This window comes from Pseudomonadales bacterium (genome assembly GCA_024234435.1).
Classification (GTDB): domain Bacteria; phylum Pseudomonadota; class Gammaproteobacteria; order Pseudomonadales; family Porticoccaceae; genus JACKOF01.
Map to the genome: position 1 here is coordinate 115,344 of JACKOF010000002.1, position 115,343 is coordinate 230,686.

The 115,343-nt window shown below is 50.2% G+C and carries 112 protein-coding genes and 1 other annotated feature (2 of these 113 cut by a window edge); of the genes, 39 read left to right on the forward strand and 73 right to left on the reverse strand.

Translation table 11 applies throughout. The features are described 5' to 3' along the window. The 3 genes from H7A02_10395 to H7A02_10405 all read right to left on the reverse strand — a co-directional run. Positions 1 to 637 carry the 5' portion of a hypothetical protein gene (locus H7A02_10395; protein ID MCP5172665.1) on the reverse strand. It extends 62 nt beyond the left edge of the window, so only the first 637 of its 699 coding nucleotides appear in the window; its start codon is at positions 635 to 637; its stop codon lies off the left edge, out of view. A gap of 96 nt (positions 638 to 733) precedes the next feature. Continuing rightward, positions 734 to 3,505, reverse strand: coding sequence for a hypothetical protein (locus tag H7A02_10400; protein ID MCP5172666.1), 2,772 nt, complete (start codon positions 3,503 to 3,505; stop codon positions 734 to 736). 25 nt (positions 3,506 to 3,530) lie between these two features. Continuing rightward, positions 3,531 to 5,009 carry a lipopolysaccharide biosynthesis protein gene (locus H7A02_10405; protein MCP5172667.1) on the reverse strand — a complete coding sequence of 493 codons (1,479 nt, stop codon included), beginning with the start codon at positions 5,007 to 5,009 and terminating at the stop codon, positions 3,531 to 3,533. A gap of 222 nt (positions 5,010 to 5,231) precedes the next feature. On the opposite strand from H7A02_10405, the gene H7A02_10410 reads away from it, so the two are divergent. Continuing rightward, entirely contained in the window at positions 5,232 to 6,983 is a 1,752-nt protein-coding gene (locus H7A02_10410) for an asparagine synthase (protein ID MCP5172668.1), read from the forward strand. A gap of 193 nt (positions 6,984 to 7,176) precedes the next feature. Here the strand turns inward: H7A02_10410 and H7A02_10415 are convergent, their stop codons facing one another. The 5 genes from H7A02_10415 to H7A02_10435 are packed head-to-tail and all read right to left on the reverse strand — an operon-like array spanning position 7,177 to position 13,211. Next, complete coding sequence (locus H7A02_10415; protein MCP5172669.1) at positions 7,177 to 8,301, reverse strand: hypothetical protein; 1,125 nt, start codon at positions 8,299 to 8,301, stop codon at positions 7,177 to 7,179. A gap of 9 nt (positions 8,302 to 8,310) precedes the next feature. Then, positions 8,311 to 9,870 carry an MBOAT family protein gene (locus H7A02_10420; protein ID MCP5172670.1) on the reverse strand — a complete coding sequence of 520 codons (1,560 nt, stop codon included), beginning with the start codon at positions 9,868 to 9,870 and terminating at the stop codon, positions 8,311 to 8,313. Positions 9,871 to 9,924: 54 nt separating this feature from the next. Beyond that, positions 9,925 to 11,103 (reverse strand): hypothetical protein, encoded by a 1,179-nt coding sequence (locus H7A02_10425; protein MCP5172671.1) that lies wholly within the window; start codon positions 11,101 to 11,103, stop codon positions 9,925 to 9,927. A 15-nt stretch (positions 11,104 to 11,118) separates the two neighbouring features. Then, entirely contained in the window at positions 11,119 to 12,174 is a 1,056-nt protein-coding gene (locus H7A02_10430) for a hypothetical protein (protein MCP5172672.1), read from the reverse strand. Positions 12,175 to 12,179: 5 nt separating this feature from the next. Continuing rightward, positions 12,180 to 13,211, reverse strand: a complete 1,032-nt coding sequence (locus tag H7A02_10435) for a polysaccharide deacetylase family protein (GenBank protein MCP5172673.1) — start codon at positions 13,209 to 13,211, stop codon at positions 12,180 to 12,182. A gap of 166 nt (positions 13,212 to 13,377) precedes the next feature. Between H7A02_10435 and H7A02_10440 the strand changes: the two genes are divergently transcribed. Then, positions 13,378 to 14,607 (forward strand): hypothetical protein, encoded by a 1,230-nt coding sequence (locus tag H7A02_10440; protein ID MCP5172674.1) that lies wholly within the window; start codon positions 13,378 to 13,380, stop codon positions 14,605 to 14,607. 196 nt (positions 14,608 to 14,803) lie between these two features. Beyond that, positions 14,804 to 15,457, forward strand: coding sequence for a hypothetical protein (locus tag H7A02_10445; protein MCP5172675.1), 654 nt, complete (start codon positions 14,804 to 14,806; stop codon positions 15,455 to 15,457). Positions 15,458 to 15,466: 9 nt separating this feature from the next. On the opposite strand, the gene H7A02_10450 is transcribed toward H7A02_10445, so the two are convergent. The 17 genes from H7A02_10450 to H7A02_10530 form a co-directional block, all read right to left on the reverse strand. Next, entirely contained in the window at positions 15,467 to 16,438 is a 972-nt protein-coding gene (locus H7A02_10450; GenBank protein MCP5172676.1) for a polysaccharide deacetylase family protein, read from the reverse strand. A gap of 101 nt (positions 16,439 to 16,539) precedes the next feature. After that, positions 16,540 to 17,535: an acyltransferase gene (locus tag H7A02_10455; protein ID MCP5172677.1), complete on the reverse strand. Its 996-nt coding sequence runs from the start codon at positions 17,533 to 17,535 to the stop codon at positions 16,540 to 16,542. Between the two features lie 78 nt (positions 17,536 to 17,613). Next, on the reverse strand, positions 17,614 to 18,903 hold the full coding sequence (locus H7A02_10460; GenBank protein MCP5172678.1) for a putative O-glycosylation ligase, exosortase A system-associated: 1,290 nt from the start codon (positions 18,901 to 18,903) through the stop codon (positions 17,614 to 17,616). A gap of 7 nt (positions 18,904 to 18,910) precedes the next feature. Further along, entirely contained in the window at positions 18,911 to 20,260 is a 1,350-nt protein-coding gene (locus H7A02_10465) for a phenylacetate--CoA ligase family protein (GenBank protein ID MCP5172679.1), read from the reverse strand. Then, positions 20,257 to 21,339 (reverse strand): glycosyltransferase family 4 protein, encoded by a 1,083-nt coding sequence (locus H7A02_10470; GenBank protein MCP5172680.1) that lies wholly within the window; start codon positions 21,337 to 21,339, stop codon positions 20,257 to 20,259. The genes H7A02_10465 and H7A02_10470 overlap by 4 nt, the downstream gene beginning before the upstream one ends. After that, entirely contained in the window at positions 21,336 to 22,541 is a 1,206-nt protein-coding gene (locus H7A02_10475) for a glycosyltransferase, exosortase A system-associated (protein ID MCP5172681.1), read from the reverse strand. The genes H7A02_10470 and H7A02_10475 overlap by 4 nt, the downstream gene beginning before the upstream one ends. A 130-nt stretch (positions 22,542 to 22,671) precedes the next feature. Then, positions 22,672 to 24,591 carry an amidotransferase 1, exosortase A system-associated gene (locus H7A02_10480; GenBank protein MCP5172682.1) on the reverse strand — a complete coding sequence of 640 codons (1,920 nt, stop codon included), beginning with the start codon at positions 24,589 to 24,591 and terminating at the stop codon, positions 22,672 to 22,674. 144 nt (positions 24,592 to 24,735) lie between these two features. Continuing rightward, positions 24,736 to 25,929 carry a TIGR03088 family PEP-CTERM/XrtA system glycosyltransferase gene (locus tag H7A02_10485; GenBank protein MCP5172683.1) on the reverse strand — a complete coding sequence of 398 codons (1,194 nt, stop codon included), beginning with the start codon at positions 25,927 to 25,929 and terminating at the stop codon, positions 24,736 to 24,738. After that, positions 25,893 to 27,479 (reverse strand): exosortase A, encoded by a 1,587-nt coding sequence (gene xrtA, locus H7A02_10490; GenBank protein ID MCP5172684.1) that lies wholly within the window; start codon positions 27,477 to 27,479, stop codon positions 25,893 to 25,895. The genes H7A02_10485 and xrtA overlap by 37 nt, the downstream gene beginning before the upstream one ends. 6 nt (positions 27,480 to 27,485) lie before the next feature. Continuing rightward, complete coding sequence (locus H7A02_10495; protein MCP5172685.1) at positions 27,486 to 28,712, reverse strand: TIGR03087 family PEP-CTERM/XrtA system glycosyltransferase; 1,227 nt, start codon at positions 28,710 to 28,712, stop codon at positions 27,486 to 27,488. A gap of 89 nt (positions 28,713 to 28,801) precedes the next feature. Continuing rightward, the gene (locus H7A02_10500) at positions 28,802 to 29,833 is read right to left on the reverse strand and encodes a FemAB family PEP-CTERM system-associated protein (GenBank protein MCP5172686.1); all 1,032 of its coding nucleotides are present in this window, start codon (positions 29,831 to 29,833) and stop codon (positions 28,802 to 28,804) included. Next, entirely contained in the window at positions 29,805 to 30,683 is an 879-nt protein-coding gene (locus tag H7A02_10505; protein MCP5172687.1) for a DUF3473 domain-containing protein, read from the reverse strand. The genes H7A02_10500 and H7A02_10505 overlap by 29 nt, the downstream gene beginning before the upstream one ends. A 58-nt stretch (positions 30,684 to 30,741) precedes the next feature. Further along, entirely contained in the window at positions 30,742 to 31,923 is a 1,182-nt protein-coding gene (gene wecB, locus H7A02_10510; GenBank protein ID MCP5172688.1) for a UDP-N-acetylglucosamine 2-epimerase (non-hydrolyzing), read from the reverse strand. Positions 31,924 to 31,935: 12 nt separating this feature from the next. After that, positions 31,936 to 33,399 carry a TIGR03016 family PEP-CTERM system-associated outer membrane protein gene (locus tag H7A02_10515; GenBank protein MCP5172689.1) on the reverse strand — a complete coding sequence of 488 codons (1,464 nt, stop codon included), beginning with the start codon at positions 33,397 to 33,399 and terminating at the stop codon, positions 31,936 to 31,938. Between the two features lie 13 nt (positions 33,400 to 33,412). Beyond that, positions 33,413 to 34,372 carry an AAA family ATPase gene (locus H7A02_10520; protein MCP5172690.1) on the reverse strand — a complete coding sequence of 320 codons (960 nt, stop codon included), beginning with the start codon at positions 34,370 to 34,372 and terminating at the stop codon, positions 33,413 to 33,415. Between the two features lie 79 nt (positions 34,373 to 34,451). Beyond that, positions 34,452 to 35,993: a chain length-determining protein gene (locus tag H7A02_10525; protein MCP5172691.1), complete on the reverse strand. Its 1,542-nt coding sequence runs from the start codon at positions 35,991 to 35,993 to the stop codon at positions 34,452 to 34,454. A gap of 40 nt (positions 35,994 to 36,033) precedes the next feature. Continuing rightward, complete coding sequence (locus H7A02_10530; protein ID MCP5172692.1) at positions 36,034 to 36,657, reverse strand: polysaccharide biosynthesis/export family protein; 624 nt, start codon at positions 36,655 to 36,657, stop codon at positions 36,034 to 36,036. Positions 36,658 to 37,097: 440 nt separating this feature from the next. On the opposite strand from H7A02_10530, the gene H7A02_10535 reads away from it, so the two are divergent. Further along, positions 37,098 to 38,507, forward strand: a complete 1,410-nt coding sequence (locus H7A02_10535) for a TIGR03013 family PEP-CTERM/XrtA system glycosyltransferase (protein ID MCP5172693.1) — start codon at positions 37,098 to 37,100, stop codon at positions 38,505 to 38,507. 244 nt (positions 38,508 to 38,751) lie between these two features. On the opposite strand, the gene prsR is transcribed toward H7A02_10535, so the two are convergent. Further along, the gene (prsR, locus tag H7A02_10540; protein ID MCP5172694.1) at positions 38,752 to 40,113 is read right to left on the reverse strand and encodes a PEP-CTERM-box response regulator transcription factor; all 1,362 of its coding nucleotides are present in this window, start codon (positions 40,111 to 40,113) and stop codon (positions 38,752 to 38,754) included. A gap of 38 nt (positions 40,114 to 40,151) precedes the next feature. Continuing rightward, the gene (prsK, locus tag H7A02_10545) at positions 40,152 to 42,230 is read right to left on the reverse strand and encodes a PEP-CTERM system histidine kinase PrsK (GenBank protein MCP5172695.1); all 2,079 of its coding nucleotides are present in this window, start codon (positions 42,228 to 42,230) and stop codon (positions 40,152 to 40,154) included. Positions 42,231 to 42,465: 235 nt separating this feature from the next. Here prsK and tviC point away from each other — a divergent pair, with 235 nt between their 5' ends. Next, positions 42,466 to 43,515 carry a Vi polysaccharide biosynthesis UDP-N-acetylglucosaminuronic acid C-4 epimerase TviC gene (gene tviC / locus H7A02_10550; GenBank protein MCP5172696.1) on the forward strand — a complete coding sequence of 350 codons (1,050 nt, stop codon included), beginning with the start codon at positions 42,466 to 42,468 and terminating at the stop codon, positions 43,513 to 43,515. Positions 43,516 to 43,560: 45 nt separating this feature from the next. Then, positions 43,561 to 44,868 (forward strand): nucleotide sugar dehydrogenase, encoded by a 1,308-nt coding sequence (locus H7A02_10555; GenBank protein MCP5172697.1) that lies wholly within the window; start codon positions 43,561 to 43,563, stop codon positions 44,866 to 44,868. Between the two features lie 86 nt (positions 44,869 to 44,954). Here H7A02_10555 and H7A02_10560 read toward each other — a convergent pair whose 3' ends face one another. From H7A02_10560 to H7A02_10580, 5 genes are all read right to left on the reverse strand, one after another. Continuing rightward, positions 44,955 to 46,103, reverse strand: a complete 1,149-nt coding sequence (locus tag H7A02_10560; GenBank protein ID MCP5172698.1) for a GNAT family N-acetyltransferase — start codon at positions 46,101 to 46,103, stop codon at positions 44,955 to 44,957. Then, positions 46,100 to 47,218 (reverse strand): nucleotidyltransferase family protein, encoded by a 1,119-nt coding sequence (locus H7A02_10565; GenBank protein MCP5172699.1) that lies wholly within the window; start codon positions 47,216 to 47,218, stop codon positions 46,100 to 46,102. Before H7A02_10565 ends, H7A02_10560 begins: the two co-directional genes overlap by 4 nt. After that, a complete protein-coding gene (locus tag H7A02_10570; GenBank protein ID MCP5172700.1) occupies positions 47,218 to 48,132 on the reverse strand; it encodes an HprK-related kinase A in 915 nt (304 codons plus the stop codon). The genes H7A02_10565 and H7A02_10570 overlap by 1 nt, the downstream gene beginning before the upstream one ends. Then, positions 48,133 to 48,402, reverse strand: a complete 270-nt coding sequence (locus H7A02_10575) for an HPr-rel-A system PqqD family peptide chaperone (GenBank protein ID MCP5172701.1) — start codon at positions 48,400 to 48,402, stop codon at positions 48,133 to 48,135. Positions 48,403 to 48,577: 175 nt separating this feature from the next. After that, positions 48,578 to 48,976 (reverse strand): hypothetical protein, encoded by a 399-nt coding sequence (locus tag H7A02_10580; protein ID MCP5172702.1) that lies wholly within the window; start codon positions 48,974 to 48,976, stop codon positions 48,578 to 48,580. A 433-nt stretch (positions 48,977 to 49,409) separates the two neighbouring features. Here H7A02_10580 and H7A02_10585 point away from each other — a divergent pair, with 433 nt between their 5' ends. Genes H7A02_10585 through H7A02_10600 form a run of 4 tightly spaced genes read left to right on the forward strand, consistent with a single transcriptional unit; the run spans position 49,410 to position 52,373 of the window. After that, positions 49,410 to 50,006 carry a hypothetical protein gene (locus H7A02_10585; GenBank protein MCP5172703.1) on the forward strand — a complete coding sequence of 199 codons (597 nt, stop codon included), beginning with the start codon at positions 49,410 to 49,412 and terminating at the stop codon, positions 50,004 to 50,006. A gap of 36 nt (positions 50,007 to 50,042) precedes the next feature. Further along, the gene (locus H7A02_10590; protein ID MCP5172704.1) at positions 50,043 to 50,357 is read left to right on the forward strand and encodes a hypothetical protein; all 315 of its coding nucleotides are present in this window, start codon (positions 50,043 to 50,045) and stop codon (positions 50,355 to 50,357) included. Further along, on the forward strand, positions 50,324 to 51,262 hold the full coding sequence (locus tag H7A02_10595; protein ID MCP5172705.1) for an HprK-related kinase A: 939 nt from the start codon (positions 50,324 to 50,326) through the stop codon (positions 51,260 to 51,262). The genes H7A02_10590 and H7A02_10595 overlap by 34 nt, the downstream gene beginning before the upstream one ends. After that, positions 51,255 to 52,373, forward strand: coding sequence for a nucleotidyltransferase family protein (locus H7A02_10600; GenBank protein ID MCP5172706.1), 1,119 nt, complete (start codon positions 51,255 to 51,257; stop codon positions 52,371 to 52,373). Before H7A02_10595 ends, H7A02_10600 begins: the two co-directional genes overlap by 8 nt. A 17-nt stretch (positions 52,374 to 52,390) precedes the next feature. Here H7A02_10600 and H7A02_10605 read toward each other — a convergent pair whose 3' ends face one another. After that, the gene (locus H7A02_10605) at positions 52,391 to 52,594 is read right to left on the reverse strand and encodes a hypothetical protein (protein MCP5172707.1); all 204 of its coding nucleotides are present in this window, start codon (positions 52,592 to 52,594) and stop codon (positions 52,391 to 52,393) included. A 184-nt stretch (positions 52,595 to 52,778) separates the two neighbouring features. Here H7A02_10605 and H7A02_10610 point away from each other — a divergent pair, with 184 nt between their 5' ends. Then, positions 52,779 to 53,996, forward strand: coding sequence for an AAA family ATPase (locus tag H7A02_10610; protein ID MCP5172708.1), 1,218 nt, complete (start codon positions 52,779 to 52,781; stop codon positions 53,994 to 53,996). A gap of 113 nt (positions 53,997 to 54,109) precedes the next feature. Beyond that, positions 54,110 to 55,387 (forward strand): aminotransferase class I/II-fold pyridoxal phosphate-dependent enzyme, encoded by a 1,278-nt coding sequence (locus tag H7A02_10615; protein ID MCP5172709.1) that lies wholly within the window; start codon positions 54,110 to 54,112, stop codon positions 55,385 to 55,387. An 81-nt stretch (positions 55,388 to 55,468) separates the two neighbouring features. Here the strand turns inward: H7A02_10615 and H7A02_10620 are convergent, their stop codons facing one another. Then, positions 55,469 to 55,819 (reverse strand): DUF1820 family protein, encoded by a 351-nt coding sequence (locus H7A02_10620; GenBank protein MCP5172710.1) that lies wholly within the window; start codon positions 55,817 to 55,819, stop codon positions 55,469 to 55,471. 182 nt (positions 55,820 to 56,001) lie between these two features. On the opposite strand from H7A02_10620, the gene miaB reads away from it, so the two are divergent. From miaB to H7A02_10720, 20 genes are all read left to right on the forward strand, one after another. After that, positions 56,002 to 57,372 (forward strand): tRNA (N6-isopentenyl adenosine(37)-C2)-methylthiotransferase MiaB, encoded by a 1,371-nt coding sequence (gene miaB / locus H7A02_10625; GenBank protein MCP5172711.1) that lies wholly within the window; start codon positions 56,002 to 56,004, stop codon positions 57,370 to 57,372. A 178-nt stretch (positions 57,373 to 57,550) separates the two neighbouring features. Beyond that, positions 57,551 to 58,588, forward strand: a complete 1,038-nt coding sequence (locus tag H7A02_10630; protein ID MCP5172712.1) for a PhoH family protein — start codon at positions 57,551 to 57,553, stop codon at positions 58,586 to 58,588. Between the two features lie 16 nt (positions 58,589 to 58,604). Continuing rightward, positions 58,605 to 59,123, forward strand: coding sequence for an rRNA maturation RNase YbeY (gene ybeY / locus H7A02_10635; GenBank protein MCP5172713.1), 519 nt, complete (start codon positions 58,605 to 58,607; stop codon positions 59,121 to 59,123). Beyond that, a complete protein-coding gene (locus H7A02_10640) occupies positions 59,120 to 59,974 on the forward strand; it encodes a CBS domain-containing protein (GenBank protein ID MCP5172714.1) in 855 nt (284 codons plus the stop codon). Before ybeY ends, H7A02_10640 begins: the two co-directional genes overlap by 4 nt. A 45-nt stretch (positions 59,975 to 60,019) precedes the next feature. Beyond that, positions 60,020 to 61,504, forward strand: a complete 1,485-nt coding sequence (gene lnt, locus H7A02_10645; protein MCP5172715.1) for an apolipoprotein N-acyltransferase — start codon at positions 60,020 to 60,022, stop codon at positions 61,502 to 61,504. Between the two features lie 214 nt (positions 61,505 to 61,718). Beyond that, positions 61,719 to 64,196 carry a leucine--tRNA ligase gene (locus H7A02_10650; GenBank protein MCP5172716.1) on the forward strand — a complete coding sequence of 826 codons (2,478 nt, stop codon included), beginning with the start codon at positions 61,719 to 61,721 and terminating at the stop codon, positions 64,194 to 64,196. A gap of 20 nt (positions 64,197 to 64,216) precedes the next feature. After that, positions 64,217 to 64,765: a hypothetical protein gene (locus H7A02_10655; GenBank protein MCP5172717.1), complete on the forward strand. Its 549-nt coding sequence runs from the start codon at positions 64,217 to 64,219 to the stop codon at positions 64,763 to 64,765. Then, positions 64,749 to 65,801, forward strand: a complete 1,053-nt coding sequence (locus tag H7A02_10660) for a DNA polymerase III subunit delta (GenBank protein MCP5172718.1) — start codon at positions 64,749 to 64,751, stop codon at positions 65,799 to 65,801. The genes H7A02_10655 and H7A02_10660 overlap by 17 nt, the downstream gene beginning before the upstream one ends. An 87-nt stretch (positions 65,802 to 65,888) precedes the next feature. Next, complete coding sequence (locus H7A02_10665) at positions 65,889 to 66,632, forward strand: helix-turn-helix transcriptional regulator (GenBank protein ID MCP5172719.1); 744 nt, start codon at positions 65,889 to 65,891, stop codon at positions 66,630 to 66,632. Positions 66,633 to 66,854: 222 nt separating this feature from the next. Beyond that, a complete protein-coding gene (locus H7A02_10670; protein MCP5172720.1) occupies positions 66,855 to 67,571 on the forward strand; it encodes a thermostable hemolysin in 717 nt (238 codons plus the stop codon). Continuing rightward, complete coding sequence (locus H7A02_10675) at positions 67,568 to 69,076, forward strand: AMP-binding protein (GenBank protein ID MCP5172721.1); 1,509 nt, start codon at positions 67,568 to 67,570, stop codon at positions 69,074 to 69,076. Before H7A02_10670 ends, H7A02_10675 begins: the two co-directional genes overlap by 4 nt. 29 nt (positions 69,077 to 69,105) lie before the next feature. Next, positions 69,106 to 69,777 (forward strand): iron-containing redox enzyme family protein, encoded by a 672-nt coding sequence (locus tag H7A02_10680; GenBank protein MCP5172722.1) that lies wholly within the window; start codon positions 69,106 to 69,108, stop codon positions 69,775 to 69,777. A gap of 11 nt (positions 69,778 to 69,788) precedes the next feature. Further along, entirely contained in the window at positions 69,789 to 70,472 is a 684-nt protein-coding gene (locus H7A02_10685; GenBank protein ID MCP5172723.1) for a c-type cytochrome, read from the forward strand. Beyond that, complete coding sequence (locus H7A02_10690; GenBank protein ID MCP5172724.1) at positions 70,469 to 71,263, forward strand: SDR family oxidoreductase; 795 nt, start codon at positions 70,469 to 70,471, stop codon at positions 71,261 to 71,263. The genes H7A02_10685 and H7A02_10690 overlap by 4 nt, the downstream gene beginning before the upstream one ends. Before the next feature lie 33 nt (positions 71,264 to 71,296). Continuing rightward, a complete protein-coding gene (locus H7A02_10695) occupies positions 71,297 to 71,944 on the forward strand; it encodes a tetratricopeptide repeat protein (GenBank protein MCP5172725.1) in 648 nt (215 codons plus the stop codon). Between the two features lie 24 nt (positions 71,945 to 71,968). Then, positions 71,969 to 72,634: a response regulator transcription factor gene (locus tag H7A02_10700; GenBank protein MCP5172726.1), complete on the forward strand. Its 666-nt coding sequence runs from the start codon at positions 71,969 to 71,971 to the stop codon at positions 72,632 to 72,634. A gap of 11 nt (positions 72,635 to 72,645) precedes the next feature. After that, a complete protein-coding gene (locus H7A02_10705) occupies positions 72,646 to 73,965 on the forward strand; it encodes a sensor histidine kinase (GenBank protein MCP5172727.1) in 1,320 nt (439 codons plus the stop codon). After that, positions 73,962 to 74,294 carry a cupredoxin domain-containing protein gene (locus H7A02_10710; protein MCP5172728.1) on the forward strand — a complete coding sequence of 111 codons (333 nt, stop codon included), beginning with the start codon at positions 73,962 to 73,964 and terminating at the stop codon, positions 74,292 to 74,294. The genes H7A02_10705 and H7A02_10710 overlap by 4 nt, the downstream gene beginning before the upstream one ends. Positions 74,295 to 74,327: 33 nt before the next feature. Beyond that, a complete protein-coding gene (locus tag H7A02_10715; protein ID MCP5172729.1) occupies positions 74,328 to 75,113 on the forward strand; it encodes a hypothetical protein in 786 nt (261 codons plus the stop codon). Positions 75,114 to 75,124: 11 nt separating this feature from the next. Continuing rightward, positions 75,125 to 75,838 carry a hypothetical protein gene (locus H7A02_10720; GenBank protein ID MCP5172730.1) on the forward strand — a complete coding sequence of 238 codons (714 nt, stop codon included), beginning with the start codon at positions 75,125 to 75,127 and terminating at the stop codon, positions 75,836 to 75,838. 43 nt (positions 75,839 to 75,881) lie between these two features. On the opposite strand, the gene H7A02_10725 is transcribed toward H7A02_10720, so the two are convergent. Together H7A02_10725 and H7A02_10730 are read right to left on the reverse strand one after the other, a co-directional pair. Continuing rightward, positions 75,882 to 76,607, reverse strand: coding sequence for a nucleotidyltransferase family protein (locus tag H7A02_10725; protein ID MCP5172731.1), 726 nt, complete (start codon positions 76,605 to 76,607; stop codon positions 75,882 to 75,884). 1 nt (position 76,608) lies between these two features. Continuing rightward, positions 76,609 to 77,655, reverse strand: a complete 1,047-nt coding sequence (locus tag H7A02_10730) for a phosphotransferase (GenBank protein ID MCP5172732.1) — start codon at positions 77,653 to 77,655, stop codon at positions 76,609 to 76,611. 211 nt (positions 77,656 to 77,866) lie between these two features. Here H7A02_10730 and H7A02_10735 point away from each other — a divergent pair, with 211 nt between their 5' ends. From H7A02_10735 to H7A02_10760, 6 genes are all read left to right on the forward strand, one after another. After that, positions 77,867 to 80,557 carry an LPS-assembly protein LptD gene (locus tag H7A02_10735; GenBank protein ID MCP5172733.1) on the forward strand — a complete coding sequence of 897 codons (2,691 nt, stop codon included), beginning with the start codon at positions 77,867 to 77,869 and terminating at the stop codon, positions 80,555 to 80,557. A 34-nt stretch (positions 80,558 to 80,591) separates the two neighbouring features. After that, positions 80,592 to 81,902: a peptidylprolyl isomerase gene (locus tag H7A02_10740; protein MCP5172734.1), complete on the forward strand. Its 1,311-nt coding sequence runs from the start codon at positions 80,592 to 80,594 to the stop codon at positions 81,900 to 81,902. A gap of 109 nt (positions 81,903 to 82,011) precedes the next feature. Beyond that, the gene (gene pdxA / locus H7A02_10745) at positions 82,012 to 83,016 is read left to right on the forward strand and encodes a 4-hydroxythreonine-4-phosphate dehydrogenase PdxA (protein ID MCP5172735.1); all 1,005 of its coding nucleotides are present in this window, start codon (positions 82,012 to 82,014) and stop codon (positions 83,014 to 83,016) included. Beyond that, a complete protein-coding gene (gene rsmA / locus H7A02_10750; protein MCP5172736.1) occupies positions 83,009 to 83,824 on the forward strand; it encodes a 16S rRNA (adenine(1518)-N(6)/adenine(1519)-N(6))-dimethyltransferase RsmA in 816 nt (271 codons plus the stop codon). Before pdxA ends, rsmA begins: the two co-directional genes overlap by 8 nt. Next, positions 83,821 to 84,195: a Co2+/Mg2+ efflux protein ApaG gene (gene apaG, locus H7A02_10755; protein ID MCP5172737.1), complete on the forward strand. Its 375-nt coding sequence runs from the start codon at positions 83,821 to 83,823 to the stop codon at positions 84,193 to 84,195. The genes rsmA and apaG overlap by 4 nt, the downstream gene beginning before the upstream one ends. 2 nt (positions 84,196 to 84,197) lie before the next feature. Next, positions 84,198 to 84,995, forward strand: coding sequence for a symmetrical bis(5'-nucleosyl)-tetraphosphatase (locus H7A02_10760; GenBank protein ID MCP5172738.1), 798 nt, complete (start codon positions 84,198 to 84,200; stop codon positions 84,993 to 84,995). 49 nt (positions 84,996 to 85,044) lie between these two features. Here H7A02_10760 and H7A02_10765 read toward each other — a convergent pair whose 3' ends face one another. The 31 genes from H7A02_10765 to tuf all read right to left on the reverse strand — a co-directional run bounded on the left by H7A02_10765 (position 85,045) and on the right by tuf (position 102,326). Beyond that, complete coding sequence (locus H7A02_10765) at positions 85,045 to 85,809, reverse strand: hypothetical protein (GenBank protein ID MCP5172739.1); 765 nt, start codon at positions 85,807 to 85,809, stop codon at positions 85,045 to 85,047. A 44-nt stretch (positions 85,810 to 85,853) separates the two neighbouring features. Beyond that, positions 85,854 to 86,894 carry a UDP-glucose 4-epimerase GalE gene (gene galE, locus H7A02_10770; protein MCP5172740.1) on the reverse strand — a complete coding sequence of 347 codons (1,041 nt, stop codon included), beginning with the start codon at positions 86,892 to 86,894 and terminating at the stop codon, positions 85,854 to 85,856. A 169-nt stretch (positions 86,895 to 87,063) separates the two neighbouring features. Beyond that, positions 87,064 to 87,465, reverse strand: coding sequence for a 50S ribosomal protein L17 (gene rplQ, locus H7A02_10775; GenBank protein ID MCP5172741.1), 402 nt, complete (start codon positions 87,463 to 87,465; stop codon positions 87,064 to 87,066). 59 nt (positions 87,466 to 87,524) lie between these two features. Further along, positions 87,525 to 88,520, reverse strand: a complete 996-nt coding sequence (gene rpoA / locus H7A02_10780) for a DNA-directed RNA polymerase subunit alpha (GenBank protein ID MCP5172742.1) — start codon at positions 88,518 to 88,520, stop codon at positions 87,525 to 87,527. 43 nt (positions 88,521 to 88,563) lie between these two features. Beyond that, the gene (gene rpsD / locus H7A02_10785) at positions 88,564 to 89,184 is read right to left on the reverse strand and encodes a 30S ribosomal protein S4 (GenBank protein MCP5172743.1); all 621 of its coding nucleotides are present in this window, start codon (positions 89,182 to 89,184) and stop codon (positions 88,564 to 88,566) included. Positions 89,185 to 89,199: 15 nt separating this feature from the next. Next, the gene (gene rpsK, locus H7A02_10790) at positions 89,200 to 89,583 is read right to left on the reverse strand and encodes a 30S ribosomal protein S11 (GenBank protein ID MCP5172744.1); all 384 of its coding nucleotides are present in this window, start codon (positions 89,581 to 89,583) and stop codon (positions 89,200 to 89,202) included. A gap of 12 nt (positions 89,584 to 89,595) precedes the next feature. Beyond that, positions 89,596 to 89,952 carry a 30S ribosomal protein S13 gene (gene rpsM, locus H7A02_10795; GenBank protein MCP5172745.1) on the reverse strand — a complete coding sequence of 119 codons (357 nt, stop codon included), beginning with the start codon at positions 89,950 to 89,952 and terminating at the stop codon, positions 89,596 to 89,598. 206 nt (positions 89,953 to 90,158) lie between these two features. Then, on the reverse strand, positions 90,159 to 90,275 hold the full coding sequence (rpmJ, locus tag H7A02_10800; GenBank protein MCP5172746.1) for a 50S ribosomal protein L36: 117 nt from the start codon (positions 90,273 to 90,275) through the stop codon (positions 90,159 to 90,161). Positions 90,276 to 90,294: 19 nt separating this feature from the next. Beyond that, positions 90,295 to 91,611, reverse strand: coding sequence for a preprotein translocase subunit SecY (secY, locus tag H7A02_10805; protein ID MCP5172747.1), 1,317 nt, complete (start codon positions 91,609 to 91,611; stop codon positions 90,295 to 90,297). Positions 91,612 to 91,613: 2 nt separating this feature from the next. Beyond that, positions 91,614 to 92,048, reverse strand: coding sequence for a 50S ribosomal protein L15 (gene rplO / locus H7A02_10810; protein MCP5172748.1), 435 nt, complete (start codon positions 92,046 to 92,048; stop codon positions 91,614 to 91,616). A 2-nt stretch (positions 92,049 to 92,050) separates the two neighbouring features. Further along, complete coding sequence (rpmD, locus tag H7A02_10815; protein ID MCP5172749.1) at positions 92,051 to 92,239, reverse strand: 50S ribosomal protein L30; 189 nt, start codon at positions 92,237 to 92,239, stop codon at positions 92,051 to 92,053. Between the two features lie 83 nt (positions 92,240 to 92,322). Further along, the gene (gene rpsE, locus H7A02_10820; protein ID MCP5172750.1) at positions 92,323 to 92,829 is read right to left on the reverse strand and encodes a 30S ribosomal protein S5; all 507 of its coding nucleotides are present in this window, start codon (positions 92,827 to 92,829) and stop codon (positions 92,323 to 92,325) included. A gap of 11 nt (positions 92,830 to 92,840) precedes the next feature. Beyond that, positions 92,841 to 93,191, reverse strand: a complete 351-nt coding sequence (gene rplR, locus H7A02_10825; GenBank protein ID MCP5172751.1) for a 50S ribosomal protein L18 — start codon at positions 93,189 to 93,191, stop codon at positions 92,841 to 92,843. A gap of 9 nt (positions 93,192 to 93,200) precedes the next feature. After that, positions 93,201 to 93,734, reverse strand: coding sequence for a 50S ribosomal protein L6 (rplF, locus tag H7A02_10830; protein ID MCP5172752.1), 534 nt, complete (start codon positions 93,732 to 93,734; stop codon positions 93,201 to 93,203). Between the two features lie 12 nt (positions 93,735 to 93,746). Then, a complete protein-coding gene (rpsH, locus tag H7A02_10835) occupies positions 93,747 to 94,139 on the reverse strand; it encodes a 30S ribosomal protein S8 (protein MCP5172753.1) in 393 nt (130 codons plus the stop codon). A 19-nt stretch (positions 94,140 to 94,158) separates the two neighbouring features. Beyond that, positions 94,159 to 94,464, reverse strand: coding sequence for a 30S ribosomal protein S14 (rpsN, locus tag H7A02_10840; protein ID MCP5172754.1), 306 nt, complete (start codon positions 94,462 to 94,464; stop codon positions 94,159 to 94,161). Between the two features lie 10 nt (positions 94,465 to 94,474). Next, the gene (rplE, locus tag H7A02_10845; GenBank protein MCP5172755.1) at positions 94,475 to 95,014 is read right to left on the reverse strand and encodes a 50S ribosomal protein L5; all 540 of its coding nucleotides are present in this window, start codon (positions 95,012 to 95,014) and stop codon (positions 94,475 to 94,477) included. 17 nt (positions 95,015 to 95,031) lie between these two features. Next, entirely contained in the window at positions 95,032 to 95,349 is a 318-nt protein-coding gene (rplX, locus tag H7A02_10850) for a 50S ribosomal protein L24 (protein MCP5172756.1), read from the reverse strand. A gap of 32 nt (positions 95,350 to 95,381) precedes the next feature. Further along, the gene (rplN, locus tag H7A02_10855; GenBank protein ID MCP5172757.1) at positions 95,382 to 95,750 is read right to left on the reverse strand and encodes a 50S ribosomal protein L14; all 369 of its coding nucleotides are present in this window, start codon (positions 95,748 to 95,750) and stop codon (positions 95,382 to 95,384) included. A gap of 35 nt (positions 95,751 to 95,785) precedes the next feature. Next, entirely contained in the window at positions 95,786 to 96,052 is a 267-nt protein-coding gene (gene rpsQ, locus H7A02_10860; protein MCP5172758.1) for a 30S ribosomal protein S17, read from the reverse strand. 2 nt (positions 96,053 to 96,054) lie between these two features. Next, entirely contained in the window at positions 96,055 to 96,246 is a 192-nt protein-coding gene (rpmC, locus tag H7A02_10865) for a 50S ribosomal protein L29 (protein MCP5172759.1), read from the reverse strand. Beyond that, positions 96,246 to 96,659 (reverse strand): 50S ribosomal protein L16, encoded by a 414-nt coding sequence (gene rplP, locus H7A02_10870; GenBank protein ID MCP5172760.1) that lies wholly within the window; start codon positions 96,657 to 96,659, stop codon positions 96,246 to 96,248. The genes rpmC and rplP overlap by 1 nt, the downstream gene beginning before the upstream one ends. A gap of 26 nt (positions 96,660 to 96,685) precedes the next feature. Beyond that, on the reverse strand, positions 96,686 to 97,348 hold the full coding sequence (gene rpsC, locus H7A02_10875) for a 30S ribosomal protein S3 (GenBank protein ID MCP5172761.1): 663 nt from the start codon (positions 97,346 to 97,348) through the stop codon (positions 96,686 to 96,688). Positions 97,349 to 97,366: 18 nt separating this feature from the next. Beyond that, positions 97,367 to 97,699, reverse strand: coding sequence for a 50S ribosomal protein L22 (rplV, locus tag H7A02_10880; protein ID MCP5172762.1), 333 nt, complete (start codon positions 97,697 to 97,699; stop codon positions 97,367 to 97,369). Between the two features lie 22 nt (positions 97,700 to 97,721). Continuing rightward, on the reverse strand, positions 97,722 to 97,997 hold the full coding sequence (rpsS, locus tag H7A02_10885) for a 30S ribosomal protein S19 (protein MCP5172763.1): 276 nt from the start codon (positions 97,995 to 97,997) through the stop codon (positions 97,722 to 97,724). 28 nt (positions 97,998 to 98,025) lie between these two features. Next, positions 98,026 to 98,850: a 50S ribosomal protein L2 gene (rplB, locus tag H7A02_10890; protein MCP5172764.1), complete on the reverse strand. Its 825-nt coding sequence runs from the start codon at positions 98,848 to 98,850 to the stop codon at positions 98,026 to 98,028. A gap of 11 nt (positions 98,851 to 98,861) precedes the next feature. Further along, on the reverse strand, positions 98,862 to 99,161 hold the full coding sequence (gene rplW / locus H7A02_10895) for a 50S ribosomal protein L23 (GenBank protein MCP5172765.1): 300 nt from the start codon (positions 99,159 to 99,161) through the stop codon (positions 98,862 to 98,864). Beyond that, entirely contained in the window at positions 99,158 to 99,772 is a 615-nt protein-coding gene (rplD, locus tag H7A02_10900) for a 50S ribosomal protein L4 (GenBank protein ID MCP5172766.1), read from the reverse strand. The genes rplW and rplD overlap by 4 nt, the downstream gene beginning before the upstream one ends. Positions 99,773 to 99,783: 11 nt before the next feature. After that, positions 99,784 to 100,416, reverse strand: coding sequence for a 50S ribosomal protein L3 (gene rplC / locus H7A02_10905; protein ID MCP5172767.1), 633 nt, complete (start codon positions 100,414 to 100,416; stop codon positions 99,784 to 99,786). An 8-nt stretch (positions 100,417 to 100,424) separates the two neighbouring features. Continuing rightward, positions 100,425 to 100,480: a sequence feature (possible 23S ribosomal RNA but 16S or 23S rRNA prediction is too short), on the reverse strand. A 34-nt stretch (positions 100,481 to 100,514) separates the two neighbouring features. Then, positions 100,515 to 100,826 (reverse strand): 30S ribosomal protein S10, encoded by a 312-nt coding sequence (rpsJ, locus tag H7A02_10910; GenBank protein MCP5172768.1) that lies wholly within the window; start codon positions 100,824 to 100,826, stop codon positions 100,515 to 100,517. Between the two features lie 276 nt (positions 100,827 to 101,102). Then, positions 101,103 to 102,326: an elongation factor Tu gene (tuf, locus tag H7A02_10915; GenBank protein ID MCP5172769.1), complete on the reverse strand. Its 1,224-nt coding sequence runs from the start codon at positions 102,324 to 102,326 to the stop codon at positions 101,103 to 101,105. Between the two features lie 338 nt (positions 102,327 to 102,664). Here tuf and H7A02_10920 point away from each other — a divergent pair, with 338 nt between their 5' ends. Then, complete coding sequence (locus H7A02_10920) at positions 102,665 to 104,752, forward strand: elongation factor G (GenBank protein ID MCP5172770.1); 2,088 nt, start codon at positions 102,665 to 102,667, stop codon at positions 104,750 to 104,752. A gap of 333 nt (positions 104,753 to 105,085) precedes the next feature. On the opposite strand, the gene H7A02_10925 is transcribed toward H7A02_10920, so the two are convergent. The 6 genes from H7A02_10925 to rpoB all read right to left on the reverse strand — a co-directional run. Next, entirely contained in the window at positions 105,086 to 105,643 is a 558-nt protein-coding gene (locus H7A02_10925; GenBank protein ID MCP5172771.1) for a hypothetical protein, read from the reverse strand. A gap of 607 nt (positions 105,644 to 106,250) precedes the next feature. After that, entirely contained in the window at positions 106,251 to 108,353 is a 2,103-nt protein-coding gene (gene fusA, locus H7A02_10930) for an elongation factor G (protein MCP5172772.1), read from the reverse strand. A 167-nt stretch (positions 108,354 to 108,520) separates the two neighbouring features. After that, a complete protein-coding gene (rpsG, locus tag H7A02_10935; GenBank protein MCP5172773.1) occupies positions 108,521 to 108,991 on the reverse strand; it encodes a 30S ribosomal protein S7 in 471 nt (156 codons plus the stop codon). A gap of 177 nt (positions 108,992 to 109,168) precedes the next feature. Beyond that, a complete protein-coding gene (gene rpsL, locus H7A02_10940; GenBank protein MCP5172774.1) occupies positions 109,169 to 109,540 on the reverse strand; it encodes a 30S ribosomal protein S12 in 372 nt (123 codons plus the stop codon). 174 nt (positions 109,541 to 109,714) lie between these two features. Continuing rightward, complete coding sequence (gene rpoC / locus H7A02_10945) at positions 109,715 to 113,947, reverse strand: DNA-directed RNA polymerase subunit beta' (protein ID MCP5172775.1); 4,233 nt, start codon at positions 113,945 to 113,947, stop codon at positions 109,715 to 109,717. A gap of 120 nt (positions 113,948 to 114,067) precedes the next feature. Continuing rightward, on the reverse strand, positions 114,068 to 115,343 hold the end of the coding sequence (gene rpoB, locus H7A02_10950) for a DNA-directed RNA polymerase subunit beta (GenBank protein MCP5172776.1). The gene runs 2,801 nt beyond the window's last position; 1,276 of the gene's 4,077 nt are visible here — the last part of the coding sequence; its start codon lies off the right edge, out of view — the gene reads right to left on this strand; the stop codon is at positions 114,068 to 114,070.

The following is a 115,343-nucleotide window of genomic DNA, read 5'->3' on the forward strand; positions in this document are numbered from 1 at the left end:
CAGTCACATCTACAATCTGTTGAGATCGGTTGTAAAGCACGGTACTGCTCCGTTTTGAAAGCACCAAAGCGTACTCGTTTTCAAAACGTTGTTTGATTAACTGATGAAGTAAAGCTTTAACAGCTTTTTTGATTTTTTGCTCATGAGATGATCTTTCCTTGAATAATTTATTAATGGCGACCTGTTTTTCTGTCAGGTCATGAATAAGCGGGTCATCCTCCAACTGCTTTTGGCAAACGCGATCAGTAGAGAAGGCAAGTTTCGTGGGAGATGGGGGTACAGTCAGGTCAGAACCACCAACAGATTTGGAATTAGATATTTTTCTCGACTCGCTCTTTTTTTCTGTACAACGAGCTCTGATTTGCCGTTTCAAGTTATTGATCTGTTTACTCAGATCACGTCTTTCTTGGTTCAGCCCTTCGTCATCCTTAAGCCCCTCTGGATAAGGGTTCTGGGACTTAGCAATATCGGTAAGCATTTTAGTTGCCTGATATTCGTCGACCACAGCCCATTGAGCAGGTTCGGATGCTGGTGTTTTGAAGTCGCAACCCGACAAGATTATTAAAACCAGGACAGCAGTTATGGCATATGCTATATGTTTAAACCTTGAATTTTTATCCAAAGTAGATTGAGCCATAGCAAATCCTTTGCTTCTGTTAAGTTAGCGAGAAGACTAAGCGGCGCCATAAAATCTGTCAATCCGGAAAACGCGGCAAGTCTGATGCTGATAATGCTAATTAAGCGTCCACCTCTCCCAAAGTGGCTGGGGCAACGAATCAATATAATCATTCATTTTTTCTACAACGCTCGCATCAGGATTCTCTTTTTTATCGCAGGAATTCGAACCCAAAGGCACAAACCTGTTGGTGTTGTCGTAACGATGCTTGCCGTTTGTCGACATTCCACGAGGAGAGTGATTGCGAAACATGAAAGGTTTGCTAACACCGTTATCCAGGCAATTTCCGCTGACATAAATACGTTGCCGCTCTTGCCACCCTTCTGGAATTTCAGGTGCCTGTCGTCTGAAACCAAAACTGGAGTCTCTAACCGAGGGGTAGGTGCCATCCGACATTAAGGCAAATAATTTACCCGCCTTGGAACGCTCATCAGAAGTTTGAATAATCTGGCTATTGACGACATAAGAATTCAAAGGTTTGGGGTTTTCCCAAAAGCTCGCATTCCAGCCCGGCGACTCCTGATAGAACTTGCCTTCAAACCACTGCGGGCCATGATAAGGTTGTTGCGGACTGGGACCAGAGTACATTCTCGGCATGTCACAGCCCGCGCCCAACGCATCCCTGAACTGCCATTGAATCGACTGGGGGTTGCTGTTGCCCCACGCCACATGATTGACAACCGTAACGCCATCCACCACTGCACGGTTACAGGACGCCATGGAAATGGGCGCTAACCCGCCTTTACCAAAATGCTTTTTATCTGGATCAAAATATTCCGGATCGTCTATTACTTCGCCGTGAACACCCTGATTACTGTGTATGCTGTTGCGCACAACCACATTCTGGCCGGTATATTTCGCCGCATGTTTGCCCGGCAACCACGGCCCCATGATGATGCTGTCTTCTACCCAGTTAAGATAGGTGCGATCCATATACACTGTGTGGCTGTTGCGAGCCCGGGCCATCACACCTTTCATATAGATTCGATTATCCGCTTTGTGGGTGGCATCCTGCTTTTCCACTCCAGCCATTAACAGGCGCCCCCGACATTTGGCGGTAATTCCCATCATTGTCAGGGTAGTAGACTCTGCATAAGCAGGCAGTTGCACACACAATCCGGAGCTGTGAAAGCGCAGATTCAATAGCGTTAATGTTGCATCATCTGCTTTCGTGCCCCAGTTAAAGTAGGTTGCGGGACCCGGCTTGCCATCCTTAATCAGAACCGGGCGACGCGTTGTGGAATCGTAAGCGCCGATCACCACGAGGCTTTCCTGATGTCCACCCACATAAGGCTGAAAGGTATTGGGCACAACCAAATCCTCAGCAATCACACCAACAACTTTTTTATAGACGGCAAGCTTTTTAAAGTCCTGTGCCGTCACTACGTCACGACAACTATGCCCTGGAAATTGCTGAAGATTGAGATTGCTACAATTTTTGACTGGCTGATTATTTGTTGAGAAGTTAGAGGTATCAACCGCCTCCATATAACAGTTGTTTTCACCATCGCCAATCGGGTCGTTGGGTAAGGCAGCATAGCCTGTCACCCTTTTAAACCCTGCCCCACCATTCCGTTCTTTAGGACACCATACATGCCCAAAACGAATCGGCCAATCAGGATGGTGGGTTACTCCTGAAGCAGTATCCTGCTTTTTCACTGAAGTTATTTGTGGAGTCGGTGTCACAAGAGACGTGTTTTTTTCAGGCAAAACTATTGCTGTTTCAGGTTTTGCTGCCGCAATATTACCGGGCATTTTCAAAAAATGGACATTGTTTTTAATATCATTAACAAAAACAAACCCATTGTATTTTTCGCTATACCGAAACCGGCCATATATGCCATGTTTATTAGCTGCTGGTGCCAGGCCTTTGGTTTCAATGACGCTTACTTGCCAGGTTTCCGGATGGATAAAATACAGCAGGTTGCCGCCTGACCAGGCAACATACCGATCAATGGCTTTGACAAAGGCAAGGCCCGGCGAGTTTGCTGCCGCAATTTTGCTGTCAGCGAGAGACGAAATGACGGTTCTTTCATAATTTTCCAGACTGTAAACCAACGCTCTTTTCTGCCCCAGTAACAGAAAATTACGTCGCCCGGCATCAATAGCGGCTGTCAGGTTTGATCGGCCCAGATCACCAAACCGGGTATTGAGGGCAGCCCAGCGATCTGTATCGGGGTTATAGGTGTAAAACGGTCCCCTGCGCGACTCGAAAACATTGCCTGTTTTTTCATCGTAGGCCATGGAATAGCCCAGCTTCCAGGTTCCCTTGCCACCTTGAAATTCCCAGCTGCCGTCTTCCGGATTGCCCACCCACCAGCGGTTGTCTGCGGAACCTGCCCCGTTACAGAGCGAACCGCCATGCACCAGAAATTCATCACTTGACGCAATATAAGCAAGCCCATTGTAGGTATGTCGAGAGGCGGGATTGCCATCTGGCGTTTTACCGGACTGGTCATCGTAACCGACAAGATCCGAAGGCCCACTCAACAGATGCCAGCCGAGCTCATCCAGGTCAAACGCCAGCCACTCATTGCCGCAATAATCGGCATGCCCACCGCCAAAAATCATCAACCGGTTACGCTTGCTGTCAAAATCACCACCACTCCAGGCACCAACAATAGCTCCGGGACCCACAATGCCATGTACCGGTTGCTTAAACGATTCCTCTGGCAACACCTCCACCAGGCGGCTGTTGGGAATTTGTAACCATTGGCCGGGCGTTGCATCGACAAGGAGATGACCGGCATTAGCATTGAACGAAGGTAAAACTGCCACGCATGCAGCAATAAAATACAAACTTAACTGTGACGAAATTCTACCCAGCATTACAACTCCCTCTGAGAATAGACCATTACCCTTTGACGAGTTTAGCTGCAATACTGAAAATGATCTGTTCGGATGAATCGGGTCGACCACTGAACAGCCATAACAGATAGAGGCTGGCCACATAACTGAACACCCCTGCTGCTGCATGAAGAAACAGACTCAGAAAAACATTTATCTGCAAATCAGTTAGCAGCAACATATCCAGATAATACATACCAGCCGCTGCCAACAACGGTCGCCATAGGGTGGAAAACAACCTGGCTGTACTACACTCAAGCGTATAGGCCACCAACCAGTACATCACTGGCAGAAAAGCGACAGAAACCAGCAGTTTGGCCCGCGCAACATCAACCGGGTCCATACTCTTACCGACCCAAACCAGAACCGGAATCAGGACGGCAGTTTCTGCCAGTATTTTGATTGCCGTCAGGTTCACCCGATTTCTGACCATCAGAACCAGGCTCAAGCTCATGGAAATCCCCGCAACGGCACCAATAAGCGCAGTCCACTGCAGTATCGGCACAGTGTTCAGCCAGTTTTGGCCAAACAGGACTCGTACAATATCGCCTGCAACAATGCTCAACCCAACGCCTACAGGCAAACAAAGTAAAGTCACTACTCCCAGTATTTTTATGCCGCTTTCAGCGAACCGTTGACTGTCATCCTGCAACAGGGAAAGGTTCGGAAACAGTGCCCGACGAATAGGCATGACTATTTCCTGTACAAACATGGTTCCCACTTCAGCAGCAAGGTAATAATAACCCAGTGACGTCGTCCCCAGGCTGCCACCAACGATAAACTGACTTGCTTTACCATTAATCACTCCACCAACACTGGAAACCAGCAACCATTGAGAAAACCCCCAGATTTGCTTCATCCCGTCAGTTGAAAATTTTGGCCTGAAGGGGTGCATGGTATAACTCAATATAAGCTCAAATATGCTTTTAAATACCATACCCAAAACAATGGCACGGTAATCTCTCAATAGCAGCGCACCGGCAACTGTAACCACAAAACTCAGCAGTTTGACGTAGAGTGAAAAGCGAAATTCTCTAGCAAAATCAAGCTCTTTGCGAAAGGCAACGATACCAATATTTTTAAACCCCTGAAAGAAGTAGGCACCAGCGAGAATCGTCAAGATGGTGTACAGCTTCGACTCACCAAAATAATCGGCAATAAATGGCATCGCGCAGAGCATGACCACAGCAACAATAGCACCCTGGATAACCTGAATGGTCCAGGCCGCGTTATAGAGTTTTCTCTCGGTATCCCGCTCCCGAATGAGTGCCAGATCAACGCCGGTTGACGACAGGGTATCAATAAGTGCCACCACCATCATCGCCATCGCCACCAGCCCGAAATCTTCCGGCGCCAATAATCGGGCAAGAATAATACTGCTGAAAAATCCGACAAAGCGCATTGCCCAGCGCATGGCAACCATCCAGATGGTTCCGGCTACAAAACGCGTGTTTGGTGCAGTTGTGTCGCTTTGTGGTGATGTCACTGGAAAGTTGTCCTTATCGCTTTATTTTGCCTTGCAAATTCTGTCTTATACCATATTCTATGCGCTGCCGCCCCGATAACGGGAAAATTTGCCAGAGGGTGATGTTGCACATCGAGAATCATGACAAATCTGACTAACACCAGACTATTAAAGTCGCACTACTTTGCGGGCTGGTCCGCTAGCGACCCTATCAGACACACGCCTGAAAACGTTATTCTGGCAATGCAGAACACTGAAAACAGCTCACTGCCAACAGAAACTATCGCCGCCAACACTTACGGGTGTATCACTACCGGGCATTTATTCAGCCCGGACAACACCGTGACTGCGGCGATTACCGGTAATCCTCGCTGGCCATCGCATTCACTGCAACAGTTAGCGTCGGATAAAAATAACGCTCACGCACTTGCTGCCGCTTACCGGCAGCATGGTCCTGAATTGTTCGAGCAACTGCAAGGTGATTTTTCATTAATTATTATTGATAGCAGTAATGATTTGTTTCTATCGGCAACGGACCGTATGGGGCAACACCCCGTTTATTACGCCACTCTCAATAACGGTGTGGTGTTCGGCTCATCAGTGTCTGCCGTTCTGGCTCATCCGGATGTCAAACGGGAAATCCAGCCCCAAGGTATCTACGATTACGTTTACTTTCATATGGTACCCAGCCCCCACTCCATTTTTGCGGGCGTAAACAAACTCCCCGCTGGCCATTTGCTCCAGTATCAAAATGGGCGGGCGGAAGTTAAAAACTATTGGCAACCCGATTTTAAAGAGAGCTGCTCTACCAGCTTCCCGGATATGGCTAAACAGCTAAAGACCGAGTTAAAAAATGCCGTCGCCCGCAATATAAGAAGCGGCGCATCTGTTGGCGCGTTTCTCAGCGGAGGACTCGACAGTTCAAGCGTCACGGGCATGCTTGCTGAAGCCTGCGAGCGAGAAGCACACGCCTATTCCATTGGTTTTTCAGCCAAGGGCTATGACGAAATGGAATACGCGCGCATTACAGCCAAACATTTTGGCGTAAAACTTCACGAATATTATGTGACACCGAAGGATGTAGTAGATGCACTACCGCTGGTCGCATCCAGTTACGACGAACCCTTTGGCAACTCATCTGCCCTGCCCGCTTATTTCTGTGCCAAAGTCGCTGCCGAAAACGGTGTACAACAATTGCTGGCAGGTGATGGTGGTGACGAAATTTTTGCAGGTAACGAGCGTTACATTAAACAGGGCATTTTCGAAAATTATGGGAAAATCCCTCTTGCTTTGAGGCGTGGGCTTATAGAGCCTGTCACCCGAAAACTGCCACAGGGGTTCCCGCTGGCCAGCAAAGCCAACAGTTATCTTGACCAGGCAAACACGCCCCTGCCCGACCGCTTGCAAAGCTACAATTTTTTGCACCGGCATCAACCGAATGAAATATTTACTGACGACTTCCTGAGACAGGTAGATGTGTCGGCTCCGATAGCCCTGCAAAGGCATACTTACCAGCTGCCGGAAAAAGCCGAAACTCTTAACCGGATGCTCTACCTGGACTGGCAATACACCCTGGCCGACAACGACCTGCGCAAAGTCAGCCATATGTGTGCCCTGGCCGGTATCGATGTCAGTTACCCCATGCTTGATGACAATCTGATCGCTTTTTCCTGCTCAATTCCCAGCGCCTGGAAAATCAAGGGTAAGGACTTGCGCCATTTCTACAAACAGGCGCTAACCGGCTGGCTACCCAACGAAACCATTCACAAGAAGAAGCAGGGTTTCGGGCTGCCTTTCGGAGTCTGGATGGAAACACATAAACCGCTGCAGGAAATGGCTTACGACAGCCTGTTGCGACTAAAACGCAGGGGTTATTTGAGGCCGGAGTTCATTGACCACGCCATTGAGCTGCACCGCAATCATCACGCAGCATACTACGGCGAGTTAGTCTGGATTTTGACCGTGCTGGAACTCTGGATGGACAAACATGTTTAAGGGTCACTAACGTTTTATTACACGGAGAAAACAGCACTGGCGTACACGGTATCGTTCGCAACATATTGGATTACTTCCTCGCTTCTTCTCACAATGCCGGAACGCTGGCTGTCATTGCGCGCAGTAGCACAGCAATCCAATAAAATTGAATCCTGCTTAAACCAGCCCTTATGCAGCCATAATACCTTTACCCTCATAAAACTTTTTCACCAAATACCATATCTGTTCCACAATTTTCTGAAAAAATGGAATCCAGCATCAAATCACCGAGCTCTTTTCTGTAGTGCGCAGGCTCCCAGAACCACTTTAATGCAACGCCTTTCTCGCCCTGCGCTGGTAGAGGTTCATGAATATAAGGCGAATCAGCAGAAAAATTCCACAGCGTAACCCGGCTGCTTTGTATACCCTCAACAATGCCAGTGATTTCCCCCAACCAGTCGGGGTAGAGATCCAACAACCTGTTTTTCTCAAGAAGATTCCAGAACCTTTCGTGCAGCGGATTAATAAAAAGTACAACTTCGATATCCCGACTGCTCAAAACGGATAAGAATGCCTTCAAGTGCTCAAAATCCTCTGACCTCTGGCCATTTTCATAATAAAGGCTCCAGCGCCTTTGATATTTCTCCTGCAACAACTGCTCTTTCTGAAGAAACAGTGCTCGCACACCTTCAATTCTGGTGCTGCTGGCAAAGTCGTAAGCCGGGTTAAAACCGGCTTCGGTTCTGTCCGTTGCCGGACTTCCCTGCGCGACCACCGTTTTTATTGAACTGACCAGAGCGTTCAAGGAAAAGAAGGCGGAATAATAGTCTTTCAGCTGACTCAGACGATACGCACTGTTGATATCGCCGTTAGCCTGATACTGGAGGTTTGCCACTGGCGATATCCCGCTATTCAACGGAGCGCTGGAACCTTCGGCAACCAGAAAATCCGGAAAGTCCAGACTCATTAAGACCCTGTTAACCGGCTTTTGATACACCAGATTCAGTGCCGCTGCGGACTGGTACCCAATGCTCGCGCCCGGTATTCCGAGATTATAGGCTTTCCGCCCCCCCGCAGAGAGACAGGCATGGTGGGGGTCAACTCCCATCTCGACACGTGAATTGCCAACAATCAGTGTCTGAAAGTCAGCCCTTAACGGCTGATAGGCTTTTGCCAATCTGACCCGGCTATTGATGTGAACTTTATAATGATTAAACCCCTCGATGCGTTTTGCACCGGAAACAGCATAAGGGTCAACAAAATAATTGAACACAAAAACCAGACAGCTCGCAAAAACCAGTGTGAGCAGAAAAGTAACTGTGTATTTTTTTGTTGTCATCGGCCTGCATCAAAATTGGAAGTAAAGAAACTCGGAAACCTGGCTAAGTGTTAACACACCAAACAGAAACATCAGCGCAGTCACGACAGCCCACTTGCCCGAAAGGGTCCACTCACAGACACCTTTGGATTTTCTGAAGCCTTTAAAAGCCGCATCGTTTTCATATAAAACAGGTTCCGCTCTGTGAAAAATCTGTGCCAGATTAGGGGCAAAAAAGGCCAACAGCGCCGCCGGAACAATCCACGCAAAATTCTCAACAAACCGTGAACCGCTGGTATAACTGACCCCTACGCCCGCCTGTTGCAACAGCTCGCCAACGTCGCCGAGCCTGGCAACGATCCCGGCCGGAATTTGCACACCATTGGCACCGGACATTGCCAGCAAAATCGAATTGGCCTGCTCCAGCGTTGGAGCGCGAAAGAATACCCACGACACAACTACTGCCAGAAAAGTCAGCAGCCAGCAACTGGCGTTATAGACAGACGACTCACGCCAGTCGAGCCGCGCTACTGTCAGCAACTTGCTCCAGGCATGGTTAATCATCAGGTACGTGCCATGCAGACAACCCCAGACAACAAAGGTCCAACCAGCACCGTGCCACAACCCGCCAAGCAGCATAGTCAAAAACAGATTGATATAGCGGCGTGATTTGCCTCGTCTATTGCCACCCAGGGAGATATAGAGATAATCACGCAAAAACCGCGACAGGGTAATATGCCAGCGCCGCCAAAAATCGACAATGCTGTTGGCTTTGTAGGGTGAGAAAAAATTAAGCGGCAGGGTTATGCCAAACATTCGCGCGCAACCAATAGCCATATCCGAATAGCCGGAGAAGTCAAAATAGAGCTGAAAGGTATACGCCAGTGTGCTGCCCCAGGCAGTAAAAAAATCCAGTTGCCCTGCTGCCGGACTGTCATATACCGGCCCCACATAAGCCGATAGACTGTCAGCCAGAACCGTTTTTTTGAACAGGCCAATACTGAAAATACTGATCCCTACGGCAATATTTTTTGTCCACGACGGCAACGCATCCCGACGCATGAACTGTGGCAGCATTTCGCTGTGATGAACAATTGGCCCGGCAATCAACTGGGGGAAAAAACAGACAAACAAAGAGTAGTGCAACAAATTATACTCTCGCGCCTTACCCTCCCATACATCCACCAGATATGAAATCTGTTGAAAGGTAAAAAATGAAATTGCCAGCGGCAAAAATATTTTTTCCAGTTGCAGACTGGTACTGAATACAGCGTTGATATTATCTACAAAAAAATTGGCATATTTGAAATAACCCAGCAATGCCAGATTAATCCCAACACCGCAAATCATTACCAGCTTTGAAGGCTGCCCCGAAAAACGCGAGATCAGTTTGCCAACGTAATAATTGAAAAAAATGGAAAAAAGAATAAGAAATAAATAGGCCGGATTCCAGTAACCATAGAAAAACAGAGAGGCCGACACCAGCACGGCAAAGCCGATCTCTGTTTTCCGCCTGCGCAGGCATAACACGTACAGCAGCAACGTGCAGGGAAGAAAAGCAAAAATAAACTCGAAAGAGTTAAAGAGCATCCATTACCTCTGGCCCAGATATTATCGCAAAGAATATTTTTTCAATAACATCAGTTATACATCCCGACGATTGTGGCCCTCGACCGTTACACGCCATTGCAAGTGATCCGGGCGCTTAAATTTTCGATAGGTTTTCCGCACCAGGCCTCCCAGAAATAATCGATCCACAGACATCAGAAATTGTTTTAACTGGTAACGCTTGTAATACTTTTTCAGGCGCCCATAGACATCATCATGATGCGTTTCTTTTGCCACAGCCATCAGATCTTCCACGGTGCTTGCCAAACCTTCATCATAAGGTTTCAGCACTTCCAGCCCCCGCAACCCCTTTATTCTGGGCAGTGAAGCAGAATGGCCGCCAAGCATCTGAATGGCAAGCGCAGTCCTGACACATTTTGGGCAGGTTCCGCAGTTTTCGTGAATGCTGCGCCAGCAAACCTGCAGGTTATCGGCAACCTGTTGATTGCGAAGTATCTCCCTCAGCTTCCTGCTTCTGCCAGCATAGGCACCATGGTGAATAACTTCAGTAGATTCTGTCGACCACATGGGATCACTCAACGGGTGGGTTCCCCAAGGGTATAACTCGCTGTATGTATGCGAAGCGGGGATATAGATTTTTTTCATTCCCAGTGAGCCACCGACAGAGCTGAGAAACAAACCATGCGCCATACGCCATGAAATACGGCGTTTTTCCATCCAGTCACGCACATTGGAAACAACAGGCAACAATTTTTTACCGATAGCCTCAACAAATCGGGTCTGTTCCGCTATGCGTTTGTCCCACGATTGCGGATCATTGCCACTGTCAAAACCCCAACACATAATCAGGTGAGTAATCTCTTTCTGGTTGACAGCAAAAGTGTGGGAACTGTCTACACCCGCCGAAAAAAAACTACCTACGGTTTCGAAAGGCCGGATATCCGCACTGACTCCGGACTTAATTTCAACAACACTCAACTCCCTGTTCCAGCAGGCGTAGATTGATTGAATTTCCCGAAGGCGTTCATGAAGCGCTCGAGAAACCGGTATCGAATCAACCACAATTGGCAAATTGCTGATCATGGCCTCGAGCAAGGCCACGGCAACAAAACCCTCTGCACAGGGAAATAACGGGTATGCTTCCGGCGTCCTGAAAAATACCTTGTCGCCATCTACCTGCGCACTGAGCTCGCAAACACCGTCCTCAACCGAGACGCTTATATCGGAAATTCTGATTTCCTTCCGCAAACTCATGCAATGGCCCTTTTATCAGGTAAGAGACAGCGCTGCCCTTGAGGGACACCGAATATAGGCAAAACCGTTATAGTCCGGTTGAATATTCAACTCCAGAACCACAGGCCCGTCTTTGGAAACAGCGATGTCGGCACCTACAAAGCGGGTTTCTGGAAAAGCCAGAAGTGAGCTTCTGGCAAGTTCAATAGCCTCTTCAAACATTGGCAACCTGATCCCGGTCATTGTTAGATTCTTTTCCGGGTTTCGATCATATGAATCACCCAGCTTATATTTGTGCAGGCCTGCCTTAAGCACGCCGGTATCAAGATCTATGGGGTAGGACAACCCACCGGCCGTCATATTATCAACCAACGACCCGGTTCCACCCACTCGCAGAAAGGCGCCCACACAGACCACGGTGTCATTTGCCTTGCGGACCACAAGCACACGCAGGGTATTAACACTGGACCGGTTGTAAGAGGCGTAGTCCGCGTGCTGCTCCAGGTAACGTTCAATCAGTATCCCCGCTTTAGCACCCGGACTCACTGACGAAACAAAGGCATCAACCGAAACTGCCTCTTGGCTACTGAGATCCCGGATCAAATCATTTTCAAGACACTCAATCGCCCTGAAACCTTCCCCTCCCCAGGCTTCTGTCAGCTTGAAGCATAACCTGCTGCCAGGGGCTTGCTGATTCAGGAGGCCCTTCAATTCGGCCCCGGTTCGCAAAGGCGCCCCTGTGGTGGTAAACCCGCTGACTTCCCGATAATGACCCAGCAATTCCGGTGTGGGTTGCCCGTAAGCCGTTAACACAGCTTTTTCAATCACCTTGTTCTGTGAGCTGCGGTGATAAAGCCTGTTATTAAGTTTAAACACCCGCTTGTTGTATTGGCGCACACTGAGATAACCCAGCACCTCGGCAAGAGAAGCATCCCTGCGATACATTTGTGCAAGCAGATAATACCCAGGCCCTAAACGTGACCGCAGGAACAGTAGAGCCATTTCAAAAAGCTGCCTGAAAAAGCCCTTGTTTCTCTCCTCTTTTGCGAGCGCACGCATTAGGGAAAGGTAATTTTTATTATTGCGACTCATAAAGATTATTTACCACCCGAACCGATACGAAACATGGATAACATTATACGCTTCACTTCACCAAATCCTGACATTTCAGCCTCAAACTCCAGCTCTGTCACCTGCTCGCCATCCAGTATTCTCGGCAACGCAAATTTGTGTGATTTGCAGGAAACAAGGCCTGTTTCCGTCGTTGTGGCCGAAACAATACCAGCGGCTTCGAGTTGCGGCCAGACTGACTCATCGTAAACACCGCTAGGGTAGCAAAAATGGGTCAGTTGTCGGCTAACCAGCGGCTGCAATGCATGTCTATTGTCAGTCAGCTCCTGCGCAATGCAGTCTGCACCATCCATTGAAATCCTGTGCCGGTGTGTGTGCAACTGAATATCAATCCCCCGTTTATGCATGTCGGCAATCTGATCCATCGTCACCAGATGAAACAGTTTCTGCTCTGATATCTCTGCGTATGAAACACCCAGCAGGTCGCCAATTTGCGCCATTTTGTTCTGTCGCTCTGTTTCAGATTCAAGCCCGGAAACATAGCGTTGTAACAGGGCTCTCGCATCTTCTCGCTGCTCCACATTTTTCAAGCTGGCCAGGGTTGCGTTTTCAAGACCCACAGCCCTTAAGTCCAGCTGCTCCCGCGTCGTGATTGCCAGCATATACTGAAGCGCAACATCAAACACCGGTACCTGCTGCTCGCAATAATAGGAAGTGATATAAACCGTTGCCGGAAAACTGTATCGCTCCAGTGCTGGCAGCATATGCTGGTAAGTGCCAGACCAACCGTCGTCAATTGTGAGAATCGTCGCACAATCCGGCAACGTTTCGCTGTCATCAAAAACTCGATCAAGAGCAACAACCGGATACCCCCACCGTTTTAGCAGGGACATTCTCTGCTGAAACCGCGCGGGGCTCATGTAAAGAAAATTACCAAAATGCCCCTCGCCCAACCAGATACCATGGTAGGCAAGCACTCTAATGTGTTTTCTGGTGAGCCACCGACACAAGACAAAAATACCGGTGTACCTGGCTAACCAATAGAACTTTTCTTTCATACTTCCATGAATACCCAAAAGCAATAAACCACTGCAAATTCGAAGCGGAGTATACCCTATTGGGATTACAGGTATGTTAGGATTCCCATGAGTTTTCGGACCGACGGAAGCACAGACAATACCAACGCTTAAGTTCGCTAACCGGTTCAGCAGAAGCAAATAAAACATGGAAAAAACGATGCCCGAACAACGGCGTGAAGCCATTCTTGTCCCACAGGCAGAATCCTTCGGTTCAATAGCAGTCATTCGCTCAATTGGGCAGCATGGTTATCGGGTCCACGCGGCATCATCGAAAAAAGACGCGCTGGGGTGCAGGTCCAACTTCTGTTCAGTGAGCCACCTTTCACCGGATTACCAAAACCCTGACTATTACCCTTGGCTACAAAAACTGATAGCAGACAACGATATCAAGGTGATTATTCCCAGTGAAGGCTTTTTGCTGGCAATCAGACAGCACTTTGAAAAGCTGTCTCACCTGATACCGATTAATAATGATGCCGAAATCGTCTACGGCTGTCTCAGTAAAAGCCATGTATTTAATGCTTTTCTGCAATCCACTGATCCTGCAATACAACAATCAATCCCCAACACCCTGATTGCAAATGACACAGATACTGTAGCCTGGTCAGAACTGGCAGGGTGGCAGTGGCCACTGTACATAAAAGGTGACGGTTTCGACGGCAAGGGTCATTCCGACAGCCTTGTCAAACGTGTTGAAAACGAAACAGCGGCAGTAGAGATTTTCAAAACAGCGCAGCAAAAATACAACCGAATTTTAATTCAGGACCACATTCCCGGGGTAAAAGCCACCGTCAATCTGCTGATTCAGAATGGTGAGTTACTGGCGGAGTCGATGGCTATCGCTTCTCACGAAAACCCTCATCAGGGCGGGCTAACCTCTCTCAGAAAAAGCTGGTGGCAACAGGAGATGTATGAAGATGCTTTGCGTCGATTGCAATTTCTGAACTGGCAAGGTCCGGCCATGGTGGAGTATAAATGGAACCACGCAACCCGGCAGTTCACTTTTATCGAACTGAACTCGAGGTACTGGGCCGCTCTGAATCTTGATATTCTGGCTGGATTACACTTCCCGGCAATTCATGTTGACTATTTTCTGCATGGCGAAAAACCGGATAAAATCCAGCGCCTGAAAAAGAACATTATTGTCAGAAATGCGCTACCTGCAGATTTTGGCTATCTGCTATCAAAACTCAAAGACAGCCGTGTTCCCCTGAGCGCTAAAATCAAAAGCCTCATTGGTTTTTGTCTGCTGCCATTTCACCCGGGCATAAAAGCGGATTTATTCTATCCCGGTGACCGCAAACTTTACTTTTTAAACTTTTGGAACTTCACTAAAGAATTGTCGGCGGCTGTACTCACTCGGCTGCGCAAATGACAGCAGCTGGTCTGCAACGCGAAGTTCCCCACAGATAAACAATTTACTGGGATTTGGTTTTTTGTTTAACTAGGCGCTGGAGACATTCTCTGACGTGGTGGCCAACCGTTGTCAAGCCTGTCTTTTCGCCTGACAACCCAACCGAGAAACCATTTTGTTAATACATCGAAAATCTCAACATACACGAATCACACGAATGTTGCTGCTGATCATCGCAATCGGCTTGTTTTCGACAGCCCACTCGGCAGTAGCCCCCTCAGCACCATGGGTTGGCGATACACTAACGGGAGCACCCTGCATTGGCAATCCGCAAGGTTTTGGCCCTTACGACTACCTGCAGAGAAACCAACTCACTTACGAATTGAACATTGTCGAACAATATCACTTCAACGAAGTTAAGCAGGAGCTCGACTACACCCTACGAGCATGGCCAAATCACCACAGAGCTCTCTATGCGGCCGTTCGAAGAAGGATTGACACCTGGGACAGCAATATACCGCCAAAGAAAACACCCGCTGAATGCTACCTGCAGCGAGCCATTAACTTTAGTCCCAAAGACGCTACTGCGCGCATGCTTTATGCAATGCTGCTTCACAGCACTGACCACAAAGAGCAGGCACTGGAGCAATACAGAAAAGCTCTGGAAGCTGAACCTGCTCATGTGCAGGCTCAATACAATATGGGTCTACTGCTCGTTGACATGAAAGAGTACGAAGAGGCCAATGACATTGCCAAAAACCTCTACTCCAGAGGCTACCCGTTGCCCGGCCTGAAAAACAAGCTGATAAAAGCAAAAGCCTGGAAAGGCGCTTCTAAAAACAGCAGCACAGAGAAAAACACTGCCGAATAACAGGTGCTTTCAGACTGGATCCCGATAGTTTAGCAGCAGCCTGACTAAAAACCGCGAGGGCGTTTTATCCCAGGGTGTAAACCGGGGAAGCTGCCAGCGGTCACTGGTTTTCGCCGCCACCCCCCACTGTGTTGAAACCGCACTCTTATACCCGGCAAGTTCTGCCAGATCCCGGTGCTCAACATGGTAATCAATCTCTGGTCGGCCATTTGGGTAAGCAAAATTATCAACCGTTTTTCCAATGATCGATTCAAGCTCGTCTTTCGAGCCCAGAATCTCCTTTCTGGCTTCAGACAGCTCCAGCGTTGCCAGGATGGGATGCGTAGTGGTGTGGGCACCAATATCAACTCCGCTGTCACTCAACCCCTTTAGCTGCTCGGTTGTTAACATCAGGTTTGTAGGCAATTCACCATTCATTTCAATTGCAGCAATGTACTGAATGGCTGCTTCTCTCTTCGCTGGCGGCCAGTGTTTCACTTCACTGATGATGGAAGCAGCGGCTTTGCGCCGGTCATCCTGACCATTAATGTTATGAATACCCAACCCTATAGCAGAGAGATCTACCTTTTTCTTGCTGGCAATTCGCATGGCCTCAACAATGGTGTCATTCCACATCCGGCCACCATCCAGATAACCGGTTGCGACATAAATCGTCGCTGGCACCCCTAGCCGTTGTAATACAGGCAGAGCCAGCGCCTGGTTATCGGCATAACCGTCATCGAAAGTAACACAGACTGCCCGCTCGGGCAGCTCACCATAGTCCATCAGCGATAAAGCTTCAGAAAGAGGAAGAGGATTGAAGTGTTGAGCCAACAGCTCCATTTGCCACTCGAACTCTGAAACGGTGGGAAGCGCCATCCGCATGAAATCAGGTTCCGGCAGAACGCGATGATAATTCAGAATAGATAAGCGCTGGGTGTTTTTTGTGCCCAGCAGGGTTGGCAAAACGCTAACAACGGCACTATGTAGCAATGAATTCATCAGCCTGACCAATGGAGGTTACAGGTTGCGATTTTGCCAGCCCCTCTCACCCGACTCAACTGTCGATTGTTTTTACACCTTTGCCAAAAACGGCAATACCGCTACGCGCCCAGCAGCATTCGACTGTATTTACCGGTAACCTTCTGACACAAAAAAATGATCAGCATACAGCCCAGTGTTACGCTGGCTGTCAAGGCAATATACGCCAGTAGATTTCCTTCGGGGAAGTCCACAGCGCCAGACCAGCGCAAGTAAGCCATCTTGATAACGAGCAGAACATAGGCGTGGATAAAGAAAATCCCGAAGCTGATATGAGCCAGATAACTGAAGTGATCATTAATAAACGGTTCAGCTCGATCAAAATAATACAGCAACAATGGACACATCAGAACTTTCAGTACGTACTGAAAGTATTGCCCGTATCCTTCTATAAAAATATTTCCACTGATAAGCGCTATAGCAGCGGCCAGCAGCAACCAGTGATACCGTTTCACAATAGCAAGAAGTTGATCATGGTACGTCGAAGCAAACATTCCAAATAAATAAACGGAAAACAGGTACGCAGCCTTGTTGAGAGGGCCGTAATGGCCATCCCTGCCAATAAAGAAAGAAATCACCATGAACACTGGCAACAGCCAATAAATTCGCCGGTCCCTGTCCGCTCTGATCAGAAGTGGCGCTACCACATAAAACAATGCAATGGTAGGAACAAACCAGAATGGTGCTAGGTGTTTGCCTGTAATCAAAAAGAAAAAGATCTGTTGGTACAGTGGATTATCATAAAAACCGTTCCAGACGTTATCCTGCACGCCCAATGTCGTGTAGTAATAAATACTGGGAATGGACAGTAGCAAATACGGCAAAATGACGTTTTTGGCCTTCTTTTTCCAGTAGCTCCATTTCTCGAATCGTTTGCTGAGGAACTGAAACATAAAACCGGCAATAAAAAAGAACAACACTGAAGACTGATTGAACAGCGTATCAAAGAAACTGAATACCCAAGGGTTTTCATGCCATTGAAAGGCGTGAAGGGAGTGGGCCCCGACAATACCGATAATCGCATACGCCCGAAAATTATGGATATGAGATAAAAACATTAATTGCTTCTCCGTCAGAACTTTTTTCTGCAACAATCAGGCTTGAGACCTCTTTAAACAAGAAAAAGCCGGAAGTCATTATCTGTAGCTGAGAGACCTGCGCGGCGGCTGATTATCACTCTCCGGTTCCTGCTGCAGGCTTGATGGCGCTATATAAACCCTCAACAATACGGCGATAGCAAGGATATGCCATGGCAAATCAAAGTAGGCCAGACTCAGAAAAGCACCGCCACTCATGTAAGCGATCAGGCTGACCTGCAGCATTCTCGCCAGTGTATTTTGCCCTTCATACTCGATTTTATTTTTGGTGAACCTGATGACCTGGCTTAAATATCGCCAGCCTAACGCCAGAACGGTCAGGAACATCAACAGGCCGGGCCATCCATGGTCACCCAGCATGGCAAAGAAAATACTGTGGGCCGCATGTACATCAGTAGGGTCAGGTGCATACCAGGCAAAAGTTTGTTCCGACCAGGATTCCAGCCCGCCCCCCGTAAAACGGTCATTCGCGACATTGACACTGTAAAGCCAGGCATTGATCCGGCCCATGGCTGAGTTGTCTTCTTCGTAATTCTCTATGGTACTCATTCGCTCATGCCAGCTCTCAGGCATGAAGTTCCAGCCAGCAATGGCCAATATGACAATCAAAGCGCCGGAAACAATCTTGGCCTTGCTTTTCAACCAGAAGAAACCACCGACTGCAATGATAGCGATTAATGCACCCCTGGACTGCGACCCCACAACCGAGGCGGCGCTGGCCACCATGGCAAAAATCAAACCGTATCTGATCCACTTGTTGCGGGTAACGGTATAGAGGTAATACATCAGAGGAATAATCATCAAGGTAGCAACAGCCAGGGCATTATTTTCACTGATATAACTGGTTGACGGCCCATAAACACGGTGCGCCCCCCCTGTTAATACTGTGAAAACGCCGCCTTTAACACTGAAAAAGCCTATCGATAGCACAATTACCCATATCAGCAAGTCCAGCTTTTTCTGACTGCCAAAAAGCACCAGTGTCAGCAATGTAATAATCTGAATCTTATAGACCTTGATAAGCTGCTCGTAGGCCACATCCGGTAACAGGGCAAAAACCGTGGTGACAATCATCCACGCTAACAGCAGCAACCAGGTAACGGTTAAGCCATTCACAGGAAATGGCTTTCTCTCCTTGCTGAAAAACAGGCTGACAAGCAGTGTGGCAGCAACAATCTGGGCAAAGGGCATGCTGTAGGCAAATCCCCAGGTCAGCCGGTGCGGATTCATATAGCTGAGCCATGACCACACCAGAACCCCGATATAGGCATTGCGCAGAATAAACGGCAGACTGCCGAATACCATTAATGTAACGATTATATCGCGCATCGTTTAGTTACCCAGCAACCTTGCTAATCACGTAACGGAACTTACCGGATTTCTCCGGCATAATTTCATCGGGGTATTCAAACTGTACTAGCACCCTCTCACCCAGACGATCCCTGAAGACTTTTTCAATGGCCTGTTCACTGGCTTCACTGTATTCAGAACCCCTCATAATTTCCACCCGCACAAGGTCCAGGCTTTCCTGAGTCACTTTGAAAGAGGCAATACCCGGCAGGTCGCGAAGAATATAAATCAGCGCCAGACCGTGGATCACAGTGCCATCCTGAGCCACGACAAAATCCGTTGAACGCCCCTGAATCTCCTTGAGCACAGGCAGCCCACGACCACAGGAACAGCGCTCATCGCTTAGTACACCCACGTCTCCGGTGCGGTAACGGACAAAAGGAAAATCCCGGGTTGCCAGGTGGGTGACGACAATTTCTCCCGACTCGCCAACCGGCACGGGATTGCCGTTGCTATCCATGATCTCAACAACGATATCCTCTGACGTGATATGCATGCTGCCCGCCGGACACTGATGCGCGATAAACCCGGCATCACGGCCACCGTAACCATTGGCTACAGGGCAGCCGAAGACCTGTTCAATTTTCTCGCGTTGATGATCATAGAGCTTTTCCGACGTCACAAAAGCCACCTTGATACCCAGCGCATTCAATTTTATATCGCGCTTCACGGCGTGCTCTGCAATATGCGCCAATGCCGATGGATAACCAAAAAGCATCTTCGGCCTCACCTGCCTGATTGTTGATACAAAACCATCCAGTTTTGCCGATGACATTTCAAAAGCTGGCAGCAGCCGGGTTCTGAACAGTTTGTCACGAAGCTGACGGACCCGATCCTGAGCACCCAGTTCAATTGGAGAGCCCCACACAACGATCTCCGGATCGCCCAGGTCCACGCCCCACCAGCGCGTGGCACGCCATTTCGCAGCCACATCATGGCTTACCCGTTTTGAGCCAATATAAAAAATCAGCGGCTCACCACTAGAACCACCGGTGTTAAAACGTGACAGACCAACCGCATCATCAGCTTTTAACTGCTCGCTATACTGACGGATTTCAGGTTTGCCGGTTAACGGCAATTTTTGAATATCGGCAATCTGATTAACGGCTTCAGGATCGAATCCGGTTTTTTCAAACAGGGTTCGATAATAAGCAACATGGCGTCCAATATCCGTCAGGAACGCTTTCAAGTTAGCCAACTGCAATGCCTGAAGCTGCTCAGGTGATTGCCACTGACTGGCCTCCATTTGCTGATGCACGGCTACAGTTGTGTGCTTCTTCAGTTTCTCATGGATGGGGAACAGGCAACCTGCAACCAGTTTTGTGTAAAAACTCATGCGCTCACCCTCTGGCTCTCATACATATTCAGCCACTGTTGTTTTACTCTGGGCCAGGCGTAAGGTTGCACGGCAGACAGTCCGTTAGTGACCAGTTTCTGCCGCAGCCCGGGGTCTTCAAATAACCGAACCATTTGCCGGGCCATGCCTGCCGAATCACCTGCCGGCACCATCAGTGCCGTTGCCTCGTGCTCAACAATGAACGGAATACCACCCACATCGGTAGTAATGACGGGCACGCCACACGCCAGAGATTCCAACACAGAATTGGGCATATTATCCACCGTGGTGGGGTTTAGCATTGCATCAGCGGAATGGTAAAACTCAACAATTTCTCGGGCATCCAGCCTCCCGACAAAAAAGACCTTACCCTCCAGCCCCTGCTTCTTGACCAGCTGCTCCAGCTGCCGTTGTTGTGGTCCTGACCCGGCTATGTGCAGCTCAATATCAGGAATATCTTTGCGGGCCATAGCAAAGGCTTCAATCGCCGTTTCGATACCATAAATCGCTTCAAGGTTGCGGGTGATAATCAGTTTAAGGGCCGGTTTTTCAGCCAGCCGATCCACGGGTTTAAAGCGTTCCAGATTGATAATATTGGGGATAACCTGCACCTCCACACCAAAACCTGAAAACACTTGCTGCAAATAAGCGGAAGGCACCACAATTTTTGCGGCTCTTTTCAATGTCGGCTTCACCCGGGAAAACGACAGTGAAAAATACGCTTGTGCTTCACCACCCCGGTAATTCACGATCACCGGTGTTTTTCTAAACCAGCCTGCCCAAATGACCGGCGCTGAGAACAATTGCCATGACCAACCAGAGTTGGCCATTAAATGAATAACATCTACCTTCCCGGCAAGCCTCCACACGTCCCATAGATAAGGCAACAACCGGAAAAGCGCCCGAATTCCTTTGAGTTTTGCGACCACAGAAGGGCTGTAAGGTTTATTATTTTGCACAAGGGTGACATCAATACCCTCGGCAGACATCAAATCACTCAACTGACGCGTCTGCGTGGCCATGCCTCCCGCCGGTGGAGGCAGTGGGCCGACAATTCCCAGGGTGCCGGAAAAACTCATTTGCACAGACCACCGTAAACCTGCTGATAGCGACTCACACTGTTACGCCAGTTACGTTCATTTTCCACATAACTGCGACCCGCTTTTCGCATTTCAGGCCAGCCGTCCCGGCATTGCAGCATATCAGCAACAGACTTCGCTAGAGAGCGCGCACAATCAGCCTTGAAGAGTCTGCCATTGCTGCCGTCACGTATCAGCTCATGATGCCCACCCACATCAGAGGCCAGCACCAGCTTGCCTTGTGCCATGGCTTCCAGGGGTTTAAGCGGCGTGACCAGATCGGTCAACCTCATGGATAATCGCGGGTAGATAAAAATATCCACCAGATTGTAATAATCCTGCACTTCTGTGTGAGGCACCCGCCCGGTCATGACCACATAATCCTGAAGACCAAGTTGGTCTATTTTCTGCTTAATCAGTGATTCCTGCGGCCCGCCACCCACCAGTAGCAGACGAATGTTCCGGTTGGCAGTGACCATTTCCGGCAAGGCATCCAGTAACAGCGGAATCCCTTCGTAGGCGTAAAACGAGCCAATAAAACCGAGCACCGTTTTATTGACCAGACCCAGCTGTTCGAGCAACGTTGGATCAGCTTCTGCGCCAACACTGAAGTGCTCAATATCAACAGCATTCGGAATCACCGTTACTTTGCTCTCAAGCAACCCGCGCTGAACAATATCCTTACGCAGCCCTTCACAAATGGTGGTAACCGCGTCTGCCTGTTTAAACACCCGCGTCTCAAGAGCGCGCGTCAATTTGTAGCGAAGACCAAATTCCTTGCTGGTGCCATGATCAACTGCCGCGTCTTCCCAGAAGGCGCGGCACTCGTAAACTACCGGCACACCAAACTTGCGTCCGGCTTTTAAGGCCGCCAGCCCATTCAGCGCGGGAGAATGGGCGTGGAGAATGTCCGGCTGTTCTTTCCTGATAACCTCTTCAATACGGTTAGCCAGCGTTTGTACAACATGCCACTGATTCAGAATCGGCATTGTTGATAAGGGTGATGAACTGCCGGGAGTGCGATAAAAATGCAAACCATCCACATCCTCCTCCAGCGCAGTGATATCGGCCTTGTGTTTAAGCCCTGTCACATGAACCGTTTGCCAGCCGAGTTCGCGCTGGTGGCGCAGAATATTACGCGTCCGGAAGGTATAACCGCTTTGCAGGGGAATGGAGTGATCGAGTATATGAAGAATTTTCATTCTGTGGTCATCTGCTGTTGTTCTTTTTGCTTGTTGTTATTGGATTGCCGTGCCTTCGGCTCGCAATGACGCTGCAGGTAATACCTTGCTGTCATTACGAGCCAAGGGCGAAGTAATCCAGCAAGCAACATTACGGGCTAATCTCAAAATGATCGCCTCTGGTGGTCGCCTCAAACATTAGCAGCGACCAAAGCACTGCACTGTGATCACGTACACCCGACTGATGCTGGCTGACCAGTTTCTCCAGGTACTGCTGGTTAAACAGCCCTGTTTTAGCCAATCCGCCTTCTACAATTCGTGTACGCAAACGCTCTTTGAGCGGCCCCCTGAACCAATTGGCCAGCGGCACACCGAAACCCATCTTGGGGCGATATAACACATCGTTTGGCAGGAGGGGTTCCAGCGCTTTTTTGAATATGTACTTGCCCTCCTGCCCTTTCAGCTTGAAGCTGGCAGGTAAGCCTGACACCCACTCGACAAACTTGTGATCGAGCAATGGCACTCTCACCTCAAGGGAGTGAGCCATACTTGCACGATCCACCTTGGTGAGAATATCCCCTACCAGATAGGTTTTCATATCAATGTATTGGATCAGCGACATCGGGTCTTTGGTCGGCGACTTTTCCGCATAGCGATTGAAGGTGTTCACCGCATTGTAGCCTTGCAATTTCTGCTTCAAACCCGGACTGAACAGCTGCTCCCGCTGCTCATCTTTTGCCAGGGAAACCGAGTGCATATAAGCTTCTACCGAATTTCTGGCCAACGACTGAAATGTACTCTTCGCTCGCAGAAACTTCGGCGCCCAATCCATTTTCGGGTACACCTTGCCCAGGAAACCGAACACAATGCGACGCAACCAGAGCGGCAACCTTGATCGCAGCTTCTCTTCGTTCATGTGCCAGCGGTAACGCCGGTACCCGGCAAAATTTTCATCACCACCATCACCGGACAAGGCTACCGTCACCCGCTTTTTGGCCAACTGGCAAACACGATAGGTGGGAATGGCTGAACTGTCTGCATAGGGTTCATCATAAAGATCTGCCAGCTGGTCAATCAAATCAAAATCATCGCTGCCGACAGTTTCTTCAAAGTGATTGGTTTTGTAGCGTTCGGCCACCTGTGTAGCAAATTCTGTTTCATTAAACTGCTTGACGTCAAAGCCAATCGCACAGGTGTTGACCGGATCATCCTGAAGCTGCGCCATCATCGCCACTACCGCGCTGGAATCTACACCTCCGGAGAGGAATGCACCCAGCGGCACTTCGGCCACCATGCGGATATCAACCGCTTCTTTCAGTTTTTTCAGTAATTCGTCCTGCAGTGCCTGCTCAGAGGTGAGCTCCGAGAGTGCAAAGGGAATATCCCAGTATTCTCTGGTTGCAGCCACGACATTGCCCGGTACGGGTTCACCACGAGTCAGTAACAGGGTATGACCTGGCGGCAACTTATAAACACGGTTATAGATCGTTGCCGGTTCGGGTATATAACCAAGGGCAAAATAATCTTCCACTGCCTGGGGGTTTAATTCTCTTGGCAGATCCGGGTGTGCTTTCAACACTTTCAGCTCGGAGCCGAAGATCAGTTGATTGTCGGGCAAAAGTGAATAGAACAGTGGCTTGACACCCAGCCGGTCACGGGCCAGAAAAATTGACTGTTTTTGCTGATCATAAATAGCGAAGGCAAACATGCCTCGGAAGTGGTGCACGCACTCTTCACCCCACTCCTGCCACGCATAGACAATCACCTCGGTGTCACAGTGTGTTTTAAAGTGGTATCCCTTCTGCTTCAATTCCTCAGAAAGCGCCTTGAAGTTATAGATTTCACCGTTGTAAACCACGCAGATATTTCTATCTTCGCTAAACATCGGTTGCTGGCCGGAAGACAGGTCGATAATAGACAGGCGACGGTGTGCAAGTGCCACGCCCAGTTCAAGGTGTAATCCTCCCTCATCGGGACCGCGGTGAAACTGGGTCTGGTTCATTGCCGAAATCAGCTCGGCATCCATATCCCGCTTTCCAGAAAGATCAAAAATTCCTGCTATACCGCACACAGTCTTACATTCCTTCTATAACGTTGTTTAAATCATCATTCATAGGCACCATTGAGCTGGCCCCGCAAACCAGACGAGAGCCCTGGTTGCGCAATGACAAAACTGTGTCACCGCGAACCTGAAAGATGCAGCAATCCAATAAAATCATTTCTTGCGCTCTGTCTGTAGCACTTCGTCATAAACTGCGAGGTACTGTGCAACCGTTTTCTGCCAGTTAAATGTTTCGCTGACTTTTTTAAGCCCCTGCTGCCCAAGTCCTTGCCGCAACTCCGGTTGCTCAATCAGTTTCAAAAGCGCTTTGGCCAGCTGCTGACTGTCATCCACATCAACCAGCAAGCCATTGACGTCTTCCTCAACCAACTCCGGATTACCACCCACTCTGGTAGCAATCACGGGCAAACCGGTCGCCATTGCCTCCAGAACCGTATTGGATACGCCTTCAGCCAGTGAAGGCAATACAAAGATATCCATTTGCTGAAGTAGTTGCGGGATATCGGTCCTGTCTCCGGGTAACCAGATAATATCGGACAGGCGAAGGTCAGACACCAGCGTCTTAATCCCGGCAAGCAGCGGCCCATCCCCCACAAGCATAACCCTTAGCCTGTCGACAAGCTCCGGTTTTGCCTTGAGAACCTGATCAACGGCTAAAATCAACGACCGTTGATTTTTGACCTCGGCAATTCGGCCAACAGCTCCGATAACAATAGCGTCCCGGGGAAGAAAATTGGCGGGTAACAACGCGGCATTTTTATGCGCAGCAGGCAGAAATCGCTCGATATCCACACCATTGTAAATCTGTTTCACCTTCTCAGAAGGCACGCCCACAACGGTTTTCAACCACTGGCCCAAATCATGGCTGACGGCTATATAGCAGTGAATAAACGGCCTGAATACCTTGCGCAAAAAGTTGTATTTGCGATTACTACCGTCCAGATCGTGGATATCCCGCCCGTGTTCGCCGTGAATCCGCCTGACACCCGGCAGAAAGAATGTCAGCGCCTGCATTTCCAGTGATGTCAGATTGCGGGTATGAACGATTACCGGCTTTAACCGCTTCAGGGTTTTCAGCAGGCGCCAGTACAGTCGAATATCGTGCCCCGGTTTTTTATGCAGCTGAATAATCTCAACGCCAGGAGCGGTAATGCGGCTGGCGAAATCATCTGCATCCGTAAGACAGATGATGGCGTGCCGATAGCGCTTTCGAGGTGCCCGGTTAATGATGTTAACCAAACCATTTTCAAGGCCACCTGTACCTAGCGCATAAATAATGTGTGCAACCAGAGGCGTCTGACTGTCGCCTTTCACCGGGAATTTCCTGCCGTTTTGTCGAGTGCGTATTCCAGAGCTGAAAGTGACTCGGCCAGAAAACTTGCCAGGGATTGTCCCGCAGCTTCAATTTCCTGATCGAGATCACGGCTTCCATTGATAGGTGTCGCAATAGTAATGATCGCAGCATCGCGGCGACCATCAAACAATCTGGCTTTGGCTTCACTGAACTTGGCGGAGTATTTGTCTTTTGCATAATAATCACCAACCCGGTACCAGTGCCAAACCAGCAACTCTTGAGTCGGCCCCTTCAGGACCAGCTCTGTTATCTGAATAAGCTGGCTGCTAATGGCTACTTCTTTTGTCGTTTGCCCAGCTATTCGCCAGTGGCGAAATTCGCGAGGATCGAGTCTGTTCTGAACATTCGCAACTTCCTTACCTTGCCGCTGAACAATATATTGCGCAAGGTACAGCCCAACATACCGTTCATCATCCGCAGACAGATACGTCTGCACCAGCAGCCGATCTTCGCCCTGGGTTTTGGGTTTCCAGTCCCAGTGAGACCTGCTGTCGGTTTGCCAGCTCTGGAAGCTGGCCGGAACAAGCAACGGCTCTTCACTGACAACTGTCGGCTGCTGGTTCAGCGCAAAAGACATCAATGGCCAAATGGCCACCACCCCCAGCACACTGATCACCGCTGATGCGATTCGTCCGAAAGAGGCTACTACCAGGGGGCTCGACTCATCGCCCACATCGTCTTTCTCACTGTTTGCTGTCTCGGGATCGCGCCACTTCAAACCAATAGAGAACAGAATAAACATGACCAGCCCAAAGAAAAGCCAGCCATAAATCAGATGATCAACACCTACTGCGATTGTCATGTCACTGAAATGACCGAGCATAACAATCATGAAAGCACGCAGGCCATTTGCAACAATGGGAACCAACACGGAAATGACAATAAAGGTTAACCGCTTTCCAATACTGTTATAGCTCAAATAGGCGAATAAACTGCCCAGCGTCACGGATGCGATAATATAACGAACACCACTGCAGGCCTCGACAACCGACCAGTTCCCGCTGGGTAGGGAAATGAACATTCCGTCCCGATAAACCGGTATCCCAACCAGCTTGACCAGAGCAACCAACACTGTCGCCGTATATTCCCTCATGGGAGGAATAAGACTCTCACCCATAGGTACAGCAAAAAACAGAAAGCCCAGAGGAAACAGTACACGCGCGGTAATCCGGTTGCCCATCACCGTCCAGAAAGACAGCACCAGAATAGCGACAAAGGCCAATTGTTGAGCTACCAACACATCCACCAGATCGGCCAGCAGCCATGTCACACCGGCACACAGCAATAAAATCAGCACATAAAAATTAGGGGCAGGCGTCATTCTGGCCAGCACTGATCGTCGCTGCCAAAACAACCATATGGAAATGGGCAAAATCAGAAAGCCATGAGTGTAGGTTTCAGACATCACCCAGGTATGAAACATGGAGCTGGCCGTACTGTAAAAAATCGCAGGCATTACCACAACCAGAGCAAGAGAGAGGAATAAAAACAATCTCTCTCTGTCACACTGGCTCGACAATGCTGTTGATCGATGATCAGTCATGGTTTTTCATCCCTGTGTGCGCACGGAGCTCTCCAAAAGTTCGCCTACCAGCGGCAGGTTTTCTGCCCAATTAAAGTCATTCATGACTTTTAAACGCGCCTGAGGACCGATCTCCACGTATTCGCCGTTAATAATTTTTTCAGCAAATTGAATCAATTCGCTTTCTGTGTCAGCCAAAACCACATGCTTCCCATGCTCTGCGAGGATCCCTTCCAGACCCGGGCCTGTCACCAGCGTTGTTTTTGCCATTGCCATGGCTTCAAGAACCTTGTTCTGGATACCTCGTGCAATTCGCATGGGAGCCACCGCTGCGAGAGCATACTTCAGGTAGGGGCGAACATCTTCAACCCGACCTGTTACTACCACCCCCGGCTTTTTGCCTAACTGTAATACTGCATCGGTCGGCTTGCTGCCCACAATATAAAATCTGATCTCAGGGTGCTTCTCCAACAATCTGGGGAAGATATCACTGGCAAACCACTCAACCGCATCCACATTGGGCCAGTAATCCATCGCCCCGGTAAACACCAGTACACGTGCTCCGTCCGGGTAGGGGTTTAGCAGCTCGGTGTCCGGACTGAAATACGCGGTATCCACACCATTATTATAAAAGTCGACCTTGCCTTTCACCTCTGGCGCCAGTTGCCTGAACAAGTCAGCTTCTGCCGAAGAAACAAACAGGCTGGCATCAAAGACTTTTGCAATAGACTTCTCGACGGCAAGCAGTGTTCTGGATTCGCGACGATAAACCCAACTCAGGGGCCAGTGTTTTTTCGCTTCATACTGGCGCCATTTATCGGAATCTATATCGACAAAGTCGATGATTTTTCTGGTCGGACTGGCACCATCAGCCATAACGTACTGTGCCATGGGAGACGAATAAGCCACTACCCGCTCTATCTTATGTTGTTTGCGTTGCTGACTTACCCAGCCAGACAGGCCGCTGTTTTCATAGTAGGGCAAGGACAGAGGGCGACCACTGAAGAACCCTTTCAGACTCCTTATTTTCGCCCGGAAAGGATCCAGCTTGACCAGGCAACTATCCTCACACAACCCCTCGACAACAGATGTGTATTGCCAGTCATTGTCATCATCGACAAACGCAGCCAGAAATACCCGGTAATGCTCGCAAAGGTATTTCAGCAAATGGTAGGAGCGTATTTTGTCACCCTTGTCAGGAGGATACGGGATACGATGACAAAGAAATAACAGTGGCTCTTTTTCAGTGCCCATACATATTCCTGATCAGATAGCCACGTTGCTGCGTTTGTCGCAATGACCGGAATAGGGACAGATAATCAGGCAATACCATCGACATCATTTCACCCAAGACTCTTTGCCAGAAAGGGGCCAACCCGATTTGAAATACATACAGGCAGCTTTTTCCAGCTTTTGATAAAGAACTGATACTTCGGGTTCATCGGATTGACTTCCGGTATTTCCGTGGATTTCACCAGATAGTACTGGTAGTAAAGTGGTGCCGGCTCAAAACCCCAGTTCTTTTTAAACTTGAAAGCCCCGGTGTCATTTTTACTGCGTCCAAAATCAAAAATGCGCAGCCCTTCATCCACTGAACGCCGCATCAACTCCCAATACATAAAGTCATTCACGCCTTTAATATTGCGGGCAATAGCAAGACTGCCTCCATAATAAGGCAACACTTCATCCTTGAAATAAAAGCTCATGACCCCGGCAATATCCTGACCTTCATGCTGAATCATGAGCACCTTGCAATCATCACCAAATTCTTCCCGCAATATTCGAAAATATTTCCGGGAAAAAACCGGTGTTCCGAGATTGCGCAGGCTTTCTGAGTAAACCCGATAAATTCTGTCTGAGCCCTCATCAGGCTCACTGATTAATCCGGCGTTTATGCCCTTTCTCACCATGGCCCGCTGTTTTGCCGGAATGGCCTTCATGTTCACATCATGATCAGAATCCATCTCCTTGCGAAAAGTAGAATACAGATCTTTGGTGGGCCAGCCGGGTTCTGATGATTTTGTATTTCTTAACTCGAGAGCATCAACATTCAACTGTTCAGCCAGTCGGCATGCGGCTTCTCGCAAAGAGGACGCTGCCTCTTCATTGTCGGCAACGATGCCCCCATACACACAAAACGGTGTGGAAGTCAGATTACTTCCAAACAACCGGCTTTTGACATGCGCCAGAGGCAAAACACCTTCGATTCGCCCCGCCTTCTCTGAAAAAAGAAAATAGGTGGTATGCCCAAACGCCCGTTTAAGCACCTTTGCCCACCCTGATAGATGAAAGAAAGTTGACGAATCTGCGCGGTTTACATAATCGTCCCACCGCGAACAATCGGTTTCATACAGTTGATGAACTACATGCGTCATCCGCGCTCCACTCCTGATACTGCGAAAGCTCTCTATCGTTACCAAGAAAAATTTCATCCACCCGACCCCAGCTAAAATCATCCATCAAGCGCGATAGTCTAGGCTGCATTTTTTTCAGGTTGAGATAGTGGCGAAATTTCGACCGTCTACTGGCATGAGTGAGTCTGGGCTGATCGGGATCCACCTCCCAGGGATGGAAATAAAAAATTCCCGACTGCTGATCCTTGTTGTTCACCTGCCTCATTGCCCACCGGGAAAAACTGTAGGGGAACAACCGAAACCAGCCACCGCCACCACAATTAATATTTCGCCCGGCAAGGTTGATGGTGGTAATAGGTATTTCAAGAAGCCGGTTTTGCGCTGCCCGGAATGCAAACCTTGGCCCACCGGGAAGCCCGTAGAGGTCGTGCTTGATGGGCACTGTACTGGAGCTGTATTGATAACCCGCATCGGCCAGTACATCCAGAGCCCACAGATTGCTCGCACATATGGAATAACTGGCAGCACGGTAACCTTTCACCTGCTCTCCGGAAAGATCCTCCAGAAAACCACGGGTCCGTGTTACGTCTTCTCTGAATGAAACCTTATCCTGTTGGGTGACGCGCGTGTGCTCCCAACCATGGCTGGCCAGCTCATGACCGCCACTCACAATCTTCCTGACCAGATGAGGGTAGCGCTCTGCCACCCAGCCCAGCGTAAAAAATGTCGCTTTCACATTTTTCTCATCGAACAGCTGTAAGGTGCGCTCTACGTTCGCTTCCACGCGACAAGGCAATTTGCCCCAGTCTTCTTTACTGACACAATTCTCGAATGCAGAGACCTGAAAATAGTCTTCCACATCCACTGACATGGCATTTTTAGGCGATATAAATTTTTCCATCACAGCCCCGCTGCTACGACAATAGCCATCACGTTTTCGCCTTTTCCTGCTGCTCACTTTTGAGGCCTCTGGCTTGATGGCTGTTTAACCAGGATTTTAAAACTTCAACGATTCTTTCTGCCGCTTTGCCATCCCAAAACTCTGGTGCACGACCAACCTTGCCTCCGGTTTCCATAACCTCCCGATAAGCAACCATGATCTTTTCACGATCCGTTCCAACAACCGTATTCGTTCCCTCTTCAGCCGTAATCGGTCGCTCTGTACTTTCACGAAGCGTGATACAGGGTACGCCAAGCGCCGTCGTTTCCTCCTGAATACCGCCGGAATCGGTCAGCACCACTCTGGCATCCTTCATCAACCCCAGCATCTCGCGATAACCCTGGGGCGGCAACAAGATAAAGTTTCCTGCTGATAACATGTCATCCAGAGCAAAGTCTGTAATCCGCTGCCGAGTCCTGGGGTGTACGGGAAAAACCAGTGGTATTTCCTGGCTAATCTCAGATAGCACACTCAATAAACGCCGTAACGTTTGTTCGTCATCCACATTCGAGGGTCGATGCAGCGTTACCAGGCCATAATCAGAAAATTCCTGCTTCTCCAGAAAACCGGGGCATTGGTGGCGAACCGTTTCTTTGACTGATACCGCAGATTCCAGATTAAACAGCAGGGTATCAATCATCACATTCCCCGCGAAGTAAACCTTGTCACGAGCAATACCCTCGCGGACAAGATTGTCTTCAGCGGAGCGCTCCGTGGTAAACAGCAAATCTGAAATCTGATCAGTTAAGACCCGATTAATCTCTTCGGGCATGGAGCGATCTCCACTGCGAAGCCCTGCTTCAACGTGAATCACGGGAATACCTTTCTTCACCGCCACCAGGGCACAGGCGATTGTGGAGTTCACATCACCTACCACCAAAACAGCGTCCGGACGATTTTTATCCAGCTCCGGCTCAAAACGCTTCATTATTTCCGCCGTTTGCTCGGCATGAGAGCCGGAACCCACACCGAGATCAATATCCGGTTCGGGGATCTGCAGCTGGTCAAAAAAAGAAGTTTTCATGGCCTTATCGTAGTGTTGACCCGTGTGGAGCAACCGGCCAATCAGACCCGATTCAGGTGCACTCAATGCACGCATGATGGGGGCGATCTTCATAAAATTTGGGCGTGCGCCGACAACACAGAGAATTTGTGGCGTGTTATTCTTCATTTCCGAGGGTTCCTAAAGGGCTAGCGAAAACTGCAGGCTGATTCTGTTCTCATCGTAAGTATCGTTTAACCGATCCGAGTCTCGTTCTGAATAACTGTACCTCAACTCAACATCAGTATTTTCACCCAGCTGCCTGGAAAGACCAAAGGAAATATGGAAGGTATCAAATTTCAGCCCGGCGCCATCTTCTTGCGACTGCCAGCTGACTCTGGAATCAACTGAAAGATCCGAAGAGAGTTTTCGGTCTGCAGAAATACCATAAGACTGAAATAACACATCGGTATTGATATCCTGCCGTACCTGCTTTGAACGACGTGCAGAGAAAGTCACAGTGGTACGTTTTCCACGCACAGCAAATGAACTGTCCAGGCTTTCATTGACGAAGATACCCTGGTCTTCAAAAGTAGTACTGTCCAGTAAGGTCCGGAGAGCTTCTGCCAACTCGGGGTCAATATCGTTACCAAATGCGTCCTGGGCAAGGAACGGGGTAAAATTACCCCTCTCTGATCGGGTATCTGTCAACGAGCGAACATAATCGACCGAAAAAGTCGTGCGTCTGGTGCGATGCTCAATACTGAAGCGGGGAGTGGAACCAAAGTATCGCTCACCATATCCAGCTTCCACAATCGTTCGTTCGGTAGGCGTCCAGCGAAGACCAACATCCCAGAAGCTGTCATCAATATCAATTGTGTCGAAGGTCTCGTAGGTATTCCATTCCTCACCCACCGTACCATTGACCTGCCACTTCCGGCTCAACTGATAGCCCAGGCGCAAGCTGGCTGAGGTGCGCTCGTTGTCAGCATCCCTTGTTGGCTGGGAAGGGTCATCCTCAAATGTTGTCTCGTCGTACTCGCCGAGCAGTCGCCAGGATAATCTGGTGAAATCAGGGCCACTGCTAAGTGAAACCTCTGCCGAATCACTGGTGCTATCAGCCAGTGCTCCTCCTTTATAGCTTTGCTCATCATAGGAATATTCCATTCTGAACTCAGCGAACTGCTTGAAGCGATGCACAACGTAGGGAGTCACGGAATAATCATAAGTGGTGGTAACGTTGCCGGTAGCATTCAGCTGGTTACCCGCTGCAGCGAAGGGATTAATGACTGTCTGGCCCACCCGGGCAGCGCCCTCAACAAAAAAGAAGTCTTCAAGCAGTTCAACTTCTGCATTAACGCGGCCCTGAGGGTTGAAGTTATCCGCATCGCCATCAAGATCGTTGAACTGGAAAGAGGCGACAGCATCAAGGCTTGCCCGCCGACCTTCACCTTTTATTGTGAACGAGGGGGTAAGCACAGTAATAAACTCGCTCTCCTCACCCTCTTCATCCAGCCCGACGTTATCCGTATAAACACCACCGACGCTGACACTGGCACTGTTCTCCCAATCGCCAGATAATGCGGCTAACGGAAAGCAGGCAGCAGAGATGATGAAACACCACTGGATTGCCTGAGCCAGGGGCTTCTGTTTGAACGTTATCATACAAATGCTCCTGTCAGCTCCTGTCTTCGCCAGCCCTGACTCGGTCAGAACCATAGCCGTAACCGTAGCCATAACCTCTGCCGTAAAGGTGGGTATCCCATGGATATTGTCTGGCTTTATTCAAAACCATACCAACCACTTTGTCGTCACTTATCTGCCCTACGGCCTGAGCAACAGCATCCTTTGCCGTTTTTTCAGCCTCAACAACAAAGACAATCTGCCCCATCAAATTAGCCAGAACATTGGCCTCGCTGGTTTGTAGCAGTGGCGGCGAATCAAAGATAATAATTCGGTCTGGGTAACGGCTCGACAACTCCTCCATCAACCGCAGCATTCGATCACTGGCAAGTAACTCTGTTGCTCGGTCATTCACATGTCCGGCCGGAATCAAGCGGATATTAGGGATATTGCTCTGCAGCAACACATCCTCAATGCCAATCTCGTCATGCTGCAATACATCAATTAGCCCGGGGGCGTCATCTGACACTCCCAGCATTCTACTCGAAGAAGCCTTGGCCACATCAGCATCAACAAACAGAACCGTCTTGTTACTCTCCATCGACATACTCATCATCAAATTAACCGCTGAGAATGTCTTTCCTTCACCTTCCAGTGAGCTGGTCACCATAATAAGGTTCGGGTTCTCAATAGCTCCCGCTCCCTCACCGGCAATGTTACGCAGTAAGGGACGCTTGATTGCACGGTATTCCTCGGCAATCTGAGTCCTGGGTTTATCGGGGGTAATCACCCCCAACTCTGCCAGCCGCGATAGGGGCAGCTCAATGATTTCCTTGTTGTTCACCCGGCCTTGCGCTGCATCCGGACGAATCGCTACGGCATCATCAACAAAGGAAGCCGGTGCAGGTTCTGCCCGAAAATCGTCTGCGATAAAATCGTCCACTGCATCCGGATTTTTCGGCTTGCCTGAACTCTTTTTCCCCAGTTTTTCAACCGCTTTTTCAATTGTACTCATACGAATCCATCGCACTTATCATCAGTTTTTATTGGCTTTCCGTCATTAGCCCTTTTCAAAAGCCAATTCAATAGTTGCATTACATTAATAACCATTGCTGTCCAATGGTGACGCCAGCAAAAAGCAGCATCAGGCAGACTGTCAGCACCAGAAACTGGATATTTCGAACCGACGCCATCTTTTGCTGTGCAGCCGTCGGTATAAACGTTACGCTGCCCAGCACGGGCAACCCGGTGGCCAACCGAAGATCACCTTGCCCGGATATCACCGGTCGCAGCAATGACATCAGCAAAGCAACACCCACACCCACACCCAAAGACAGCACTAGCACACCCGCATTCAGCAACAGCTTGTTTGGCTTGTTTGGTTTCAATGGAACAAAGGGAGGGTCTATCACTTTGAAGACCAAATCGTTTGCCTGCTGCTCGACATCTTCAGAAATGCGTGCAGATTCACGACGCTGAAGAAGCTCGGTATGCTGCTGGGAAACCACCTCATAATCCCGATTCAACTGAACCAGTTCTGCTTCGATAACCGGTACGCTATCCACCACTTTTTCGAGGTTTTCAACACGACTCTGGTATTCCGAAACCCTAACCTGCAACTCAGCAACACTGGCCTCTGACTCGGCAAGCATAGCCCTCATCTGCTGATAGACCGGACTGCTGCTAAGCCCGGAAAGATCTGATGACTCTCCGGCCATTGCCTTTTTCAGCTCGACGCTACGCTCCTCCTCGAGAGCGGCAATCAGGCTGTTTATCTGAACAACCTCAGGATGCTTTTCAGTGTACCGGGTTAACAGATTATCCAGTTTCGATTTAAGCAAATTAATACGCCCATCAAGAGAGGATTGCGGGGCCGAAGCAGAGCCACTGGAAAGAAATACCGGCTGCTCACCAGACAACTGCCTTTTTAGTTCATCGCGCCGGTTTTGCATTTCACGAAGCTGAAGTTTTGCCTCACTCAGCTGATTCTGAGCCAAACTGAGTCGCTGATAGTAGCCACCGGCCTTCCCAGGCAGAATACCGGCATTTTTTTGTTTAAAACTTGCCAACCGGGATTCAGCTTCCACCAGTCTTTTTTCGTAGTCGGCTATTTGCTGATCAAGAAAGTTTTGCGCGCCAGTTGCATCACTGCGTTCGCCACCCATCGTGCTTTCAATAAAGACAGTGAGCAGTGCTTGTACAACTTTCTTGGCAAGATCCCTGTCACCATGATAGAACGAAACAGAGTACAGAGAAGAGTTTCTTCGGCTCCCTGCCAGCTCAATGGAGCTTTTCAGTTCGGTCAGAAGCTGCTCCTTTTCTTTCTCGTTTTTGGCACGCAAATCAAGATCGGTCATCCGCATCAGCTTTTCAAGATTGGGCCTGCTGATCAATGTCCGACTCATCAGTTCAACCCGCTGATCAATATTCGGTTGGATAGCCACCCCCCTCAGCAGCGGTCGCAAAATACTGTTGCTATCAACATGCACCCGTGCGGTTGCCAGATATTGCTTTGGCATCTGAGCCACCCATGCCCAACCCAATATCGCAACCAGCCAGGCTACCGCAAGAGCAATCCATCTGTTACGCCAAACACCTGCCACATGGGCAAAAAGCTGCCCTAATATCTCCTGCATTGCTTTACTCTCTCCGTGTTACAGCAGTAAAGCTGCCAAATTAAAACCAGGCTTCAGGAATAATGACTATGTCACCGGGAAACAGCGGAACATTGGCAGAAATATCACCGTTTTCAAGCAAATCAGCCAGACGAATGTTATACGTTTTCTGCTCGCCACCGAACTGCCTCACTAAAACAGCATCATTGCCGTCAGCAAACTCCGTCAAACCGCCCACTTCAACCATCAGATCGAGCAGAGTCATGTGTTTTGAGTACGGAACTTTCAAAGGGTTAGCCGCTTCACCAATCACCCGAACCTGCTGGGAAGGGACACCCTGGAAGCCACCCACAATGACACTGACGACAGCGCTCTTCACATACTCGGAATAAGCGGCCTCAATATCCCTCGCCAATTGCGATGGCGTTTTCCCGCTAGCCTGGATGTTTTCAACCAGTCGAGTGGTAATCTTTCCATCCGGGCGAACCTGCACATTATTCACCGTGAGCTCTTCATTGCCCCAGACAAAAATCTCCATGCTATCGCCGGGACCAATGACGTAGTCATAGTCAGGAGGCACATCACCCCCCGTGGAAGAAAGCTCAGAATGAGTGGAACCGCAACCGGAAATCACCAGCACTGCCAAAACCGGGCAAACTGCCAGCATTACTTTTTTAACAAACATTGAGAATTGACCAGACACCGTTCATTCCCTCCCTATGGTGTTTTGTATCGAACAGACGGCAAAAGAGTGTAGCATGACTCCAAAATGCTTGCCTAGCAAGCGATCCGGAGCACGTACTCATTTTCTATCCGCAACATTACAGCAATTATTCACCCGAACGATACCGCTCGGTAGCTGAACTACCTTTGATACAATTAACAGGCTTTTTGACTACTACTTCTCCACGGTAACGACCAGTCGGCACAGACGCAACACTCAAGACAGCGAAAACGCGAACAGCGGGTAAAGAATGATGGTTAGCGACAGAACAAAACTCGGGTACAATAGCTCTCAGCAAAGATTACCAGAGCCAAGAGTGACCCGCGCGGCACTGACTATAAGCTCGGAGCACGTCACAGAAACAAGACAACCGCTAGCCTGAAACCGGCTCAGAGAAGGATATGACAAGAACCGATTTTCGCGACTTATCTACTGGCTACAAGATCCTCACCGTAGCTGAACTGGGTGTGTATTTTTGTGCCCTCCTTTTGGCTGTTCAAGCCAATAACTGGCTTGAGCTTTCCGACCGCATAAGTCTCGACAGCAATATCCAGGCTATCTACGGTATTATATTCTCTCTGCTCACGCTGCTTACATCGCTGTCTCTCGGCCTGTATAACCCCCGCACGCGCGAAACCCTGCGCAGCGTGCTGCGGAGAATAGCCATTGCCACCACGCTCGGTTGTGTTGAATTTTCTGTACTGGTAGCCCTGTTTGTTTCACCCACTCCCTTTGGCTTTGAAGTAATAGCAACTGCCGCTATCGCAGGCTTTCTCATGGCTGGCACGCTCCGCTATATGACGGCCCGGTTCGACATGCTGGTGCTTAACAAGGTGCGCGTTCTGATACTTGGCGCAGGCGAGCGCGCGTCAATCGTAGAGAAGAGAATGCGACGGAAAGTCGACAGGCACGGTTTTGAGCTTTTTGGGCTGGTCTCCATGCCGGGCGATGCCCCCGACTGCTTTAAGAGAGAGCGAATTTTCAACATAGAGAAAGGAGCCCTGCTTTCATTTGTTCTGGAAAACCAGATCAACGAGATAGTGGTCGCCTGCGATGAACGGCGCAACAACCTACCTGTAGACGAGCTGTTCGCCTGCAAAATCCGGGGCACCAACATTGTTGACATCCTTGATTTCATCGAGCGGGAAACCGGCCAGATAGCCGTTAACCTGATCTATCCCAGCTGGGTTATTTACTCCAACGGGTTTGCATCATCGCACTATTTGAGAAACGCGCTGGACTGGATCTTTAATGCCACCATGGCCGCTATTGTGCTGTTTTTTTGCTGGCCCCTCATGCTTATCACAGCCATTGCCATCAAACTGGACGATGGCTTCGGAGCACCCATTTTCTATTTCCAGGAGCGGGTCGGGCTAGACGGAAGAACCTTTCGAATTATTAAATTCAGGAGCATGCGAACCGATGCCGAATCGGGAAGTGCTGTCTGGGCTTCCATCAATGACGACCGAACAACCCGCATTGGTGGCTTTATTCGCAAGTATCGGCTTGATGAGCTCCCACAAATATATAACGTACTGAAAGGCGATATGGGTTTTGTCGGCCCAAGGCCGGAACGCCCTGAATTTGTTCAGGACCTGATCAGGTCTATCCCCTATTACAATGAACGCCACAATGTGAAACCGGGGCTAACCGGGTGGGCACAGTTAAAGTATCCCTACGGTTCAACAGAAGAAGATGCCGCCGAAAAACTCAAATATGACCTTTATTACCTGAAACACCGCAGCTTTTTACTGGACATAAAAATTCTGGTACGCACCGTAGAAATCGTGCTGTTCGGCAAAGGACGCTGAGGCGTCGGTCATATATAAAAAAGCAGCCAAGCCAAGCAAGACCCAGGAAAAAGATTAGCATCGAAAAAAAGATAGCAGGGAAGCCGGAATCTCCGTTCCTCAGCACATCCTGTGCAAAAGGCCTATCCTGGCCTGCCTCCCTGCTATGCGCTCATCCTGAGCGCAGGCGAAGTTTAACAAATTAAAAGAAAGATAAAAGCATTTGCTGAGGACTGGCGCACACAAAAGCACATCCATTAAAACATCAGGAGCGAATGCCGTATTTTTCAAGCAAATTGTACAATGTTGGTCTAGTGACACCGAGCAACTTGGCCGTTTCAGAAACGTTATCGTTGGTGCTTGCCAGGGTTTTGACAATGGCAGATCGTTCAGCGTCCTCCCGCACCTGCCTCAAATTGAACGGCGCTGGTTCACCATCAACCTCACCCACATCCAGCTCAAGATCCTCCGCAGTGATATGGGAATTATCCGCCATAATCATGGCACGCTTGATCCGGCTTTCAAGCTCACGCACATTACCTGGCCACTCATAACGCTCGATGGCCCGAATGGCATCCGCATCAAAACCCCGAATGGATTTCGAAAATTCTTCGTTAAATTTGCTTAAAAAAGCCCTGGCAAGCAATACAGCGTCACCGTCTCGTTCCCGGAGAGGCGGGATCTGAACAGTCACCTCACTAACCCGATAATACAGATCTTCTCGAAAACGGCCCTCCTTTATATGTTCGGAGAGATCCTGATGGGTCGCACAGATAATCCTGACGTCAATTGGGATTTCTTCTCTACCACCCACACGCTCAATCACACGCTCCTGCAAAAATCGTAGCAGTTTTGCCTGCAACTCAAGAGGCAAGTCGCCAATTTCGTCAAGAAACAGCGTTCCACCATTGGCGTATTCAATCTTGCCTTCTGTTCGTTTGGTTGCACCGGTAAACGCCCCTTTTTCGTAACCAAACAGTTCGCTTTCCAGCAAGTTGTCAGGAATGGCTGCGCAATTGATGGCAACCATTCTTTTATTCGAGCGCGGATTCAATTCATGCAGGGCTCTTGCAATTACTTCTTTGCCCGTTCCGCTTTCACCAAGCAACAACGTCGTAATATCTGAAGGTGCAACCTTCTCAACTGTACGACAAAGCTTCAGCATCACATCACTGGCAGCAACAACACCGCGCAGCGGAGTGCCAATCTGCCCCCCTGACAGCTTCCTGTTTTCTGACTCCAGCTGACAAACCTGATAGACCCTGTCCACCATCAGCGCGAGAATCTCAGGCTCAACCGGCTTTTGATAAAAATCATAAGCGCCCATTCCGATCGCTTTTACCGCATTAGCCCGGTCATTATCACCCGTGACAATGATAACTTTTGTTTCCGGCGCCATGGACAAAATCTGCTCAAGCGTTGCCAATCCCTCAGTAACTCCCCCAGGGTCGGGAGGCAAACCCAAATCGAGCAACACAACCTTTGGCTGGTATCGTCTCAGCTGGGTAATCGCTGACTCCCTGTCACCACAAATAACAACTTCGTAGCCATCGAAACACCAACGCAACTGACTCTGTAAACCTTCATCGTCCTCTACAATCAATAGAGACTTTTTGGAATCCTTCAATTTTATCTCCCGCAACGCTGCCATTAACGGTAACGCAGTTAAAAACCCTGAGTCTCCGCACTCGAATAATTGTACGGCAAAATGATACGAAACAGTGAGCCAACACCGGGCTGACTCGTGACCGAAATATCCCCGCCTAACGAACGAACGTATTCGCGACTCTCAAAAGCTCCGACGCCCATTCCGGTCAAGCCCTTCGTTGAATCAAAGGGTTTGAACAATCGTTCCCTGATGAAGTCTTCATCCATCCCCACACCCGTGTCTTCTACCCGAACACAAACGCCTCCGTCTTCTCGCACTACCGAAACAGAAACCTCACCGCCTCTGGGAGTAGCTTCCTGAGCATTTTGAATGATATGACCAAACACTGTAGCCAATTGCTCTCTATCAGCGTTAACCAGGATATCTTCCGGGGGCTGCTCCAGTCGAGGTTGCGGATGTTTGACACTCAACCGCTCTGTTACCTGCAGCAATACCTCACCCAAACTGATCACTTCTGAAGCACCGCCACGCTCACCGCTGCGCATCTGCTTCATCAGGTTAGTCATTCGCGCGACTGAATGACTGATCGTAGAAATGACATCATCAACAAACTCTGGCTTATGTTTGTGCTTTTCAGCGTTGGAAACAATAAGTGATTGCTGGGCGAGAATATTCTTCAGATCGTGAACAATGTAGGCTGACAATCTGTTAAATGCCTCGAACTGTTGCGACTGAACCAGAGCGCGGTCAGACTGATATTGGGCGAGATAGCTAGCGGCCTGACGGCCTGCTACCTTCAGCAAATCCCGGTCCTCCCAGTTCAGGCCTTTTTGAAATTCGGTATGTTTTAAAACAACAAAACCAAGACATTTCCCTCGGTACATCAGCGGCACTATCAGCCAGACATTGGGCATACCTGTCAGCCACTCAGGAAGCACCAAATCACCATATTTTTGCGGCTGCTGGAAGTACTCATCTATATCAACAATCCATTGCGTTTCTTCGATAAATGCCACCAGTCCATTCAGAGAACTACTGCTCATCAACTCCGGGGCAGGGATATGCCAACGATCAAGCAGCACATACTTCCCATCTTCGGATCGTTCCCACAACATACCACCAGGGCTGTTGGTTAACACTGCAATTGCCCGGATAATCCGCTCCGGAACGCTGTCACCACTCTCGGCAAGATGCTGCGTAAATTTCTGCCACTCCTCCCGATAATCATACTTATAGGAGAAAAAGTGCTTACTGAGTAGAACACGAAGTTTCGCCCTGATTTTGTCAGAGAACAACAACCCTAAAAGCAGCACACCAGCACCCACCAGGAAAACGATCTGCAACACACCGCCCCAGGTAGCGCCGTAATAGCGAATCAGATACCCAACAGCCGCCATAGACAGCAGGTAAATACCAGCACCCATGATTGTAGCGGTATGAAAAACCACCTTTCTGGAAACATGAATATCTATTTCATATTTAGGATTGCGGGCAACGGAAACAGCAATAAGTGGCACCGCCATGCTGTTCACAAATCCACGCGCTTCCCACAATCGCAAACTGATTTTTTTAAACAACAGCGCATCGGCGTACATAAAAAAATCGTAGGCAAAAATAACACCCACACCCAGACAGAGAAATTTGGCTGCCCAACGCTGGTTTTCGTTGGAGTTACGAAACACTTGTTCAATCAGAGCCATTCCAACGATAGCAATTGCCACCCAGATCACCAGCACCAGCTCCCGAACCAGTGTCGCCTCAAATTTCGGTTGCAGGGAGGGGAAGGTGGACAAAAGGGCAACGCCCAGCAATAGCAGGGCCAGAGCAAATGCCGACTTGAACAGGCGGGAATTTCGCACTGAATGACCTGATTTACGCTCTACCGCAGCCAGCAAAAAAAGGCACCAGGTTAATGTGCGAGCCAGTTCGGACAGTTGCATCACCTGAAAGGAAATCTGTACACCATACTCACCAGCAGCAATAATGCCTGCCCACACTGCAGAAAAGAAGCTGGCAACAATAAGCGCCACCCCCAACGACTTACCCCTCCAGGAAAACAGCAGCAGCAACATCAGCACAAGGTAACCGACAAATGCAAACGCATAGCTGGTAGAACCAATATCCACTGCGCCCACCGCAATACTCCTTATAATGAAATAACGACAGGCGCATTTATCGCAAAAACAGCGGCGCCTGTCACCCGCCAAGACCACCAAAGCACCTTAACAGCCCCTTTTTCGCACTGAACGGCAGGATTTAACGACAAACCCGGCACCTATCACCCCCACTTCCACTTTATTCGGGCTATCATGACGCGCTAGAATTAGCCCTCGGGCTCACAAACAAACCAGCCAAAAAAAGGAACCTCCGTTGTCCGCCTACCTAGAGCTTAAAGAGCAGCTTAACCAGCAGCAACACACCTGGCTGATTACAGGCGTCGCCGGGTTCATCGGCTCAAACCTGCTTGAGGAACTGCTGAATCTCGGTCAGACAGTTATCGGGCTCGACAACTTTGCAACAGGCCACCAGAAAAATCTGGAAGCCGTAAAAATGGCAACAGGGGACAACTGGCAAAACTTCACCTTTTACGAAGGCGATATCCGCAATCAGGAAGATTGTCAAAAAGCCTGTCGGGGCGCGGATTTCGTGCTCCATCAGGCTGCACTGGGTAGTGTCCCTCGTTCAATTGCAGACCCCATTCTAACCAACAGCGCGAACATTACCGGCTTCCTCAATATGCTGGTTGCGGCGCGAGACGCCAAAGTAAGACGTTTTGTTTACGCGGCATCTTCTTCCACCTATGGCGACCACCACGCCCTCCCTAAGGTTGAAGACACGATAGGTAAACCGCTATCCCCTTATGCCGTCACCAAATATGTCAACGAACTTTACGCCGATGTGTTTGCCAAAACCTACGGCATTGAACCCATTGGGCTGCGCTACTTTAACGTCTTTGGCCAGCGCCAAGACCCGAATGGAGCCTATGCCGCGGTCATACCCCGCTGGTTTGGCAATCTGCTTGCAGGAAAAGGCTGCCAGATCAATGGCGACGGCGAAACGTCCAGAGACTTTTGTTTTATCAGCAACACTGTTCAAGCCAATCTTCTGGCTGCCACGACCACAAACCCCGACGCGATTAACCAGGTATTCAATGTTGCTTTTGGTGAAAGAACATCACTCAACGAACTGTTTGAATCGATACGGGATCTGGTAACTGAAAAACACCCCGAACTGGCGACAGCAAAACCGCAATATGAAGATTTCAGACCTGGTGATGTGCGTCACTCCCTTGCCGACATTTCAAAAGCAAAAATGCTTCTTGGCTACCAGCCCTCGCACAGCGCACAACAGGGCCTCTCGGAAACAGCAAACTGGTTTATGGAGCACATGGATACACACTCCTCACCGGGCGCCAGCTAAAGCAACTTTTGCATCACTTAAACCATAAAAAGGAATCCATTCACCGTGAAAAAAACAGCTGTTGTCGGCCTTGGTTATGTAGGTCTGCCTCTGGCAGTTGCCTTCGGCAAAAAAACTCCCACTATCGGCTTTGACCTGGATGAAAAGAAACTCTCGCATTACCGCGCAGGACGCGACCCCAGTGGAGAGGTAGAACCAGGCGATCTGAAAGCAGCAACCGGACTCGAATTCACCAGCGAAGGCAGCAGGCTTGCAGAAGCCGATGTCATTATCGTTGCGGTACCTACACCTATTGATCACGCCAACAGGCCAGACCTGAGAGCCATTTTGGGAGCATCGCGCACTATTGCCGCAAATATGAGCCCAGGCACAACCGTAATTTATGAATCAACCGTTTACCCTGGGTGCACAGAAGAAGACTGTATTCCTGTTCTTGAAAAGGTTTCGGGGCTACCTTGGCTGGGACGCCCCGAAAACAATGGCGAAACTGAAGGTTTCTACGTGGGCTACTCACCGGAACGTATTAATCCCGGCGACAAAGTACACAGACTCGAAACGATCACCAAAGTGGTTTCCGGCGACACCCCGGCAACGCTCGACAAGGTAGCCGCTACCTACGAACTGGTTGTCGACGCAGGCGTTTATCGGGCCGCCAGCATCAAAGTGGCAGAGGCCGCCAAGGTGATCGAAAACACCCAACGCGACCTGAACATTGCATTAATGAACGAACTGGCTCTGATTTTCCACCGCATCGGCATTGATACCGTAGACGTACTGGAAGCCGCTGGCACCAAGTGGAACTTCCTTCCCTTTCGCCCCGGACTCGTTGGCGGACACTGTATCGGTGTTGACCCCTATTACCTGACCTACAAGGCGGAAGCCGAAGGGCACCACCCCCAGGTTATTCTGGCCGGACGAAAAACCAATGATGGTGTCGGCAAATATATTGCCGAGCAAACCATTAAACAGATCGTCAAAAAAGGGCACGCAGTCAAAGGAGCCAATATCGTCATACTTGGCCTCACGTTCAAAGAAGATTGCCCTGACCTGAGAAATTCGAAAGTGATCGACATTATTACCGAGTTAAAAGAATATCAGTGCAATCTCATGGTGCACGACCCGCTTGCCGACAACGAAGAAGCGGTAGAGGAATATGGCGTTGAGTTAACACCCTGGAGTGAACTGAAAGGAGCTAGCGCCGTGATACTTGCCGTAGCCCATCAGCAGTATAAAAAGCTCTCAGCAAGTGATTTCGAAGCCATTACAGCACCTGATTCAACACTGATTGATGTTAAATCAATGCTGGACCGTACCCAGTTTAATAATGACAATATAAACATCTGGCGTCTCTAGGGCACCGCTGAATAATAGGGTGACATCCCGGTAATAGCGCGGCCAACAGTCAAAACAAGAACAGCTTATTATGGCCGCGCAATGCTTTAAGGTTCGCCATTTTTACCAGAAAAGCGTGCCAGCTTCCGCTTCACCTTTCGGCCGAGTATATGCTTTGCAGCGAAGTATCGCCCTCTCCAGGTGGATGAATTAAACGCCATAAAACCCACATAAAACCGGGAATCCTTCGTCCACTTCTTTTTATACTCATCATTCCCATAACCATAATCGAGCAGCCCGACGCCATCCTGGTCCAGCAAATGCTGAATCATAAAACCTGTCAGCACGACTCCGGGAGCCTCTTTTTTGTACTTTTCGTCATACCCCAACCGCAAACAACTGGCCACACCACCCGATACCACCCAGTATTGGGCCGCAACAGGTCTGTCATCCAGATACAAGACACCCAGCCGCATACAGCCGCGCTCAGCGGTCAACTTGATTAAATCCAGAATGCCTTTCGACACCATCGAACCCGGCTCTTTCCAGCTGACCACCGAAGACAGGATATAACCATCAAGAAGCTTCTGGAATTTCTCCGCATCCTTATCATCCGTGCACAACTCAAACTTTACCCGCCCCTCTTTTTCGAGATTTCTCTCTCTGCGCCGCACATTATAACGGTGGTTTGAACTGCGGCTCTGGAAGTAACCTTCATAATCCAGATCAGTAGTGACTTCATACTGATTGTAAGAGTTGTCATAGACCTGAACGTAATAACCTGCATTTCTGAGGGACTGATGCACCAGAGAAGCCAGCTCCGAGCCACGCTCTGCTGGCCACAGTCGAATCACATCCGCTGCGGGCAAACCAAGCTGGTCACATCCCTCCCGCAGCTCTTTCATCAATGCAGAAAGTAAAATCGGATATTCGCTGGCAGGCACGCAGGGGGAGAATAAAAAATTGATAAGAGAGTAATTCTCCATATGACCAATGCTGGTCAACGTTCGTGCGCCAAAAACAGCACCATCAGAACGCGTCATGCGTAATGGCGCAAGGAAAAGGGGCTTGCCATCAGACTCTTGCTCCACACCGATCAGGCACATTTCGCTCTCATCGGAATAGTATTTTTCCATCAAAAATTCCAGCCAGGGGCGATCATAAAAGAAACCTTTTTCAGCAGAGAGAGTCAGCAGATCACTATAGCTTTCCGGCAACTCCTGATAATTTTTATAACGCCTGTATCGGTTATTCAAACCGGGTTCCCCTCATCACCTGTTTCTCCAAATTCTCCTTGCTGGTTACCTACATCAAAAAAACCCACCCAAGCTTTTCTGGCCAGGTGAGGAATCAGCAAATATAAAGGCATCCTCAGATAGTGCGAACGCACATAAAGCAGAAACTCCGACACTCCGGCACACCTGCGCTTACAGCTGGAATGATTTGGCACAAATGCCTGTCTGAACATAAAATCCACCAGCGGGAACAACACTTTTCCCGGACGCCATTGAATTATTTTGCGGTTGATCTCATCAGGGATCGGCGTTTTAAAAAAGAATGCTGTGTATCTGACACCGTAAAAGAGCGGGGTCATCAAGCCCAACTCTTCAGCCCTTGTTATCAGCTTTTCCCAAAACGCATCACTCTCCGCCCAAAAGCGGAGCAACCTGTCAAGATCCCACAAATCACGAAGCCCATGCTGAAATTCTCCTTCATGAAACAGGTGCGCAGCACTATGAAGAACCATATCTGCGGGCGACAGGGAAAACAGTCCATCACTCACCTCTATCGCATCGGCAAACAATTTATCCGGCTGCAATTTTACCCTTGACGTTGGCGGCAGGATCGTATGATGCACATCCAGAGTGGACTCTCTCTCCTCATGACCTAACGGCGGAATTTCGTGCATCCATTTTCGATAATAACGCTCATCGTAAGCAGAATGTCTGCCAGGCAACCAACCGTAATCATTTAACACCGACTCCACACGAGCGATATTCTTTTCGGGTACCAGTAAATCGATATCGGACATTAGCCGCCCCTCGGCGGCAGGCAATCCTGAGGCTATATAAGCCGCACCTTTCAATAACAGTAATCGCTCAGAGGCGTCGCCGTACGCTTTTCGCAACCAGCGCAGCTCATAACCAACGGACTGTTTTTGCTTCAAGTGAACCAGCCAGGTTGAATACAGCTGCGCACGGGGCCGCTCAGGCACTTTGTGTAAAAGTTCACAACGCATGATTCTGTGATACAAGGATGCGACCAGACCCGTAACCCTGGCTTGAGGAATCAGCACATCCCAATCACTGAGTGTAAGCTCGACAACACTGTCCGGATTCAGCAACACATCCACCAACAAACAGTCACCCACTAATACAACTCCTTTTCCAATTGATTGATCACATCAATCGCCTGATCAAGGTGGGCATAATTGAGGCTATAACAATCAACGGCATCCAGGCACATAGACATGGTATTGAAACCATCTACACCAAGCAGGCTGTAATTAAACGAATGTAATGCGGCAAACATGAAACAATCCGCTTTGCCCCTGGGCAACAACTCCAGATCACTGTTCGCTGAATACTCGGGAAATACCATCAACCGCGCAGGAACCGGTGTTGTATCGTGGCTGCCAGCAGCCATATCCGCTTTCATATGCGATACCGTGCCTTTATGTGTCTCCTCAGCAACAGCACCAAATACCGATTCTGGATAACGAGATTTGATAATATCAATGGACTGATTCTTTAAACCTACAGGCCGACAAACGGGCACAATTTCCGAAGAGCCCTGCTTTATTAACGTGTGCTCGTCTGACAACACCCGCCAGCCCGATAGCGCCAATGCAGCACAGAGCGTGCTTTTACCAGCACCAGGCAATCCCGGAAGAATTAACGCTTTATTGTTTTTTTCAACGACGGCAGCATGCAGTTTCAGATGTTCGTTGGCAAAACGGGCAACACACCAATTCATTCCCCACTCAAGGAACGCAAAGGCATGCGCATTTTTTATACGGTTAAATGGCTGGCCATTATCAATATAAAAATCGACTCTTCGCCTTAAGTACTGCAAAAAATTTGCCGGCCTCACCCCCACATGAAAATCGGCAAAGCCGTTTATATCAGCCAACGGATAATCGCCATAGAGTGTTTGCAAACTTTCAACAATCAAGTCGAGGCTGCTTTGAATAGCGTAGGTATAAGGCCCGACTTTTATACGAAGCTCTCCCCGCTTGAGAAGCAGGCGCAGCTGCTCCAAGGATAGATCTGAAACGACTGCCACTCAGAAGACCTCTACCAAATCCAGAGACGCCAACTCAAGCAACAATTGCTCCAGAAACTGCTCCTGTTCATCAGTCGAAAGATCGGCCAGAGCAGGCTCGCACTGCTGCTGCAACTCACTCTCGGATAATGATTTCAAAGACAGCTGCTGCAGAATATGTGCGGCAAACTCATCAAGTAAATGCGTATCACCACTAGCGGGATCAAAGTAAACAGACCGTCCCTCCCCCCTGTCGTACCATAGCCCTTTTGAGCAAGCTCTCCATTTCACCTTGCGGCTATCCTCTTAAACATTTCATCTGGCATTATTCCACAGCCAACAAATCTGCACCATGCAAGAGAATATCAGGCAACCCGGGGCCGTGGACTGCAATAATAACCGCGCAGATAGCAAAAAGGTGGCCGTCAGCCACCTTTTATCACTCGCCGATTCGGAGATAAACCAACTACCACCAATTATCTTTCCGGGTAGGAATCTTTACGCAATACTGCTTATCCTCACCATATCCTTTAGTAAACTGCTTATATTTCCCTGAACGCCAGTATTCACCAAATTTGTCCACCTCTTTCTTGTGGTGGGCAACAGATGATGGATCACCATTACGCCACGACTCATAGACAGTTGCCGACAGACACAGTTTGTCGAAGCTCTCTTTTTTGGCTGACTTCTTCCAGCCCCAGTTTTGACCATACGACTGAGACCCCCATGCGGCCCGGTTGCCCAGAGTCAGCAAAACTGCGCTACCAACAGCCGCAGAGCGAATAAACCGCCGACGAGACTTACGACTTTCCGCTACCGGCGACAAGCGAGTATCATCACTTGAGCGATTATCATTATTTTCCATAACATATCCTTAAGAATCCATTATTGACCCATCTTATCGCCTTACAAAAGGCAGCAACGGTCAACCTGAACACGGCAAATATACTTAGCGCCAACTGAAAGCAAATTTCGTACCAATACAAAAATATCTTTATATTATAAAGTGTTAAACAGCAAAAAACTGTTAGCCTCATCCCAAAAACCCGGCCTCACTACATTTTGTAAAAAAACCTGACTCAAGCCAAAAAAAATCGATCGAAGATGTCAGTTTTTTTTACAGATCAAACGGGCAAGCAGGTAGAGCACCGAAAACTCGGGCAGAAGAAAAAATCTAACTCACTGATTTTTATATCTAAAAAAAATGTGGCTTACATTTTGCGTCCGATTTATATTGTTATCCTTAAAAATCGCACTTTGTAGTATTATGCGCGACATATAAACCTCAGGTTACAGACATGACAGAAGAAACAAAACGCACTCTTTCTTCAACCTCTTGCGATCAAACAGAAAACGCATCAGGCGCTGATCGCAGATCATTCCTGATCAAGGCCGGTATTGCCGCTCCCCTGGCGATACTCGCCACCAGCAGACCCGCATGGGGCGACCTGACAAATCAGGATTTTCGCTGCGGTATCTCCGGACTGGTATCGGGCAATGTTTCCATCGCTCCGGGTCAGGACTTGTGCAACGGCGGATTTAGCCCGGGATACTGGGGCAACAAAAACGGCTTCCCCCGCTGGGCCAGCCTCCATGACACGCCCTTCTGCGGCGCCGGCGGCATTTTCATACACTGCTCGTGCAGCGGCGATAAAGTCGCCAGCTATGCAGGTGTAACCATGGGAGAAATCATTACTAATAACACCTATTCGGGAAGCTTTGGTTTTCATGCAGTTGCCACCTATCTGAACTCCCTGTACGTCGTCAACTACGCGATATCTACTGCAGATGTTCTGAACACGGTTAATACGGTAATGGGAACAGGTTCGGTGACAATTAGTGGCGTATCTTTTGATTGTAAAGGTGTGAAAGATCTTTTTGATTCAACCTACTAAACGATCAAAGCCAGGCAAATCTGAACGTGAAGTAAGGTGAACGTCCACTCAGATACTCTGAGCGCACTAAACAGCCGGTATTGCTGGTCAACGCCAACCGATTTCGTTTGCACCTGTATCGATAACGAATACCTGCTGTTTAACCGCTCATCCAGCGATACGCTCTTGCTGGATGCGGTCTCGTTCAGCATTCTGACTTCGCTGGCCGGATCAACTTTTCAGCACACTCCTGAATCCTCACCGGAACCTCTTGATTTAAACGACCTAAACCTTGAAGATCTTACAGATCATATTGAGCATTTGAAGGATCTAGGGTTATTACAAACAAAAGCCATACAGTCTCCGATTTAACTCTGGAAGAAGTTCGCAAACGACTGAAGAGTCAAGATGGTTTAGCCCTCCGTACCGGCCCCTTCTCAGTTAACATTCGATCGAAAATTCCGTCAGTCGCCGACAATCTGTTCACTATGTACCAGGCGTCACACCTGCCGGATGAAAACAGCTTTATTGACTTCCACGTTGCGCTGAAAACACCGAACCTGACAAGAAAACTGATAAAACCACAGGTACAGTTCTATTTTGATGGCATCCCCCCTTTCAAGCCTCTCCCCTACGTGCAAGCATACCCCATGCTCGAATGGGGATTAAACCTGTGTATCTCCTCCAACGCGCACCAATTCCTTATCATTCATGCCGCTGTCGTTGAAAAAAACGACACAGCACTCATCCTTCCAGGACCTTCTGGTAGCGGAAAAAGCACACTTTGCGCAACACTCATCAATTCCGGCTGGCGCCTTTTATCTGATGAACTCACGCTTATTTCAAGAACATCCGGTCTTGTTCAGCCTCTGGTGAGGCCAGTAAGCCTGAAGAATCAGTCTATCAATATCATACAAGAGCGCTTCCCTGAAGCTCTGTTAACCCCTGTCACAAAAGATACCGCCAAAGGCACTATTGCCCACATGCGACCACTCGCCGGAAGCGTGCAGCGCTCAGATACTCCAGCAAAGGCCCGGCTTATTATCTTCCCTCAATATATAGCCAACAGCCCAACCGACGTTTCTGAATTATCCAGAGCCATGACGTTTATGAGGCTCATTGACAACTCCTTCAATTACAGCCTGCTTGGAGAAGAAGGATTTCGACTGATGTCCAGCGCACTCTCTCCGTGCAGGTGCTTTGAGTTCAGATACAGCAATCTGGATGACGCGCTAAACGTCATCGATAATCTGGCAGGGCAATATGGCAATGGATAATAACCGACAACTTCTGGTATCCGTTCTAAAAGCGCCGTCACTATGTGAAGCGTTATCCTCCAGGCAATGGGAGCTCCTTGTACGACAGGCCAGATCATCAAACCTGCTCGCCCACCTCTACCATACAACCCGGGGTTTTAGCAGCAATGTTCCTGTAGAAGCCCTTGCGCACATGGAGGCCGCAGAGGTGGTTTCAAGGCATCAAAGAAATGCTGTTCTGAACGAAATTCATTTGCTGAAAGCAATTATGGACGAAGTTGGAACCCGGCTCGTTTTATTAAAAGGTTCTGCATATATTGCGGCAGGGCTTGCAGTGGCTAACGGTCGACTACTCTCTGACATTGATATCCTGATCAATAAGAACCTACTGCCACAAGCCGAAAAAGCACTGGCGCTCAATGGCTGGTTCAGTATCCACCACGACCGGTACGATGATCGCTATTACAGAAAATGGATGCACGAAATTCCACCGCTGGTGCAAGTCAAACGACAAACCAATCTGGATGTGCACCACACAATCCTGCCGCCCACGGCCCGTTATAAGCCGGACCCGGATAAGCTGTTCAACCAATTGACGGCTACCAGCCAGCAAGGCGTTTTCACCCTTTCGCCACAAGACATCGTAATTCACAGCGCTACGCACCTGTTTCACGAGGGTGAGTTCAACCACGGCCTCAGAGATCTGGTAGATATTTCAGAATTGATCAAGGAGTTCAGCCAGGATAACCCCGATTTCTGCGAGAACTTACCCGCCAGAGCAAGAGAACTCGATCTGTCGAGACCTCTATTCTACGCCTTTCGATATGCCATCAGTATTCTGGACGCACCCATTTCCGAAACAGCCTATAAAATGGCTTCTGTGGAAAAACCCAATGGCCTCACTCTGGCATTTATGGACTTTATATTTGACCGCGCACTGACACCCCACCATAGCAGCTGCAACAAAACCCTGTCCGGCCTATCAAGGTGGATTCTTTATATTCGCTCCCATTATCTGCGAATGCCCACCCATTTACTGATTCCTCACCTCATCAGAAAAGCATGGAAACGCCGTATCAAAAAACCGCACGACGAAAACAGGATGGAAGCCCACAAGGTCGAGGAACTCTGAAAACAGAATTCGCAGCCTTAGTCCTTGTCAAGGCTGCGCTGAATTGCATCAATCTTTACTAAGCAGGCGAACACCATTGCGGCAATACCACCGTTAAACAATGTCAACGCCTCAAAACCCGCAACATAAAAACTGCCATTCAGCCTGAATAAGACTGCCGCCACACACAGCAAAGCACCCATTACCCCGGCAATCGTAGACATCTGTTTCAGAACGCTCATCCCATACCCCTAAAAATATTTATAAAGTGTGCCTTATTAGGCCACCGCCCATACAACTTTTCAATAATTCCGGAAAAAAGCTTTACCCCATAAAACAACCATTCCTTGCCGCTCTTAATTCACCGACTTATACTTGCCCTATTCGGCAGCAAAACGGACACTGCTCCAGACAGGCTTTTCAATTATGTATGAAGAATTCTACAATCTACGGGCTGAACCATTTCGATTAAGCCCCGACCACCGCTTCTGTTTCAACCACAGCAGCTATGCCAAAGCCAAAGCCTACATGAAATACGCTTACCAGCGGGCTGAAGGTTTTGTCATGATCACAGGACGACCCGGCACCGGCAAAACAACGCTGGTGAATGATCTGATAAACAGCCTCGATTCACGCGAAGCCAATGTCGGCATGCTGGTTTGCACACAGCTGGAAGCAGAAGACCTTCTGAGAATGGTCGCCGACGCCTTCGGCATTCCCAGCAACACCAATCAGAAATCCCAGCTGTTGCAAAGCCTGTCCAAGCTGTTCACTGACGGCTACTCCGCAGGCAAGCGGGCACTGCTGATTATTGACGAAGCTCAGGATCTGTCGATGTCGGCGCTGGAAGAACTTCGACTCCTCACTAATCTGCAGATAAACAGTATGCCTTTACTACAGATTTTTCTGCTGGGCCAGGAGGAGCTCCGCGACATGGTTCAACAACCCAGCATGGAACAGGTGCACCAGCGTCTGGTAGCAGCCTGCCATTTACGCACGCTGCAGGAAGACGAAACCAAATCATATATCAAGCATCGGCTTGGCCAGGTTGGCTGGAACGGTGATCCCGCAATCAGCGAAGCGGTATACCCGGTCATTCACAAATTCAGCCTTGGTATTCCCCGTCGTATCAATATGCTGTGCAGCAGGCTTTTTCTTCATGGCTGTGTTGAGGAGCTTCACCAGATTGGCATCCAGGACGCTAAAATTGTTCTCAATGAAATCAAACAGGAACAGCTTACATCCGAGGAAATTCCGGCAGATAGTGATTTCGACGTAGAAGACATTTACGAAAAACCGGAGCTTGCGCCAGTAGAAAACATTAACGAAGCAAAAAAAAAAGAACCTGAAAAGCCCCCCAAAGTAGATCACGCTCTGGAACAGGCCGTAAAGGCTTCTTCGGCGCCAAACAGCACTATTCAGAAAGGCGCCTATCATGTTGGAGCCAGTGAAGATGCCAGCCCCGATACCGAATACCGTGGCCCAAGATCAAGGAAAGGGCCTCGCCGGTCGGGAGAAGACCGCCGGGGTGAAGTCCGCTTTGAACCTCGCTCCAGCGAACGGCGACAAAACCCTGGTCGCAGAAAAGAAGACACTGTATCCACCCTGCTTTCGAGGCGCCTCTGGGGAAAGCTGAAGCGCTGACCGCCCCCCGCTCCTGTAGCAAAATGCCTGCCGTACAACACTTTTTAGTCAGCTAAAACTTGTGCCCGACAGGATTCCCGCTACAATCGCACGCTGTTATCAAGGAGTCTTCTGTGTACATTAATCAAGCAACTAATGAGCAGCTGCAACAGTGGGAAGCCGAACTTGCCGGGCAATATGCTGCTTACCTAAGTAACGGGCTTTCACTGGACCTGACCCGAGGAAAACCTTCACCCGCCCAGCTCAATCTGGCGCGATCTCTCGATGGTATTCTGGAAGGTAACTACATTGCCGACGATGGCACAGACACTCGCAATTACGGCGGCATAGATGGTCTGCCCGCCATGAAAAAATTAGCAGCAGAAATCCTCGACACTCTCCCGGAAGAAACCCTGATAGGTGGAAACAGCAGTCTCAGCCTGATGTACCTTTATGTTATGTTCTGCTGGGTTTTTGGCCCCAACGGAAAAGGCTCTGCCTGGCAAAATGAAGGCCGTGTTAAATTCCTGTGCCCGGTGCCCGGATATGATCGCCACTTCGCTATCTGTGAAGAGTTTGGCATTGAAATGATTAACATTCCCATGACCGATGTCGGCCCCGACATGGATAAGGTTGAAACCTTATTGCGAACCGACAAATCCATCAAGGGCATGTGGTGTGTTCCCAAGTATTCAAACCCCACTGGCTGTATCTATAGCGATGAAACCGTGGCAAGACTGGCAAAACTGGGCCATCTTGCAGCAGATAATTTCCGTATTTTTTACGACAACGCCTACGCCGTACACGACCTGAAACATAATGGCAACCAGCTTGCGTCGCTGATGAATTTGTGTCGCGAGGAAGGCACAGAATCAAGCGTTATCCACTTCGGCTCAACATCAAAGGTCACCTTCGCTGGTGCCGGTGTCGCCTTTCTTGCCAGTTCACCCGCCAATATAACCGAACTGAAAAAACGGCTGGGAATATTTACCATCGGCCCCGACAAGATCAACCAGCTGCGCCACATAAAACTATTCAACTGCAAGGCCGATCTGGTATCCCACATGCAACAACACGCAGACCTTTTAAGACCTCGTTTTGCCTGTGTAGAAAAACATTTACATGAGAGTTTTGCCGGGTCTGATCTGGGGTCCTGGATAACACCGGAAGGCGGTTACTTTGTTTCGTTCGACACACGGCCTGGCCTGGCAAAAGAAGTGATACGGCTGGCAGCAGAAGCAGGCGTCAAGCTCACACCTGCGGGCGCAACATTCCCCTACGGGAAAGACCCTGAAGACAAAAATATTCGCATCGCCCCGTCATTTCCTTCAATGGAGGACATTGACCAGGCAATGACTGTATTTACCACTTGCGTGAAACTGGCTTCAGTCCGACAGGCACTGAACGGCTAGCAACGGCACCTGGGAGAAGGGCATAAAAAAAATGGCTTGTCACACGACTCTATTCGCCAACAAGCCGTTTTCCAGAGAGACTCAATCTTTTCGAGTGGGCGCTGCGCTTGGGTAAGGAAATGCGGTAACGTTGCTACCACCTTTCACTTCGGTAATTTTACAGGCACCTTCTTTTTCCACTTCGTCAATACGGACAACAGAATGCATAGGGATGAAGCTGCGTTTAATGGAAGAAAATTCGTTTTTCAGCTTTTCTTCTGCCGGATCCACAATCATCTGCGAACGCTCACCAAAAACAAATTCCTCCACCTCCAGAAAGCCCCAGAGGTCGCTCTGAAAAATATGCCGGGCATAAATTTCATAAACCTGGCCCTGATTAAAAAAGGAAATCCGATAAACAGGTTCTTTGTTGTGAGCGGGTTGTTTAGTCATACGTTTCAGCCCAATTGCAGTGATTTCTACGTTAATCTTCTATGCCCCCTGGCAAGGGGGCGCAATATTAGCATAACCCGCAACATAATCTGTAAAAATTTCATTAAGTTAAGTTAACAGACCACCAAACAACAGCTATAATTGCCGCCCTTTCATTATCGGTCACAATTTAACCACTCACCATGTCTGAGCACAGCCTCGAAAACAAAAGCACCGGCAGACCTGTCAAGAAACTGCACATCGTGACACACGGTTGCCAGATGAATGAATATGATTCCGCTCGCATGCGTGACCTGCTAGGCGACAGCCATCAAATGGTACCAACCGAGGATGCCAGTGAGGCCGATGTCATCCTGCTGAATACTTGCTCCATTCGTGAAAAAGCCCAGGAAAAAGTCTTCCATCAACTGGGCCGCTGGAAACACCTCAAAGAAAGCAATCCCGACCTGATAATCGGTGTTGGTGGCTGCGTAGCCAGTCAGGAAGGCGCGGCCATTGCCAAACGCGCCCCTCATGTAGACCTGGTTTTCGGGCCGCAAACCTTGCATCGACTGCCGGAAATGATGGCCGAACGCAAACAGGGGGACGGAACCACTGTTGTCGACATCAGCTTCCCCGAAGTAGAGAAATTTGACCGCCTGCCGGAGCCTTCCGCCGACGGCGTTTCTGCATTTGTTTCCATTATGGAAGGCTGTTCAAAATACTGTACTTTCTGCGTTGTACCCTACACCCGCGGCGAAGAAGTGAGTCGTCCGGCAACCGACGTATTGACCGAAGTCACGCAGCTGGCCGAACAGGGTGTGCGCGAGATCAACCTGCTGGGGCAAAATGTAAACGCCTACCGGGGCGAGATGCCCAATGGCGATGTATGCGACCTGGCAGAGCTGATCACCTATGTCGCCAGAGTAGAAGGTATTGACCGGATTCGCTACACAACATCTCACCCTGTCGAATTCTCGGACAGCCTGATAGACGTCTACAAAGACGTTCCGGAACTGGTTAGCCACCTGCACCTGCCGGTGCAGAGCGGTTCAGACAGAATATTGATGGCAATGAAGCGCGGTCATACGGCTATTGAGTACAAATCAAAAATCCGCCGCCTGCGGGCAATCCGGCCGGACATCAGCCTGTCTTCCGACTTTATTGTCGGCTTCCCCGGTGAAACCGAGCAAGAATTTGCCGCCACCATGAAATTGATTGAAGAAATCGGCTTTGACCACTCTTTCAGCTTCATCTACAGCGCCAGGCCCGGCACTCCCGCTGCAGACCTTCCGGACGAAACACCGGAAGAAGTGAAAAAGCAACGTCTGCAAATATTACAGTCCAGAATCAATCAGCAGGCTATGGAAATCAGCCGCAGAATGGTTGGCAAAATAGCCCGTGTGCTGGTGACGGGTATTTCCAAAAAAGATCCCGGCCAACTGCAAAGTCGTACCGAAAACAATCGCGTTGTCAATTTCCTGTGCAGCGATCACAAACTCATTGGCCAGTTTGTTGATGTCAATATTACCGAAGCACTACCAAATTCTCTGAGAGGCTCCCTGGTACGCTAGGGCCTGAAATCATTCATTAATAACTCTCCGGCATATTGTCATCTCCCTGAAACAACCATTATTTATATAGAATGGCTTCAGGTAGTGGATTTCCCGCAAAACCGGCAATCAAGTGTTTTCAGCCAGAGTCAAAGGATATATGCTAACCACAACGCCACAGTCGTAAGGAATTAATTGTTTGGCAAATTTGAATCATCAATCCGCCGCACAAACGATCACTCTCGAACCCAACGATGCCCGCCGCCTCGCAAACCTTTGCGGTCAATTTGACGAACACCTACGACTCATCGAACAACGCCTTGATATTGAAATTCGCAATCGCGGCAACCTGTTTGCATTCTACGGAGACAACAAAACCTCCAAGGTTGCTTGCGAGCTGATTTATAACCTCTACAGGGAAACAGAGAGCAACCCGTCTCTGGCACCAGACGAGGTACACCTTTTCCTTCAGCAATCTAGCATTGAGACGCGTATGGACAAAACCACCGCAAAATCAGCTGGCATCCCCCCCCAGGAAGCCACCCCCAACAATTCGGGAAATGTTGAAAACATCACTGTTATCCGCACTAAAAAAGGCAATATCAAACCCCGCGGAGTCAGTCAGCAGCGCTATGTACGATCCATCCAGACTCACGATATTAACTTCGGCGTAGGTCCTGCCGGCACAGGTAAAACCTACCTCGCGGTAGCCTGTGCCGTTGAAGCACTGCTTCGTGACGAGGTTGAAAGAATTCTGCTAGTTCGCCCGGCGGTTGAAGCCGGAGAAAAACTGGGGTTCCTGCCCGGCGACCTGAGTCAGAAAGTAGACCCCTACCTGCGCCCACTTTACGATGCTCTTTATGAAATGCTGGGCGCAGAAACCGTGTGCAAACTGATAGATCGCGGTGTTATCGAGATTGCACCGCTGGCCTATATGCGCGGACGCACACTGAACGGTTCTTTCATTATCCTTGACGAGAGCCAGAACACGACCTGTGAACAAATGAAAATGTTTCTCACCCGAATCGGGTTCGGTTCAACGGCCGTCATCACAGGGGATACATCACAAATAGATTTACCTCGTGGCACACGCTCCGGCCTGTTACAGGTCTGTGAAGTGCTAAAAGATGTTGAAGACATCAGCTTTTCTTTCTTTACCTCGAAAGACGTCGTTCGGCACCCGCTGGTCCAGCAAATTGTCGATGCTTACGACAATTTTCAGGAAGACAGCAACTAGGCTCTATTGGCATAAAATGAAGCTTGACCTGTCTCTGGATAACGCCACCTCTTCCTGCTTGCTTCCCGATGAAGAGGATGTTCACCGATGGGCCTCAGCCGCCCTTGAAGGGCACTGCCCTGCTGCTGCGTTATCCATCCGAATTGTTGACGAGCAGGAAAGCGCCGACCTCAACCTCCATTATCGCCACAAACCCGGCCCGACTAATGTGCTGTCTTTCCCAGCAGAAATCCCAGGCGAAATTCTGCTCCAATTGGAGTTCCCGCCGTTGGGTGATCTGGCTATCTGTGCGCCAGTTATGGAAAGGGAAGCGGCACAACAGGACAAGGACATCGTGGCTCACTGGGCCCACATCGTTGTACATGGCTGCCTGCACCTCGTTGGTTATGATCATCTCAACGATACAGATGCCGACAAAATGGAACGTCAGGAAATCACCCTTCTCAAAGGGTTCGGCTTTTCGAATCCGTATGAACAGCACAACTCACCATCGAACAAACACCTATTACCGCAAGGAGCGGACGAAGCAACATGACCGAAGACGACTCGAGTAGCCAGCAGGAAAAATCCTGGCTGGGCAAGCTGGCCGACGCTTTCTCTTCAGACCCGCAGTCCCGCGAGGATCTGGCCCAAATACTACGCGCCGCCTATGAAAACAACCTGATCGATAATGACGCTCTGGAAATTATTGAGGGCGCGCTTAAGGTTTCGGACCAGCAAGTCAGGGAAATCATGATCCCGCGCTCAAAAATGGTACTGATCCGGCGTGAAGATTCCCTGGAAACCGTACTTAACACAGTCATGGAATCCAACCACTCGCGCTTTCCTGTTATTGGGGAATCTGCCGATGATGTGCGTGGCATTTTACTGGCAAAGGAGTTATTGCCTCTGGTGCTCGGTGGCCGGGAAAACTTTGATATCGACAAGGTTATACGCGCTGCGGCCATTATTCCGGAAAGCAAACGTCTGAATGTTTTACTGCGTGAGTTTCGCGAGCAGCGTTACCACATGGCCATTGTTGTTGACGAATACGGCGGCGTTGCCGGCCTGGTGACCATTGAAGATATCCTGGAGGAAATTGTCGGCGACATCGAAGACGAAACCGATGCCGAAGAAACCAGTATGATTCGGCTTCAGGACAGCGGCAGTCATCTCGTAGAGGCACTGACCCCCATAGAAGACTTTAACGAGTTTTTTGATGCAGGCCTCAGTGATGAGGAGTTCGACACAATCGGAGGCCTCATTGTGCAGGCATTTGGTCGCCTGCCCGTTGTCAACGAATCGATTGAAATAGAACAATTCAGTTTCAGAATCGTCGAAGGTGACAGCAGGCAAGTCAAGCTGCTCGAAGTCAACCCTTGCGAGCCGGGTTACTCCGGCATCTAACAACAGTCTGATCACCCCCGGACGACAACCTGCATGCGACACAGAATGGTTATCAATACAGCTCGCAGGGTAAATTCTGCCGCATTGTTACTCGGCGCATTGATGACCTTATCCCTGTCTCCCTGGAATTGGTGGTGGATAGGCATGGTATCGGCGGCGGGGTTGCTACTATTGCTGAAAAATACATCAGGCAATTTATTCTGGTGTTGCTTCTGGTATGGCATGGGGCTTTTCGGCACAGGGGCCTCCTGGGTGTTTATCAGCATTCACGAGCACGGTAATGCATCCGTCACCCTGGCTGCCACACTGACACTGTTGTTTATCATGGCACCCGCGATCTCTTTTGCCCTTCCCATGAGCCTGTTTCGCTGGTGTAACAAACATTCTGTTACGGCCATTTTTGCTTTTCCATGCCTCTGGGTGATTGCCGAATGGTTCCGTAGCTGGCTTTTGTCCGGCTTTCCCTGGCTCTACTTCGGTTACGGTTTCATCGACACCTACCTGGCAGGCTGGGCACCGGTGGGCGGTGTATTGACGATCAGCTGGATCGGTATCTTTTGCGCTGCCGCGCTGACACAGGCAACCAATGTCCAGCGCCACAGCACTGCCCTGATAGCCTACTCCACCTTAATGGCCATACTCTGGATCGCTGGCTGGTATTTCAGCAGTCTCCCCTGGACCAGCGCGCTCACCCAAAATGTCAGCATTGGTATCATTCAGCCCTCCCTGCCGCTTTCCGTGAAGTGGGACAAACACAAACTCAACGATATTCTTAACCTTTATCAGAGGCAAACCCGCCAATTACTGGAACAGGATATTATTGTCTGGCCTGAGTCTGCCATTCCCCAGCTACAGCACAACGTCAGGGATTTTCTGAACGGTATTGATACCTTGGGGCAGCAAAGCCAGACCGCTATTATCACTGGCATACCAACACAAAACTCCGAAAATGGCCGCTATTACAACTCGGTCATTGCTCTTGGCACAGCCAAGGGCACTTACCACAAACAGCACCTGGTTCCCTTTGGTGAATACATCCCGCTGGAAAACTGGCTGCGGGGCACGATCGATTTTTTTGATCTGCCAATGTCTCAGTTTAGCTCCGGTCCCGAAAATCAGCCTCTGATCAAAGTTGGAGCGCTGAATATCAGCAGCGCTATTTGTTATGAAATTGTTTTCCCCGAACTGGTTGCGCGATCGGCAGCCAACGCAGAAATACTTCTAACCCTCAGCAATGACAGCTGGTTTGGCGATTCCCTGGGCCCTAAGCAGCATCTGCAAATGGCCCGCATGCGAGCACTGGAGAATGCCAAACCACTGATCCGGGCAACCAATGACGGACTCACTGCTCTGATAGACAAACATGGGAAAATCACCGCCTCGATACCGGCCTTTCAGCGGACTGTACTAACAGGTGAGATAACACCTCAACGCGGTCAGACTCCCTTCAACCGATGGCAGTCAATTCCCATTATCCTGCTCTCCCTGGCAACACTGGTTTTCGCGACGCTGCTGAACCGCAGATACTGACACCTCCCTGCACGCAGCATTACCTAACAAACCGTTGGCTTTCGCCTTCGAGCAGTTCAATACAAGGCAGACAGAAAATCAACAGCCTGCTAGGTGTCCCAGCAGAATTCCCCTATAATCCCGCCCTTGCCCGGTACAACAAACAGCACCGCACAAACACATCTGGACGACAATAAACAGCGTCCCAAATGTCATCGATACAACAGCGAGCGTTATGGATCAGCAATATCACCCCGAAAAAATTGAAGCCGCAACACAGCAGTTCTGGCAGGACGAAAAAAGCTTTCTGGTAACGGCAGACAAGAGCAAAGAAAAATACTACTGCCTTGCCATGTTCCCCTACCCCAGCGGCAAACTGCACATGGGGCATGTGAGAAACTACACCATTGCCGACGTGATCGCTCGCTATCACCGCATGCTGGGCAAGAATGTTTTGCAGCCAATGGGTTGGGATGCTTTCGGATTGCCCGCAGAAAATGCCGCCATTAAAAATAACACGGCTCCGGCAAAATGGACCTACGAAAATATCAATTACATGAAAACCCAGCTCAAACAACTGGGTTTCGGCTATGACTGGAGCCGTGAACTGGCTACCTGTCAGCCCGATTACTACCGCTGGGAACAGTGGTTTTTTACCCGCCTCTACGAAAAAGGTTTGGTCTACAAGAAGACCGCTGCTGTCAACTGGTGCCCCAACGACCAGACTGTACTTGCCAATGAGCAGGTTATTGACGGCTGCTGCTGGCGTTGCGATACAACGGTGGAGCGCAAGGAAATCCCTCAGTGGTTTATTAAGATTACAGCGTACGCCGAAGAGCTACTGAATGACCTCGACAAACTGGAGCAGTGGCCTGAGCAAGTTCGCACCATGCAGCGCAACTGGATTGGCAAGAGCCGCGGAGTTGAAATGACCTTTGCGCTTTCAGAACCGGTCGCCGAAATGGACAGCTTTGATGTCTACACCACCCGCCCCGACACCATCATGGGTATCACCTACGTCAGTCTGGCGGCAGAGCATCCCATCGCCCTGGCTCTGGCAAAAGATAACCCCGAACTCGCGGCCTTTATCTCCAGTTGCAAGGAAACTTCCGTTAAGGAAGCGGACATGGCCACCATGGAGAAGCGTGGTATGGCAACAGGTATTAACGCAACCCACCCCCTCACAGGCGAACAGGTGCCGGTTTGGGTGGGCAACTATGTGCTCATGGATTATGGCTCCGGTGCAGTGATGGCGGTACCCGCACACGACCAGCGAGACTTTGAGTTCGCCTCCAAATACAAGCTGCCCATCAAACAGGTTATTGCCCCCACCGAAGGCTCCGATAACATCTGCGATCTCGACTCATGTGCATTTACCGACAAGGGCGTGCTCATCAACTCCGGCGTCGACTTTGAAAACCTTGACGGACTTGACTTCGAACAGGCGTTCGATGCCATTGCCGCGCAACTTGAAAGCCTCGGCCGCGGCAAAGTCACTGTCAACTACCGACTGCGGGATTGGGGAGTTTCACGACAACGCTACTGGGGCTCTCCAATCCCTATGTTCAACCTCCCCGCAGGGGGCGAAATCCCGGTACCTGCCGACAGGCTTCCTGTGCGACTGCCGGAAGACGTCGAAATGGATGGCGTACAATCCCCCATAAAAGGCGATCCGGCGTGGCGAAAAGCTGAACTCAACGGGCAAGCTGTTGAACACGAAACGGATACCTTCGACACCTTTATGGAATCCAGCTGGTACTACGCCCGCTTTACCTGTCCCGATTATGACCAGGGCATGCTCGACAGCGACGCCGCCAACTACTGGCTGCCGGTAGATCAATATGTTGGTGGCATTGAACACGCTATTCTGCATCTGCTCTACGCCCGCTTCTTCCACAAGCTGATGCGCGATGAAGGACTGCTCAACTCCGATGAGCCATTTACCAGACTGCTCTGCCAGGGCATGGTGCTAAAAGACGGCGCAAAAATGTCGAAGTCAAAAGGCAATACGGTTGATCCGCAGCAACTGATCAACAGTTACGGCGCTGATACCGTAAGATTGTTTACCATGTTTGCTGCACCACCAGAGCAATCACTGGAGTGGAATGACAGCGCAGTAGAAGGGGCCAACCGCTTTTTGCGCAAACTGTGGAAAACAGTTTATCAACACAGGCAAGCCAGTCAGCCAGTCAATCCGGACTTCACCAGTCTCAACGAATCACAAAAGAACCTGCGCCGAAAAACTCATCAGACCATTGTCAAGGTTACTGACGATTACGGTCGCCGACAAAGCTTCAACACTGCCATTGCAGCGACGATGGAACTGCTTAATGATGTCAGCCGCCTGAACGACCAATCCACCCAGGGGATTGCCGTGATACAGGAAGCTCTGGAAACCGCCGTACTCGTTCTGGCACCCGTTGCGCCGCATATATGTCATGCTCTCTGGATCGCATTGGGTCACAACACCCCGGTGATTGATGCCAGCTGGCCTCAGGTTGATGAAACCGCACTGACAAAAGAAACTCAAACCATCGTGGTTCAGGTGAACGGCAAAGTAAGAGGGCAATTGGATGTGTCCGCCGACTCGGACAAGGATACCCTGGAAAAGCTGGCTTTGGCACACGAAAACGTACAGCGCTTTACGGCAGGACAAAGCATCCGTAAAGTAATCGTGGTACCCGGCAAACTAGTCAATGTGGTTGCCAACTAGAAGACAATAAAGGAATTTTCATGAACAACTTATTTCGCAGTGGTATTGCCCTTATTCTGTCTGTTCTGCTCGTCAGCGGTTGCGGCTGGCACCTCCGCGGCCATAACGATGCGTTGCAGAATGTTCAAAGCGTCCACATTAGTGGTCGCAACCTGCAAAGCCCGTTGATCCAAACACTTAAACGGGATCTGAAATCCATCGATGTCGTTCTGTCAACAGATGCAGCCTCAGCACAATACAGCATTATCATCCTCGATGAGCGCTCCAGCCGCCGCACAGCAACCGTTAGCGCCAGCGCCCGTGTTGCCGAATACCAACTTACCGAAGAGGTCGACCTGTTGATTCTGGGTGCTGATGGCATCCAGCAAATGCCCAGAACCACTCTGACACTGGAGCGTGTGTTTGAGTTTGATGAAGACAACGTGCTGGCAAAAGATGACGAAATGGAATTGTTGAGACACGAAATGCGCGCTAACCTGTCCCGGCAAATTATTGACCGCTTACGCCTAATAAGCAGCAGACCGGCAAATGCAAAGCCTGCTGTGACTGAAGATGCGCCTGAAAGCTGAACAACTCGACAACCACCTTTCGCGAGACGCTCTGGCATCCGTTTACCTGATCAGCGGTGACGAATCACTGCTCGTGCAAGAGGCCTCGGATCAAATCAGAGCATCAGCTGTTGAGCAGGGCTTCGCTGATCGCGAACTGTTCCACACAGACAGCAACTTTGACTGGAATCAGGTTCTCACTGAAGCAAACAGCCTATCGCTGTTTTCCGCCAAGAAGATTCTTGAAATCCGACTCACCAATGGCAAGCCCGGCGATAAAGGGTCCCGACTCATACAGGAATATCTCGACAACCCCAACCCGGACACACTGTTGCTGATGATCGCCCCCAAGCTGGATGCCAGTAGTGTTCGTAGCAAGTGGGTCAAACTCATTGAGTCTACGGGTATATTTATCCAGATCTGGCCCGTCACGCCAGCACAGCTGCCACGCTGGATCGGCAACCGATTGAAACTGGCGGGTATTCGCGCCAATTCCCAAGCCATTGAAATTCTGGCCGACCGGGTAGAAGGCAATCTATTGGCCGCAGTGCAGGAAATTGAGAAACTCAAACTACTGGTGCCTGATGGTGACGTGGACGCCAAAACCATGTCCACCGTGGTTGCTGACAGCGCTCGCTACGATGTTTTCTCTCTGGTGGACAAGGCGCTCGCTGGCGACGCGCAAAGTGCCAGCAGAACCCTGCGCGGACTCCGGGACGAAGGCAGTGAAGCAACGGTTATCCTCTGGTCCCTGACCAGAGAGATTCGCACGCTGCTAACCGTGTCCGAAGCTCATAGCCAGGGTGAACATCTTGACTGGGCGCTGAAGAATGCAGGGGTGTGGGACAAGCGAAAGCCCCTGGTAAAGAGTGCCGCCCGCCGTCTCAGACCTGCTACGCTGAGGCAAATGCTGCGCCTGTGTGGCGGCATTGACCGCGCGATCAAGGGCATGCGCGTTGCAAACCCCTGGGATGATTTGAGCACTCTGGTGTTGATGCTATCCGGCTCCAATAGCCTGCACCCACAAAATCTTCGCTTTTCCCTGCAAGACAGTTAACCTCCTTACTGGCCATTCTCCATGCGGGTTGTTTATACTCCATCATAAGCAGGCCAGTTTCTGTTGACTCATTGTGAGGGCTAGATCATGGCATCAAAAAGCAAGAGCGCACCAAAGAGCACAAAAAAGAGCGCCACAAAAAAAACCTCATCTGCCAAAAAAAACACCGGCAATGAAGATAGCTCCCTACTGGACAGTCTCCTGGAAGGCAACTTTGGCTCACTGTTGGGCGGAGTAAAAAACATTCCCGGCCAGGCCATGAAAATAGCGACTGAAATGACCTGGGATCAGGCTGCCAAACTGATGAAGCACTCCCCCGAGCAAATGGAGCGGATGGGCAAGGCGGGAACATCACTCAAGGACCTTCGCGAAGTAACAGGGTTAACCATTGCCGAACTTTCTGAAGCGATAGACCTGAAAAACCCCGACTTACTAAAAGCGGTAGAAGAAGGTAAAACCGCATTACCTTTCGAAATCATTCTTCGTCTGGCCTCATTTTATGCACGTAACGACCCTATCCCTTTTATTCTTCGTTACGCCAACACCTACAATCCCCGTATTGCAAACCTGCTAAAAAAACTGGGCCTGCACCGGCTCACCATGCAGGCTGAGCGAGAAGTTCTGTTTCTGAACATTTATCGCAGTCAGGACGCCAGCAGAAAATTGTCTGATGAAGGCTTTGAAAGGGTTCGTGCATTTACGCAACAAGCCTTTGAAATGTCTCTTCACTTTGTGGCAGAGCAGGAACACATCGTTACCAGTAACGGTAGTACAGAAAAAAACAAAAGCGGTAACAGTACGGACGGCGGAACGGCAAAAAAGCCAGGGTAATAACCTCCACCATTAACCAATTCGCAACCACAGCAAGCACCGTTTGTTACGGCACACTCGCACCTTGTTGAAAAGCGCGGATACTATTCTTTTTTCTCGGCAACTTGCTCCAGCCTTGTTGCGCTCCGCGTCACAAAAATCGAACGCGCTATTCAGCCATAAGGTTTCCTTAAGTTTTACACCCTATTGTGCACCGGTAAGGATAACGATCGGAGTATCAACATGCCTGTGCCAGCAAGCTCACAACTCAACAGCAACCACACTGCTGCGCGCCAAGCAAGCACGGACCCTCGCGCATTTCAGTTACACTCCCGCCAGTCAGTAGAACGAATCCGGCTGGAATCCTATATCTCCAGCAAATATCACCAGGTTCACGAGGCGTCCATCTCTGAATTTCTGCCGCTCCTGCTTGAAATGCGAGGAATACAAACCGAAGGCTGCCTGGGATTAAGGCCCGGTTGTTTCAAGCCCATGTTTCTCGAGCAATACCTGAAATCACCTGTCGAGCAACAGGTCGCGCGACTCACTCAGCAACCGATTGACCGCCACGCCCTGGTAGAGGTAGGCAATCTGGCTGCAACAAGAAAGGGGTCATGGATACCATTGTTTGTTGTTATGTCTATGGCACTGTACGAAGCAGGCTTTGAATGGATGGTATTCACCGTTACACAAGAAGTTGAACGACTGATGCACTTTCTGAACTTTCAACCACGCTACCTTGCCCCGGCTGACCCCGTTTGCCTTGAGAACAACCAGCAGCTTTGGGGACGTTATTACGAACACAATCCCCGCGTCATGGTTGGCAATTTGCGCTGCGCCGCCATCACGGTAAAGGAAAAAACAACCCTCGCATCAATAGCTCACCATCACAGCCAGGCAATAGAGACGATCGCCGAATCCCTGCTGAACTACCGCCGTTTACCGGAAACGTTAAAGTGATGATCAGTATTTTAAACAGGCTGACGTGTATTGCAGATAATCTACCGGAAAATCAGCCCGCACTCACCGATGGTATCTCCAGCCTGTCTTATAAAACGCTGGTGGAGCGTATCGAACAGGTCTCGCGCTGGCTGCAAAAAAGCGGGATTCAATCACTTGCGCTTTATGGCGACAACAGTATCGACTGGGTAGTCACGGATCTGGCATGCCAGCAGGCAAATGTTGTCTGTATCCCGCTGCCAACTTTTTTCAGTGTCAAACAAATCCGCCGCTGCCTGGAAGCGGGTGGGATTCGAACGGTACTCAATCAGCCGGACAGTAAATTCCAGAGGGTCGATCTGCCGATTCAGGCACAGATATCACTTGCCGACATTGGCATTGCATCCGGTTTCGAGCTACTAACTCTATCCGCCAAGAAAACGGCCGAGCTTCCTGACAAGACCCGGAAAGTCACATTCACCTCCGGTTCAACCGGAGCACCCAAAGGTGTCTGCCTCAGCACAAATCAGCAATGGCGGGTTGCTGAATCCCTCGCCAACACCATAGGCATTAATCAACCAAGACATTTGTGTCTGCTGCCCCTGAGCACGCTGCTCGAAAATATTGCCGGCATATACACGCCTCTGCTGAGTGGTGGCACCATACTGCTACCAGGCGATGCAGAACGGGGTATGTCCGGCAGTTCAAGCATCAATGTCTCTGCCTTACTGCAATGTATCGACAAAACCTCGCCAACAACCATGATCCTGATCCCTCAGTTGCTCACGGCACTCACTGCCGCCTGCCAACAGGGCTGGCAGCCACCAGCGTCATTACAGTTTGTAGCCGTTGGCGGGGGCAGGGTTTCCCCTGAATCTATCCGTCTCGCCCGTCAGTACGGATTGCCGGTATTCCAGGGCTACGGTCTGTCCGAATGTGGCTCGGTGGTGGCACTCAATACAGCAGATCGCAACAGTAACGATGCTGTTGGAGCGGCACTGCCCCACTGCTCTGTCACGATAGAAAACTCGGAGATTGTTGTGTCCGGCGCCAGCCACCTGGGTTACCTGGGAGAACCGGACAGCTGGTACCCGGACAAAGTCTACACCGGCGACAAGGGGGAATTCGTCAACGGGTTACTGCATGTCAATGGTCGCCTGAAAAACCTTTTGATCACCAGCTTTGGACGCAACGTGAGTCCGGAGTGGGTTGAATCGGAACTGATGTCACAACCACTACTGAGTCATTGCATGATAGTGGGTGACGCCAGACCATACCTGACCGCCTTGATCAGTGCACCGGCCCAGATCGCAGACGCAACCATTGAGGCATGGGTGCAGCACACCAATGAAAAGCTCCCCGACTATGCCAAAGTTGCGTGCTGGATAAGAGTTAATGGCGGGCAGCTACAGCCTTACACCACAGCAAACGGCCGACTAAAACGCCAATGTGTAGAAAACAAATTTTCAGCATTACTTGATGAATGCTATGAACAAGCACCGTTGCTTTCCCAACAAAATCAGTAAGCCGTTCGAGAAACCACGCAGGATCCGCTATGAACTTTTACGACAAACTCAATATTGCCACCACTGATGAGCGCGAATACCTGCTGGCGGCACCCATCATTCAAAACTGCCTCTCCGGTGATATCAAGCTGCAAGACTACGTTGCCTTTTTGCAGCAAGCCTACCACCATGTAAAGCACACTACCCCGCTGCTGATGGCCACGGGTTCACGTCTACCTGAATCGAAGGAATGGCTGCGCAACGCAGTTGCCGAATACATCGAAGAAGAGCTCGGACATCAGGAGTGGATTTTGAATGACATCGCTGCCTGCGGCTACGACAAGGAAAAGGCGCGTCATTCCACCCCCAATTTTTCCACTGAGCTGATGGTGTCATACGCTTATGACACCATCACCCGAATCAGTCCGTTAGGATTTTTTGGCATGGTGCAGGTGCTCGAAGGAACCAGTATTGCTATTGCCGACGCGGCAGCAAGCAACATACAAATAGCGCTTGATTTACCCGGCAACGCCTTCAGCTATCTGAAATCTCACGGCGCGCTTGACCAGGAGCACATCAAATTCTTTGAGGGCCTGATGAATCAGATCTCTGACCCGAATGAGCAAAAACTGATTATTCATACCGCGGGTCGTTTTTATCGCTTGTACGGCGATATTTTTCGAGAACTGTCGGCAGAGCAAGCCCAATTGATTGCGGCGTAGGCGAGCACAAGATGAAAAACAACCGACCGATAACACCGTTAATCAGGCAGCAGCTTATCTGGCCAGCAGTGCTTTTGCTGGCGCTCATCGCAAATCTGTCACAAGCCGCTGCATCGGTTACGCAAACCAGGGCGCGCTGTCTTTCGTGCCACAGTATCGACACCGGAGTCGATAGCGGAACCGATAGTCCAACCGCAGATTTTCCTGGACCACAACTCGGCGGGTTTTCAGAAAAATACATCGCCGAACAACTGAAAAACTTTCAATCTGGCCTGAGAGGGGCCGGAAATCCATCGGCAAATGCCATGAGCAAAGCCGCCGCTGAACTGACGGAACGTGAGATCCGGGATTTGGCGAAATGGGCATCGTCACACAACAGCCAAAAACTGCTCAATTATCAGGCAGGCATCACATCACCCGGCGCACAGCTTTATGCCGAAAAATGCCGCGGGTGCCATAACAGCTTTATGGGCAGAACAATGACCGGCAGCCCGCGTCTGGACTATCTGAATGCGGATTACATTGCCAGGCAATTGCAGCTGTTCAGGCACGACTTCAGAACCTTCAGCAACCCGACAAAACATCAAACAAAAATGCTCAGTGTGGTAAAAGCACTTTCCAAAGCGCAATTGAATCAGCTCATAACCTTTGTCAGCGACATATCACCCGCCAATGGCAACGAGGCCCTTGAATGAAACTGGAACAAAAAAAAGTGCTCATCACTGGTGCGACAGGTGGTATAGGAATGGCGGTTGCTCAGGCACTGGCATCAAAAGGTTGCCAGCTGTTACTCACGGGCAGAGATCATAGCAAGCTCGACAAACTAGCGACCTCACTGAGCGGCAGTGGGCATTCAACTCTGGTAACCGACTTGAATGAAAGCGAAGGCCTGAAGTTACTGCACGCTGCAGCAGAGGCGTTTGAGATCGATATTATGATCAATAGCATGGGTATTAATCAGCTCTCATTACTGAGCGAATCGTCAGAAAACGATATTGAAAACATCATGACGACCAACCTGACAACACCCATCCTCGTATGCAAGACCATGCTTCCACTGCTCATTGAAAAGTCAGACACCGCCATCGTCAACATCGGTTCGATTCTGGGCAGCATTGGTTATGCGGGCTCGTCCGTTTACTGTGCCAGCAAATTTGGCCTGCGAGGATTTACCGAATCATTGCGCAGAGAACTCTCTGATAAATCCCTGCGTATTATTTATTTTGCCCCGCGAGCCACCGATACAGAACTCAACAGCGACGCCATGCAGCAGATGAACAAAGCGTTGGGCAACACCACTGATACGCCCGAATGGGTGGCAGGCGAACTGGTAAAGGTGCTGGAGAAGAAAAAGTCATGCCACCGCTATCTGGGTTGGCCGGAATCACTCTTTGTGCGAATCAATGCGTTACTGCCTCACTGGGTTGATCAATCATTGGCCAAACAACTGGCCACCATCAAACGCTATGCAAAGGCTTCCCGCTAAACCAAACCTTACAAACTTAAAGGAGTACATAGGATGCACCTGTATAAATCGCTAATCGCTGTGGTCATACTGATAACATCCGGATTTATTCTGGCAGCAGAGTCCGACCAGGAAGCGATTGTCTACCTGCAAAAACACTGGGCAGAAAATAACTATCAGATGAGTGGGAAATTACAAAAAGAGGCCTTTGTTGCACTGATCGAAGAAGCCGATAAACTGGTTTCTCAATTCCCGGAAAGCGCCGGGGTTTTTATCTGGCGAGGTATTATTGAATCGACCTATGCGGGGGTAAAAGGGGGACTCAGCGCATTGAAATACGCCAAGGCAGCCAAAGCTGACCTTGAAAAAGCGTTAGAGCTGGATGCCAATGCCCTCGACGGTTCGGCCTATACCAGTCTTGGCACTCTGTATTTCAACGTACCTGGCTGGCCACTGGGTTTCGGCGACGACGATAAGGCGGAAGAACTGCTGAAAAAAGCTCTGTCGATCAACCCGGACGGCCTGGACCCCAACTATTTTTATGCTGACTACTTGCGAAAAGAAGGTCAATATAAGGAGGCAGAAAACTACTTCAAAAAGGCTCTGAAGGCCGAACCAAGGCCTGGCCGTGAAGTAGCTGACCAGGGAAGAAGGGCGGAGATCAACGCTGCGCTGATCGATATCGCCCGACACCTGCGCTAACTCGAAACAAAAAGGTCATGGCAGTTGAAACTATTACTGGTAGAAGATGACACAGACCTTGCGGCGGGACTGACACAGGCTTTGACGGCAGAGAGTTTTGTTGTCTCAACCGTGCGCACCGGTGCCGACGCCAAGGCACAGATCACGTCCTTCGGGCCCGACCTGATTGTGCTCGATCTGGGTTTGCCCGATATGGATGGTATTGAGGTGTTAAAGTTTGTACGCCGCAAGGCTGACCCTTTACCGGTGCTGATTTTGACTGCACGCAATGCAGTTGACGACAAGGTGCAGATGCTGGACATTGGTGCAGACGACTATCTGGCCAAACCCTTTGATATGCCGGAGCTATTGGCAAGGCTGAGAGTGATGTCCCGCCGCCTTGGCACGGCCTCCAGCAGCGAAGTCACCATCAATGGCGTTATGCTGGATACCGCCGCGCACAAAGCATTTGTAGACGGCGTGGAGATCAATTTGCCGCGCAAGGAATACAGAGTATTAAAACTACTGATGGAAGACGCGGGAAGGGTAAAAACAAAAGGCACCATAGAAGATCACCTCTACGAGTGGGGTGAAGCGATTGGCAGCAATGCAATAGAAGTACACGTCAGTAATCTGCGTAAAAAATTGCCTGCTAATTTCATTAAAACCATTCGTGGTGTGGGATATACCATTAACAAAAAAGGTGGCTAAAGCGTTTCGGAATGCGATCAATACGTGCTTATCTTGTCGTGCTCATTCTGTCCGTCGTTTGCCTGAGCAATTTTATTGCCGCGCTGCGCGGATATCAGAATAGCCTGAACTCTGCTGACACGCTTGTTAACCGGCAGTTCCTTGAGCGATCGCACTCGCTGTCCACATTAATAAAAGACAATCGCATCATCCCGCAAAACCTGTTTGACAACGACACCCTCTTCCAGATCTGGCAGGACAAAAATCTGATTGCCCGCTCCGGTAACGCCCCGGACTATCTGTTTTCAAACATTGACAACGATTTTCATATGGTCAACTACAACAGTCAGCGTTGGCGCACGTATAGTGTCAACATCGATCAGCAGACCGCTATTGTTGTCGCACAGCGTTATGATTTTTTTGCCGCCATGGTGGAGGATGTTCTCCTCAAGGCGATCATTCCTATTATCTGGGTACTGCCTTTACTGGGCATCATTATTCTGCTGGTGATACATATCGGCCTCAACCCTCTGAGGAAGCTGGCGAATACGCTATCGAAACGCAATGCCGACGATTTTTCACCACTCGAAAATGACAATTATCCGAAAGAGCTAATACCTTTTGTGACCGCATTAAACAGTCTGTTTCAGCGATTGTCGGAAGCGTTTGAAATTGAGAAACGCTTTTCTGCTGACGCCGCCCACGAATTGCGAACACCTCTTGCCGCACTGAAAGTCGAACTCTACAACCTTTCCAAAGAAGCGGATAACCACCAAAAGCTGGGGCAGCTGGGTAATCTGGTCAACCGGATGGGGCAATCCATTGAGCAACTGCTGGCAATGCATCGCGTTTCACTGGACATCAATCATGCCGACATTACCGATTGCAACCTGATCAATATTACTTCGGATGTTATCGCCCAGCTTTACGACCATATTGAAGCAAAAAACCAGCATATTGCCCTTACGGGTCAATGCAGCACCTTCCCCGGAGATGCATTTGCCCTTGAAGTTCTGGTGCGAAACCTGGTTGATAACGCCTCAAAATATACACCAGAAGACGGCATCATCACGGTAACACTGAGTGACTCTCGCGATGATATTCGTCTGCGAGTAGAAGATTCCGGGCCAGGAATACCCGAGTCGGAGTACACCCGAGTCACCGAACGTTTTTACCGGGTGGGAGGAGACCGACACAACTCCGGTGTCAGGGGAAGTGGTTTGGGGCTTTCCATCGTTTCTTTCGTTACCCGGCTACACGGAGCACAGCTGTTTCTCTCTCATTCAGAAAAACTGGGGGGGCTGGCCATAGAAGTGCTCTTTCCAAAACACAGGGTGGCACACAACACATGACAGTCAAATCAATAACCTGCTGGCTCATTGCCTGCCTGCTGACCGCTTCACCAGCCTGGGCAGACAAACCTGAATTTACTCTGACAATAAAAAATCATCTGTTTTATCCGGCAGAAATTGAGGTGCCCGCCAATACCAAAATCAGATTGCTGATTATTAACGATGATCCAACAGCCGAAGAGTTTGAAAGCTATGAGCTGAATCGCGAGAAAGTCATTCTGGGGAATAGAAAGACCGTCATATTCGTAGGCCCCCTGGAGCCAGGTGTTTATCCTTTTTTTGGTGAGTTCAATATGTCAACGGCACAGGGAACACTGATTGCAAAATAAGCGCGCATCAATCAGGACACCCGCGGGAGAGCTATGCTGCTAAGTATCATTGTTATCGTTTTAAGAGAAACCCTGGAAGCCAGCGTGCTGATCAGTATCATGCTGTCCCTCACCCACTGCCGGAAATTACCCACTTCATGGCTTTACCCTGCCCTGCTGTCGGGCTTAACAGGCGCTGGCATCTATGCGTTGAGCCTTGGCTGGATTTCTGAACAGTTCGACTATGTTGGACAGGAGGTACTCAATGCCAGCCTGCAATACCTGATCTATGTTCTCCTGGTTATTGTCTGCGCCATGCAATATCTCGGCGGCACAAGGCATACTCGTCACTTGCCATTGTTTATGGCACTCACTGTGGCAATCGCCCTGGTAAGGGAGGGCGGAGAACTGGTGGTGTTTTATTCAGGCTTTCTGCAGGGAAACACCAGTCTGACCAGCGCGGTTACCAGCGGCTTTATCGGCCTGGCCCTGGGTTTAAGTGCTGGCGTTGTTTTTTATTATGGTGTTATTTTGCTGCCCGAGATAGAAGTCCGAAGAACCCTCACACTACTGCTATCTCTTATCGCCTGCGGAATGGTACTGCAGGCAACCCAGCTACTGATTCAGGCTGACTGGCTACCGACCAATCAACCGTTGTGGGACAGTAACGAACTGCTTGCAGAGAACTCCATTGCTGGCCAGATAGCCTACGCTATCTTCGGCTACGAATCCCGGCCATCGGTTGTCGAAATCAGCTTTTACCTCGTTGCAATGGCCACTGTTTTCGTGGCTATAAAGGCAGCAAAAAAATACACCTCCAAGCAGCCTGCTTCCCTGTGAGTCCTAGCGCCATGAAAAGACTTTCACCACAACACTATCTATTGGGTCTGCTGGTGATTGCGCCTTCAGCTCTGGCCAGCGGCTCCAGTATCGACAAGGTCTATGACCCCTATGTGCAGCTGCTGGAAAAAGAAATCGAATACCGCACAAGATACGAGCAGGATGATCGCGACCAGATTGATGGCCGTCAGCGCCATATTCTCGGTTATGGGCAATCACTGTCTGATCATCTTTTTGCAGAGATCTATATGATTGGTGTGGACGAGGCGCAGAGCGGTTTTTCAATAGAAGATTACGAAGTAGAGCTTAAATGGCAGCTCACTGAACAAGGTGAGCTTGATCATGACTGGGGCCTGCTGTTTGAGCTTGAAAAGTCGAGAGAAGACGATATCTGGGAAGCCGGTTCAACATTGATCGTGCTGCGTGAATGGGGCCAATGGGTTGCAACCGGCAATCTGTCTTTGATCTACGAGGGAGGTAGTGACACCAAAAATGAATGGGAGACCGCCTTTGCCGGACAGCTGCGTTTTCGGAACAGTGAAAAATTTGAACCCGGCCTGGAATTCTATCAGTCACAGGATACGCAGGGCTTTGGGCCCATTATAACGGGGCTGTGGCGTATCGGCGGTGGAAAGAAAACACGATGGGAAACCGGTGTCATACTCGGCCTTGACCACGATACGCCAGATGTCAGCTGGAAGTTGAATCTGGAATATGAATTCTGATACCTGACAAAACCACAGACAGCTGCGCCACAGGACGGGGCTCTCAGGAGATCCTAATTCTCGGCTTTTTTCCAGTATCTACCTCACGGCCGCTCAACAGTGTATTCAGGGCCTGTAAACGCTCATAGGTGCCAACATCCCACCATGTGCTACGGCAAATCTCACCACTCACGCAACCGGCTTTGATACCGCTCACCAGCACATCCCTGATCGCAAATTTTTCACTGGCAGAGCTGTAGAGCGCAAAAATTTCCGGACGCATAACGCTGATGCCGCTGAAGGTGTAAGTCTCGTCACCCTCTTGCGGATAGAACAATCGCCCGGCACTGTTCAGGCTGAAATCACCGCCCGTGTGATGAACAGGATTAGGCACCAGTACCAAATGTGCATCCATATCCTCCGGCCAGTCTCTATTTGTCAAGCTGCCAATGGGAAAGTCTGTCCAGACATCGCCGTTGATGACCAGAAACGGCTGGTTACCCAGCAACGGCAGAGCACGACGGATACCACCCCCAGTTTCAAGGGGTTCATCCTCTCGCGACCACTTGATACTGACGCCGAATCGTGAACCATCGCCGAGAAACGCTTCAATTTTTTCCGCCAGCCAGGAAGTATTAATAACAATATCCTTCACACCCGCAGCGGCCAGCTTTTCAACATGGTGCTGAATCAACGGCTTGCCATTAACTTCCAGCAGCGGCTTGGGTGTCGTATCGGTAAGCGGCCTCAGCCGCTCGCCCAGCCCTGCAGCTAAAATCATTGCTTTCACTTTACTGCTCTCCTGCTCTATCACCAGCCGTTTGCCACGGCTGATACCACGCATACTGACCACTCTCGAGTACCGCCAAAATAGCCGTTTCAAACCAGCTCACAAATTCTGCCATTTCCGGGTAAGGTTTTGCCTGCTCAAGTGTGTAACGGATAACCAAAGGCAAATCACGCAAATACTGCGGCTTGCCATCCCGCAACGAAAGCCGGGCAAAAATCCCCAGAACCTTGAGATGCCGCTGTAACCCCATCAGGTCAAACCAGCGGATAAAGCGACTTTCGGAAACATCGGCCAGAACACCTGATTGTCTGGCAAAATTCAAAGCCCGATGTCGGACTTCGTTTGCGGGGAGTCGAATATAACAATCCCGCAACAAGGAAACCAGATCATAGGTCAAAGGCCCGATAACTGCATCCTGAAAATCAATCATGGCTATACGATTATCAGGCATCAACATCAAATTGCGGGAGTGATAATCCCTGTGCACGACTACCTGTGGCTGTTCAACGGCATTAGTCACCAGCGTATCAAATACCCGTTTTAGCATACTCCGATCAGCAACAGTAGGCTGCAACTCCAGCAACCCACCCACAAACCACTCGGGGAAAAGGGCCATTTCTCTGTGAAGCAGCACTGCGCTGTAGTCTGCAAACACATCCCGGTCAGCGGGCATCGCCTGAAGTTCGAGCAGCGCATTTTCAGCCGACGCATAAAGAGCATCCGAGGCCTTACTGTTGCCCAACCGAGACAACAACAACGTATCGCCCAGGTCTTCCAACAACATAAAACCTTGCTGGTAATTGACCGCATAAACCTCGGGCACACGAATACCATATTCACGCATCAACAACGCTTTGCTGACAAAAGCCGGAGTATTTTCATGTTCGGGCGGCGCAGATACCGCCATGAGCGCGGGTTCAGTGCCGGTACGAAAATACTGCCGAAAACCTGCATCTCCACTCAGGGCAGAAAGCGATAACTCTGCCTTTGGCAACACAACATTCGGTAAAAAACTGGCTGCCCAGTCCCGTAACGCGATCACTGACAAGTATAAATACCCGGTTGAGATGAAATAAGATCAGCTATTCTATCCCAAACTGCGTTTTGACTCTCGCATGATTGGCCAGATTGGGTAAAATAGCCCGATTACCCTGGTTGACTCGCTCGCCGTAAATTCTTGATATGGGCTGTTACTGCAAATCGAAGAACAACAGACAGCACCAGTCAGAATTAAACAACCCGATAGACGGATAACTAGAATGCCAAATATTTTCAGCAGAATGTCCATGCACGCCACTCTGTTAAGCCTCGGATTGATAAGCCCTATAGCCGGACACACAGAAAACCCGAAACACAGTGAATGGAATTGTGTTGCCGGGCAGGATGGCGATTGGGTTTGCAATGAGCGTGAAGTCGCTGGCAAGAGCTATCCCCGCCCTGTGCACAGGGCGGTCGAAGCTACACCTCAAGATGATGGCCCACAAGTCCGGCTGACCAGCAATCTGGACTGGGTTGACGAAACAGTGATGACCGACGAAGAACGGGAAAAAATTGCCCGCGGCTGCTGTGGCGCCTATATAGAACCGGAGCGAGACTACCCTGATGCTGACTTGGACCCTGATCAGGCTGCCATGCGAGTAGCGGCTGCTGCAACTGAAGTTGAGCAGGAAAGCATCGCCCACTTGTCCGGCAATGTTCAAATCACCCAGGGCTACCGACAGGTACGCAGCAACCGCGCCACGGTAGACCAGCAGCAGCGTATCGTTGACCTTGAGGGGAGAGTACAGTTTCGCGAGCCGGGTACTCTGGTGCTGGGCGACACGGCTCATATCAACATGGAAACCAACGCAGTTGACGTCGACAACCTGCAATTTGTTATGCACGAAGCCGGTGTGCGCGGCACGGCAACGCATATGTCGCGTCAAGACAATGGTGTTTTCTATATTGACAACTCCACCTACACGACCTGCGAGCCTTCCAGTAATGCCTGGCAACTGGTTTCAGCAAACAGCAAGATCAATACCGAAACGGGCATAGCCACCGCCAAACATGTCCGCCTTGAAGTGAAAGACATCCCGATTCTTTACCTGCCCTGGATACGTTTTCCAATCGACGACCGGCGGGCCAGCGGCCTGTTATACCCCAAGCTGGAACTCAGCCAGGATAACGGCTTCGACTATGCCCAACCAATTTACCTGAACCTGGCACCCAATTACGACGCCACGATTACACCCCGCTTTGTGCAGGAGCGCGGCACAATGCTGGAATTGGAAGGCCGCCACCTTTCCCGATTTACAGAAACAGTTGTTAGCGGCGGCTTCCTTTCCAGTGACGATGGCGGTGACGACACAGATGAACCCGTTGATCCACTCACAGGTCGCAAGGATTTTGAAGGCGAAGATCGCTGGGTGGCCGCAGTCAATCACACCGGCTATTTTGGACAGGGTTGGAGCAGCAGTATCGATTACACCCGAGCCAGTGACAATGAATATTTTCGCGATCTGGGCAACGCCACACTTGAGGTGAATAGCCAGACCCACTTACTCCAGTCGGGAAATGTTGGCTATCACCTCGACAACTGGAACTTTGGCCTGCAGGCCAAGGAGTATCAAACCATTGTTGAAAACCGGGCCGAACCTTACAAAATACTGCCTCGCTTCACTGCGGACGGCTTTTACCAGCTTGGCGATTTCGAATTCAACCTGAAAAACCAGATCACCCGCTTTGACCACGGGGACGATAATGAGCCGCTCTCGATACCGGCGCCTCAGCTATTACAGCGGGACACAGAGAACACCTATATAACCGGCGATCGTATTCGCATGGACTATTCCGCCAGCTGGGATAAAAACTGGGCATGGGGCTACTTTCGCCCCACGGCAAAGCTGAAATACCTGTCTTACAGCCTGGATAACCCCTTGCTGGGCAAAACAGACGACAGCCCCTCCGTGACCGTTCCCGTGGGCATGATTGATACCGGTATCTTTATGGAGCGGGACACCAGCCTGCTGAAAGGCTTCCTGCAAACCTTTGAACCCAGACTGTTCTACGTTCACAGTGACTATCAGGATCAATCCGATCTGCCCGACTTCGATACATCCAACACGACCTTCAGCTACAACCAGCTGTTCAGGGACGACCGCTTTACCGGCGGCGACCGTATTGGTGATACTGATCAGATCAGCATTGGCCTCACAACCCGACTGTTACAGAAATCCACCGGCCTGGAGTGGCTGAGAGCCAGTTTCGGACAGATTTTTTATCTGGATGATCGCTTCGTCACTCTCAATGAAAACCTTTCAGAAGCCATCATCAAAGACCCGACACTGCTGCCCATCGCGGACCCCAACAACCTGACAGATGCTGAACGCAGAAATCTGAATGACCTCAATGAGCTGATCCGCGATGAGTCCAACTACGCCGCCGAGCTGGCATTGCGCCTGAGCGACAATCTACGAGCAAGTGCAGACCTGCTGTACGATGATGATGATGGTACCATCGACAAAGGCAGTGTTAACCTGCGCTACCACAACAGCAACGACCTGATTGTCAATCTCGGTTACCGCTTTACTCGCCAACCTGTGCGCACCTTGACAGCACTCAATATCGATACCATCAGCGCCGACATTGAACAGGCCGACTTTTCCACATTCCTGCCCATTTTTGATAACTGGAATCTGGTCGCCCGCTGGAACTATGATTTCACCAACAGCCGGGAACTGGAAACCATGGCTGGCGTCGAATACGACAGCTGCTGCTGGCGCATCAGCCTCGTCGCGCGCAAATGGATTGACCGTGACGACGACCTGATTATTCTGCCCGAAGAAGATTTGCAGGAAGATGAGGGCATCTTTTTGCAAGTTCAGTTCAAAGGGCTTGGCGGCACCGGATCACAGGTGGACAGTATTCTCACCGACGGCATATACGGCTACCAGCGTCGCGATTACTGATTGATAACACATACACTTGACTGCAGATAACCCCATGAAAAATATTCTCAAAAATGTCGGCAAAAAACTGTTCCCGAGCCTATTGTTAGCGGCCACCATTCAAGCCCCGGCCCTGGCGCCAGTTCAGCTGCTCGATCAGGTTGTGGCCATTGTAGATAACGACGTCGTTATGCTCACCGAGCTTGAAGAACGTGTCGAACATATCTATCGCCGACTGGAAGAAAGCGGTACCGAAGCACCTCCCCGAGCCCAGCTGGTTCCGCAGGTTCTGGAGCGCCTGATAACCGAGCGCCTGCAAATAAGCATGGGGCTGCGCGCGGGTGTTCGCGTCAGTGATGCCGAACTGAACCAGGCAATAGCTAACATGGCTCAATCCCAGAACATCGGTGTTGAAGAGTTCGTCGAGAGAGCTCATAACAGCGGTCTGAAACTGGCCAACCTTCGCCGCCAGATTCGCAACGATATTCTTATTCAACGCGTTCAAGACTCTCAGGTTGGACGCCGGGTACGTGTTACCGAGCAGGAGGTTACAAACTTCCTGAACTCTGAAGAGGGGCGCAACTTCACCTCTGCAGAGGTCAATTTGGGGCACATCATGCTGCCATTATCCGCAGGTTCCAGTCGCGAGCTGGTTCAAGAAGTTCAGCACAAAGCTGCCGAGATCCTTGAACAACTGAATGGCGGTGCCGATTTCAAGCAGCTCGCGGTGACAAATTCTTCCGGCCAGAATGCCCTCAGCGGCGGAGACCTGGGCTGGAAAAAGACTGCCCAGTTACCGGGTATTTTTTCAGATGCCGTGAGCAACCTTAAACCGGGAGACGTAACACCCCCCCTGCGCAGCGAAGCGGGTATACACCTGCTGAAGCTTTACGAGCGCCGTGGTGGTGGCGAACAACTGATCGAACAGAGCAAAGTTCGCCATATCCTGATCAAGACCAACGAAATTCGCACTGACGAAGATGCCAAGAAGATACTGCTGGACATCAAAGAGCAAGTACTCAAGGGCGACGATTTCGCAGCACTGGCTAAAGCACATTCAGATGACATTGCATCTGCCTTGCAGGGTGGCGATGTGGGTTGGTCATTGCCGGGGCAGTTTGTTCCCCAGTTTGAGCAGATAATGAGGCAGACAGCCGTCAATGAGATGAGTGAGCCTTTTCGCAGTCAGTTCGGCTGGCACCTGTTGCAGGTAACTGATCGCCGTTCTCAGGACTTCAGCAACGATATCAAACGCAAGCAGGCCGAAAACATTCTGCGCAACCGCAAATACGAAGAGGAGTTGCAGGTGTGGCTGGGTGAAATCCGCGATGAAGCGTATGTAGAAATCAAGCTGGGCAAAAATTAGCGATTGACGAGCTTCCATCATCAGAATTAATCGGCGGGGTTTTACGCGCGCAATATCTCGCTCCCGCCAGCTACCTGTGTAGATAATAGCGTAACTACGGAGTTGGTTCGTGACATTGAGACTCGCGATAACCCCGGGAGAGCCCGCCGGCATTGGCCCAGACCTGCTTATCTCGCTGGCACAGCAGCCCAATACTCATGAGCTGGTGGCTTTTGCGGACCCACAGCTCCTGCAATCAAGGGCCCGGCAGCTGGGCTTGCCACTTGCACTGCGTTCGATCACTGACCACCCACAACCGCTGGCCGCGGGTGAGCTTGCAGTCTCTCCCCACCGACTCAACAGAGATGCTTTCCCCGGCGAGCTTGATGTGGCGAATGCTGCTTACGTACTGGATACACTCAACAGCGCTGTCAGGAGCTGCCAGAGCGGTCTCTGCGACGCCATGATTACCGGACCCGTCCATAAAGGTATCATCAATGACGCAGGCATCCCCTTTAGCGGCCATACAGAGTTCCTCGCTGAGAAAACAGGCACGCCTCTCGTCGTCATGATGTTGGCAACAGAGGGCCTGAGAGTGGCGCTGGCCACTACACATTTACCCCTGTCAGCAGTGCCAGCTGCAATAACCGGCAGCCTTTTAAAACAGGTCATCGCCATTCTCCACCATGACCTGATCAGCAAATTCGCCCTGCCGAAACCGCACATACTGGTTTGTGGGCTCAACCCTCATGCAGGTGAGGGCGGACATCTGGGGCACGAAGAAATAGACATCATTGAGCCTGCGCTCAACGAGCTTCGACAACAGGGAATGCGTCTCACTGGCCCCCTGCCAGCAGACAGCCTGTTCACCCCCAAATACCTCGACAACTGCGATGCGGTACTGGCGATGTATCACGATCAGGGTTTACCCGTGCTGAAATACAAGGGCTTCGGCGCAGCCGTCAACATCACTCTGGGATTACCCATTATCCGCACGTCAGTAGACCACGGCACCGCACTTGACCTGGCAGGCCGGGGCCTCGCTGATACCGGCAGCCTGCGTACCGCTATCGATTACGCAGCCACAATGGCCGCAGCAAAAACCGGCTCACTCCGAGGAGAGGGCAATGGCTAACCATTCAGAAAAAGTGCATCAGGGTCACTACGCTCGCAAACGCTTTGGGCAGAATTTTCTGGTAGACCCGAACGTTATCGGCAAGATTGTCGCAGCCATCGCCCCCAAGCCGGAGCAGAACCTGATAGAAATTGGGCCAGGCCAAGGCGCCATTACTGCACCCTTACTGGAGCGCTGTGGAAACCTGCAAGTAGTGGAGCTGGACCGCGACTTGATACCTCGCTTGCAAGCCCGTTTTCAGGCGCAGTACCCCGGCTTTACCATTTTTCAGGGAGACGCACTGAAAACCGACTTCAGCCAGTTTATAAAGGCAGACCATCCTCTGCGCATTGTCGGCAACCTTCCCTACAACATTTCCACACCGCTGCTGTTTCATCTGCTTAAATACCACGCATCCATCACCGATATGCACTTTATGCTGCAGAAGGAAGTTGTCGATCGGCTGTCAGCAACACCTGGCACCAAAACCTATGGCAGACTCAGTGTCATGGTGCAGTATTACTGCGAGGTGCAACCGTTATTTGCCGTTCCTCCGGGCGCCTTCAAACCCGCACCCAAAGTTGAATCAGCCATTGTCCGACTAAAGCCCCATACACATCTTCCACACCCGGCCAAAGACGTACAGGCTCTCTCCAGGTTGGTCAGTGCCTGTTTTCAACAACGCCGCAAAACCATTCGCAACACCCTCAAGCACCTGCTGGATAGCGACAAACTGGAAAAAATCGACTTTGACTTGAGCCTGCGTCCCGAAAAACTCAGCGTCGCAGACTTTGTCAATCTCGGCAATCAAATGGAAATATTGTTATGAGTGAATGTCCGATACAGGTTCATGTAGACACCCAATATCTGCCGGACCAATCCGAGCCCACCAAGGGTAAGCACGCTTTCGCCTACCGCATCACCATCGAGAATATCGGCAGCGAAACCTCACAATTAATCAGCCGCAAATGGCTGATTACCGATGCCAATCAGTCGCGCAAGGAAGTGCAGGGTATCGGTGTGGTCGGAGAGCAGCCTATCATTCCACCTGGGCAGCACTATCAGTACACCAGCGGAGTGGTACTCGACACGGAAGTCGGCACCATGGAAGGTTACTACCAGATGGTGACAGAATCCGGTGAAGCCTTCGACGCCCCCATCCCACCCTTTTTACTGGCTGTACCGGGGTCCGTTCACTAGCAATGACCACCTATGCCGTTGGCGACATTCAGGGTTGCCTCACACCCTTAAAAGAGCTGCTCGAGCAGGTAAAGTTTGATCCTGCCAATGACAAACTACTGGCCGTTGGCGACCTGGTCAATCGCGGCCCGGAGTCTCTTGAAACGCTGCGTTTTTGCTACCAGCTTGGCAACAGCTTCAAAACCGTACTCGGCAATCACGATTTACACCTGCTGGCCATTGCTCACGGCGAACGTTCACCCAATCGCAAAGACACTCTTAACAAGATACTAAGTGCTCCCGACCGCGAAGAGCTTCTCCACTGGTTGCAGCAACAGCCCATACTGCTCGAAGATTCAGGCTACGTCATTGTTCATGCAGGCATCCCACCCATCTGGAGCCTGAAAAAAGCCAAAAAACTGGCTGCTGAAGTCGAAGCCGTATTCAAAGACAAACGCGCCAAAAACTATTTCAAACACATGTACGGCGACAATCCGGCAAACTGGTCTGACGAATTCGTTACCGAAACCCGCTGGCGCGTGATCACCAACTACTTCACCCGTATGCGCTTTTGCACCGTCGAAGGCAAACTCGACCTGACCACCAAAAGTGCCCCCGAAAACCCTCCCGAAGGATTCCTGCCCTGGTTTGAACATCACTACCGAAAAACCGGAGACGTTAAAATCATCTTCGGCCATTGGGCAGCACTGGAAGGCCGAAAATGCGGTCCCAATTTGTTTCCGTTAGACACGGGCTATGTATGGGGTGGGCCACTAAGAATGATGAATCTGGAGACCGGCGAGTTTATTCACCAGTACTAAATTGAAGAGTTTTCTCTGAGTTACTTTTTACTCGTATAACAATACACGTTCACAATGACGATTCATGCCTCATATCCTGCTCTTTGTTCATAGGTTTACCACTTACTAAGTAAGCATACGAAAAGGATAACGCGGCAACAGCAAGAATAGTGAGGAAGTTAGAAACTAACAGTATCAACAAATGAACAACCCACGAGTCTCCCAGTAAATAAGGAAGAAATACAAAAGGCATTTCAAACAAATAAGGGAAGACAACCACCAGAAACAGCAACCTGAAGCTATTCCCTTTCCCCATATCCCACGCCTCCATAAGTTTAGTATCTTGCCCTATCGCAATTGAAGGAAAAATAAGTGACAACGCCGAAAAAATAATTCCAGCGGGAATCGCAGCTAACAAAATAATCACGACAGACCACAGGTATCCAGCTTCGCCAAAAGCTCCCAGAAAGGGAGCTGCCAACACCCCAGCCATTGCACTGAAAACGGTGAAGATTAAGTAAACTAACACCACATAAACTAAAAATCGTGTTTCTCTGCGCGACCATTGATGAGGTCTCACGGTTTCGCGGTCATCCAAAAGAAAAAACCGATGGCAAGAAACCGCCAGGATACAAAATAGAGCCCATTCAAAGGCAAAAATCATATAGCTAGCCGTTACCGAAACGCTCCATAGGTAGGGTAAAAAATCCAAAAGAGTTAACGCGACGATAACCCAACCTACACCTCTAACCAGTGAAGAAAAGTTCCTAACAACGTGGGTGATAGCACTAACAGCAATTTCTTTTATCGGTAATTTTCTAATACTTTCTTCCATGCCGACCTTCCTTTTTGTTCAACTAATAAATTACGGTCTATTAGCTAATCTCCCTCATACCCCTGCGGGTTATTCTCCTGCCACCGCCATGAATCCGCCATCATCTGTGATAATTCACGCTGCGCCGTCCAACCCAACTCCTGCTGGGCTTTTGTAGGATCGGCAAAACAAGCTGCGATATCCCCGGAGCGCCGTTCAACAATTTTATACGACACTGACTTACCAGAAGCTTTTTCAAACGCTGCCACCATTTCCAATACTGAATAGCCGTTACCCGTACCGAGATTCCACACATGACAACCTTTCGCATCTTCGCTCGAAAGCAGCTTTTCCAGCGCCTTGATATGGCCGTCCACCAAGTCCATTACATGGATATAATCACGCACCCCAGTGCCATCTGCAGTGGGGTAGTCATCCCCGAACACAGCTAATTGATCTAATTTACCAATGGCAACTTGCGAGATATAAGGCAACAGGTTGTTGGGTATGCCGTTGGGATCTTCACCAATGCGCCCACTTTCATGGGCACCTACCGGATTAAAATAACGCAGCAGACCAATATTCCAGGAAGGTTGCCCGTTGATTTTGTCCGCAGCAACAAAATCTTTCAGCATATTCTCTACCATCAGCTTGGATTGACCATAAGGGTTTGTCGCACTGAGCGGAAAATCCTCAGCAATGGGCACAGTATAAGGATCGCCATAAACGGTTGCTGAAGAGCTGAAGATCAGAGTGCCCACATGATGTCGCGCCATCGCTTCACATAGAGTCAGTGTGCCTGCAACATTGTTTCGGTAATACTCGGCTGGCTTCTCACAGGACTCACCCACCGCTTTTAAGCCGGCAAAGTGCATCACCGCATCAATGTGGTGACCTCTAAACAGTTTATCCAGTGTGTTGATGTCATTAATGTCTCCAACAACAAGATTGCAGGCTTTTCCTGTGAGCTCTTCCACACGAATAAGGGACTCCCGGCTGCTATTACTCAGGTTGTCCACTACAACGACATCGTAACCTGCTTCGATTAACGAAAGGCAGGCATGACTGCCAATATAACCGGCACCACCAGTAACCAATACTCTCAATTCCGCTCTCCTTATCAGCTGTACCATATTCTACAAGAATAGCGCTTTAAAATAACAACCTGTTTCCTTGTAAAACCAAACCTTCATGCATTGACAGGCATGACGAAAAACCAACCACAAAAAAGCCGGGCTAATAAGCCCGGCTCTCAGAGAGTTGCTAAACAATACCTTATTCAGCCGCCTCTACATCTACAGCTTCGTCCAGATCTACTTCGGGGCGATCAACCAGCTCAACATACGCCATTGGCGCAGCGTCACCGGAACGGAAGCCGCATTTCAGGATGCGGATATACCCGCCTGGGCGATCTTCGTAACGCGGACCCAGTTCGCCAAACAGTTTGCCGACAGTCGCTTTATTGCGAGTGCGATCAAAGGCCAGACGGCGGTTGGCAACGCTGTCCTGCTTCGCCAGGGTAATTAATGGCTCGGCTATACGGCGCAGTTCTTTGGCTTTTGGCAGTGTGGTTTTAATTAATTCGTGCTCTACCAGAGAAGAGGTCATGTTACGGAACATGGCTTTACGGTGTGAGCTGTTACGATTTAATTTGCGGCCAGCTTTACGGTGACGCATATTTCAATTCCTTCAAACGGTTGCTTCGCAGCAATCTACTCAATTGTTCAATTCCGGCTTCAGGCGGTCTCTTCGGTGCGCAGGCTGGCGGGAGGCCAGTTTTCCAGACGCAGACCCAAAGACAGGCCACGAGATGCCAGAACATCTTTGATTTCTGTCAGCGACTTCTTACCCAGGTTAGGGGTCTTCAGCAGCTCAACTTCGGTGCGCTGAATCAGATCACCGATATAGTAAATGCTCTCGGCTTTCAGACAGTTGGCGGAGCGAACCGTCAGCTCGAGATCATCAACCGGGCGCAGCAGAATCGGATCAATTTCATCTTCCTGAGACTCAGGCTCTGAAGAGCTTTCGCCTTCAAGATCGACAAATACAGCCAGTTGCTGTTGCAAAATAGTGGCAGAGCGACGAATCGCTTCTTCCGGATCAATCGTGCCATCGGTTTCCAGATCCAGAATCAGCTTGTCCAGATCGGTACGCTGTTCAACACGGGCACTTTCTACGTGGTAGGAAACGCGGTGAACCGGGCTGAAAGTAGCATCGAGACGCAACAGACCAATACTGCGCGTCTCATCTTCGTCACTGAGGCGCGCATCGGCTGGCTGATAACCGCGACCACGCATAACACGCAACTGCATATTCAGCTCACCTTTGTCACTCAGGTTGGCAATAACGTGCTCGGGATTCTTGATTTCAGCACTGTTATCTACCTGAATATCAGCAGCAGTCACAACACCGCTACCCTTCTTGCTCAGAGTCAGCGTTACTTCATCTTTTTCGTGAAGAACGATCGCAACGTCCTTCAGGTTCAGCAGGATTTCGATAACGTCTTCCTGAACACCCTCTATGCTGCTGTACTCGTGCTGTACTCCATCTATTTCAACTTCAACAATGGCGCAACCGCTCATGGATGAAAGCAGGATACGACGCAGTGCGTTGCCCAGAGTGTGGCCAAAACCACGCTCCAGAGGTTCCAGTACCACACGAGAGTGGTTGGGGCTGAACTCGGTAACGTCAATTGTACGCGGAGTCAGAAGTTCTCTTGCTGTCGTTTGCATATCAGTACCTGTCTTGGCAAATTCCAAAGGTAATCAATAACTCTTACTTGGAGTAAAGTTCCACAATGAGGTTTTCGTTAATTTCGGCAGGTAGATCGGAACGGTCTGGTGCGCGAACAAATGTACCTTCGAGCTTGTTGCTGTCAACGTTAATCCACTCAACATCACCACGCTGAACTGCGATCTGTACAGCAGACTGAATACGCAGCTGATTTTTGGATCTTTCACGAATGCTGATCACATCGCCTTCGGCAACCTGAAAAGAAGGAATATTCACTTTCTTGCCATTCACCAGAATCGCATTGTGTGAAACCAACTGACGCGCTTCAGCACGGGTTGAACCAAAGCCCATACGGTAAACCACGTTATCCAGACGACTTTCCAGTAATTGCAGCAGGTTTTCACCCGTTGCGCCTTTCAGACGTGCAGCCTGCTTGTAATAGTTGCGGAACTGCTTTTCGAGCACACCGTAAATGCGGCGAACTTTTTGCTTTTCGCGCAACTGAACACCGTAGTCAGACAGGCGACCACGGCGCTGTCCATGCTGGCCTGGCGCACTCTCGGCACGACATTTGGATTCCAGCGGGCGAACACCACTTTTCAAAAAGAGGTCGGTACCTTCACGACGGGACAGTTTACAAGTTGGTCCGAGATATCTAGCCATTACGTTACAATCCTCTTATACGCGACGCTTTTTAGGCGGACGACAGCCATTATGCGGAATAGGCGTCACGTCTGTAATATTGGTGATTTTATAGCCGCAGTTGTTCAGTGCGCGTACGGCAGATTCACGACCAGGCCCCGGTCCCTTCACTTCAACGTCCAGATTTTGCAAACCGTATTCTTTGGCAGCTTCACCAGCGCGTTCTGCAGCTACCTGAGCAGCAAACGGCGTACTTTTGCGCGAACCGCGGAAGCCGGAACCTCCGGAAGTCGCCCACGACAGAGTGTTACCCTGACGGTCAGTGAGCGTCACGATAGTATTATTGAAAGACGCATGGATGTGCGCCACACCGTCAACAACGGTTTTCTTAACCTTTTTACGGGGTCCAGGCTTGGCCATAACTCTTAATTCCTATCGTTTGATTGGCTTGCGGGGTCCCTTGCGGGTACGCGCATTTGTCTTGGTGCGCTGACCACGCAGCGGCAAACCACGGCGGTGACGCAGGCCGCGGTAGCAACCCAGATCCATCAACCGCTTAATATTCATATTCACTTCACGGCGAAGATCACCTTCTACAGTGTATTCACCGACAGCACCGCGGACGGCGTCCATCTGATCATCCGAGAGATCGCCAACTTTTGTATCTTCAGCGATACCTACTTTTGCACAAATCTGCCTGGCAGTTGTGCGACCAACTCCATAAACATAGGTGAGAGAAACCACCGCATGTTTGTTATCTGGAATGTTGACACCGGCAATACGGGCCATTTGCTTTACTCCACTCTGTGTTCAGATGCGTTGTTCTTACCCCGCCCCTCTGGTTAACCGAAGGGTGGCACCCAAAAAAGGCGCGACAGGATAGCGTCGAACGCAATAAAAATCAATATTCAGGGTTTAACTGACACCATTTAAACCTTTGTCGTCCTGCCAGAACATCTGCTTCGACATCGGTCATGGTGCCTGCAACACCCTGCTTAACCTTGACGCTGCTTGTGACGGGGCTCTGCATTGCAAATCACACGGATGACTCCCTTGCGCTTTACAATTTTACAGTTCCGGCAGACCTTCTTAACGGAAGCACGTACTTTCATAACGAAACCTCAATTCCTGTTAGCGGCCACGGCCGCCATAACCTTTTAAATTTGCCTTTTTCATCATCGATTCATACTGATGAGACATTAAATGCGATTGAACCTGGGCCATAAAATCCATGGTGACCACCACTGCAATCAACAGTGACGTGCCTCCCAGATAAAAGGGCACATTGAAATAGATATTCAAAAACTGCGGCAACAAACAAACCGCCGTCATATAAAGACCACCGACCAAAGTCAGGCGAGTCATTACCCCATCAATGTACTTCGCTGTCTGCTCACCGGGACGAATTCCCGGCAGAAACGCGCCACCGCGCTTCAGGTTATCCGCCATTTCTTTTGGATTATTCATCAACGCTGTATAGAAAAAGCAGAAGAAGATAATCAGACCGGCAAATAACAAAATATGCAAAGGCTGTCCCGGGCCGATAAACAGCGAAACATCCTGTAACCACTCCGGCGTATTTGCGCCCTGTCCGAACCAGGTCGCCAGGGACGACGGGAACAACAGCAGACTGCTGGCAAAAATCGCCGGAATCACGCCCGCCATATTAACCTTCAACGGTAAATGGCTGGATTGCGCAGGACCACGGCCCGGCTGACGCTGTGCATAGTTCACCGTAATACGGCGCTGGCCACGCTCAACAAACACTACAAAATAAATCACTGCAACGGCAATAATGCCGACAAATAACAACGCCAGAATATGCAGATCACCCTGACGGGACGACTCGAAAGCCTGTCCGATGGCAGCGGGAATGCCGGCAACAATACCAGCGAAAATCAGCATCGAAATACCGTTGCCAATGCCACGCTCAGTGATCTGTTCACCCAGCCACATCAAGAAAACAGCGCCGGTCACCAGCGAAACCACTGCAATAAAATAAAAGCTCATGTCGGGCTGATATGCCAATCCCTGCCCGGCGAGCCCAACGGACATACCAATTGCCTGAACTGTCGCCAACACGACTGTGCCATAGCGCGTGTACTGATTAATCTTGCGGCGCCCGGCATCACCTTCTTTTTTCAACTGCTCCAACGAAGGCGTCACCGCTGTCAGCAACTGCATAATGATCGAGGCCGAGATATAAGGCATGATCCCCAGAGCCAGAATACTCATGCGCTCCAGCGCACCACCGGAGAACATATTAAACATGCCAATAATGGTGCCCTGACTTTGATTGAACAGGTCGGCCAAGCGGTCCGGATCAATCCCAGGCACAGGAATATGGGTACCGATGCGATAAATCACAATCGCAACAAATAAAAAGCGAAGGCGAGCCCACAGCTCGCCTAAACCTTTCTGGTTACCCATTGGTAAACTTTTTGCCATTATCAGTCTTCTACCTTGCCACCGGCTGCTTCAATGGCAGCTTTCGCACCTTTGGTTACGCGCAACCCTTTAACAGTGACAGCCTTGCCCAGCTCGCCTGAAAGGAACACTTTGGCACGGGTGATACTGCTGTTTACAAGACCTGCCGCACGCAGCGCCGCCAGATCAGCAACATCACCTTCAATAGCGTTCAATTCGGACAGCCGTATTTCTGCAGTGGTCATCGCCATACGGGAAGTAAAACCGTATTTTGGCAGACGTTTCTGCAGTGGCATTTGACCACCCTCGAAACCCGGGCGAACTGTACCACCAGAGCGCGCTTTCTGTCCCTTGTGGCCTCGGCCACAGGTTTTACCCAGCCCGCTGCCAATACCACGACCAACACGCTTTGCTGCTTTATTACTGCCCGGTGCAGGGCTCAGAGTATTTAAACGCATGCTCATTCTCCCTCAACCTGAACCATGTAGCTGACTTTGTTAATCATGCCGCGTACAGCAGGAGTGTCTTCCACTTCCACAGTGTGGCCGATACGACGCAGACCCAAACCGGAAATACAGGCCTTGTGTGCCTTAAGGCGGCCAATCGTACTGCTCAGCTGAGTAACCTTGATTTTGTTTGCCTTCGCCATGATAGCTTCTCTAATCTAATCTCTTACCTACCGCCACGAACCTGCGGCGCGATAAATTTTGCTGCCGTCAACCGGGGCCGAACTCAGCTCAGAATATCTTCAACCGATTTGCCACGTTTGGCAGCCACATCTTCCGGCGACTTCATGCTTTTCAGAGCATTGAATGTGGCGCGAACCACATTCACCGGATTGGTAGAACCGTAACACTTGGCCAGAACGTTTTTCACACCGGCAATTTCGAGTACCGCACGCATTGCACCACCAGCGATAACACCGGTACCTTCAGAAGCTGGCTGCATGTAAACCTTGGATGCGCCGTGATTAGCTTTTGTTGAGTACTGGATAGTTGTGCCATTCAGATCAACGCTAATCATGTTGCGGCGTGCCGCTTCCATAGCTTTTTGGATTGCCTGAGGCACTTCGCGGGCTTTACCGCGACCAAAACCCACTTTCCCGTTGCCATCACCAACCACTGTTAATGCGGTGAAGCCAAAAATACGGCCACCCTTAACTGTTTTTGCAACACGGTTAACCTGTACCAGCTTTTCCTGGAGGCCTTCGTCCGCTGCTCTATCTCTATCGTTCGCCATATTGCTAACCTTTAGAATTCCAGTCCGCCTTCGCGCGCAGCGTCAGCCAGCGCTTTCACACGACCGTGGTATTTGAAACCACTGCGATCAAATGCTACCTGAGTAACACCTGCCTCTTTTGCACGCTCGGCAATCAATGCACCAACACTTCTAGCCGCATCGACATTGCCAGTGCTACCACTGCGCAACGATTTGTCCAGCGTGGAAGCACTTGCCAGCACACGATCACCTTCCGGCGAAATAACCTGAGCATAAATGTGCTGCGGTGTACGATTAATGCACAAACGATTAGCACCCAGCTCACGTATCTTGCTGCGGGCGCGACGCGCGCGACGCAGACGTGATTGTTTTTTATCAGCCATAACCTAGACCTACTTCTTCTTCGCTTCTTTACGACGCACATACTCGTCGGCATAACGAACACCTTTGCCTTTATAGGGCTCTGGTGGGCGATAAGCTCGAATTTCTGCAGCTGCCTGGCCGAGCAATTGCTTGTCGGCAGATTTCAGTACGATATCTGTCTGACTTGGCGTTTCAGCGCTTACACCCTCAGGCAGTTCATAGACAACCGGGTGCGAGAAACCAAGTGTCAGGTTCAGCTTGTTGCCCTGAGCCTGTGCACGGTAACCAACACCAATCAATTGCAGCTTTTTTTCAAAACCCTCAGAAACACCGACAACCATGTTGTTAACCAAGGCTCGGGTGGTTCCGGACATGGCTCTGGCATTCTTGCTGCTGTCTTTGGCAGCGAAAGTCAGAACGTTGTCTTCCTGTTTGATTTCCACGGTCGCATGAACGGGCATATTCAGCTCGCTATTGCCTCCCTTGATGGAAATATTTTCGCCATCGAATTTGACTTCGACGCCGGCCGGTATAGTCACCGGATTATTTGCAACTCTAGACATTGAACTATCTCGTTAAAATACTGTGCAGAGCACTTCACCACCAACATTGGCAGCTCGCGCTGCACGGTCAGTCATGACACCCTTACTAGTAGAAACAACGGCGATCCCCAAACCACCACGCACTGTTGGCAGTTCATTGGCTCCCGCATAACGACGCAACCCAGGGCGACTGAAACGATCAATCTCCTCAATTACGGGCTTACCTTCAAAATACTTCAGCTCTACAGTCAACTCCGGCTTGGCGCCTTCGGCAACACTGTAACCACTGATATACCCTTCTTGCTGCAGCACTTCAGCAACGGCCACTTTCAGCGTTGAAGAAGGCATCACTACTGCTTTTTTGGAAGCCATTTGACCATTGCGAATACGGGTCAACATGTCTGCCATTGAATCTTGCATGCTCATCGAATCAGTTCCTCAGCTTTTACCAGCTTGCCTTAACAAGGCCAGGCACGTCACCGCGCATAGCCGCTTCGCGAAGCTTGTTTCGGCACAGGCCAAACTTGCGATATACGCCGTGGGGACGACCGGTTACCTGACAGCGACGCTGCTGTCTTGAAGGGCTGGCATTGCGAGGCAGTTTCTGAAACTTCACCTGTGCTTCCCAGCGCTCTTCTTCCGAGGCATTCTGATTGTTAATAATCGCTTTCAACTCAGCTCTTTTTGCAGCGAATCTGGCGACTGTTTTCGCACGCTTTTTCTCGCGCTCAATCATTGATGTTTTTGCCATGAATCTGTCCTCAACCCTTCAGCGGGAAGTTGAATGCACGCAGCAGCGCGCGCCCTTCGTCGTTGGTCCGTGCCGAGGTGGTAATCGTGATATCCAGCCCGCGAATCGAATCAACCTTGTCGTAATCTATTTCCGGAAAGATGATCTGCTCAGTCACACCCATTGCAAAGTTGCCTTGCCCGTCGAAAGACTTCGGACTAATACCGCGAAAATCACGAATACGCGGAATAGCAACCGAGATCAATCGCTCAAGAAATTCATACATGCGGTCACTGCGCAGTGTTACCTTGCAGCCGATCGGCCAACCTTCACGCACCTTGAATCCTGCAATGGATTTGCGTGCGCGAGTGATCACCGGTTTCTGACCCGAAATCAGTGTCATATCCGCAACCGCACTTTCCAGCACCTTCTTGTCCGTCAGCGCTTCACCAACACCCATATTGAGGGTGATTTTGGTAATGCGCGGTACTTCCATTACGTTTGCCAGCCCCAGCTCATCTTTCAGCTTGGGCGCTATTTCTGTTTTGTAAACTTCGTTCAGCCTTGCCATGTCAGTTTCCTGTCAAATTAGGCGTCAACGGCTTCGCCGCTGGATTTGAAGACGCGAACTTTCTTGCCGCCTTCCAACACTTTAAATCCAACGCGATCAGCTTTATTCGCCGAGGCGTTGAAGATAGCCACATTAGAAGCCTGAATAGGGGCTTCCTTCTCAATGATGCCACCAGGCACACCCATGTTCGGGTTGGGCTTCTGGTGCTTTTTCACCATATTGACGCCGGACACCAGCAGGCGACCATCGTCCTGCACACGCAGAACCTTGCCTCGCTTGCCTTTGTCACGACCTGCAATTACTACAATTTCGTCGTCACGTTTAATCTTACGCATAACCTTTCCTCTCCCGGCCTCTGCTCGTCCAGTTAAAGAACTTCTGGAGCCAGGGAAACAATTTTCATAAAACGTTCGTTACGCAGCTCACGAGTCACCGGCCCAAAAATACGCGTTCCGATTGGCGCATTCTGTTGGTTCAGCAATACCGCAGCATTGTCATCGAACTTGATCAGGCTACCGTCCTGACGACGAATACCTTTTCTGGTGCGAACCACAACTGCGTTCATCACCTGGCCTTTCTTGACCTTGCCACGAGGAATCGCTTCCTTGACAGTAACTTTAATAATGTCACCTACGCTGGCGTAGCGACGGTGGGAGCCACCCAACACCTTGATACACATCACGCGACGTGCACCGCTGTTGTCTGCAACTTCCAGATAACTTTCTGTCTGAATCATCGTCTCTCTCCGAACCCGATACTGCTACGTGAGGATCAAACCTCAACGGCGCGCTCGTCAATATTTACCAGTGCCCAGGACTTGCTTCTGGACAGCGGGCGGGTTTCCGCGATAGTCACAACGTCGCCCATACGGCATTCGTTGTTCTCATCGTGGGCCTTGATCTTGGAAGACCTGGTCACCACCTTGCCGTACATCGGGTGCTTTACCCGACGCTCAATCAACACAGTGACCGTCTTGTCCATTTTGTCGCTGACTACTTTGCCAGACAGCGTACGTGATGTTTTTTCTGCTTCAGCCATCATTAGTTACCCGCTTTCTCGTTCAGCGCAGTTTTAATACGTGCGATGTTGCGACGTGTCTCTCTCACCTGATGCGTCTGACTCAGCTGACCTGTGGCGCGCTGGATGCGCAATTTAAACTGCTTCTCCAGCTGACTGTTCAGCTCCTGATTCAGCTCATCGACTGATTTTTCGCGTAATTCACTAGCTTTCATCACATCACCGACCTTTTAACAAAAGTGGTCTGAATAGGCAGTTTGCGAGCGGCCAGTTCGAACGCTTCACGAGCCATCTGCTCAGAGACACCTTCCATTTCATACAGGACACGACCCGGCTGAATCTGGGCAACCCAGTATTCAACATTACCCTTACCCTTACCCTGACGAACTTCCAGAGGTTTGCTGGTAATTGGCTTATCGGGAAAAATACGAATCCAGATTTTGCCGCCACGCTTGACGTGACGCGTCATGGCACGACGAGCCGCCTCAATCTGACGCGCTGTAATGCGGCCGCGGCCAGTAGCTTTAAGGCCATATTCGCCAAAGCTCACCTTACTGCCGCGCTGTGCCAGCCCGCGGTTGCGGCCCTTCATTTGCTTACGGAATTTTGTACGTTTCGGTTGCAGCATCTCGCTTGACCCTTAAACTCGCAATCTTACTTCTTGGCTGACGACTGATCAGCATCAAACCCGCCAATCACTTCGCCTTTAAAGATCCACACCTTGACACCAATGATGCCGTAGGTAGTTGAACCTTCTGCCGTTGCGTAATCTATATCGGCACGAAGTGTGTGCAGCGGCACACGGCCTTCGCGATACCATTCGGTGCGGGCAATCTCGGCACCGCCAAGACGACCACTCACCTGTATTTTGATGCCCTTTGCACCCTGACGCATGGCGTTTTGCACTGCGCGCTTCATGGCGCGACGGAACATCACACGACGCTCAAGTTGTTGAGCAACATTTTGCGCTACCAGTGCCGCATCAAGATCCGGCTTGCGAATCTCTTCAATATTGATGTGCACAGGCACACCCATTTGCTCAGCAACGGCAGAACGCAGTTTTTCGACATCCTCACCTTTCTTACCTATCACAATGCCTGGTCGGGCTGTGTGAATGGTAATCCGCGCACTTTGAGCGGGGCGTTCAATTTCTAAGCGGCTAACAGAAGCATGCGACAACTCCTTGGTGATAAAATCACGAACCCTAAGGTCGCAATTCAACTTATCCGCGTAGTCCTTCTGACCGGCATACCAAACTGACGTATGTTTCTTAACAATACCCAGACGGATGCCTGTTGGATGTACTTTCTGACCCATTTAACGGTCTCCTAAAACTTACTCGTCGGCCACTTTTACAGTGATGTGGCAGCTGCGCTTGAAAATACGATCAGCACGGCCCTTGGCGCGAGGCTTGATCCTTTTCATGGTCGTGCCTTCATCAACAAAAATGGTTGATACGCGCAGCTCATCAACATCTGCACCTTCGTTATGCTCTGCGTTTGCAATTGCAGACTCGAGCACTTTTTTGACAATACCGGCACCTTTTTTCTGACTGAAGGCCAGAATATCCAGGGCTTCTTCAACCGGCTTGCCGCGAACCTGATCCGCCACCAGACGAGCCTTTTGGGCTGACAACCTGGCACCGGTTAATTTAGCTGCTACTTCCACCGTCAATACCTCTAAGCCTTGCTTAGCGCTTGGCTTTCTTGTCCGCGACGTGACCGCGGTAGTTACGGGTTGCTGCAAACTCACCCAGCTTATGCCCGACCATTTCTTCGTTAACCAACACCGGCACATGCTGCTTGCCGTTATGAACAGCAATTGTCAGTCCCACCATATCCGGGCTGATCATTGAGCGACGCGACCATGTCTTGATTGGACGTCTGTCATTTTTTTCCTGGGCCTCTTCAACCTTCTTCATCAGATGAAGATCGATAAATGGTCCTTTCTTGAGAGAACGTGGCACTATAATTTCCTCTTCTCTGCTGCTCTAATTACTTGCCGCGACGACGAACAATCATGTTGTCGGTGCGCTTATTCTTACGAGTTTTATATCCTTTGGTTGGCGTACCCCAAGGACTGACAGGGTGACGACCACCAGAAGTACGACCTTCACCACCACCATGCGGGTGATCTACAGGGTTCATGGCCACACCGCGAACAGTCGGGCGAACACCACGCCAGCGGGAAGCACCCGCCTTACCCAGGGAGCGCAAATTGTGCTCACTGTTGGAAACCTCACCAATTGTTGCCCGGCAAGTGACCGGCACCTTGCGCATTTCACCACTGCGCAAGCGCAAGGTTGCATACTGCCCTTCACGAGCTACCAGCTGAACGGAGGCGCCTGCACTTCTAGCCAACTGAGCACCCTTGCCCGGCTTCAATTCGACACAGTGAATCACTGTACCCACAGGAATATTTGCCAAGGGCAGACAGTTACCAGCCTTGATTGCTGCATCTGCACCAGACTGCAAGTCAGCACCGGCAGCCACACCCTTGGCCGCAATCACATAGCGGCGCTCACCATCGGCATAACAAAGCAGAGCGATATACGCGGTGCGGTTAGGGTCATACTCAAGACGCTCTACCTTTGCCGGAATACCATCCTTGTTACGCTTGAAATCAATCACGCGGTAATGCTGCTTGTGGCCACCACCAATGTGACGAGTGGTAATTCGTCCACTGTTATTACGCCCACCACTGCGGCTCTTCTTCTCCAACAGAGGCGCATAGGGCGCACCTTTGTGAAGATCCGGATTCACAACGCTTATGACAAAGCGACGTCCGGGAGATGTTGGTTTTCTCTTAACTACTGGCATCACTCAACCCCTTATTCCGCAGCCACAAAGTCAATATCCTGACCTTGCGCCAGACGAACATAAGCCTTTTTCCAATCGTTGCGCTTACCCATACCATAACGGGTACGCTTGGTTTTACCCTTAACGTTCACAACCCGAACATCGGTTACGTCAACCTTAAACAGGCTCTCTACCGCTTTCTTAACCTCGAGCTTGCTGGCATCAGGAGTCACCTTGAACACTATCTGGCTGGCACCACCATCTGCAGCTGTCGCAGCCTTTTCGGTGATATGCGGACCCAGCAACACTTTAAAGATACGCTCTTTATTCACGCCAGCATCTCCTCAACTTTCTTCAGTGCAGGAACAGTCACCAGCACCTTTTCAAAACGAATCAGGCTGACAGGATCAACACCAACAACATCGCGAACATCAACTTTGTGAAGATTACGAGACGAAAGGTAGAGGTTCTCACTCACATCCTCGGTCACAATCAACACATCTTTCAAACCGTATTCATCAAGCTTTTGCACAAGACCTTTGGTCTTTGGCGCATCCATCTCAAACTCCTCAACCACAACCAGGCGCTCCTGACGGGCCAGCTCTGAAAAGATGGCGCGCAATGCAGCTCGATACATCTTGCGATTGAGCTTTTGAGAATAATCCTGAGGCTGTGCAGCAAACGTTACACCACCACTACGCCAGATCGGACTGCTTGAAGTACCCGCACGGGCACGACCGGTTCCCTTCTGGCGCCAAGGCTTCTTGCCACCACCAGACACGGCAGCACGACTCTTCTGAGCGCGAGTACCCTGACGAGCTCCGGCCAAAAAGGCAGTTACAGCCTGATGAACAAGATCCTGATTAAACTCTCTATCAAAGGCGACGTCGGAAACTTCAACGGTTCCTTTATTACCTTGCGGAGTTGCAATATTTAATTCCATGAACGATCCCCTCAGACTTTCACAGCGGGACGAACAACAACATCGCCACCCGGGGCACCTGGCACAGCACCCTTAATTAAAAGGAGGTTGCGCTCAGCGTCCACACGCACAACCTCGAGATTCTGCGTGGTTGTACGCTCGGCACCCATATGGCCGGCCATCTTCTTGCCTTTAAATACACGACCAGGTGTCTGACACTGACCGATCGATCCCGGCGCGCGATGCGAAAGCGAGTTACCGTGAGTAGCATCCTGCATGGCAAAGTTCCAGCGCTTGACGCCACCCTGGAAACCCTTACCCTTTGAGGAACCCGTCACGTCAACTTTCTGACCCGCCTGAAAGCGCTCAACGGTGATAGCAGAACCGACTTCCAGATCAGCTTCAACTTCAGCACGAAACTCCCAAAAACCGCGCCCCGCCTCAACACCGGCCTTGGCGAACTGTCCGGCCTCAGCTTTGCTTACACGAGAAGCACGACGAGAACCGGTTGTTACCTGCACAGCAGAGTAACCGTCAGCATCCTGCGTCTTGATTTGAGTAACACGATTAGGCTCAACCTCGATCACTGTGACCGGGATAGAAGAACCATCTTCAGTAAACACGCGCGTCATGCCACATTTGCGGCCGACAATACCTATAGTCATTTTGTAAACCTCTTAGTGTACGGGGCTCTTACCCGCTACGGCCGCCCATTTCAGAGCGTTACACGCGCCTGGCGTTGGCCAGACTCGAGCTTTGCTACCTAGCCAAGGCTAATCTGAACCTCAACACCGGCAGCAAGATCCAGCTTCATCAGAGCATCAACAGTTTTCTCCGTCGGCTCCACAATATCCAGCAACCGTTTATGGGTGCGGATTTCGTACTGATCCCGCGCATCTTTGTTTACGTGCGGGGAAATCAGTACAGTAAAACGTTCTTTGCGAGTTGGCAGCGGAATCGGGCCACGAATCTGGGCACCAGTACGCTTGGCCGTCTCTACAATCTCCTGCGTCGAGACATCTATCAGCTTGTGATCAAATGCCTTGAGGCGAATCCGAATACGTTGATCCTGCATGGAATCAAACTCCAACTTCTAAAGAGCCAAAGGATCCCTTGTGTCTGGGACCCCGAAAAAAGGAGGCGGAATTCTAAGGCCGCCCCCTGCGAGTGTCAATAGATAAACAGCCAAAAACACTGTTTTTTTCACCACAGACTCAAACCCGCACAAACAGATACAACGAGAAGGCAATCACGGCAAAACCAGCGCCAAAACAACCTCTTCGCCTAAAACCTTCAAGCAAAAAGAAAGGTCGCCGCACGGCGACCTTTCCCTCAACTGTAAACCCTGAACTTAGTCCAGAATCTTGGCAACTACGCCAGCGCCCACGGTACGACCACCTTCACGGATCGCAAAACGCAGACCTTCTTCCATCGCAATCGGTGCGATAAGTTCAACCGTCATTTGAATGTTGTCGCCCGGCATAACCATCTCAACACCTTCCGGCAATTCACAAGCGCCCGTTACATCCGTGGTACGGAAGTAAAACTGTGGACGATAGCCTTTAAAGAAAGGGGTATGACGACCACCTTCATCTTTCGACAACACATACACTTCCGCTTCAAACTTGGTGTGCGGGGTAATAGAGCCAGGGATTGCCAGCACTTGACCACGTTCTACTTCGTCACGCTTGGTACCACGCAGCAAAACACCCACATTCTCGCCTGCACGACCTTCGTCCAGCAGCTTGCGGAACATCTCAACACCCGTACAGGTAGTTTTAGTGGTGTTATGGATACCGATGATCTCTATCTCGTCACCCACTTTTACAATACCACGCTCAACACGACCAGTCACAACCGTACCGCGCCCAGAGATAGAGAAGACGTCTTCAATCGGCATCAGGAACGGCTGATCAATCGCACGCTCTGGCTCAGGAATGTATTCATCCAGCGTCTCAACCAGCTTCCTCACAGCAGTGGTGCCCAGCTCGTTATCATCCCGGCCTTCCAGCGCCATCAGCGCAGAGCCTGGAATAATCGGCGTATCGTCACCCGGGAACTCGTACTGGTCCAGCAGCTCACGCAGCTCCATTTCCACCAGCTCCAGCATTTCTTCGTACTCTTCCGAACCGGCGCCACCACAGTCATCAGCCAGCAGGTCAGCCTTGTTCAGGAATACCACGATATAAGGCACACCCACCTGACGAGACAACAGAATGTGCTCGCGGGTTTGTGGCATCGGACCATCAGTTGCACCACACACCAGAATAGCACCGTCCATTTGCGCCGCACCGGTAATCATGTTCTTCACATAGTCGGCGTGCCCTGGGCAATCAACGTGAGCGTAGTGACGGCTGGGAGAGTCGTACTCAACGTGAGACGTTGCGATTGTAATACCGCGCTCACGCTCTTCCGGCGCATTATCAATACCGTCAAAAGCAACCGCTGTGCCACCCCAAACCTCTGCACACACGCGAGTCAATGCCGCTGTCAGAGTAGTTTTACCGTGGTCAACGTGACCAATGGTGCCCACGTTGACGTGGGGCTTATTCCGCTCAAACTTTTCCTTTGCCACTGTACTGGACCTCTTAATATCTAAGTGATTCTAAAAAAACGATCAAAGAGCCGACTCGCAGAGGATAGAAATCCATACGCGCCAGCGACTGCATTTGTGAGGGCGCAATCTTATACTGCATTTCGCCAGAGTCAACGGTATTCGAACGTTAAAATGCGCTTTTCTGATTAAAAACTCCAAATTAACCCCTGTTTTTTTTAATTAACGCCGAAATAGACTATTTTGCTATTCATAAGAGCACTTGATTTCCTGTATAATCGCGCGCGTTTTTCTCTCCAGAAACTCTAGCTCCAACAGAGATTTCGATTAACCGACTGACTAAGTAACTGAGCAGCAAAATGACTGATTTATCGCATTATAGAAATATTGGTATTTTCGCCCACGTTGATGCGGGCAAAACCACAACTACCGAGCGCATCCTGAAACTGACCGGCAAGATTCACAAGACCGGTGAAGTTCACGATGGCGAGTCCACTACCGACTTTATGGAGCAGGAAGCTGAACGCGGAATCACCATTCAGTCTGCCGCCACAACCTGTTTCTGGAAGGATCACCGCTTCAATATTATTGATACACCAGGCCACGTGGACTTCACTGTTGAAGTTTACCGCTCCCTGAAAGTGCTTGATGGCGGCATTGGCGTATTCTGTGGTTCAGGCGGTGTAGAGCCTCAATCAGAAACCAACTGGCGCTACGCGAATGAATCAGAAGTTGCTCGCATCATTTTCGTTAATAAACTTGACCGTATTGGCGCGGACTTTTTGCGCGTTGTTGGCCAGGTTAAGAAAGTACTGGGAGCCAACCCACTTGTGATGACACTACCCATTGGCCGTGAAGACGAGTTCAAAGGTGTGGTTGATATCATGACCAAAAAGGCCTATATCTGGGACAATTCAGGACTCCCCGAGAACTACGAAATCACCGATGTGCCCGAGGATATGGTTGATTTGGTCGACGAATACCACGAACAAATGATTGAAACTGCAGTGGAGCAGGACGACGACCTGATGATGGCTTACATGGAAGGCGAAGAGCCCTCCATCGATGACCTCAAGCGCTGTATCCGCAAGGGTACTATTGCGCTGGATTTCTTCCCAACCTATTGCGGTTCAGCGTTTAAGAACAAAGGCGTTCAGCTGGTACTCGACGCCGTTGTTGACTACTTGCCCAACCCAACCGAAGTTGACCCGCAACCGTTGACCAACGAAGAGGGTGAGGAGACCGGAGAAGTCGCTACTGTTTCAATAACCGAGCCACTGCGCGCACTGGCATTCAAAATTATGGATGACCGTTTCGGCGCCCTGACCTTTGTTCGCATTTACTCCGGCGCACTGAACAAGGGTGACACCATCCTTAACTCATTTACCGGAAAAACCGAACGTATTGGTCGTATGGTAGAAATGCATGCTAACGAGCGCACTGAGCTGAGTTCCGCCCGGGCTGGTGACATTATTGCCATCGTCGGCATGAAGAACGTGCAAACCGGCCACACACTTTGTGACCCCAAGCACCCCTGCACACTGGAACCCATGGTCTTCCCTGAGCCGGTCATTTCCATCGCGGTTGCACCGAAGGACAAGGCTGGCGCTGAAAAAATGGGTATTGCGATTGGCAAAATGGTCGCAGAAGACCCCTCGTTCGTTGTTGAAACTGACGAAGATTCCGGCGAAACCATCCTCAAAGGCATGGGCGAACTGCACCTGGATATCAAAGTCGACATCCTCAAGCGGACTTACGGCGTTGAGCTGATAGTAGGTCAGCCTCAAGTGGCCTATCGCGAGACCATCACCAAAGCTATTGAAGACAGCTACACCCACAAAAAGCAATCCGGTGGTTCTGGCCAGTTCGGCAAGATTGACTACCGCATCAAGCCTAACGAACCCGGCGAAGGCTTTACCTTTACCTCCACCGTTGTGGGCGGTAACGTGCCAAAAGAGTTCTTCCCCGCCATTGAAAAAGGCTTTAAAGGAATGATGGAAGAAGGCCCACTGGCCGGATTCCCGATGCTGGATGTAAATGTTGAGCTATACGATGGTTCATACCACGCTGTGGATTCATCCGCTATCGCATTTGAAATCGCCGCAAAAGGTGCGTTCCGTCAATCCATGCCCAAAGCCGGACCACAGCTCATCGAACCGATCATGAAGGTAGACGTATTTACACCGGAAGATCACGTGGGTGATGTTATCGGAGACCTTAACCGTCGCCGCGGCATGATCAAGGATCAGGAACCAGGCGTTACTGGCGTGCGCATCAAAGCAGATGTACCCCTGGCGGAAATGTTCGGTTACATCGGCCACCTGCGCACCATGACTTCCGGTCGCGGGCAGTTCTCCATGGAATTCTCACACTACCTGCCGTGCCCCAACCAGGTAGCAGAGACCGTGATTGCTGAAACCAAAGCGAGAAAAGAAGTCAAGAAGTAATTCTGGCCTAGAAAACAGAAAGCCCGCTGGTGAAAATCAGCGGGCTTTTTTATTGAGCACCATTTTTGATTGTGGGATTTCGCCTAATGGCGAGTAACTTTTGTTTCGGCAAAAGTTACCAAAACCATTAGCTCCTAGTCGACAGCCCTTCGGGTTCCCTGCGCTTCTCAAAAATATCTGGCCGCTGCGGAACTCGCAAGCCTTTAGGCTTGCTCAAACAGTCCTCGCTTTAACCAGACATTTTCTCCGGTGCTCGGCTGCCTTTAAGTCGCTCTCGATTGCCACACTGAGGATTGGGAAGAATCGCTTTTTTTACACTGAACTACACTGATCCTACTTAATTCTCTCATTGGGCGATTTTTTTGTATCATCTTCTGTACGAATAGTACCTTTAATATTCTCAATCGACTCTCTTATCGCGCTTTGCATCTGATCCAATTCCGAAGCCCTCAAATTATTTGAAGCCCCTCTTAGCTCAACAGCAAGAGACGACAAACCTGCAATTAAAGTCTTTTTGTCATATTTACCTAACTCTGTATTTTCGTCATCAATATTCAAGTGATCAATCTGGTGACCCAAATAATCTGCGTAAGCTCCAAGTAAATCAGACAGCTCATATACTCTACCCCTGATCTTTTTTTCAATTTGCGCAAGCTCTGCATCAACAATATCAGATGCCCAAACCTTCTTATTTATATCAGCGAACTTCCAGCCAGCAATACGGACGGCAAGAGGAACTATTACTGTAGCCACCCATTTCCGGATATTTTTTGACAACTCCATTTGGTAATCCTTAAGGCTTATATTTAGACCCAGTGTAAAATCTACCAAGAACATACCAAGTTTATTTTTACCACCAAAATAGGTACAACTTTCCTGTACACCTCCCATTTCGCAGTCTTCTCATCTTTGCCAGCTTGACACCCCGCCCATATTGAAGCGAAACATTCATTTCTCCATTCACCAATAGTCTCCTCGCCCAACATAAAGTCCCACGCCATTACTAACTGCAACCCAAAAACCCTACAGGGCACTACCAAACCCGTGGAGATTGGCGAGCAACGGAGGAAAATAATGGCACAAGTAGCGAGGACTGTATGAGCAACTTTTTGATTGAGTATCAAAAATTGCGAGTTCCGCAGCGGCCGTTAATTTTCCGAGTAGCACAGCGAACCCTGACTAGGGCAATCGATTTGGGTGCCCTTTCTTTTTCGTTACTTTTTCTTTGGGCACTCAAAGAAAAAGTAACTCGCCAGGAGGCGAAAACCGGTAGAAAGGGTAGTTTTCGGACCCACGAACTGGCGCACAGGCTTCATCTTTGTGCTCCAATTACTGGATTGATTCGTCGCCTGCAGTTCCTCTCAATGACGGCTGACTCTGTTGTAATACTGCGCGGTCATCGCGAAAGATAGTTAGATAACCTGATTGTCCAGCAATCATATCTCCAGAAAAAAGGCCGCTCTATGAGCGGCCTCTCCTTAAAACCAAAGTAAAAACCTCAGCCGCCATTCTTGGCAATAATCTCATCCGCCACACTCTTGGGCGCTTCGGCGTATTTCTCAAACTCCATGGTGAACGTTGCGCGCCCCTGCGTGGCTGAACGCAGATCTGTGGCGTAACCGAACATTTCCGCCAGCGGCACCTCGGCATCAACCACCTTACCGGAAGCGCTGTCGCTCATGCCGTGAATGATCCCTCTGCGGCGGTTAAGGTCTCCCACCACATCGCCCATATTCTCTTCCGGCGTGACCACCTCCACTTTCATCACTGGCTCCAGCAGTACGGCGCCACCTTCCTGAGCCAGTTTTTTGGTTGCCAGCGAACCGGCAATCTTGAAAGCCATTTCGGATGAGTCGACATCATGGAAAGAGCCGTCGTAAAGTGTGGCTTTCAAACCCAGCAGGGGGTAACCGGCCAGCACACCATTCTGCATCTGCTCTTCAATACCTTTACCTACGGCGGGAATGTACTCTTTAGGCACTGTGCCACCCACCACTTCGTTTACAAATTCGAGGCCCTCGGCATTGCTGTCTTCCGCCGGCTCAAATCGCACCCAGACATGGCCGTATTGCCCACGACCACCAGACTGGCGCACAAATTTGCCTTCAATTTCGCAGGTGTTACGAATCGCCTCTCGGTAGGCCACCTGGGGCTTACCAATGTTGGCCTCAACGTTAAATTCACGACGCATGCGGTCTACCAGGATATCGAGGTGTAACTCGCCCATGCCCGAGATAATGGTCTGTCCGGTTTCTTCATCGGTCCTAACCCGAAAAGATGGGTCTTCCTGAGCCAGCTTGCTCAATGCAACACCCATTTTTTCCTGATCAGGCTGAGAGCGCGGCTCTACGGCAACAGAAATCACCGGCTCGGGAAACTCCATCCGCTCCAGGGTAATCACACTGTTTTCGGCACAGAGCGTATCGCCGGTGGTGACATCCTTCAGGCCGATAGCCGCGGCAATATCTCCGGCCAGCACTTCCTTGATCTCTTCGCGATTATTGGCGTGCATCTGCACCATTCGGCCAATACGTTCCTTTTTCCCTTTAACCGGGTTATACACGGCATCACCGGAGCCCAGCTTGCCGGAGTAGACCCGGAAAAAGGTCAGTGTTCCCACAAAGGGGTCGGTAGCAATTTTGAAGGCAAGCGCAGAAAAAGGTGCATCGTCACTGGCTTCACGAATGTCATGTTCGCCATTTGGCAACTCGCCATCAATCGCTTTCACTTCGGTTGGTGCTGGCAAGTATTCAACCACCGCATCAAGCATGGCCTGTACACCCTTGTTCTTGAATGCAGAGCCACCCAGCACCGGTACAATTTCATTTGCCAGCGTGCGGGCACGAATACCTTGCTTGATTTCCTCTTCAGAGAGCGCCCCCTCTTCCAGGTACTTCTCCATCAACTCATCATTGGCTTCTGCCGCTGCTTCCATCAACTCTTCGCGCATCATTTCGCACTCATCCAGCAGTTCAGCAGGTATTTCTTCATAGTTGAAGGTCATCCCCTGGTCTTCTTCATTCCAGATAATAGCCTTCATTTTGACTAAATCGACCACACCCCTGAAATGCTCTTCTGAACCAATGGTCATCTGCAATGCTACAGGGTTCGCTCCCAGGCGCCGCTTGAGCTGTTCTATAACTCTCACATAGTCTGCACCGGCACGGTCCATTTTGTTCACAAACACCATACGAGGAACATGATACTTGTTGGCCTGACGCCAGACTGTTTCGGTCTGTGGCTGCACCCCGGAAGAACCGCAAAGCACAACCACAGCACCATCCAGCACGCGCAGCGAGCGCTCCACTTCGATAGTGAAATCAACGTGTCCCGGTGTATCGATGATGTTAATGCGATGCTGGGGGAACTGCTGCTGCATACCCGCCCAGAAACAGGTCGTTGCCGCAGAGGTAATCGTAATCCCCCGCTCCTGCTCCTGCTCCATCCAGTCCATCGTAGCGGCACCGTCATGCACTTCACCAATCTTGTGAGACAACCCGGTATAGAACAACACCCGCTCGGTGGTCGTTGTTTTACCCGCATCCACGTGGGCGCAAATGCCGATGTTACGGTAACGGTTGATAGGTGTTTTACGTGCCACAGTGGGCTCCTTTGAAAATAGAGGTCAAAAAAATCAGGCCCGGATTATAAACCAGAAAAAGGCGACTATCTTTCAATAGTCGCCTTTTTTCTATCTTTACGATTTAAAGCGTTATCGAGGCCGCTTATGCAAGGTTAAAGCCATGCAAAAAGGGACTCTTCCAACCATCAGAAACGATAATGAGAAAACGCTTTGTTGGCCTCAGCCATGCGGTGTACGTCTTCACGCTTCTTAACCGCAGCGCCTTTGCCTTGAGATGCATCCAAAATTTCACCCGCCAAACGCTGAGCCATGGATTTCTCACCACGGTTGCGCGCATAATCTACCAGCCAGCGCATGGCCAGGGCAGTACGGCGGGCCGGACGAACTTCAACCGGAACCTGATAGGTTGCACCACCCACCCGGCGAGATTTTACCTCAACCATTGGCGCGATGTTATCAAGTGCCTCTTCAAAGACTTCAACAGGATTTTTACTGGAACGGGTTTGAACCGTGTTCAGTGCGCCGTAGACAATACGCTCGGCTACGGATTTCTTACCACTGACCATTACGTGGTTCATAAACTTGGCTAGCGTCACATTGCCGAACTTTGGATCCGGCAGAATTTCGCGCTTAGCGACAACTCTTCTTCTTGGCATAGTCTAATTCACCCTTTTCAGGGCCCTTCTCTTCAGGATGTTTCGGGACTCTCTGCCAGGACTTTATGTCCTTGCTTTACGGCCCGGCCTTACTCGGTTCTGTTATCAGCGGACAAGCAATACTGGCCACCAACACCGACGCAAAAAATCTAAAACGAGCTTCTTTCAGCCAACGGCTTAGGAAGGACGCTTAGTACCGTACTTGGAACGACGTTGCTTACGATTGCTAACACCAGCAGTATCAAGGCTGCCACGCACAGTGTGATAACGCACACCTGGCAAATCCTTCACACGGCCACCGCGGATCAAAACAACGCTGTGCTCTTGCAGGTTGTGGCCTTCACCACCGATATACGACGTTACTTCGTAACCGTTGGTTAAGCGAACACGACACACTTTACGCAGTGCTGAGTTCGGCTTCTTTGGCGTTGTGGTGTACACACGAGTACAAACACCACGGCGCTGCGGGCATGACTGCAAGGCTGGTACATCGCTCTTGGCGACTTTGCGTTTTCTCGGCTTACGAACCAACTGGTTGATCGTTGCCATTCAATAACTCCAATATTAAAAAACGCTTTGTAAACAAAGCTTTTACTTTAAAAAAAGAAAAACCTGAACGTCAGCATAGACAGCTGTGCTTTTCAGGGAGGCGGCATTCTAATGATACCGCTCTGTAGAGTCAAGCAGCCCGCAATCTCTGTCGAAATTACGGGCTGTTTCAACTTACTCTTCTTCAGTTTCCCGGGAACTCAACGCTTCTGAAAGCGCCGCTTCCACATCGATTGCACTGGCGGAGCCTGTGTCGGCCATCCGCGCATCGCGATCTTTACGACGCTGTGCATGATAGGCCAGACCGGTACCTGCTGGAATCAGACGACCAACCACCACATTCTCTTTCAGACCCCGCAGACTGTCTGCCTTGCCGGTAACAGCAGCTTCGGTCAATACACGGGTTGTTTCCTGGAAGGAAGCCGCGGAAATAAAGCTTTCGGTAGCCAGCGACGCTTTGGTGATACCCAATAACAGACGTTCGAACTTGGCCGGAATCTTGTCTTCCAACTGCAGTTTCTCGTTGTCTTCCAAAATACGGGTGTATTCCACCTGCTCACCTTTAACGAAAGAGGAATCACCCATGTCGGTAATTTCCACCTTGCGCAGCATCTGACGAACAATCACTTCAATGTGCTTATCGTTAATCTTCACACCCTGCAAGCGATAAACGTCCTGAATTTCACTACCGATATACTTGGCCAGTGCACTGACACCCTGTAAACGCAAAATGTCATGCGGGTTGGCCGGGCCATCAGCAATCACTTCACCCTTCTGCACCTGCTCACCTTCATAGACACCCAGCTGGCGCCATTTCGGAATAAGCGCTTCGTAGTGCGTGCTGCCATCATCCAGCAGTTGACCGTTTGGCGGTGTGATCTGCAAACGGCGCTTGCCCTTGGTTTCCTTACCAAAGCTTACAGTGCCGGTAATTTCCGCCAGGATAGCCGGGTCTTTTGGCTTGCGAGCTTCAAACAGGTCGGCAACCCGAGGTAGACCACCCGTAATATCGCGGGTTTTCGAGCCTTCCTGGGGAATACGGGCAATAACATCACCTGCGCCCACATGAGCACCATCAGTAAGGCTAAGAATGGCATTGGCTGGCAACAGGTAATGTGCAGGTACCGTAGAGTTCGGAAACTTCTGCTCTTTACCTTTCGCATCCAGCAACGTTACCGTAGGTTTCATGTCCTTACCGGCAGCAGGCCGCTCGTTAGGATCCAGCACGCTGATGCTGGTCAAACCGGTTAGCTCATCGGTTTGGCTGTTAATACTCAGGCCTTCTTCCATTCCGGAGAATGCCACCTTACCCGCCACTTCCGTGATGATCGGGTGGGTATGCGGATCCCAGGTCGCAACAACCGCACCGGCTTCAACAACGGCATGATCCTTGACCTTGATAGTTGCACCGTAAGGCAGCTTGTAACGCTCTCTTTCGCGCCCGTTTTCGTCCGCAAGAGCAAGCTCGCCGGAACGGGATACTGCAACCAGTTCGCCGTTTTCACGCTCAACCACTTTCACGTTAACGAGTCGAACAGAACCCGCCATTTTCACCTGAATATTATCCACCGCAGACGCCCGGGATGCCGCACCACCAATGTGGAAAGTACGCATGGTAAGCTGGGTTCCCGGCTCACCAATAGACTGTGCGGCGATAACCCCTACCGCTTCACCGGCATTGATTTTATGCCCGCGAGCCAGGTCACGACCATAACACTCTGAGCAAATGCCGTAGCGTGTCTCACAAGTGATCGGCGAGCGAACGACAACTTCGTCGATGCTCATCGCTTCAAGGCGTTCAACCCATTTTTCATCAATCATGGTGCCCGCCGGAATCGCAATTTCATCCGTTCCAGGTTTCATCACATCGATGGCGACAACACGACCCAGAATACGATCACCCAGCGACTCAATGATGTCACCACCTTCAATAACAGGCGACATCAGCAGCCCTTCTGTGGTGCCACAATCTGGCTCAGTTACCACCAGATCCTGAGATACGTCCACCAGACGGCGCGTCAGGTAACCGGAGTTAGCCGTTTTTAATGCAGTATCGGCAAGACCCTTACGCGCACCGTGAGTCGAAATAAAGTACTGACCGACATTAAGGCCTTCGCGGAAGTTCGCCACAATCGGTGTTTCAATAATCGAACCATCCGGCTTCGCCATCAAACCGCGCATACCGGCGAGCTGACGGATCTGTGCGGGGGAACCCCGTGCACCGGAATCAGCCATGATGTAAACCGAGTTGAAAGAATCCTGCTGCTCTTCTTCACCATCACGGTTGATAACACTCTCTTTACTGAGACCCGACATCATGGATTTGGCTACTTTGTCGTTCGCCCGAGACCAGATATCGATAACCTTGTTGTACTTCTCACCCTGGGTTACCAGACCGGAAGCAAACTGACTCTCGATTTCCACCACTTCGGCTTCAGCACTCTCAATGATCTCTGCTTTTTCATCGGGAATAACAAAGTCATTTACACCGATAGAAGCACCGGAACGGGTGGAGTAATCAAAGCCGGTATACATCAGCTGATCAGCAAAAATAACGGTCGCTTTAAGGCCGACAACCCGATAACACTGGTTGATGATCCGGGAAATAGCCTTTTTGGTCATCGCCTGATTCACCAGATCAAACGACAGGCCCTCGGGAACAATTTCCCAAAGCAGTGCGCGACCAACCGTGGTATCCACAATACTGGTTTTTTCCTGACGCTCACCGTTTTCATCAAAGGCAACTTCTGTGATACGCACTTTTACACGTGCTTGCAAACCAGCCTGCTTACTGTGGTATGCACGGGTAACTTCAGCCAGGTTAGCGAAGACTCGACCCTCACCCAACGCGTTGATGCGTTCGCGAGTCATGTAATACAACCCCAGCACCACGTCCTGGGAAGGCACGATGATGGGTTCACCGCTGGCTGGCGACAGAATGTTGTTGGTGGACATCATCAGTGCACGCGATTCAAGCTGGGCTTCCAGTGTCAGCGGTACGTGTACCGCCATCTGGTCGCCGTCAAAGTCCGCGTTATAGGCGGCACAGACCAGAGGATGCAGCTGAATCGCCTTACCTTCAATCAGTACCGGCTCAAATGCCTGAATACCCAGACGGTGAAGAGTAGGCGCACGGTTCAGCAACACCGGATGCTCACGAATCACTTCGTCGAGAATATCCCAGACCACAGCTTCTTCACGCTCCACCATCTTCTTAGCCGCCTTGATGGTTGTTGCCAGACCGCGCAACTCCAGCTTGGAGAAAATAAATGGTTTGAAAAGCTCAAGCGCCATACGTTTGGGCAGTCCGCACTGATGCAAACGCAAAGTAGGACCAACCACGATCACCGAACGACCAGAGTAGTCAACGCGCTTACCCAGCAGGTTCTGACGGAAACGACCCTGCTTGCCCTTGATCATATCGGCCAGCGATTTCAGCGGGCGCTTGTTGGAACCGGTAATGGCACGGCCACGACGACCATTGTCCATCAACGCGTCAACAGATTCCTGCAACATACGCTTTTCGTTGCGCACGATAATATCCGGCGCACTCAGTTCCAGCAGGCGACGCAAACGGTTATTACGATTGATCACCCGACGGTACAGATCATTCAGATCAGATGTTGCGAAGCGGCCACCGTCCAGAGGTACCAGGGGACGCAGGTCAGGCGGCAGCACGGGCAAGACTTCCATCACCATCCACTCCGGCTTGTTGCCAGAATTGAGGAAAGCTTCCAGTAACTTCAGACGCTTGGAGAATTTTTTGATCTTGGTTTCGGAGCGAGTGTTCGGAATTTCCTCACGAATAGTGGCGATCTCTTCTTCGAGATCGATACCTTTCATCAGTTTCTGAATACCCTCGGCACCCATCATCGCTTCAAATTCGTCACCGAACTCTTCCAGCGCTTCGTAATACTCGTCATCGGACAGCAACTGACCACGCTCCAGAGTAGTCATCCCCGGATCAGTAACGACAAATGATTCAAAATACAGCACCCGCTCAATCTCGCGCAGTGTCATATCCAGCATCAAACCAATCCGTGACGGCAATGATTTCAAAAACCAGATGTGTGCAACCGGGCTGGCCAGATCAATGTGAGCCATGCGCTCACGACGAACCTTGGCGAGGGTGACTTCAACACCACACTTCTCACAGACAATGCCGCGATGCTTCATGCGCTTGTATTTGCCGCACAGGCATTCGTAGTCCTTTACCGGGCCAAAAATCTTGGCGCAGAAAAGACCATCACGCTCAGGCTTGAACGTGCGGTAGTTGATGGTTTCTGGCTTTTTAACTTCACCAAAAGACCAGGAACGAATCATATCTGGCGACGCCAGACCGATGCGGATGGCATCGAAATCGCCCACTTGATCTTCGGACTTCAGCAAATTCAATAAGTCTTTCAAGGTATTTTCTCCAATTGGCTCCAGTTGGTGCTACCTTTGGGCTTTGGAACCACTAGCGTTTAACCACCAGCGGTTCCGCACCCGCAATTTCCCGACACTCGATGTCTAAAGTGTCCGTCGTCAGTCAGTTTCCAGCTCGATATTAATACCCAGCGAGCGAACTTCTTTCACCAGCACGTTGAAAGATTCGGGCATGCCTGGATCCATCTGATGATTGCCGTCGACAATATTCTTGTACATTTTCGTACGGCCATTCACGTCATCGGATTTCACTGTCAGCATTTCCTGCAGGGTATAAGAAGCGCCATAGGCTTCCAGCGCCCAGACCTCCATCTCACCAAAGCGCTGCCCACCAAACTGAGCCTTACCACCCAATGGCTGTTGGGTAACAAGACTGTACGAACCGGTTGAACGGGCATGCATCTTGTCATCCACCAGGTGATTCAGCTTCAGCATGTACATGTAGCCAACCGTAACAGGGCGCTCGAAAGCATCACCGGTGCGACCGTCATACAGGGTTACCTGACCACTTTCATCAAGCCCTGCCAGTTCCAGCAGCTCTTTGATTTCACTCTCTTTAGCGCCATCAAAGACCGGCGTTGCCATTGGCACACCTTTACACAGGTTTTTCGCCAGCTCCTGGATTTCCCCGTCGTTAAGACTCTTCAGGTCAACCTTTTCGCCAGCCCCTATATCGTAAATTTCCTGCAGGAAACTGCGAATCTCGGCTGTTTTTTTCTGCTCGCGAATCATCAGGTTAATTTTGTCACCCAAACCATGGGCGGCCATACCCAAGTGAGTTTCAAGAATCTGACCCACGTTCATCCGGGACGGAACACCCAGCGGATTCAACACGACATCAACCGGCACACCATTTTCGTCATGAGGCATATCTTCAACCGGCATGATCACGGAAATCACACCCTTGTTACCGTGACGACCGGCCATTTTATCGCCAGGCTGAACACGACGCTTGACCGCCAGATAAACCTTGACGATTTTTAACACACCTGGTGCGAGGTCATCGCCGGTTTCCAGCTTTCTCTTTTTGTCTTCGAAGCGCTCATCCAGAATCTTGCGGCGCTCTTTCAGGCTCTCTTCCGCTTTTTCGAGCTGCTCGTTGAGGGCAGCATCGCTCATACGGACTTTAAACCATTGGTCGGCCTTGTATCCGGCAACAACTTCTGCTGTCAGTTTGTCACCTTTCTTAAGGCCTTCAGCCCGTACGACTTCACTGCCGACAAACGCATCACTGAGGCGCTCGAAGGTAGCGTTTTCCATGATGCGGTATTCGTCATTGAGGTCCTTGCGGAACTGATTCAATGCCGCTTTTTCAATCTGCAGTGAACGCTGATCCTTTTCCAGACCATCACGCGTAAAGACCTGCACATCAATA

What these genes read in the sequence shown, in the direction of transcription:
- H7A02_10400 (MCP5172666.1), bottom strand. Translation starts at nt 3,505, where the DNA reads ATGCTGGGTAGAATTTCGTCACAGTTAAGTTTGTATTTTATTGCTGCA.
- H7A02_10410 (MCP5172668.1), top strand. Translation starts at nt 5,232, where the DNA reads ATGCAGAACACTGAAAACAGCTCACTGCCAACAGAAACTATCGCCGCC.
- H7A02_10415 (MCP5172669.1), bottom strand. Translation starts at nt 8,301, where the DNA reads ATGACAACAAAAAAATACACAGTTACTTTTCTGCTCACACTGGTTTTT.
- H7A02_10420 (MCP5172670.1), bottom strand. Translation starts at nt 9,870, where the DNA reads ATGCTCTTTAACTCTTTCGAGTTTATTTTTGCTTTTCTTCCCTGCACG.
- H7A02_10425 (MCP5172671.1), bottom strand. Translation starts at nt 11,103, where the DNA reads ATGAGTTTGCGGAAGGAAATCAGAATTTCCGATATAAGCGTCTCGGTT.
- H7A02_10430 (MCP5172672.1), bottom strand. Translation starts at nt 12,174, where the DNA reads ATGAGTCGCAATAATAAAAATTACCTTTCCCTAATGCGTGCGCTCGCA.
- H7A02_10435 (MCP5172673.1), bottom strand. Translation starts at nt 13,211, where the DNA reads ATGAAAGAAAAGTTCTATTGGTTAGCCAGGTACACCGGTATTTTTGTC.
- H7A02_10440 (MCP5172674.1), top strand. Translation starts at nt 13,378, where the DNA reads ATGGAAAAAACGATGCCCGAACAACGGCGTGAAGCCATTCTTGTCCCA.
- H7A02_10445 (MCP5172675.1), top strand. Translation starts at nt 14,804, where the DNA reads ATGTTGCTGCTGATCATCGCAATCGGCTTGTTTTCGACAGCCCACTCG.
- H7A02_10450 (MCP5172676.1), bottom strand. Translation starts at nt 16,438, where the DNA reads ATGAATTCATTGCTACATAGTGCCGTTGTTAGCGTTTTGCCAACCCTG.
- H7A02_10455 (MCP5172677.1), bottom strand. Translation starts at nt 17,535, where the DNA reads ATGTTTTTATCTCATATCCATAATTTTCGGGCGTATGCGATTATCGGT.
- H7A02_10460 (MCP5172678.1), bottom strand. Translation starts at nt 18,903, where the DNA reads ATGCGCGATATAATCGTTACATTAATGGTATTCGGCAGTCTGCCGTTT.
- H7A02_10465 (MCP5172679.1), bottom strand. Translation starts at nt 20,260, where the DNA reads ATGAGTTTTTACACAAAACTGGTTGCAGGTTGCCTGTTCCCCATCCAT.
- H7A02_10470 (MCP5172680.1), bottom strand. Translation starts at nt 21,339, where the DNA reads ATGAGTTTTTCCGGCACCCTGGGAATTGTCGGCCCACTGCCTCCACCG.
- H7A02_10475 (MCP5172681.1), bottom strand. Translation starts at nt 22,541, where the DNA reads ATGAAAATTCTTCATATACTCGATCACTCCATTCCCCTGCAAAGCGGT.
- xrtA (MCP5172684.1), bottom strand. Translation starts at nt 27,479, where the DNA reads ATGACTGATCATCGATCAACAGCATTGTCGAGCCAGTGTGACAGAGAG.
- H7A02_10495 (MCP5172685.1), bottom strand. Translation starts at nt 28,712, where the DNA reads ATGGGCACTGAAAAAGAGCCACTGTTATTTCTTTGTCATCGTATCCCG.
- H7A02_10500 (MCP5172686.1), bottom strand. Translation starts at nt 29,833, where the DNA reads ATGACGCATGTAGTTCATCAACTGTATGAAACCGATTGTTCGCGGTGG.
- H7A02_10505 (MCP5172687.1), bottom strand. Translation starts at nt 30,683, where the DNA reads ATGTCAGTGGATGTGGAAGACTATTTTCAGGTCTCTGCATTCGAGAAT.
- wecB (MCP5172688.1), bottom strand. Translation starts at nt 31,923, where the DNA reads ATGAAGAATAACACGCCACAAATTCTCTGTGTTGTCGGCGCACGCCCA.
- H7A02_10515 (MCP5172689.1), bottom strand. Translation starts at nt 33,399, where the DNA reads ATGATAACGTTCAAACAGAAGCCCCTGGCTCAGGCAATCCAGTGGTGT.
- H7A02_10520 (MCP5172690.1), bottom strand. Translation starts at nt 34,372, where the DNA reads ATGAGTACAATTGAAAAAGCGGTTGAAAAACTGGGGAAAAAGAGTTCA.
- H7A02_10525 (MCP5172691.1), bottom strand. Translation starts at nt 35,993, where the DNA reads ATGCAGGAGATATTAGGGCAGCTTTTTGCCCATGTGGCAGGTGTTTGG.
- H7A02_10530 (MCP5172692.1), bottom strand. Translation starts at nt 36,657, where the DNA reads ATGTTTGTTAAAAAAGTAATGCTGGCAGTTTGCCCGGTTTTGGCAGTG.
- H7A02_10535 (MCP5172693.1), top strand. Translation starts at nt 37,098, where the DNA reads ATGACAAGAACCGATTTTCGCGACTTATCTACTGGCTACAAGATCCTC.
- H7A02_10580 (MCP5172702.1), bottom strand. Translation starts at nt 48,976, where the DNA reads ATGGAAAATAATGATAATCGCTCAAGTGATGATACTCGCTTGTCGCCG.
- H7A02_10585 (MCP5172703.1), top strand. Translation starts at nt 49,410, where the DNA reads ATGACAGAAGAAACAAAACGCACTCTTTCTTCAACCTCTTGCGATCAA.
- H7A02_10600 (MCP5172706.1), top strand. Translation starts at nt 51,255, where the DNA reads ATGGATAATAACCGACAACTTCTGGTATCCGTTCTAAAAGCGCCGTCA.
- H7A02_10605 (MCP5172707.1), bottom strand. Translation starts at nt 52,594, where the DNA reads ATGAGCGTTCTGAAACAGATGTCTACGATTGCCGGGGTAATGGGTGCT.
- H7A02_10610 (MCP5172708.1), top strand. Translation starts at nt 52,779, where the DNA reads ATGTATGAAGAATTCTACAATCTACGGGCTGAACCATTTCGATTAAGC.
- H7A02_10620 (MCP5172710.1), bottom strand. Translation starts at nt 55,819, where the DNA reads ATGACTAAACAACCCGCTCACAACAAAGAACCTGTTTATCGGATTTCC.
- miaB (MCP5172711.1), top strand. Translation starts at nt 56,002, where the DNA reads ATGTCTGAGCACAGCCTCGAAAACAAAAGCACCGGCAGACCTGTCAAG.
- ybeY (MCP5172713.1), top strand. Translation starts at nt 58,605, where the DNA reads ATGAAGCTTGACCTGTCTCTGGATAACGCCACCTCTTCCTGCTTGCTT.
- H7A02_10640 (MCP5172714.1), top strand. Translation starts at nt 59,120, where the DNA reads ATGACCGAAGACGACTCGAGTAGCCAGCAGGAAAAATCCTGGCTGGGC.
- lnt (MCP5172715.1), top strand. Translation starts at nt 60,020, where the DNA reads ATGGTTATCAATACAGCTCGCAGGGTAAATTCTGCCGCATTGTTACTC.
- H7A02_10650 (MCP5172716.1), top strand. Translation starts at nt 61,719, where the DNA reads ATGGATCAGCAATATCACCCCGAAAAAATTGAAGCCGCAACACAGCAG.
- H7A02_10655 (MCP5172717.1), top strand. Translation starts at nt 64,217, where the DNA reads ATGAACAACTTATTTCGCAGTGGTATTGCCCTTATTCTGTCTGTTCTG.
- H7A02_10660 (MCP5172718.1), top strand. Translation starts at nt 64,749, where the DNA reads ATGCGCCTGAAAGCTGAACAACTCGACAACCACCTTTCGCGAGACGCT.
- H7A02_10665 (MCP5172719.1), top strand. Translation starts at nt 65,889, where the DNA reads ATGGCATCAAAAAGCAAGAGCGCACCAAAGAGCACAAAAAAGAGCGCC.
- H7A02_10670 (MCP5172720.1), top strand. Translation starts at nt 66,855, where the DNA reads ATGCCTGTGCCAGCAAGCTCACAACTCAACAGCAACCACACTGCTGCG.
- H7A02_10680 (MCP5172722.1), top strand. Translation starts at nt 69,106, where the DNA reads ATGAACTTTTACGACAAACTCAATATTGCCACCACTGATGAGCGCGAA.
- H7A02_10685 (MCP5172723.1), top strand. Translation starts at nt 69,789, where the DNA reads ATGAAAAACAACCGACCGATAACACCGTTAATCAGGCAGCAGCTTATC.
- H7A02_10690 (MCP5172724.1), top strand. Translation starts at nt 70,469, where the DNA reads ATGAAACTGGAACAAAAAAAAGTGCTCATCACTGGTGCGACAGGTGGT.
- H7A02_10695 (MCP5172725.1), top strand. Translation starts at nt 71,297, where the DNA reads ATGCACCTGTATAAATCGCTAATCGCTGTGGTCATACTGATAACATCC.
- H7A02_10705 (MCP5172727.1), top strand. Translation starts at nt 72,646, where the DNA reads ATGCGATCAATACGTGCTTATCTTGTCGTGCTCATTCTGTCCGTCGTT.
- H7A02_10710 (MCP5172728.1), top strand. Translation starts at nt 73,962, where the DNA reads ATGACAGTCAAATCAATAACCTGCTGGCTCATTGCCTGCCTGCTGACC.
- H7A02_10715 (MCP5172729.1), top strand. Translation starts at nt 74,328, where the DNA reads ATGCTGCTAAGTATCATTGTTATCGTTTTAAGAGAAACCCTGGAAGCC.
- H7A02_10720 (MCP5172730.1), top strand. Translation starts at nt 75,125, where the DNA reads ATGAAAAGACTTTCACCACAACACTATCTATTGGGTCTGCTGGTGATT.
- H7A02_10735 (MCP5172733.1), top strand. Translation starts at nt 77,867, where the DNA reads ATGCCAAATATTTTCAGCAGAATGTCCATGCACGCCACTCTGTTAAGC.
- H7A02_10740 (MCP5172734.1), top strand. Translation starts at nt 80,592, where the DNA reads ATGAAAAATATTCTCAAAAATGTCGGCAAAAAACTGTTCCCGAGCCTA.
- rsmA (MCP5172736.1), top strand. Translation starts at nt 83,009, where the DNA reads ATGGCTAACCATTCAGAAAAAGTGCATCAGGGTCACTACGCTCGCAAA.
- apaG (MCP5172737.1), top strand. Translation starts at nt 83,821, where the DNA reads ATGAGTGAATGTCCGATACAGGTTCATGTAGACACCCAATATCTGCCG.
- H7A02_10760 (MCP5172738.1), top strand. Translation starts at nt 84,198, where the DNA reads ATGACCACCTATGCCGTTGGCGACATTCAGGGTTGCCTCACACCCTTA.
- H7A02_10765 (MCP5172739.1), bottom strand. Translation starts at nt 85,809, where the DNA reads ATGGAAGAAAGTATTAGAAAATTACCGATAAAAGAAATTGCTGTTAGT.
- rplQ (MCP5172741.1), bottom strand. Translation starts at nt 87,465, where the DNA reads ATGCGTCACCGTAAAGCTGGCCGCAAATTAAATCGTAACAGCTCACAC.
- rpoA (MCP5172742.1), bottom strand. Translation starts at nt 88,520, where the DNA reads ATGCAAACGACAGCAAGAGAACTTCTGACTCCGCGTACAATTGACGTT.
- rpsD (MCP5172743.1), bottom strand. Translation starts at nt 89,184, where the DNA reads ATGGCTAGATATCTCGGACCAACTTGTAAACTGTCCCGTCGTGAAGGT.
- rpsK (MCP5172744.1), bottom strand. Translation starts at nt 89,583, where the DNA reads ATGGCCAAGCCTGGACCCCGTAAAAAGGTTAAGAAAACCGTTGTTGAC.
- rpsM (MCP5172745.1), bottom strand. Translation starts at nt 89,952, where the DNA reads ATGGCCCGTATTGCCGGTGTCAACATTCCAGATAACAAACATGCGGTG.
- rpmJ (MCP5172746.1), bottom strand. Translation starts at nt 90,275, where the DNA reads ATGAAAGTACGTGCTTCCGTTAAGAAGGTCTGCCGGAACTGTAAAATT.
- secY (MCP5172747.1), bottom strand. Translation starts at nt 91,611, where the DNA reads ATGGCAAAAAGTTTACCAATGGGTAACCAGAAAGGTTTAGGCGAGCTG.
- rplO (MCP5172748.1), bottom strand. Translation starts at nt 92,048, where the DNA reads ATGCGTTTAAATACTCTGAGCCCTGCACCGGGCAGTAATAAAGCAGCA.
- rpmD (MCP5172749.1), bottom strand. Translation starts at nt 92,239, where the DNA reads ATGGCGAAGGCAAACAAAATCAAGGTTACTCAGCTGAGCAGTACGATT.
- rpsE (MCP5172750.1), bottom strand. Translation starts at nt 92,829, where the DNA reads ATGGCGAACGATAGAGATAGAGCAGCGGACGAAGGCCTCCAGGAAAAG.
- rplR (MCP5172751.1), bottom strand. Translation starts at nt 93,191, where the DNA reads ATGGCTGATAAAAAACAATCACGTCTGCGTCGCGCGCGTCGCGCCCGC.
- rplF (MCP5172752.1), bottom strand. Translation starts at nt 93,734, where the DNA reads ATGTCTAGAGTTGCAAATAATCCGGTGACTATACCGGCCGGCGTCGAA.
- rpsH (MCP5172753.1), bottom strand. Translation starts at nt 94,139, where the DNA reads ATGAGCATGCAAGATTCAATGGCAGACATGTTGACCCGTATTCGCAAT.
- rpsN (MCP5172754.1), bottom strand. Translation starts at nt 94,464, where the DNA reads ATGGCAAAAACATCAATGATTGAGCGCGAGAAAAAGCGTGCGAAAACA.
- rplE (MCP5172755.1), bottom strand. Translation starts at nt 95,014, where the DNA reads ATGGCAAGGCTGAACGAAGTTTACAAAACAGAAATAGCGCCCAAGCTG.
- rplX (MCP5172756.1), bottom strand. Translation starts at nt 95,349, where the DNA reads ATGCGTAAGATTAAACGTGACGACGAAATTGTAGTAATTGCAGGTCGT.
- rplN (MCP5172757.1), bottom strand. Translation starts at nt 95,750, where the DNA reads ATGATTCAGACAGAAAGTTATCTGGAAGTTGCAGACAACAGCGGTGCA.
- rpsQ (MCP5172758.1), bottom strand. Translation starts at nt 96,052, where the DNA reads ATGGCTGAAGCAGAAAAAACATCACGTACGCTGTCTGGCAAAGTAGTC.
- rpmC (MCP5172759.1), bottom strand. Translation starts at nt 96,246, where the DNA reads ATGAAAGCTAGTGAATTACGCGAAAAATCAGTCGATGAGCTGAATCAG.
- rplP (MCP5172760.1), bottom strand. Translation starts at nt 96,659, where the DNA reads ATGCTGCAACCGAAACGTACAAAATTCCGTAAGCAAATGAAGGGCCGC.
- rpsC (MCP5172761.1), bottom strand. Translation starts at nt 97,348, where the DNA reads ATGGGTCAGAAAGTACATCCAACAGGCATCCGTCTGGGTATTGTTAAG.
- rplB (MCP5172764.1), bottom strand. Translation starts at nt 98,850, where the DNA reads ATGCCAGTAGTTAAGAGAAAACCAACATCTCCCGGACGTCGCTTTGTC.
- rplD (MCP5172766.1), bottom strand. Translation starts at nt 99,772, where the DNA reads ATGGAATTAAATATTGCAACTCCGCAAGGTAATAAAGGAACCGTTGAA.
- rplC (MCP5172767.1), bottom strand. Translation starts at nt 100,416, where the DNA reads ATGACTATAGGTATTGTCGGCCGCAAATGTGGCATGACGCGCGTGTTT.
- rpsJ (MCP5172768.1), bottom strand. Translation starts at nt 100,826, where the DNA reads ATGCAGGATCAACGTATTCGGATTCGCCTCAAGGCATTTGATCACAAG.
- H7A02_10920 (MCP5172770.1), top strand. Translation starts at nt 102,665, where the DNA reads ATGACTGATTTATCGCATTATAGAAATATTGGTATTTTCGCCCACGTT.
- H7A02_10925 (MCP5172771.1), bottom strand. Translation starts at nt 105,643, where the DNA reads ATGGGAGGTGTACAGGAAAGTTGTACCTATTTTGGTGGTAAAAATAAA.
- rpsG (MCP5172773.1), bottom strand. Translation starts at nt 108,991, where the DNA reads ATGCCAAGAAGAAGAGTTGTCGCTAAGCGCGAAATTCTGCCGGATCCA.
- rpsL (MCP5172774.1), bottom strand. Translation starts at nt 109,540, where the DNA reads ATGGCAACGATCAACCAGTTGGTTCGTAAGCCGAGAAAACGCAAAGTC.